General features: G+C 36.2%; 115 protein-coding genes, 2 other RNA genes and 4 pseudogenes (1 of these 121 running past the window's edge). 59 read left to right on the top strand and 62 right to left on the bottom strand.

All coding sequences use genetic code 11. The annotated features are described in order from the left end of the window. Positions 1-120: the 3' portion of a hypothetical protein gene (locus CGC49_RS07770; protein ID WP_095912308.1), read on the top strand. It extends 2241 nt beyond the left edge of the window; 120 of the gene's 2361 nt are visible here — the last part of the coding sequence; its start codon lies beyond the left edge, outside the window; its stop codon occupies positions 118-120. 18 nt (positions 121-138) lie between these two features. Then, the gene (ruvX, locus tag CGC49_RS07765; RefSeq protein WP_095912307.1) at positions 139-552 is read left to right on the top strand and encodes a Holliday junction resolvase RuvX; all 414 of its coding nucleotides are present in this window, start codon (positions 139-141) and stop codon (positions 550-552) included. An 11-nt stretch (positions 553-563) separates the two neighbouring features. Here ruvX and CGC49_RS07760 read toward each other — a convergent pair whose 3' ends face one another. Further along, complete coding sequence (locus tag CGC49_RS07760) at positions 564-1781, bottom strand: HD domain-containing protein (protein ID WP_232745169.1); 1218 nt, start codon at positions 1779-1781, stop codon at positions 564-566. A 266-nt stretch (positions 1782-2047) separates the two neighbouring features. On the opposite strand from CGC49_RS07760, the gene CGC49_RS07755 reads away from it, so the two are divergent. From CGC49_RS07755 to rny, 4 genes are all read left to right on the top strand, one after another. Continuing rightward, complete coding sequence (locus CGC49_RS07755; protein ID WP_042348056.1) at positions 2048-2347, top strand: hypothetical protein; 300 nt, start codon at positions 2048-2050, stop codon at positions 2345-2347. Positions 2348-2359: 12 nt separating this feature from the next. Then, positions 2360-2647, top strand: coding sequence for a cell division protein ZapA (locus CGC49_RS07750; RefSeq protein ID WP_042006118.1), 288 nt, complete (start codon positions 2360-2362; stop codon positions 2645-2647). Between the two features lie 61 nt (positions 2648-2708). Beyond that, a non-coding RNA gene (ssrS, locus tag CGC49_RS07745) (6S RNA) lies at positions 2709-2814 on the top strand. 58 nt (positions 2815-2872) lie between these two features. After that, positions 2873-4441 carry a ribonuclease Y gene (gene rny, locus CGC49_RS07740; RefSeq protein ID WP_095912306.1) on the top strand — a complete coding sequence of 523 codons (1569 nt, stop codon included), beginning with the start codon at positions 2873-2875 and terminating at the stop codon, positions 4439-4441. Between the two features lie 155 nt (positions 4442-4596). Here the strand turns inward: rny and CGC49_RS07735 are convergent, their stop codons facing one another. The 3 genes from CGC49_RS07735 to CGC49_RS07725 all read right to left on the bottom strand — a co-directional run bounded on the left by CGC49_RS07735 (position 4597) and on the right by CGC49_RS07725 (position 6931). Continuing rightward, entirely contained in the window at positions 4597-5799 is a 1203-nt protein-coding gene (locus CGC49_RS07735) for an IS256 family transposase (protein ID WP_095893597.1), read from the bottom strand. 178 nt (positions 5800-5977) lie between these two features. Continuing rightward, the gene (locus CGC49_RS07730; RefSeq protein WP_042006123.1) at positions 5978-6502 is read right to left on the bottom strand and encodes an adenine phosphoribosyltransferase; all 525 of its coding nucleotides are present in this window, start codon (positions 6500-6502) and stop codon (positions 5978-5980) included. A gap of 9 nt (positions 6503-6511) precedes the next feature. Further along, on the bottom strand, positions 6512-6931 hold the full coding sequence (locus CGC49_RS07725) for a nucleoside-diphosphate kinase (RefSeq protein WP_042006125.1): 420 nt from the start codon (positions 6929-6931) through the stop codon (positions 6512-6514). Between the two features lie 149 nt (positions 6932-7080). On the opposite strand from CGC49_RS07725, the gene ffs reads away from it, so the two are divergent. Next, an RNA gene (gene ffs, locus CGC49_RS07720) (signal recognition particle sRNA small type) lies at positions 7081-7179 on the top strand. 9 nt (positions 7180-7188) lie between these two features. On the opposite strand, the gene CGC49_RS07715 is transcribed toward ffs, so the two are convergent. From CGC49_RS07715 to CGC49_RS07660, 12 genes are all read right to left on the bottom strand, one after another. Continuing rightward, positions 7189-7941 (bottom strand): TerB family tellurite resistance protein, encoded by a 753-nt coding sequence (locus CGC49_RS07715; protein ID WP_095912732.1) that lies wholly within the window; start codon positions 7939-7941, stop codon positions 7189-7191. Positions 7942-8039: 98 nt separating this feature from the next. Continuing rightward, positions 8040-8291, bottom strand: coding sequence for a type B 50S ribosomal protein L31 (locus CGC49_RS07710; protein ID WP_042006127.1), 252 nt, complete (start codon positions 8289-8291; stop codon positions 8040-8042). Positions 8292-8488: 197 nt separating this feature from the next. Then, positions 8489-8959: a DinB family protein gene (locus tag CGC49_RS07705; RefSeq protein ID WP_095912305.1), complete on the bottom strand. Its 471-nt coding sequence runs from the start codon at positions 8957-8959 to the stop codon at positions 8489-8491. 112 nt (positions 8960-9071) lie between these two features. After that, positions 9072-9821: a ribonuclease III gene (gene rnc, locus CGC49_RS07700; RefSeq protein ID WP_042006144.1), complete on the bottom strand. Its 750-nt coding sequence runs from the start codon at positions 9819-9821 to the stop codon at positions 9072-9074. Positions 9822-9826: 5 nt separating this feature from the next. Further along, positions 9827-11074 (bottom strand): beta-ketoacyl-ACP synthase II, encoded by a 1248-nt coding sequence (gene fabF, locus CGC49_RS07695; protein WP_095912304.1) that lies wholly within the window; start codon positions 11072-11074, stop codon positions 9827-9829. Between the two features lie 119 nt (positions 11075-11193). Continuing rightward, positions 11194-11430, bottom strand: coding sequence for an acyl carrier protein (locus CGC49_RS07690; RefSeq protein WP_042006133.1), 237 nt, complete (start codon positions 11428-11430; stop codon positions 11194-11196). 175 nt (positions 11431-11605) lie between these two features. Beyond that, positions 11606-12475: a sugar-binding protein gene (locus CGC49_RS07685; RefSeq protein WP_095912303.1), complete on the bottom strand. Its 870-nt coding sequence runs from the start codon at positions 12473-12475 to the stop codon at positions 11606-11608. A gap of 371 nt (positions 12476-12846) precedes the next feature. Next, positions 12847-13602 (bottom strand): hypothetical protein, encoded by a 756-nt coding sequence (locus CGC49_RS07680; RefSeq protein ID WP_147362910.1) that lies wholly within the window; start codon positions 13600-13602, stop codon positions 12847-12849. Between the two features lie 6 nt (positions 13603-13608). Beyond that, positions 13609-14766, bottom strand: coding sequence for a 5-(carboxyamino)imidazole ribonucleotide synthase (locus tag CGC49_RS07675; RefSeq protein WP_095912302.1), 1158 nt, complete (start codon positions 14764-14766; stop codon positions 13609-13611). A 169-nt stretch (positions 14767-14935) separates the two neighbouring features. Next, positions 14936-15613, bottom strand: a complete 678-nt coding sequence (locus CGC49_RS07670) for a metal-dependent hydrolase (RefSeq protein WP_042006138.1) — start codon at positions 15611-15613, stop codon at positions 14936-14938. Between the two features lie 59 nt (positions 15614-15672). Beyond that, complete coding sequence (locus CGC49_RS07665; protein ID WP_095912731.1) at positions 15673-16572, bottom strand: 1,4-dihydroxy-2-naphthoate polyprenyltransferase; 900 nt, start codon at positions 16570-16572, stop codon at positions 15673-15675. A gap of 74 nt (positions 16573-16646) precedes the next feature. Continuing rightward, entirely contained in the window at positions 16647-17993 is a 1347-nt protein-coding gene (locus CGC49_RS07660; RefSeq protein ID WP_198540623.1) for a carboxypeptidase-like regulatory domain-containing protein, read from the bottom strand. Between the two features lie 273 nt (positions 17994-18266). On the opposite strand from CGC49_RS07660, the gene accD reads away from it, so the two are divergent. From accD to nrdG, 5 genes are all read left to right on the top strand, one after another. Next, a complete protein-coding gene (gene accD / locus CGC49_RS07655; RefSeq protein ID WP_042007812.1) occupies positions 18267-19121 on the top strand; it encodes an acetyl-CoA carboxylase, carboxyltransferase subunit beta in 855 nt (284 codons plus the stop codon). Between the two features lie 55 nt (positions 19122-19176). Further along, positions 19177-20211, top strand: coding sequence for a diphosphomevalonate/mevalonate 3,5-bisphosphate decarboxylase family protein (locus CGC49_RS07650; RefSeq protein ID WP_095912300.1), 1035 nt, complete (start codon positions 19177-19179; stop codon positions 20209-20211). 136 nt (positions 20212-20347) lie between these two features. Next, on the top strand, positions 20348-21298 hold the full coding sequence (locus CGC49_RS07645; RefSeq protein WP_042007810.1) for a mevalonate kinase: 951 nt from the start codon (positions 20348-20350) through the stop codon (positions 21296-21298). 625 nt (positions 21299-21923) lie between these two features. Further along, the gene (gene nrdD, locus CGC49_RS07640) at positions 21924-23714 is read left to right on the top strand and encodes an anaerobic ribonucleoside-triphosphate reductase (protein ID WP_095912299.1); all 1791 of its coding nucleotides are present in this window, start codon (positions 21924-21926) and stop codon (positions 23712-23714) included. Continuing rightward, positions 23695-24168, top strand: a complete 474-nt coding sequence (nrdG, locus tag CGC49_RS07635; RefSeq protein WP_095912298.1) for an anaerobic ribonucleoside-triphosphate reductase activating protein — start codon at positions 23695-23697, stop codon at positions 24166-24168. The genes nrdD and nrdG overlap by 20 nt, the downstream gene beginning before the upstream one ends. A gap of 136 nt (positions 24169-24304) precedes the next feature. On the opposite strand, the gene CGC49_RS07630 is transcribed toward nrdG, so the two are convergent. Both CGC49_RS07630 and CGC49_RS07625 read right to left on the bottom strand, forming a co-directional pair. Then, positions 24305-25018 (bottom strand): tRNA1(Val) (adenine(37)-N6)-methyltransferase, encoded by a 714-nt coding sequence (locus tag CGC49_RS07630; RefSeq protein ID WP_095912297.1) that lies wholly within the window; start codon positions 25016-25018, stop codon positions 24305-24307. Between the two features lie 21 nt (positions 25019-25039). Next, the gene (locus CGC49_RS07625) at positions 25040-25471 is read right to left on the bottom strand and encodes an Rrf2 family transcriptional regulator (RefSeq protein ID WP_042343925.1); all 432 of its coding nucleotides are present in this window, start codon (positions 25469-25471) and stop codon (positions 25040-25042) included. Between the two features lie 105 nt (positions 25472-25576). Here CGC49_RS07625 and era point away from each other — a divergent pair, with 105 nt between their 5' ends. The 7 genes from era to rlmN all read left to right on the top strand — a co-directional run bounded on the left by era (position 25577) and on the right by rlmN (position 31799). Further along, positions 25577-26458, top strand: a complete 882-nt coding sequence (gene era / locus CGC49_RS07620; protein ID WP_095893995.1) for a GTPase Era — start codon at positions 25577-25579, stop codon at positions 26456-26458. 162 nt (positions 26459-26620) lie between these two features. After that, positions 26621-26824, top strand: a complete 204-nt coding sequence (gene tatA / locus CGC49_RS07615) for a twin-arginine translocase TatA/TatE family subunit (RefSeq protein ID WP_042346262.1) — start codon at positions 26621-26623, stop codon at positions 26822-26824. A gap of 196 nt (positions 26825-27020) precedes the next feature. After that, positions 27021-28100, top strand: coding sequence for an A/G-specific adenine glycosylase (gene mutY / locus CGC49_RS07610; RefSeq protein WP_172919611.1), 1080 nt, complete (start codon positions 27021-27023; stop codon positions 28098-28100). A 223-nt stretch (positions 28101-28323) separates the two neighbouring features. After that, positions 28324-28728, top strand: a complete 405-nt coding sequence (locus CGC49_RS07605; RefSeq protein WP_095912296.1) for a single-stranded DNA-binding protein — start codon at positions 28324-28326, stop codon at positions 28726-28728. Between the two features lie 69 nt (positions 28729-28797). Beyond that, positions 28798-30111 (top strand): gliding motility-associated protein GldE, encoded by a 1314-nt coding sequence (gldE, locus tag CGC49_RS07600; RefSeq protein ID WP_095912729.1) that lies wholly within the window; start codon positions 28798-28800, stop codon positions 30109-30111. Continuing rightward, a complete protein-coding gene (gldD, locus tag CGC49_RS07595) occupies positions 30104-30661 on the top strand; it encodes a gliding motility lipoprotein GldD (RefSeq protein WP_042007799.1) in 558 nt (185 codons plus the stop codon). Before gldE ends, gldD begins: the two co-directional genes overlap by 8 nt. Positions 30662-30761: 100 nt before the next feature. After that, the gene (gene rlmN, locus CGC49_RS07590; RefSeq protein ID WP_042007798.1) at positions 30762-31799 is read left to right on the top strand and encodes a 23S rRNA (adenine(2503)-C(2))-methyltransferase RlmN; all 1038 of its coding nucleotides are present in this window, start codon (positions 30762-30764) and stop codon (positions 31797-31799) included. Here the strand turns inward: rlmN and tsaB are convergent. From tsaB to CGC49_RS07565, 5 genes are all read right to left on the bottom strand, one after another. Continuing rightward, positions 31782-32450 (bottom strand): tRNA (adenosine(37)-N6)-threonylcarbamoyltransferase complex dimerization subunit type 1 TsaB, encoded by a 669-nt coding sequence (gene tsaB, locus CGC49_RS07585; protein ID WP_095893992.1) that lies wholly within the window; start codon positions 32448-32450, stop codon positions 31782-31784. The two genes, rlmN and tsaB, sit on opposite strands and share 18 nt — an antisense overlap. Before the next feature lie 227 nt (positions 32451-32677). Beyond that, positions 32678-34090, bottom strand: coding sequence for a M17 family metallopeptidase (locus tag CGC49_RS07580; RefSeq protein ID WP_095912295.1), 1413 nt, complete (start codon positions 34088-34090; stop codon positions 32678-32680). Positions 34091-34137: 47 nt separating this feature from the next. Then, positions 34138-34569: a DUF5606 domain-containing protein gene (locus CGC49_RS07575; RefSeq protein ID WP_042007792.1), complete on the bottom strand. Its 432-nt coding sequence runs from the start codon at positions 34567-34569 to the stop codon at positions 34138-34140. Positions 34570-34655: 86 nt separating this feature from the next. Further along, a complete protein-coding gene (def, locus tag CGC49_RS07570) occupies positions 34656-35243 on the bottom strand; it encodes a peptide deformylase (RefSeq protein WP_042007790.1) in 588 nt (195 codons plus the stop codon). A 189-nt stretch (positions 35244-35432) separates the two neighbouring features. Continuing rightward, positions 35433-37052, bottom strand: a complete 1620-nt coding sequence (locus CGC49_RS07565) for a DUF4139 domain-containing protein (protein WP_095893990.1) — start codon at positions 37050-37052, stop codon at positions 35433-35435. A 162-nt stretch (positions 37053-37214) separates the two neighbouring features. Between CGC49_RS07565 and CGC49_RS07560 the strand changes: the two genes are divergently transcribed. From CGC49_RS07560 to CGC49_RS07530, 7 genes are all read left to right on the top strand, one after another. After that, positions 37215-37931, top strand: coding sequence for a pyridoxine 5'-phosphate synthase (locus CGC49_RS07560; RefSeq protein ID WP_095912728.1), 717 nt, complete (start codon positions 37215-37217; stop codon positions 37929-37931). A gap of 34 nt (positions 37932-37965) precedes the next feature. Next, positions 37966-39090 (top strand): DNA polymerase III subunit delta', encoded by a 1125-nt coding sequence (locus tag CGC49_RS07555; RefSeq protein ID WP_095893989.1) that lies wholly within the window; start codon positions 37966-37968, stop codon positions 39088-39090. A 61-nt stretch (positions 39091-39151) separates the two neighbouring features. Then, a complete protein-coding gene (locus tag CGC49_RS07550; RefSeq protein ID WP_095894058.1) occupies positions 39152-40042 on the top strand; it encodes an IS1595 family transposase in 891 nt (296 codons plus the stop codon). Between the two features lie 22 nt (positions 40043-40064). After that, complete coding sequence (locus CGC49_RS07545; protein WP_042343936.1) at positions 40065-40448, top strand: hypothetical protein; 384 nt, start codon at positions 40065-40067, stop codon at positions 40446-40448. Between the two features lie 100 nt (positions 40449-40548). Next, positions 40549-41292 carry a 1-acyl-sn-glycerol-3-phosphate acyltransferase gene (locus CGC49_RS07540; RefSeq protein ID WP_095912294.1) on the top strand — a complete coding sequence of 248 codons (744 nt, stop codon included), beginning with the start codon at positions 40549-40551 and terminating at the stop codon, positions 41290-41292. Positions 41293-41333: 41 nt separating this feature from the next. Next, a complete protein-coding gene (locus CGC49_RS07535) occupies positions 41334-41882 on the top strand; it encodes a CAP domain-containing protein (RefSeq protein WP_095912293.1) in 549 nt (182 codons plus the stop codon). 44 nt (positions 41883-41926) lie between these two features. Next, complete coding sequence (locus CGC49_RS07530) at positions 41927-42568, top strand: CAP domain-containing protein (RefSeq protein ID WP_157909019.1); 642 nt, start codon at positions 41927-41929, stop codon at positions 42566-42568. Positions 42569-42707: 139 nt separating this feature from the next. Here CGC49_RS07530 and CGC49_RS07525 read toward each other — a convergent pair whose 3' ends face one another. Both CGC49_RS07525 and CGC49_RS07520 read right to left on the bottom strand, forming a co-directional pair. Then, a complete protein-coding gene (locus CGC49_RS07525; protein WP_095912291.1) occupies positions 42708-44969 on the bottom strand; it encodes an inorganic phosphate transporter in 2262 nt (753 codons plus the stop codon). Positions 44970-45089: 120 nt separating this feature from the next. Next, a complete protein-coding gene (locus CGC49_RS07520) occupies positions 45090-45527 on the bottom strand; it encodes a retropepsin-like aspartic protease (protein ID WP_095912290.1) in 438 nt (145 codons plus the stop codon). A 122-nt stretch (positions 45528-45649) separates the two neighbouring features. On the opposite strand from CGC49_RS07520, the gene hemB reads away from it, so the two are divergent. After that, on the top strand, positions 45650-46642 hold the full coding sequence (hemB, locus tag CGC49_RS07515; RefSeq protein WP_095893984.1) for a porphobilinogen synthase: 993 nt from the start codon (positions 45650-45652) through the stop codon (positions 46640-46642). A gap of 4 nt (positions 46643-46646) precedes the next feature. Here the strand turns inward: hemB and obgE are convergent, their stop codons facing one another. The 4 genes from obgE to CGC49_RS07495 form a co-directional block, all read right to left on the bottom strand. Next, positions 46647-47648 (bottom strand): GTPase ObgE, encoded by a 1002-nt coding sequence (gene obgE, locus CGC49_RS07510; RefSeq protein WP_042009803.1) that lies wholly within the window; start codon positions 47646-47648, stop codon positions 46647-46649. 574 nt (positions 47649-48222) lie between these two features. Then, positions 48223-49080, bottom strand: coding sequence for an MBL fold metallo-hydrolase (locus CGC49_RS07505; protein WP_095912289.1), 858 nt, complete (start codon positions 49078-49080; stop codon positions 48223-48225). Between the two features lie 21 nt (positions 49081-49101). After that, positions 49102-49773, bottom strand: a complete 672-nt coding sequence (locus tag CGC49_RS07500) for a GDYXXLXY domain-containing protein (protein WP_095912288.1) — start codon at positions 49771-49773, stop codon at positions 49102-49104. Then, on the bottom strand, positions 49766-50989 hold the full coding sequence (locus tag CGC49_RS07495) for a DUF2157 domain-containing protein (protein ID WP_095912287.1): 1224 nt from the start codon (positions 50987-50989) through the stop codon (positions 49766-49768). Before CGC49_RS07495 ends, CGC49_RS07500 begins: the two co-directional genes overlap by 8 nt. A 145-nt stretch (positions 50990-51134) precedes the next feature. Here CGC49_RS07495 and CGC49_RS07490 point away from each other — a divergent pair, with 145 nt between their 5' ends. After that, complete coding sequence (locus tag CGC49_RS07490; RefSeq protein WP_095912286.1) at positions 51135-52037, top strand: ATP-binding cassette domain-containing protein; 903 nt, start codon at positions 51135-51137, stop codon at positions 52035-52037. 10 nt (positions 52038-52047) lie between these two features. Then, entirely contained in the window at positions 52048-54282 is a 2235-nt protein-coding gene (locus tag CGC49_RS07485; RefSeq protein ID WP_095912285.1) for a redoxin family protein, read from the top strand. A gap of 92 nt (positions 54283-54374) precedes the next feature. Here CGC49_RS07485 and bioD read toward each other — a convergent pair whose 3' ends face one another. Further along, entirely contained in the window at positions 54375-54995 is a 621-nt protein-coding gene (gene bioD, locus CGC49_RS07480; protein ID WP_042346309.1) for a dethiobiotin synthase, read from the bottom strand. A 384-nt stretch (positions 54996-55379) separates the two neighbouring features. Between bioD and CGC49_RS07475 the strand changes: the two genes are divergently transcribed. The 3 genes from CGC49_RS07475 (at position 55380) to CGC49_RS07465 (ending at position 58250) form a co-directional block, all read left to right on the top strand. Next, positions 55380-56318: a transporter gene (locus tag CGC49_RS07475; RefSeq protein ID WP_095912284.1), complete on the top strand. Its 939-nt coding sequence runs from the start codon at positions 55380-55382 to the stop codon at positions 56316-56318. Next, positions 56303-57427, top strand: a complete 1125-nt coding sequence (locus CGC49_RS07470) for a GNAT family N-acetyltransferase (RefSeq protein WP_095912283.1) — start codon at positions 56303-56305, stop codon at positions 57425-57427. Before CGC49_RS07475 ends, CGC49_RS07470 begins: the two co-directional genes overlap by 16 nt. A 112-nt stretch (positions 57428-57539) precedes the next feature. Continuing rightward, positions 57540-58250, top strand: a complete 711-nt coding sequence (locus CGC49_RS07465; protein WP_042009793.1) for a ZIP family metal transporter — start codon at positions 57540-57542, stop codon at positions 58248-58250. Between the two features lie 234 nt (positions 58251-58484). On the opposite strand, the gene CGC49_RS07460 is transcribed toward CGC49_RS07465, so the two are convergent. Further along, positions 58485-59495, bottom strand: a complete 1011-nt coding sequence (locus tag CGC49_RS07460; RefSeq protein WP_095912282.1) for an META domain-containing protein — start codon at positions 59493-59495, stop codon at positions 58485-58487. A gap of 335 nt (positions 59496-59830) precedes the next feature. Here CGC49_RS07460 and CGC49_RS11350 point away from each other — a divergent pair, with 335 nt between their 5' ends. Further along, positions 59831-59962, top strand: coding sequence for a hypothetical protein (locus CGC49_RS11350; RefSeq protein WP_255318363.1), 132 nt, complete (start codon positions 59831-59833; stop codon positions 59960-59962). Between the two features lie 318 nt (positions 59963-60280). On the opposite strand, the gene CGC49_RS07455 is transcribed toward CGC49_RS11350, so the two are convergent. The 13 genes and pseudogenes from CGC49_RS07455 to CGC49_RS11400 form a co-directional block, all read right to left on the bottom strand. Continuing rightward, positions 60281-60832 carry a hypothetical protein gene (locus CGC49_RS07455; RefSeq protein ID WP_095912281.1) on the bottom strand — a complete coding sequence of 184 codons (552 nt, stop codon included), beginning with the start codon at positions 60830-60832 and terminating at the stop codon, positions 60281-60283. A gap of 20 nt (positions 60833-60852) precedes the next feature. Further along, complete coding sequence (locus tag CGC49_RS07450) at positions 60853-61188, bottom strand: TfoX/Sxy family protein (RefSeq protein ID WP_018279832.1); 336 nt, start codon at positions 61186-61188, stop codon at positions 60853-60855. A gap of 36 nt (positions 61189-61224) precedes the next feature. Then, entirely contained in the window at positions 61225-61551 is a 327-nt protein-coding gene (locus CGC49_RS07445; protein ID WP_018279831.1) for a nuclear transport factor 2 family protein, read from the bottom strand. A 73-nt stretch (positions 61552-61624) separates the two neighbouring features. Beyond that, complete coding sequence (locus tag CGC49_RS07440) at positions 61625-62203, bottom strand: Crp/Fnr family transcriptional regulator (protein WP_018279830.1); 579 nt, start codon at positions 62201-62203, stop codon at positions 61625-61627. A gap of 171 nt (positions 62204-62374) precedes the next feature. Then, positions 62375-63112 (bottom strand): GNAT family N-acetyltransferase, encoded by a 738-nt coding sequence (locus tag CGC49_RS07435; RefSeq protein ID WP_095912280.1) that lies wholly within the window; start codon positions 63110-63112, stop codon positions 62375-62377. Next, positions 63109-63561, bottom strand: a complete 453-nt coding sequence (locus CGC49_RS07430) for a DMT family transporter (protein ID WP_095912279.1) — start codon at positions 63559-63561, stop codon at positions 63109-63111. Before CGC49_RS07430 ends, CGC49_RS07435 begins: the two co-directional genes overlap by 4 nt. A gap of 60 nt (positions 63562-63621) precedes the next feature. Beyond that, on the bottom strand, positions 63622-64215 hold the full coding sequence (locus CGC49_RS07425) for a Crp/Fnr family transcriptional regulator (protein ID WP_095912278.1): 594 nt from the start codon (positions 64213-64215) through the stop codon (positions 63622-63624). A 141-nt stretch (positions 64216-64356) separates the two neighbouring features. Continuing rightward, positions 64357-65340, bottom strand: a complete 984-nt coding sequence (locus CGC49_RS07420; protein ID WP_095912277.1) for an alpha/beta hydrolase — start codon at positions 65338-65340, stop codon at positions 64357-64359. A 33-nt stretch (positions 65341-65373) separates the two neighbouring features. After that, positions 65374-65898 (bottom strand): dihydrofolate reductase family protein, encoded by a 525-nt coding sequence (locus tag CGC49_RS07415; RefSeq protein ID WP_095912276.1) that lies wholly within the window; start codon positions 65896-65898, stop codon positions 65374-65376. A 48-nt stretch (positions 65899-65946) separates the two neighbouring features. After that, a complete protein-coding gene (locus tag CGC49_RS07410; RefSeq protein ID WP_095912275.1) occupies positions 65947-66786 on the bottom strand; it encodes a type II CAAX prenyl endopeptidase Rce1 family protein in 840 nt (279 codons plus the stop codon). A 59-nt stretch (positions 66787-66845) separates the two neighbouring features. After that, the gene (locus tag CGC49_RS07405) at positions 66846-67370 is read right to left on the bottom strand and encodes a TetR/AcrR family transcriptional regulator (protein WP_095912274.1); all 525 of its coding nucleotides are present in this window, start codon (positions 67368-67370) and stop codon (positions 66846-66848) included. Between the two features lie 249 nt (positions 67371-67619). Next, a pseudogene (locus CGC49_RS11405) lies at positions 67620-67736 on the bottom strand (glyoxalase); the annotation flags it as partial. A gap of 174 nt (positions 67737-67910) precedes the next feature. Then, positions 67911-68195: pseudogene (locus CGC49_RS11400) on the bottom strand (DUF6597 domain-containing transcriptional factor); the annotation flags it as partial. 430 nt (positions 68196-68625) lie between these two features. Here CGC49_RS11400 and CGC49_RS11290 point away from each other — a divergent pair. From CGC49_RS11290 to CGC49_RS07370, 4 genes are all read left to right on the top strand, one after another. Beyond that, a complete protein-coding gene (locus tag CGC49_RS11290; protein ID WP_231550020.1) occupies positions 68626-69213 on the top strand; it encodes a hypothetical protein in 588 nt (195 codons plus the stop codon). Positions 69214-69630: 417 nt separating this feature from the next. Continuing rightward, on the top strand, positions 69631-71805 hold the full coding sequence (locus CGC49_RS07380; RefSeq protein ID WP_095912272.1) for a TonB-dependent receptor: 2175 nt from the start codon (positions 69631-69633) through the stop codon (positions 71803-71805). Between the two features lie 5 nt (positions 71806-71810). After that, positions 71811-72605 carry a cation transporter gene (locus tag CGC49_RS07375; protein ID WP_095893906.1) on the top strand — a complete coding sequence of 265 codons (795 nt, stop codon included), beginning with the start codon at positions 71811-71813 and terminating at the stop codon, positions 72603-72605. Positions 72606-73002: 397 nt separating this feature from the next. After that, on the top strand, positions 73003-73431 hold the full coding sequence (locus tag CGC49_RS07370) for a DinB family protein (protein ID WP_232745168.1): 429 nt from the start codon (positions 73003-73005) through the stop codon (positions 73429-73431). Between the two features lie 332 nt (positions 73432-73763). Here CGC49_RS07370 and CGC49_RS07365 read toward each other — a convergent pair whose 3' ends face one another. From CGC49_RS07365 to CGC49_RS07345, 5 genes and pseudogenes are all read right to left on the bottom strand, one after another. Next, complete coding sequence (locus tag CGC49_RS07365; protein ID WP_095912271.1) at positions 73764-74498, bottom strand: hypothetical protein; 735 nt, start codon at positions 74496-74498, stop codon at positions 73764-73766. Between the two features lie 514 nt (positions 74499-75012). Beyond that, positions 75013-75657, bottom strand: coding sequence for a hypothetical protein (locus CGC49_RS07360; protein ID WP_052458201.1), 645 nt, complete (start codon positions 75655-75657; stop codon positions 75013-75015). Between the two features lie 180 nt (positions 75658-75837). After that, positions 75838-76299, bottom strand: coding sequence for a DinB family protein (locus CGC49_RS07355; RefSeq protein WP_095912270.1), 462 nt, complete (start codon positions 76297-76299; stop codon positions 75838-75840). Between the two features lie 82 nt (positions 76300-76381). Further along, a pseudogene (locus CGC49_RS07350) lies at positions 76382-76528 on the bottom strand (TetR/AcrR family transcriptional regulator); the annotation flags it as partial. A 210-nt stretch (positions 76529-76738) separates the two neighbouring features. Then, complete coding sequence (locus CGC49_RS07345; RefSeq protein WP_095893902.1) at positions 76739-78415, bottom strand: formate--tetrahydrofolate ligase; 1677 nt, start codon at positions 78413-78415, stop codon at positions 76739-76741. A gap of 196 nt (positions 78416-78611) precedes the next feature. Here CGC49_RS07345 and nhaD point away from each other — a divergent pair, with 196 nt between their 5' ends. Beyond that, entirely contained in the window at positions 78612-79937 is a 1326-nt protein-coding gene (gene nhaD, locus CGC49_RS07340) for a sodium:proton antiporter NhaD (RefSeq protein ID WP_095912269.1), read from the top strand. Positions 79938-80069: 132 nt separating this feature from the next. On the opposite strand, the gene CGC49_RS07335 is transcribed toward nhaD, so the two are convergent. Further along, on the bottom strand, positions 80070-81050 hold the full coding sequence (locus tag CGC49_RS07335) for an acyl transferase (RefSeq protein ID WP_095912268.1): 981 nt from the start codon (positions 81048-81050) through the stop codon (positions 80070-80072). A 131-nt stretch (positions 81051-81181) separates the two neighbouring features. On the opposite strand from CGC49_RS07335, the gene fbp reads away from it, so the two are divergent. The 4 genes from fbp to CGC49_RS07315 all read left to right on the top strand — a co-directional run bounded on the left by fbp (position 81182) and on the right by CGC49_RS07315 (position 84902). Then, positions 81182-82198: a class 1 fructose-bisphosphatase gene (gene fbp / locus CGC49_RS07330; RefSeq protein WP_042005879.1), complete on the top strand. Its 1017-nt coding sequence runs from the start codon at positions 81182-81184 to the stop codon at positions 82196-82198. Positions 82199-82289: 91 nt separating this feature from the next. Continuing rightward, positions 82290-83531 carry a M48 family metallopeptidase gene (locus CGC49_RS07325; protein WP_095912267.1) on the top strand — a complete coding sequence of 414 codons (1242 nt, stop codon included), beginning with the start codon at positions 82290-82292 and terminating at the stop codon, positions 83529-83531. 141 nt (positions 83532-83672) lie between these two features. Then, positions 83673-84125, top strand: a complete 453-nt coding sequence (locus CGC49_RS07320) for a 6-carboxytetrahydropterin synthase (protein WP_042005881.1) — start codon at positions 83673-83675, stop codon at positions 84123-84125. A 12-nt stretch (positions 84126-84137) separates the two neighbouring features. Beyond that, positions 84138-84902, top strand: a complete 765-nt coding sequence (locus CGC49_RS07315; protein WP_095912266.1) for a UDP-2,3-diacylglucosamine diphosphatase — start codon at positions 84138-84140, stop codon at positions 84900-84902. A 373-nt stretch (positions 84903-85275) separates the two neighbouring features. Here CGC49_RS07315 and CGC49_RS07310 read toward each other — a convergent pair whose 3' ends face one another. Next, positions 85276-87558, bottom strand: coding sequence for an NADP-dependent malic enzyme (locus CGC49_RS07310; RefSeq protein ID WP_095893893.1), 2283 nt, complete (start codon positions 87556-87558; stop codon positions 85276-85278). Between the two features lie 171 nt (positions 87559-87729). Between CGC49_RS07310 and CGC49_RS07305 the strand changes: the two genes are divergently transcribed. Both CGC49_RS07305 and CGC49_RS07300 read left to right on the top strand, forming a co-directional pair. Continuing rightward, positions 87730-89736, top strand: coding sequence for a family 20 glycosylhydrolase (locus CGC49_RS07305; RefSeq protein ID WP_232745166.1), 2007 nt, complete (start codon positions 87730-87732; stop codon positions 89734-89736). A 166-nt stretch (positions 89737-89902) separates the two neighbouring features. After that, positions 89903-91024, top strand: coding sequence for an adenylate kinase (locus CGC49_RS07300; RefSeq protein WP_082024978.1), 1122 nt, complete (start codon positions 89903-89905; stop codon positions 91022-91024). 58 nt (positions 91025-91082) lie between these two features. Here CGC49_RS07300 and CGC49_RS07295 read toward each other — a convergent pair whose 3' ends face one another. The 3 genes from CGC49_RS07295 to CGC49_RS07285 form a co-directional block, all read right to left on the bottom strand. Continuing rightward, on the bottom strand, positions 91083-91283 hold the full coding sequence (locus tag CGC49_RS07295; protein ID WP_042006441.1) for a hypothetical protein: 201 nt from the start codon (positions 91281-91283) through the stop codon (positions 91083-91085). Positions 91284-91377: 94 nt separating this feature from the next. Continuing rightward, on the bottom strand, positions 91378-93144 hold the full coding sequence (gene sppA / locus CGC49_RS07290) for a signal peptide peptidase SppA (RefSeq protein ID WP_095912265.1): 1767 nt from the start codon (positions 93142-93144) through the stop codon (positions 91378-91380). 87 nt (positions 93145-93231) lie between these two features. Then, positions 93232-95508 carry a GH92 family glycosyl hydrolase gene (locus CGC49_RS07285; RefSeq protein WP_095912264.1) on the bottom strand — a complete coding sequence of 759 codons (2277 nt, stop codon included), beginning with the start codon at positions 95506-95508 and terminating at the stop codon, positions 93232-93234. Positions 95509-95927: 419 nt separating this feature from the next. On the opposite strand from CGC49_RS07285, the gene CGC49_RS07280 reads away from it, so the two are divergent. From CGC49_RS07280 to CGC49_RS07260, 5 genes are all read left to right on the top strand, one after another. Then, positions 95928-98195, top strand: a complete 2268-nt coding sequence (locus CGC49_RS07280) for an aconitate hydratase (RefSeq protein ID WP_095912263.1) — start codon at positions 95928-95930, stop codon at positions 98193-98195. A gap of 338 nt (positions 98196-98533) precedes the next feature. Further along, on the top strand, positions 98534-99334 hold the full coding sequence (locus CGC49_RS07275; protein WP_095912262.1) for a helix-turn-helix domain-containing protein: 801 nt from the start codon (positions 98534-98536) through the stop codon (positions 99332-99334). A 64-nt stretch (positions 99335-99398) separates the two neighbouring features. Next, positions 99399-100139, top strand: coding sequence for a DNA alkylation repair protein (locus tag CGC49_RS07270; RefSeq protein WP_095912261.1), 741 nt, complete (start codon positions 99399-99401; stop codon positions 100137-100139). Positions 100140-100214: 75 nt separating this feature from the next. Beyond that, complete coding sequence (locus tag CGC49_RS07265) at positions 100215-100592, top strand: VOC family protein (RefSeq protein ID WP_095912260.1); 378 nt, start codon at positions 100215-100217, stop codon at positions 100590-100592. Positions 100593-100930: 338 nt separating this feature from the next. Continuing rightward, on the top strand, positions 100931-101983 hold the full coding sequence (locus tag CGC49_RS07260; protein ID WP_095912259.1) for a carbohydrate-binding family 9-like protein: 1053 nt from the start codon (positions 100931-100933) through the stop codon (positions 101981-101983). Between the two features lie 61 nt (positions 101984-102044). Here the strand turns inward: CGC49_RS07260 and CGC49_RS07255 are convergent, their stop codons facing one another. From CGC49_RS07255 to CGC49_RS07230, 6 genes and pseudogenes are all read right to left on the bottom strand, one after another. Next, a complete protein-coding gene (locus CGC49_RS07255) occupies positions 102045-102602 on the bottom strand; it encodes a DinB family protein (protein ID WP_095912258.1) in 558 nt (185 codons plus the stop codon). A gap of 34 nt (positions 102603-102636) precedes the next feature. Further along, positions 102637-103179 (bottom strand): Crp/Fnr family transcriptional regulator, encoded by a 543-nt coding sequence (locus tag CGC49_RS07250; RefSeq protein WP_095912257.1) that lies wholly within the window; start codon positions 103177-103179, stop codon positions 102637-102639. Between the two features lie 89 nt (positions 103180-103268). Continuing rightward, the gene (locus tag CGC49_RS07245) at positions 103269-103559 is read right to left on the bottom strand and encodes an outer membrane assembly protein (RefSeq protein WP_095893877.1); all 291 of its coding nucleotides are present in this window, start codon (positions 103557-103559) and stop codon (positions 103269-103271) included. A gap of 112 nt (positions 103560-103671) precedes the next feature. Further along, positions 103672-104673: an SPFH domain-containing protein gene (locus tag CGC49_RS07240; protein WP_095912256.1), complete on the bottom strand. Its 1002-nt coding sequence runs from the start codon at positions 104671-104673 to the stop codon at positions 103672-103674. A gap of 12 nt (positions 104674-104685) precedes the next feature. Then, complete coding sequence (locus tag CGC49_RS07235) at positions 104686-105948, bottom strand: hypothetical protein (protein WP_095912255.1); 1263 nt, start codon at positions 105946-105948, stop codon at positions 104686-104688. 174 nt (positions 105949-106122) lie between these two features. Next, positions 106123-107036: pseudogene (locus CGC49_RS07230) on the bottom strand (cation diffusion facilitator family transporter). 333 nt (positions 107037-107369) lie between these two features. Between CGC49_RS07230 and CGC49_RS07225 the strand changes: the two are divergent. The 9 genes from CGC49_RS07225 (at position 107370) to CGC49_RS07195 (ending at position 113188) form a co-directional block, all read left to right on the top strand. Then, on the top strand, positions 107370-107819 hold the full coding sequence (locus CGC49_RS07225) for a hypothetical protein (RefSeq protein WP_095893871.1): 450 nt from the start codon (positions 107370-107372) through the stop codon (positions 107817-107819). 223 nt (positions 107820-108042) lie between these two features. After that, entirely contained in the window at positions 108043-108948 is a 906-nt protein-coding gene (locus tag CGC49_RS07220) for a DsbA family protein (protein ID WP_095912254.1), read from the top strand. A gap of 87 nt (positions 108949-109035) precedes the next feature. Then, entirely contained in the window at positions 109036-109389 is a 354-nt protein-coding gene (locus tag CGC49_RS07215; RefSeq protein ID WP_232745165.1) for an IS1 family transposase, read from the top strand. A gap of 309 nt (positions 109390-109698) precedes the next feature. Further along, positions 109699-110874 (top strand): site-specific integrase, encoded by a 1176-nt coding sequence (locus CGC49_RS07210; RefSeq protein WP_095912253.1) that lies wholly within the window; start codon positions 109699-109701, stop codon positions 110872-110874. Positions 110875-111249: 375 nt separating this feature from the next. Then, positions 111250-112086 carry a hypothetical protein gene (locus tag CGC49_RS07205; protein WP_157909018.1) on the top strand — a complete coding sequence of 279 codons (837 nt, stop codon included), beginning with the start codon at positions 111250-111252 and terminating at the stop codon, positions 112084-112086. A gap of 138 nt (positions 112087-112224) precedes the next feature. Continuing rightward, positions 112225-112434, top strand: coding sequence for a hypothetical protein (locus CGC49_RS07200; RefSeq protein WP_156127656.1), 210 nt, complete (start codon positions 112225-112227; stop codon positions 112432-112434). Further along, the gene (locus CGC49_RS11210) at positions 112431-112604 is read left to right on the top strand and encodes a hypothetical protein (protein ID WP_157909017.1); all 174 of its coding nucleotides are present in this window, start codon (positions 112431-112433) and stop codon (positions 112602-112604) included. Before CGC49_RS07200 ends, CGC49_RS11210 begins: the two co-directional genes overlap by 4 nt. Positions 112605-112631: 27 nt before the next feature. Beyond that, a complete protein-coding gene (locus tag CGC49_RS11345; protein WP_255407620.1) occupies positions 112632-112754 on the top strand; it encodes a hypothetical protein in 123 nt (40 codons plus the stop codon). Then, positions 112751-113188 carry a hypothetical protein gene (locus tag CGC49_RS07195; protein ID WP_095912250.1) on the top strand — a complete coding sequence of 146 codons (438 nt, stop codon included), beginning with the start codon at positions 112751-112753 and terminating at the stop codon, positions 113186-113188. The genes CGC49_RS11345 and CGC49_RS07195 overlap by 4 nt, the downstream gene beginning before the upstream one ends. On the opposite strand, the gene CGC49_RS07190 is transcribed toward CGC49_RS07195, so the two are convergent. Next, positions 113163-113498 (bottom strand): hypothetical protein, encoded by a 336-nt coding sequence (locus CGC49_RS07190; protein WP_095912249.1) that lies wholly within the window; start codon positions 113496-113498, stop codon positions 113163-113165. The two genes, CGC49_RS07195 and CGC49_RS07190, sit on opposite strands and share 26 nt — an antisense overlap. Positions 113499-113614: 116 nt before the next feature. On the opposite strand from CGC49_RS07190, the gene CGC49_RS07185 reads away from it, so the two are divergent. Then, on the top strand, positions 113615-113980 hold the full coding sequence (locus tag CGC49_RS07185; RefSeq protein WP_095912248.1) for a lipocalin family protein: 366 nt from the start codon (positions 113615-113617) through the stop codon (positions 113978-113980). Between the two features lie 31 nt (positions 113981-114011). On the opposite strand, the gene CGC49_RS07180 is transcribed toward CGC49_RS07185, so the two are convergent. Continuing rightward, complete coding sequence (locus CGC49_RS07180; RefSeq protein WP_095893597.1) at positions 114012-115214, bottom strand: IS256 family transposase; 1203 nt, start codon at positions 115212-115214, stop codon at positions 114012-114014. Positions 115215-115343 lie beyond the last annotated feature (129 nt).

Raw genomic sequence — 115343 nt, 5'->3', positions numbered from 1 at the left:
TTTCCCCTAATAGGAAATACCCCTATTGCTATTGATGTGGATTTGGATAAATCGATTTGGATTGTCGTTGGAAAAACCAACAAGCAATTGCACGTCTATGAAGTCCGAGATTTAAAATAAATGTAAAAATAAAAACATATGTATCGAATTTTAGCCATTGATTATGGAGTCAAACGTTGTGGCATTGCCGTTACCGACCCTATGCAAATCATAGCCTCAGGATTGACAACCGTTGCTACAAATGAGCTTTTACAATTCTTAAAAAAATACGTAAACGAAGAAAATGTAAGAGAAATAATTGTAGGTAAACCGAAACGGATGAATAACGAAGATTCTGATATTGAAGCTCTTATTCTAAATTTCATAAAAAATTTAACCACGGAATTCCCTGAACTGACTGTTCTCCGTGAAGACGAACGCTTCACCTCGAAGATGGCTTTCCAAACGATGATTGACAGTGGTATGAAAAAAAAACAACGTCAAAATAAGGAACTTATTGATGAAATCAGTGCTACCATTATCTTACAAAGCTACCTAAACAGAAGAGGATAAAACAAAATCAACTATTTAGGATAATAAACATAATGTTTTACCACAGGTTTGGATAAAGCTTCCAAATTCAATTGGTCAGAAGCTTTAATTACGTCAGTAATCTTTCCTTTCTTGGTTAGTATTTGTATCCTTTGGCGTTCCGAATTGTATGCAGTATTACTAACTACTCCTGAGAAAACAAAAAAATCAGCCTCCTCTTTTGAGATATTATAGTGTTGCATTACCTTTTGACGTTGACTCTCCAATTTTTCAGTTTCAAAGGGATAATTTTGCATTTTCACCTTTGGTAAATCCCTATATAAAAGCATTCTACTTAATTTAGACAATACAAAATCTGAATGAAATTGCCATTGTTTCATCGCGGCAATAATGTCTGTATCATCCAGCATAGCAAAGGTATCTAAAATTTCTTTAGAAAAATAATCTTTGCTAACTCTACATTCTATAAAATATTTGAGCGGAGAGGACATGGACACGGATTCACCACGTTGTATAAGCTGTTTGACACGCTGCAACACCTTGATTAGCAACTGTTCTGCCACAACACTCGTTTTATGCAAATAAACCTGCCAGTACATCAACCGTCGAGCTACCAAAAATTTCTCTACCGAATAAATCCCTTTTTCTTCAACCATCACTTCATCATTCCGTACATTAAGCATTGAGATGATACGCTCAGGATTGATGTTTCCTTCAGCAACTCCGGTGTAAAAACTATCGCGTTTCAAATAGTCCAATCTATCCATATCAAGCTGACTTGCAACAAGTTGATTCATAAACTTACGCGAGTACGTCCCTTGAAAAATTTCAATTGCAAGATCTAATTTTCCTTTAAACTCTCGATTTAATTCTTGCATAAAGAGCAAAGAAATTTCCTCATGTGAAATATTTTCAACAATACTGTGTTCCATGGCATGCGAAAAAGGGCCATGTCCAATGTCATGAAGTAAAATGGCTGCATACAATCCTTGTGCTTCTTTATCAGAAATCTCAACACCTTTATAGCGAAGAGTTTCCACGACTTTTTGCATCAAATGCATACACCCCAAAGCATGTTGAAAACGGGTATGTCTTGCTCCTGGATATACCAAATAAGACAACCCCATTTGTGTAATTCGACGCAACCGTTGGAAATAAGGATGTTCCATCAAATCAAATATAAAAGCATCCGGTATGTGAATAAATCCGTGAACGGGGTCGTTGACAATTTTTAGCTTGTTTCTTTTCACCTATTGAGTTTAAAAGGCAAATATAATGATTTTCAGTGATATTTTAAAAACTCCATACAATAACAACATGAACATATGCAAACCCTTGATATCAATGCTGTGATTTTTTCGTCAAAATAAATCAAGAAATGTGCAAAATTGGGAGTTTATATCAATTAACCAAAATACTGAATATCAAATACATACAAATATAAATTCAATTAATTCATTGAAAAATTGTTTTTTTAAGCATTCTGTATTAACTTTGTACCCACAGAATACGTTGAATGTCTGCAACAGAAAATATATATGATTTGGCTCGATTGCTCGAAGAAAAAGCAATGCAGTTGAAACGTAAGATAGAAGATTTAACATCTGAAAATCAACGATTAAAAGAGCAAACAATCTCTTTGCGCAATGAAAAAGAGATTTTAACAAAAGAAATTATTCTTTGGAAAGAAAAATACGAAGCCATAAAAGTTGCAAACGGTATTCTCGGCAGTAAGGAAGAAAAAACAAAAGCAAAACAACAGATAAACGCTTTAATCAGAGAGATTGACGCTTGTATTGTTCAACTTTCAAAATAGACCCAAACAAAAATGGATGAAATTTTGAAAATTAAAGTTTCAATTGGTGATAGGGTCTATCCGATGAACATCGAACCTCATCAAGAAGAAGGATATCGCAAGGCAGCTAAAGAAATCAACGAGTTGATTCAAAAATTCGAATCAACATATGAGTTGAAAGACAAACAAGATGCTTTGGCGTTGTGTGCCATTGTTTTAGCAACAAATATTGAACAAAAAAAACTCGACGAGAGTCAAATAGATTCTACGGTTAAAGATAAATTGACTTCCATCAACGAATTGATGGATGCCATGCTTTGATTCATATGTTCTTACAAATAGAAAGGAATTACTGCCTACATTGATCATGATTTTTTGGTAAACTCAACATTAAACAAAATAAAAAAGGTAAGTGGAGTTGTTAAAGTGTGCCGTCATCGAACGGATTCTTGACCAGCTCAGTAGCCTTAAACCTGTTCGCGGAGTTTACGCAAAACTCTCAAATCAATGTAGGTTTTTTTATACATAATTTTTTAAAACAAGCAAATGGAAACAGTAATATTAGGAATTGTGGTCGCAGGAATCGTAGGGATTGCCTTAGGATTTGCCATCGCAAAGGTATTGGAGAAAAAAAACGCTTCAAAAATTATCTCAGAAGCTAAAACAGAAGCAAATACTATTTTAAAAGAAGCTAAGAGCGAGGGTGAAAACATCAAAAAAGACAAAATCCTACAAGCAAAAGAAAAATTCCTAGAACTCAAAAGCGAACATGAAAAAGTCATTGCCAGTAAAGACAAAAAAATGGCAGAGGCTGAAAAACGTATCCGTGACAAAGAATCGCAGGTTTCAAACGAATTAGCTCAAAACAAACGACTTAAGGACGAATTGGAAGAGAAAAACAAAGAAGCCGAACATCGTCTACAATCACTTAACAAAAAACAAGAAGAAATTGAACGTCTACACAAAAGTCAAGTAAAACAATTAGAGGTTATTTCGGGACTTTCTGCTGAGGAGGCAAAAACTCAATTGACAGATTCATTACGAAGTGAGGCTCAGGCTGATGCGATGGCATATATCCAAAGTACTATCGAGGAGGCAAAGTTAACTGCCCGTCAAGAAGCTAAAAAAATCGTCATCAACACCATTCAACGCATTGGAACTGAAGAAGCTATCGACAACTGTGTGTCGGTTTTTAACTTAGAATCGGACGATGTAAAGGGTCGTATAATCGGACGTGAAGGGAGAAACATTCGTGCTTTGGAAGCCGCCACTGGTGTAGAAATCATCGTGGACGACACTCCTGAAGCCATCATCCTATCTTGCTTCGACGCTGTACGAAGAGAAATCGCACGATTGTCACTACATAAATTAGTTACGGACGGACGCATTCACCCTGCTCGTATTGAAGAAGTTGTAGAAAAAACTACCAAACAGATTGAAGAAGAAATTATCGATATTGGTAAACGAACCATAATTGATTTGGGAATTCACGGTTTACATCCAGAGTTAGTAAAATGTGTAGGAAGAATGAAGTATCGTTCTTCTTATGGGCAAAACCTTTTACAACACTCTCGTGAGGTAGCAAAGCTATGTGGTGTAATGGCTGCCGAATTAGGACTAAATGTAAAGTTAGCAAAACGTGCAGGATTACTACACGATATAGGGAAGGTTCCTCAAGTAGAAACCGAGGTTCCTCACGCCATCTTAGGAATGGAATGGGCAGAAAAATACGGCGAAAAACCTGAAGTTTGCAACGCTATTGGGGCTCACCATGACGAAATTGAAATGACTTCCCTATTATCCCCTATCGTTCAGGTGTGTGATGCTATAAGTGGTGCTAGACCAGGGGCTCGTCGTCAGGTATTAGATTCTTACATTCAGCGCTTAAAAGACTTGGAGGATGCAGCGTTCTCTTTCAATGGCGTGAAAAAAGCATATGCTATTCAAGCAGGACGGGAGTTGCGTGTGATTGTAGAAAGTGAAAAAGTGAGTGATGATAAAGCTGCAGAATTATCGTTCAACTTATCTCAGAAAATTCAAACAGACATGACCTATCCGGGACAAGTAAAAATCACCGTTATTCGTGAAACTAGAGCTGTGAACATAGCTAAATAGGAATTGTTGAACGTAATGTTATAAACATATTTACCCGATTGGAGAAACCAATCTAAAAGTATACAGCCCCAAAAGTTAAATATTTTTGGGGCTGTACATTTTAAAAAAGACACTATCCCTCTAAGTGTGTAAGTTAAAAAGTTGGGGTTAAGTTTTTATAGTTTGAGTCTTTGTGCAAATATAAGCATAAATTGGTTCAAGACAATCCCCCAATTTTGGATAGGCATACTCCACTTTTTGGTAGCTTCTCTCAAAGCCAAGAAAACGGACTTTTGCACAGCTTCGTCTGTTGGGAAAGACAGCTTGTTTTTGGTGTATTTCCGAATCTTACCATTCAGATTCTCAATAAGATTGGTTGTGTAAATAATTTTTCTTATCTCTAACGGAAAATCGAAAAATACGGTCAATTCGTCCCAATTGTCATACCAAGATTTGATAGCATAGCCGTATTTTGACTCCCATTTTTGGGCAAAATCTTCCAAAGCAACCTTGGCAGCTTCCTTGTTAGGGGCAGTATAGATGTGTTTCATATCGGCTGTAAATTCTTTTCTGTCTTTGTAAACCACATACTTACAAGCATTCCTAATCTGATGAACCACACATATTTGCGTTTGTGATTGGGGAAAAACCGTGCGAATGGTTTGCGTAAATCCGTTTAAATTATCGGTGGCAGTAATGAGAATATCTTCCACTCCACGAGCCTTTAAATCAGTGAGAACGCTCATCCAAAAGGCGGAACTTTCATTCTTTCCGAGCCACATTCCTAAAACTTCCTTTTTTCCCTCTCGATTCAAGCCCACAGCAAGGTAAATGGTTTTGTTGACAACTTTTGAGTTCTCACGAACTTTAAAAACGATGCCGTCCATCCAAACAATCAGATACAGCTCGTCCAACGGGCGGTTCTGCCAAGCGACCATTTCATTGGTAACCGCATTGGTAATCCTTGATATTGTGGAAGTTGATACTTCAAAGCCGTACATTTCTTGGATTTGTTCTTCGATGTCGCTCACGCTCATTCCTTTGGCATAGAACGATACGATGATGTTTTCCAAACCATCGATAACGTTCTTGCGTTTAGGGACTAACATTGGGTTAAAACTACCGTCTCTATCCCTAGGAACTTGGATTTGTTCTTCGCCAAAGGAAGTTTTTATCTTCTTGGAAGTGTGTCCGTTACGATAATTTCCATCTTTAGTTTTGTCGTGTTTTTCGTTGTCCAAGTGAACGTCGAGTTCGGCATTGAGCATATGTTCCACCGCTTTTTTGTGGAGCTCTTTAAAGAAACCTGTCAAGTCCTCAGCAGTCTTAAATGACTTGTAAAATTCTTTGCTGTTGAGCAATTCTTCCTTGTTAATCATATCTGTTTAAATTATGGGTCAAAAATAGTTAAAAAGTTATTTCCGAAATTTTTTTTGAGCTTTTAAGGGCTCAAAAAATTTCAGAATAACTTTTCAACTTACACAGATTATGGGATACTCCTTTAAAAAATGAAAACGTATTGATGGTACTTCCTCATTTATTTTTAAGGTAGCTTTTTCAGTATTTCAAAACACTATAAACCTCGTGATTTCCTAATTTTTGAACACCTTTCAAGAACGTAAGTTCAATGAGGAAATTCAACTGGACAATATTTCCTCCGAGAGTTTCAACGAGTTTTACTGCTGCTTCGGCAGTACCTCCTGTGGCGAGTACGTCATCATGAATTAGAACGTTCTCTCCTTTTTTAATTGAATCTGAATGGATTTCGAGTTGATCCTGACCATACTCTAAATCATAGGTCTGTGCAATAGTTTCGAACGGGAGTTTGCCCGGTTTTCGTACTGGAACAAATCCTGCTCCTAAACGTTGAGCTAAGAGCGTTCCGAAGAAAAATCCACGACTTTCCATTCCGATTACTTTATCAATTTTCTTTCCATCAAGACGCTTCAAAAATAAGTCTAAAACCTGTTTGGTTGCTTGGACATCAGCCAACAGAGGTGTAATATCTTTAAATACGACACCTGGTTTTGGAAAATCGTAAATATCTCTTATTTTACTTTCTAAATACGTAATTTCATCCATCTTTCTTCATTAAAAAGTTTCACGTCCTGAGAAATGAAAGCTACTTTCAATAGCTGCGTTTTCATCACTATCTGATCCATGAATAGCATTTTCAGAAATAGACTTGGCAAATCGCTTACGAATAGTCCCTTCAGCAGCATTTTCGGGATTGGTAGCTCCGATAAGTTTTCGGAAGTCTTCCACAGCGTTATCTTTTTCTAAAATTGCTGCTACGATAGGGCCTCTCGACATAAATACTACCAAATCTTGAAAGAATGGACGCTCTTTATGAATTGCATAAAATAGCTCTGCATCTCGACGAGACAATTGTGTGAATTTCATTGCTTTGATTTTGAATCCCGCTTCTGTAATCTGATTTAAAATTGCTCCAATGTGTCCATTCTCTACAGCATCGGGCTTAATCATTGTAAATGTTCTGTTTGTAGGCATAACTAATTATATTTTAATATTTTAAAAACTATTTGTAAATCAGCAATATAGCATATTTACACACACTTTTTTATTTTCTTGTTCCACAAATATACACATTTTTTTTCTAAAAAAACTTGTTTAGTGCACAAAAGTATGTATATTTGCACCGGCAAGTCCTACACGACCAGCTCCTACAAAATCCTCCAGGGTGGGAACACAGCAAAGGTATGTGGTTGTAGCGGTGCGATGTAGGTAGCTTGCCATTTTTTATTGACTCAAAGTCCCCTTTCTTTTTGGATTTGCTCATAAGCTTGTTGCACCTGCTTAAACTTTTCCTCAGCTCCTTTTCTGATAGCTTCGTCTTGTGTAATCACCTTGTCTGGGTGATATTTTTTTGCCATTTCACGATAAGCCTTTTTCACCTCAGCATCAGTAGCATTTCGATTGATTTCAAGAATGGTATACGCATCACGAATACTTTCTTTCTGGCTGCGAACAAACATGGCTTTAATACTTTCAAAATCATGTTGTGAAATCGCAAAATATTGTGCAATCTCTTTAATCTGACGTTCTTCCGAGTCACTAACTACACCATCAGCTTTGGCAATTCCAAAAAGAAAATGTAGAATCTGCAAACGAGTTTCGTAGGGAGTACGAGCTCTTAGAAACATACTAACTCGCTGAGCAGATATTTCACGTCCTTTCACTAACTCGTTGAAGGTTCTGAAAACAGCATTAGCTCGATCTTTCCCATACATTTCAACAAAACGAAGCCTGACAAAATCGAGTTCTGATTGGCTGACCTGCCCATTAGCTTTAATAACTAATGAACATAAAGAAAGTAGGTTAACCTCAAAATCTGCTGGACTTACTGTTCGTTGTTGTCGATAATTTGATTGCGATCCATACTGCCCACTTCCGCCAGAGTTATTTGTAAAATTTTTCAACAAATACCCTAAAAAATATCCAATAATAGCCCCAGGCAATTTAAAAAGTAAGTATCCTAATAAAGAAAGTATCCACTGCATATCAATTATTACAAAAATATTAGTAAAAACAAAACTGCTCAAAAAATCAGTTTGACCCAATTTTTTGAACAGTCTCGTGCATTAAATAAAAAAACTGCTTATTTTTTAAATTTAGCATATTTGCTTTTAAACTTATCGATACGTCCTGCGGTGTCAATAAGTTTTGATTTTCCTGTATAGAAAGGGTGAGATGTTCTTGAAATCTCCAATTTCACTAATGGATACTCAGTTCCTTCAACTTCAATTGTTTCTTTAGTGTCGATAGTAGACTTCGTAATAAAGATTTCTTCATTTGACATATCTTTGAAAGCTACCAATCTGTAAGATTCTGGGTGTATTCCTTTTTTCATCGCAATGTATATTTTTTATCCACTTAATTTTTCAAAGGGCAAAGATAGGTATATTTATTTAATTAGCAATAGTTTCAGTTAAAAAATATTGAATTATTTTAGATTAACGTGTATTTTATCTCATTCAAAATGCCACATCAATATCATCAAACAATTTAAAATCAGTCCTTTGTTCTGAAATGATATTTTTGAAGACACTACTTCACAAAATAATTTAAACTGATAACCACTCCCAAATGCATACTCTCATGTGTGTTATTAAATTGAATAGCATCCTCAATCGAATTCAATTCAAATCCATAACTTGTTGAATATGAATTAAAATTCTCAAAAAAACCTTGTTGATAATCTTCCTGAAGTTGCTTTTGTGTTGATATAAGTAATTCCTTTAATTGCTGAACCTCTTCTTTTGTCGGCGTATGCCCATCGGGAGCCGTACCTTTTCGATAGGTTTCTATAAAACTCTCAGGCACTTTGGGTGTTAATCCACTAAGTTTATAGCACAATATTTGCTGAGTTGCAACGCAATGAGCTATATTCCATAAAACATTGTTATTGAATCCATTAGGAATTGTTGCTAAATCCTGCTCTGTCAAACTATCTAAATAGTTCAACAATTTAGCACGAGTAGCCTTATGCAGGTTGAATGTTTGTGATGTTAGTTTCATTTGGAATATTTTTTGATTTACAAAAGTACGGTTTTCTTACAAAAACAGGAAGGATTTATAGGAAAAACAAAATTGATTTAGCAAGTAAAACCACAAACGAGTTCGGCACAAATCACTGAATTAGGTTCTTGTGTTTTCCTTGAATTTTGTAACACGCTCGTTTGGCAGCGTTTTCTTCTGCTTTTTTCTTAGAAGTGGCTCTTGCTTTAGTCACAGAAAAACCTTCCACATAAATTTTTGACACAAAATACTTTGCTCCTGAGCGGTCTTCTTTATCTTCGTCTGTATCAAAGGAAAAAGTGAGTTTGTGTTTTTGACACCATTCAATGAGTAAACTTTTATGGCTAAGAATCTTATCTTCAAGGTTTTTAATATTTATGTAAGGTTTTATCAATTTCCTTTCAATAAATCTCATACACTCACCGTAACCTTTATCGAGATAGATTGCTCCTATAAGAGCTTCAAACAAATTTCCTGTTATATTGTTCCCTAATTGTTTTGGGGGCAATTTTGTGCGTAAAAAATCTAACAATCGCATTTCTTTACCTAATTCATTCAAATAGCGACGTTCTACGATTTTTGATCGCATTTTTGTCAAATACCCCTCATCTTGTTCAGGTGCATTCTTAAAAATATAGTCTGCGATAACTGCTCCCAAAATAGCATCACCCAAAAACTCCAAACGTTCATAGCTTTTCCGTTTGGTTTTATCATATTGATAAGACGGATGCGTAAAAGCTTCGCTATAAAAAGACAACGTCTTTGGAGGATAGCCTAACAGTGCTTCCATTTTGGCATAAAAAACCCCGTCTTTTTTCTTTTTAAAACGGGTAAAACTTAATATTTTTTTTAGATTTATCAAAATGACTATATTTTTTTGAACAAGACACAAGCGTTATGACCTCCAAAACCAAATGTATTACTCATAGCGACTTTGACATCTCTTTTTTGAGCTTTATTAAATGTAAAGTTGAGTTTAGGATCAATACTTTCATCTGCAGTTTCAAAGTTAATTGTCGGAGGAATTATTCCGTGTTTCACAGCTAAAATAGAAGCGATAGCCTCTACAGCTCCTGCAGCCCCCAATAAGTGCCCTGTCATTGATTTTGTTGAATTTAGATTGATGTTATATGCATGTTCTCCAAAAACATCTAACACAGCCTTTGATTCTGCAACATCTCCAAGAGGAGTTGAAGTACCATGCAGATTTATAGCATCCACTTCTTCTGGTTTCAGCCCAGCATCTCTCAAGCAGTTGAGCATAACGTTCTTAGCCCCTAAACCTTCTGGATGTGGAGCCGTCATGTGATTAGCATCTGCGGAAAGTCCTCCTCCTGCCAATTCACAATAGATGGTTGCCCCACGAGCGATAGCATGTTCATATTCTTCTAAAACGAGAGCTCCTGCACCTTCACCTAACACAAAACCATCTCGGGTTGCATCAAACGGACGAGAGGCTCTTGCATAATCATCATTACGTGTAGAAAGAGCGTGAAGAGCGTTAAACCCTCCGATTCCTGGTATAGTAACCGCAGCTTCCGAACCTCCAGAAACAATTACATCGGCATATCCCAAACGAATATAGTTCAAAGCGTCTATAATCGCATTAGCCGATGATGCACAAGCAGATACGGTAGCAAAATTAGGTCCTCTAAATCCATACTTGATAGAAATCATCCCAGGAGCAATGTCTACAATCATCTTAGGAATAAAGAAAGGATTAAAGCGTGGACTTCCATCTCCTTTTCCAAAGTTAAGCATCTCATCCTGAAACGTTTCCAGCCCTCCAATGCCTGAACCCCAGATAACTCCTACACGGTCTTTATCAATGGTTTCAAGATCAATTTTTGCATCTTTGATAGCCTCATCAGAAGCTACCATAGCGTATTGTGTAAATTTGTCTAATTTTCGTGCTTCTTTTCGGTCGATGAAGTCTTCCACCTTGAAGTTTTTTACCTCACAAGCAAATCTTGTTTTGAATTTTGAAGCGTCAAAATGCGTTATCATGCCAGCACCACTTGTACCCGCAATCAAATTCTCCCAATATTCTTGAGTGGTATTTCCTATTGGGGTCAAAGCTCCTAAGCCTGTTACTACAACACGTCTATTTCTCATACAATTAAACAAATTTAGTTCATTAATAAAAAAAACAGTAAGCCATAAGACTAATACGCTGACTCTAAACTGATTCAGTTATTGGCTTACTGCTTACTGCTCATAGCTCACAACTTAAATTATTGTTTAGCCTCTTCAATATATTTGATAGCTTGACCAACTGTTGCGATGTTTTCTGCTTGGTCATCTGGAATTTGAATATCGAATTCTTTTTCGAATTCCATAATCAACTCCACTGTGTCCAATGAATCAGCTCCTAAATCGTTTGTGAAGCTCGCTTCCGTTACTACTTCGTTCTCGTCTACACCTAACTTATCAACGATAATGGCTTTTACTCTTGATGCAATGTCTGACATAATCTTTATATTTTTAAAATTAAATACCGATGGCAAAAGTAATAAACTTTTTTTAAAAACACTACTTTTATTGGTTAAATATCGATGTTTTTTGTTTTTTTAAATCATAACTCATTGTTAAACAGCATCTACACCTCACCTTTTAACAAAATGACTGTTAGACTTTTATTCCGGCTTAGTGATACTGAACCTCTCTGATAACCATATAACGAGCTATACCGTCCACATATTCGACGCGTTCTATCCAATTCCCTCTTTTGTCATAAGTATAAACATAGGCTACTTCGTCCAACATCAAACCTAACCTATCGTATTTAGTTTGTGTGGTAATATTTCCTGAAGAGTCATACTCAAAGACAACCTTATAAATAAGTCTATCTCCTTGGTAAAGAATCGCCTCGACCATTCTACCTTCTGCGTCATAGGAATAGGTCTCACAGTTATCTGGCTTTGATGAACGAGTACTAACATAACGACAGAGTTTTGAAACTCGCCCTGCATCATCGTACTCGTGTGTATATTTACCACATGTTGACTGTTCTGTTTGTACACAAACTTCTTCTATTTCTTGACCCTTATCGTTATTTTTATAAGCATACACTTCAAAAATAGCACCTTGAGAATTATACCCTCGGAATGCTATTTTATTTCCTTTTTGATCGTATAAATAAACGCTTCTTTTGGACATCTTACCATCTGAACCGTAGGTTTCGCGAGCCGTACGCTTCCTTGTATTACTATACCTATAAACCACCTTGTGATTCAACTTACCTTCTTTATCGTAATACAACGCATCCGTTTTGTACCCTTCTCTATCAAAATTGGTTACAACGTCCCCACGCCAATAATCTGCTTTTTTTCCTTTGTAAATAGTTCCAAAACTATCAACGGCCATGTGCGATGTAACTCGCAATGACCTGACGTTTCCAACTAAACCGATTTCCTTCAACTGACTGGTAGGTTTTCGGGGCGGCACCATCTGTGCAAATGTAAAATCACAGAAAAAACTAAATACAATAAATATGATAACTGCAAATTTTTTCATCTCTTTTTGTTTCTAAAAATTAATCTAAACGTACTGAATCTCATACAAAATTACATAAAACGATTCGTTCAGTAAAATTTTTCTGAATTATTTAACAAAAAAAATGTGATTTCCTTGAAAAAACACCTTTTTCCTTGTTTTCTATAAACCTTTCGTATCTTTTAAAAAATCCAAAAAAACACATCTTAATACTATAAATCAATGAGTTAAATAACACTCTCTAAAAAAACAAATGCTACGCAAGTAAAATTCACGTAGCTTTATATTCTTTAGAATGTTATAATGAAATGCAAAACTTGAATAGAACTTAAAGATGTAATGATTTGTTTAGAAATGATGATAATGCTGAGTAGCAAAAATCAAAAATATCCTCAATAGTATGTGATTTTTCTTTCTGTTAATACCTGCGACATACCGTAGATTTCTTCAATGCGTTCAATCCAATTACCTTGGTTATCATACTTGTACGTAAATTTTTTTTGTCCATACAATTGCCCTCCATTTCCATAGTAATTCTCTTCAATTACATTATTTTTTTCATCATAGACATATTTCAAAACCACTTTTTTACCTTCCTTATCCTCAATGTAACGTTCTGATAGATTTGATTTTGAATCATATATAAATTCGGATTTCATCAAAAAGTTCTCTTTTGAGTCGAGTAACAATTCATTTATCTTAAGCCCTTTTTCATCGTAACAAGCGATTTGTTTTCCTGTAAAAACACCATTAGCATCGTATCCATTTACATCTTCTTTTTGAGTTTTGGAATTGTAGGTATGTTTCATAATCTCTTGCACTTGTTTCTTTTGATTGAACACATCTACTTGTCGCAAAAGGTTGTTGCCCTCGTAAATGTACACCCAACTTCCTATGATTTTTTCATCGGTTGAGAATTGTTCTCCGGAAACCTTGTATCCTTTGATGTTGTACGAAACCAGGGTGTTAAACCCTGTCATTGGACTACCTTTTTGCATCTTTCCGTTGTCATTAATATACTGATATGTAATGCTTTTTACAGATTTAACTTTCCCTTTTAAATTTTCTTTTTCCCAGTCGGTTATAGGAAACTGAGCATATCCCAATAGCGAAAATAGGAATAATAGAGTAACAATATTATATCTCATACCAAATTAATTACTAATTACTTTAATCGTTTCCTTAACTTCTTGTGCGATGCGACGTGCTTCAACCACATTTTCACTAATGATAGTTACGTGTCCCATTTTCCGAAATGGACGTGTTTCACGCTTTCCATAAATATGAGGCGTAACACCTTCCATTGCCATAATTTTTTCAATATTTTGGTAGACTACCTCTCCCGTATGCCCTTCGGCACCTACTAAATTCACCATAACTCCAGCGAGTTTGCTTTCCGTTTTCCCTAAAGGAAGGTTTAAAATAGCTCTCAAATGCTGCTCAAACTGACTTGTGTAGGCCGCTTCAATACTGTAATGTCCTGAATTGTGAGTTCGAGGAGCTACCTCGTTTACTAAAATATCATCTTCTTGTGTTTGAAACATCTCTACCGCCAACAAGCCAACAATTCCAAAGGCTTCAGCCGTTTTCAAGGCTACTTCACGAGCCTTTTGTGCCACAGTATCGGAAATACGTGCAGGACAAATGACATATTCCACCTGATTAGCTTCAGGATGAAATTCCATTTCAACCACAGGGTAAGTTCGCACCTCTCCCTGTAAATTCCGAGCCACAATCACAGCTAATTCATTTTTGAAAGGAATCATGGTCTCAGCAATACACTCTCCCTTAGGCAAACTTTCTAAATCGGTGACCGAACGGACTATCTTTACTCCGTTGCCGTCGTATCCAAATCGAGTACTTTTCCATACAAACGGAAACCTTATGTGAGAATCTTCAATGGCTTTTTTTAACTCTTCAATTGATGGAAAACGAAAAAAATCGGCTGTAGGGATATTATTTTGAGCATAAAATTGTTTTTGAAAACCTTTATTTTGAATAATCTTTAAACTCCTTGCTGAGGGGTAAACCTTAACTCCTTCTTCTTCCAATTTTTCGAGTGCCTCTACATTTACGTTTTCAATTTCGATGGTAAGTACATCTACCTGTTTCCCGAAATTGTAAACTGTATCAAAATCTAATAAGCTTCCTTGAAAAAAACGATTACACGCCAGACGACTTGGAGCGTCCGAACTGGGGTCTAACACAAAGGTTTTGATATCATATTTTCGTGTTTCTGTGAGCAACATTTTACCCAATTGCCCTCCTCCTAAAATTCCTAAGGTAAAATCTGATGAAAAGTAGTTTGCCATACTGATTATTTATCTGTGAATAAGTTTGTCTCTGCACTCTATACATCTTTTGTTAAGAAAGAAGAGTAAGTTATAATGAAGTATATATTTACCAAAAAGACTGTCTGAAAAGTTGACTTTGAGCAAATCAAACTCCATACAGCCTTTGATAATAGATATGAATATTTTTTTAAACCGTAATAAAGCTTCCAATAGCAGGTAAAAGCAATTCTTTTCCTTTAGCTTTGAAGCTACGTTTTGCTAACTCGTGATCAATTTTAATGAGATTGAACGTGTCGTAATTCACTCCCATAATGGTATTACATTTCACGAAATCAGAAGCCATGATAGCATCTTCCACATCCATAGTAAAATTACCTCCAATTGGAAGAATTGCCAAATCTAATTTGTATCGAACAGGAATAAGTTGCATATCAAAATGTAGAGCTGTATTTCCTGCAATGTAAATGGTTTTATCCATTGTTTTGATAATGAATCCACCTGCACAACCTCCTGCTTTCCCGTTTTGGAAAGTAGACGAATGCAAGGCAGGAACAAATTTTAGCACCCCAAAAGGAAAATTATTTCCCCCTCCCAAATTCAACGGATGACCATCGATACCTCGATCGTAAAAATATTCAACAATCTCAAAATTTGAAATTATTTTTGCGTTAGTACGTTTGGCAATCGCCTCAACATCGGTAGTATGATCTTGATGAGCACTGGTTATCAAAATATAATCGGCCTTGATACTATTGATATCAATATGCTTTGCTAAAGGATTCTCTGAAATAAAAGGATCTACTAACAAATAAGTCTCTCCAATTTTTATTCCAACGCATGAATGTCCGTAATATGTGATTTCCATTTTAAGTAATTATGAAATGTGTTTATAATTATAAATTAGTAAGTAAAAGAGTGGCTAAATTACAAAATTTGTCCGATAAAAAACAAAAGTGACATAAAAAAAGTACTCAAAGCGACCTTTTTTAACTCTTTGTCCAAGTTTTTTAACACTTTGTTGTTCTTAACAGTGATTAAATGCAACGCTAATGGAATGAATACCAACAAATAAACAAGCTGCCAACCTGTCTGCAAATGCAATACAGAAAATACTAACATGCTAAGCATCGCTACTACAACCAAATAATAGTGATAGAATTTAGCCAAGTTACTTCCCATTTTGACTACTAAGGTGTTTTTGCCCATAGCTTTATCATTTTCATAATCACGCATATTATTGATATTCAACACTGCTACACTGAGTAACCCAACAGATGTAGCTGGTAAAAAAATCTTCCAATCTAATTCGTGCAGATACAAAAAATATGTCCCAACTACGCTAACCAATCCAAAGAAAATGAAAACGAACAAATCACCGAAACCTCGATACCCATAGGCTGACTTTCCCACCGTATACTTAATGGCTGCCACAACACAAGAAACCCCTAAAACAAAGAAAATCAACACATAAACCCAGTTTTCTTTCCCAAAAGCCACATAAATCAAAGCCATTGCAACAAGCATTGACAACAACGCCGTAATGATGATTAGCCTTTTCATTTGACTTTGGGATATTTTCCCGCTCTGTAACGCTCGTTGTGGCCCTACACGATTGATATTATCAGTTCCTTTGACTCCATCTCCGTAATCATTAGCGAAATTAGAAAGTATCTGAAAGAGAATCGTAGTGAGAAGTGCCAACAAAAAAATATTCCATTGGAAGTACCCTACACGAAAAGCCAACGCACTACCCATAATAATCCCTGAAACAGAGAGCGGTAACGTTCGCAAACGAGCAGCTTTTAAAATCGTTTTTAGTTCCATCATAATGTAATAGGCCACAAAAGTAGGAATTATCAGACGAATAAAAAAATCACTTAGGTAATTCAGGCGCTCGTTCACGCGTAGGAGACGATGATAAAGTATGCTGAAAAGCGATCATGATTCCATGAACCTACGCGGTAATGCTTTTCAGCCGAAATTTGCATATTAGCATTAAAAGGTTCTCCTTTAGTGTGCATCACTCCTAAATACTGTGGAGGCGTATAAACCCCTGTATGCAAACTCGTTTCAGTTGCCGTGGGGACTACCAAACCTCCATTATTTAACCACGAAGAATTATAATCTTCAGTGTAGGAATATGAAAATCCACCTTGTAACGACAATCGGTCGATCCATATTCGATTCAATTGCCATCGCGAACGGTTACTTAAAGTGATGGCATAATCTTTCTTTTCATTTTTTGCTTGAAAATTAACCTCATTTTCCTTGTCCTTTCTAACTCCATCTAAATTAGTTCGCAAGGTCATTGACAGCGAGTTATGAAAAAAATCATCACGCTCTGTAGTCCATATAGCACTCCCTGTCAATCTGTTAAAACCATTTAAATTATTGACCGGTTGGTTATTCGAGTTTAAGTAATCCAGTGAAAGACTTAGTTTGCCTATCTTGGGGGATAACTGAAAGCCTTTTCCTACCGAAATGGATTGCCCTCCTCCCTGTAATTTAGCATCTATCAAAAACGGATGAATACCTGCTTTACGCTCAATAATAACCAAGCCCGTAGTGGCATTTCCATATTTAGCATCAGCAATTCCTGTAATAACTTCAATTTTTTCGATATTTGACGTGGGTATCGTTCTCAAATCCAACCCAGAATTAACATTTGATGAATAACTCGTAGTAGCCATTGTCCCTTTATAAGTTTGCATATTTTCATCATTAGAAAGAGGCATATCATCTAATATATAACCCACCCCGAAAGCATTGTTGCCACTGTTAATTGCCGTTCGCATATTCAACACCTTCGGTGAAGTAAAATTAGAGGCAACTATCCTTTGCCCTGGAAGCTGCTGCAGTACATCAGCTAACGAAAAAGATTGGAATTGACTAATCGCGTATTTGTTGAGTACAATTTTCGAATTTGCCACCCCTTTTTCAGGGATACTTGCCGTTACTACCACATCATCCAACCGTAAGGTTTTATCCTTCAGAACAATTCGTATCAAAGAAGAAGGTGAAGAACCTACCAATGACTCCTCTTCTTTCCCTAACATCTTGAATCTTAATAAATATTCTTGATGAAAAGTAATCGAAAACTTACCTTCTTTATTTGAAGTTGTCCAACGTCCTGATTTTTCATCAACAATGACTACTCCATGTAAAGGCTCATCATGAGTATCAATCACAACCCCAGCAACTTGTTGTGAAAAAACCTGTATGGAAACAAATAGTAATATGTACAAAAACAAAAACTTCATTATTGAACTCTAAATTCGGGGCAAAAGTATTATTTTTATTTACTCTAAACAAACTTAAACGTTTTATTTAAAAACAAAAACTCAAAAACAAAAATAAACAACTACATATCAACTAATTAGTAAACACCTTATTTCATACCATAAAAACCAAAATCTAATCTAATCACAAAACAATAAAGAAAACATATCAACTTTCAAATGTATTTCTTTTTATTTTTCACTTTTTTTTATACTTTTGTCGGATAAATACAGAGGATTATGTCTTGGTTTAAAAGAACAGCAAAAGGAATACAAACCTCTACTGAGGAAAAAAAAGATACACCAAAAGGATTATGGTACAAGTCTCCGAGCGGAAAAATCGTTGAAACTGAAGAACTTGCAACTAATTATTTCGTAAGTCCTGAGGATGAGTACCACGTACGTATCGGAAGTAAGGAATATTTCCAGATTCTTTTCGATAATAATGAATTCAAAGAATTAGATGCCAACCTATCTTCAAAAGACCCACTAGAATTCGTCGACACGAAATCCTATGCCACCCGCCTAAAAGAGGCTGAACAAAAAACAGGTTTAAAAGACGCTGTACGCACGGCTGTAGGAAATTCTAAAGGAGAGAAATTGGTGGTTGCGTGTATGGATTTTGCCTTTATTGGTGGTTCAATGGGAAGCGTAGTAGGTGAAAAAATTTCTCGTGCTATTGATTATGCCATCAGAAAGAAACTTCCTTTCCTAATGATTTCAAAATCAGGAGGTGCCAGAATGATGGAAGCTGCTCTTTCACTAATGCAGATGGCGAAAACTTCGGTGAAATTAGCTCAGTTAGACGAGGCTAAATTGCCCTACATATCGCTTTGTACCGACCCTACGACAGGGGGGACAACGGCTTCATATGCTATGCTTGGTGACATCAACATCGCTGAGCCTGGTGCTTTGATTGGATTCGCAGGGCCGCGCGTGGTAAAAGACACCACAGGTCAAGACCTCCCTGAAGGATTCCAAACCGCCGAATTTGTTTTAGAACACGGATTCTTAGACTTTATTGTAAATCGGAAAAATCTGAAAAACAAAGTAAATCTATACATCGATTTGGTGATGAATCGCCCGCTTCGATAAAAAAACATAACACAACGAGCGATTTTATCAGTCGCTCGTTTTTTTTTGCAAAGATATGAAATACCAAACACAGAAAGGAACAGTTTCGGCAAAGGCTCCAAGCAACATTGCCTTAGTCAAATATTGGGGAAAACGCAAAAATCAACTCCCTGCAAACCCGTCGATTAGCTTAACATTAAACAATAGTTATACGGAAACAACCATTCATTTTGAACAGCTAACCACTCCAACGGATGACTTTCAGTTTGAATTTTTCTTTGAGGACAAGCCTAAACCTACTTTTCACCCTAAAATCACTACGTTTCTTGAACGAATTTATGAATATATGCCTTTTTTAAAGGATTTCCATTTAGAAATTCATTCGAGTAATTCGTTTCCTCATAGTAGTGGCATCGCTTCATCAGCAAGTAGTATGGCAGCTCTTTCGTTATGTTTGATGCAAATGGAAAAATTGCTATACCCTCATTTGGCAGAAGATGAAACCTACTGGCAAAAGGCCTCCGTATTAGCACGTTTAGGCTCTGGAAGTGCTTGTAGAAGCATACAAGGGAAAATCGTAGTATGGGGAAAACATACTGAAATACAGGGAAGTTCGGACAAATACGGGGTAGTGTACCCATATAAAGTTCACGAAATTTTCAATAATTTTCAAGACACTATACTATTGATTGACAAAGGACAAAAACAAGTAAGTAGCTCTCTTGGTCATGACTTGATGCACGATCATCCGTTCGCAGAACGACGCTTTGAACAAGCTCACGAGAACATCAGCAAGTTAATCCCTATTTTTGAAAATGGTGATTTGGACAAATTTATAGAAATCACAGAAAGTGAAGCTCTTACCCTACACGCTATGATGATGACCAGCACTCCTTACTTCATACTAATGAAACCTAATACGTTAGAAGTAATTCAACGCATATGGCGATTCCGAGAAGAGACGAAAACTCCTGTTTGCTTTACACTTGATGCTGGTGCAAACGTACATGTTTTGTATCCAAATTATTGTAAGAATGAAGTGATACAATTTATTCAAAAAGAATTAGTTGTGTATTGTGAAAATAAGCAGTATATTTGCGACCACAATTAAGTCAATGAATAATTAACAAATAGCAACGAAGTAATTACGAATTAGATTAATTTGCACCTTTAAATTCGTAATTAGCTTTGAACCCTAGGACAGCAATTTGAAATTGTTCGTTGTCAATTAAAAAATCATTAATTTAATGAAAAGACCTCTTTTTTACTCGAAAATATTGCTCTTTGGCGAGTATGGAATCATAAAAGATTCCAAAGGATTGGCTATACCGTATAATTTTTATAACGGAGCCTTGAAAACATTCGATGAGGCTGACCCTAACAAACTTGAAGAGGCAAGAAAATCAAACCGAGCGTTAGCTGATTTTTCGGTATATCTGGAACAACTTTCGACCGAAAACCCTGAAATTGTTACTTTTGACATCGCTCAACTGAAAAGCGACATCGCCGAGGGAATGTACTTCGACAGTAGCATCCCACAAGGATATGGCGTGGGAAGTAGTGGCGCGTTGGTAGCTGCTATTTATCATCAATATGCTCATGACAAAATCACTGTTTTGGAGAATTTGACTCGTGAAAAACTTTTGAAACTAAAGACTATTTTCGGTAAAATGGAATCCTTTTTCCACGGCACCTCGTCTGGATTAGATCCTTTGAACAGCTACCTTAGTTTACCGATTTTAATTAAATCAAAAGATCATATTGAACCGACGGGAATTCCTTCTCAAGCAATTAACGGCAAAGGGGCTGTCTTTTTGTTGGATAGTGGAGTTGTAGGAGAAACCGCTCCTATGGTGCGTATTTTCATGGAAAAAATGAAAAATGAAGGCTTTCAAAGTATGCTCAAAACGGAATTTATTGAATACACAAACGCCTGTATTGATGATTTTCTGAAAGGAAACATCAAATCACTATTTAGCAATGTCAAAAAACTTTCAAAAGTGGTGTTAAACAATTTCAAACCGATGATTCCTGCTGAATTTCACACTCTTTGGAAACAAGGTATCGACACTGGAGATTATTTCTTAAAACTTTGTGGATCAGGAGGAGGAGGTTATATGTTAGGTTTTACCGAAGATTTGGAAAAAGCTAAAAAGACCCTCGCTGGACACAAAATAGAGGTGGTCTATCAGTTTTAATAGTAACCATTGGAATTCAATTGCAGCTAGATTGAAAGCATATTCTCTTCTCAGTAAGAAGCTACTTTTGGAAAATTATTAATTTACTGCACATCAGATAAATATATTTTAATATTCATTATCAAGAAACCCCGAAATTCGGCAAAAAAGCTGAAAATCGGGGTTTCTACTAAATTGAATGTTTTTTAAGTATCCACACCGCTAAAATACTTCAGATATTGGAAAAACTACTAAAAAAGTTTAAAACACAAGACTTAATCATTTTACAAAAAACATCTAAAAAGTAAAAATCCAACAGTTTTTTTATCTGAACTGCTTGGATTTTTTTGTGTCTAAATTTTAGGTAAAATGAACATTTTAAAAGTATGCCTATTTATCAAATGTTGATAAGTTTGTGCATAAATATTCTAGATTTTAAGATTTATATATCTTTTATTTGCATAGCTTCGTAGTGTGATAATATAAAAATATCATAAATCTATTAATCAAGTAGTTATAGATTTTTTTTGTTATCACAAAACTCAATCGTTTTTTTTCTGAAAATTTCAGAAATTGAAACACTTCCACTAACTATATTTTGCATCGACTTAACCTTTGAATAATCTCATCTGTAAAACGATTTATTATGTCAAAATTCACAAAATTAACGCCCGAACAACTAAAAACGAAATGTAATTTTATTGAGAATTACTTAACATCGCAAAATGCAGCGAGTGGTTCCTTGTTTGATTCTAATGCTAATGTTTCTAACAAAAACATAGCCACGATGGAAGCCGAACTGAATAAAGATATTAATATTCAGGTAAATAGAATGTTGGTTTCACGCAAGATTGCTCAGCTTTTTGGTCAGGATTTAGCCGATGAATACATCAGGCAGATAGAAGAACACGAAATTTACGTACACGACGAAACTAGTCTGAAACCTTATTGCGTGAGCGTTTCGATGTATCCTCTTTTGCTTGACGGACTGTTGAAACTTGGTGGCGAATCCAAAGCTCCGAAGCATTTGGCGAGTTTCTGTGGTTCGTTTGTAAATTTCTTATTTTCAGTGTCTTCTCAATTTGCAGGAGCAGTAGCAACCGTTGAATTTTTGATGTATTTTGACTATTTCGCTCGAAAAGACTACGGAAATGATTATCTAAAAACGCATACAAAAATAGTAGAAAACGAAATGCAACACGTGGTGTATGCTATCAATCAACCTGCGGCGGCACGTGGTTATCAATCTGTTTTTTGGAATATTTCTTTGTACGACAAACCTTATTTCGATTCGATGTTCGGGAATTTTGTTTTCCCCGACGGAAGTAAACCGATTTATGAATCGTTGGATAAAATCCAAAAATATTTTATGAAATGGTTTAATAATGAACGAAAAAAAGCCATTCTGACTTTTCCTGTGGTTACGGCGGCGATGCTAACCAAGGACAAAAGAGTTCACGATGAAAATTTTGCCAACTTCTGTGCCGAAGAACTTAGTGAAGGAAATGCATTTTTCATCTATCAGTCCGACAATGCCGATTCACTGGCGAGTTGTTGTCGTTTGCGAAATGAAATTTCGGACAATACGTTCAGTTATTCGTTGGGTGCAGGTGGCGTTTCCACAGGAAGTATCAATGTGATTACCATCAATATGAACCGATTGTATCAAAAAGGGCTTTCTTTGGAAAAAATGATTGATAACATTCATAAATATCAAGTTGCGTATCGTGCTATTATTCAGGATTATAAAGATGCTAAAATGCTTCCTGTGTACGATGCAGGATTTATTTCGCTTGACAAACAATTTCTTACCATAGGAATCAACGGAATGGTGGAAGCCGCAGAATTCTTAGGATTAAAAATATCTGATAATGAGGAATATAAATCATTTGTCAATAAAAATTTAAAGCTGATTTACGAAAAGAACAAGGAAGCCAAAGCAAAATACGGCTATATGTTTAATACAGAGTTTGTTCCTGCTGAAAATTTGGGTGTGAAAAATGCCAATTGGGATAAATCTGATGGGCTTTTTGTTCCGAGAGATTGTTACAATTCATATTTTTATGTAGTTGAAGATGAATCTGTTAATATAATAGATAAATTCTTTATGCACGGACACGAATATATCCAATTTTTGGACGGAGGCTCGGCATATCACTGCAATTTGGAAGAATATCCAACCCAAGAGGGATTTTTGAAGCTACTCAATGTAGCTGCGAAAACGGGTTGTAATTATTTCTGTTTCAATGTAAAAGTAACTTATTGTAATAGTTGTGGTTATATCAATAAACACACCACTGACCATTGTGTAAAATGCCATTCCACTGATGTTGATTACGCTACTCGCATCATCGGTTATTTGAAAAAAATAAGTAATTTCTCGAAAGACAGACAAAAGGAAGCCAAAAAAAGATATTATGGCAATACTGCGGTATAGCGAGTATGATATTGTATTACAGGAAGTTCCTAATGAAATTTCGCTTTGTTTCACGATAACAGGTTGTCCGTTAGCTTGTGAGGGGTGCCACTCTGAGCATATCTGGAATCCGAATTTTGGACAGCCTTTAACGCTTAGTTTGTTGGAAAAACTCATTGAAAAGTATGAGGGAACTATCAGTTGTGTGCTTTTTATGGGAGGAGAATGGAATATTGATCAGCTGCTGAAATTTATTACGATTGCAAAAGAAAACAATTTAAAAACAGCACTTTACACGGGATTAAATATCAAGCAGGTAGCTCGAAAATACCCACAATTATTGGAGCGTTTGGATTACATCAAAACAGGCAAATGGATTCCGTCATTAGGCGGACTTGATAGCAAAACCACAAACCAACATCTGTTAGAAATCAAAACGGGAAAAATATTAAACCATTTCTTTTGGAAGGAATGATTATTAGGAAAAATATGAAATAACTTTTTAGATATATTACAGTTGAAACCACATAAGAACATTAGAAGAATTCAACTTGCTAGTTGTAAATAAAAAAAGGGGACTATAACTATAAACACGGTTACTTCGGAAAGTTCTACATTTTCAAATAAAAATCTTTTGTAAGAGAAATATACGCTTCCGTGTACTGACCTCGACCTTTTTCAATTACCAATAAATCAGAGGTATACTCCCCCTTGTTTTTGATAAAAGCAATCAAGCTACGTTTCAATTCGCTCTGTTCATTACCTTTGACGCGAGTGATTTTCTGAGGAAATAATCCCTTACTTTGAGCTAAACTTATAAATCTTTCTTCTTCCTGAAATGGAATAATGACTGAAAAAACACCTTCATCGCTAAGTAATTGCACTACTCCATCCATAAGAGTCTCGAAAGGTAATGAGTCTTCAAAACGAGCTTTGTTCCTTGCCAAGGAATTGGTTTTATAATTTTCGGTATAGAACGGCGGATTTGAAATAATTAGGTCATATGGCTCTTCTCCTTGCATTTCTTCAGCAAATTCTTGAAAGGAAGCAAAATAACAAAAAAGCCTGTCACTCCATGAACTATTTTCAAAATTTTCAGTACATTCAATGAATGAACTTTCATCAATTTCAACAGCATCGATGGTCATTGCCTCGGAACGCTGTGCCAACATCAAGGACAAAACTCCTGTCCCTGCACCAATGTCCAATATACGATGTGGAAAATGATCAACAGACACCCATGCCCCTAAAAGTACATTATCTGTACCTATTTTCATGGCACTTTGGGATTGCGAAACTGAAAATTGTTTGAACTTGAAAATCATTTGAATAATGAGTCACGACAGTTAAACAAACAAAAACGCCTCCTTATTGATTACTTTTTGAGAAAAGTAATCAATTGAGTTTTCCATTAATTCTGTGATAAGTCCTTTTTTGAAAGGTTGCATCGCATAGTGGATAGGACAAGGAAATTCTTCGGAACAAGCCTTAAGCCCCATAAAACAGTTTGAAAAATTTTCAACATCATCCAAATTTTCAATAATTGTGATCAAAGGAGCTTGTTTTTCATGATCTGCCAACCAAAATCCTCCTTTTGGCCCTTTAGTGGAGCTAATAACTTTCTTTTTAGCCAAAGTTTGCAAGATTTTAGCCAAAAAAGGCGATGGTATATTTAATTTTTTGGAGATTTCCTTAGTTCCTATCTTATTACTCTCTGAGCCATTAATCGCCAAATAAATAACAGCATTAATGGCATACTTACTAGGGTTGGAAAGCATATTTCTTTATCATCTACATTAGTGGACAAAGGTACTACTTTTTATTTGATTTGTAATTATTTTTCGTATTTTTGTCCAATAATAACCTAAAAACGCTTCTTACACATGACACACAAGGCAGGGTTTGTAAACATAATTGGAAATCCAAATGTAGGAAAATCAACTTTAATGAATGCTTTCGTTGGCGAAAAACTTTCCATCATAACCTCCAAAGCTCAAACCACCCGACACCGCATCTTCGGAATTGTTAGTGGCGACGATTTTCAGATAATTTTTTCTGACACTCCAGGAATTATCAAACCTGCTTATGAATTACAACATTCAATGATGGATTTTGTAAAAAGTGCTTTTGAAGATGCTGATGTGTTAATATATATGGTTGAAATTGGTGAAAAAGAACTGAAAGACGAGGCTTTTTTTGAAAAAATAAACCGTATGCAAGTACCCGTGTTGCTTTTGATCAACAAAATAGACAAATCATCACAAGAAACTTTGGAAAACCAAGTAGCTTATTGGAAAGAAAGAGTTCCTAAAGCCGAAATTTTCCCTATTTCTGCCTTGGAAGGCTTTCAAACTGCAGAAGTTTTTAATCGCATTATAGAATTATTACCCGAATCACCTGCGTTTTTCCCAAAAGATCAACTGACAGACAAACCCGAACGTTTTTTCGTTAATGAAATCATTCGAGAGAAAATATTGATAAACTACAAAAAGGAAATCCCTTATGCAGTAGAAGTAGAAACAGAGTCATTTGTCGATTCAGAACATATTATTCACATTCGAGCCGTGATTATGGTGGAGCGCGAAACCCAAAAAGGAATCATCATTGGACATAAAGGGGAAGCCTTAAAAAAAGTTGGCACACAAGCTCGAGCTGATTTGGAAAAATTTTTCGGCAAACAAATTCATATTCAAATATTTGTGAAAGTGAACAAGGATTGGCGTTCCAACTCTCGACAATTGCGACGCTTCGGATACAGCCAGTAGATTTATATGATATAAAAGAGTAAAAAGCTCCAGCAACTCAAATTATTCAACACTTTTTTACAAACCTTTTATAACATAAAATGTAGCTTACATCATTTTAAAAACTAGCGATTCTCTTTTTTTTGAAATAAATTTATATCTTTGCACAAAAAAAGAAACAGTATGTTAGCTAATAGTATATTTTTAGGAATTGCAGGGCCTTGGCAAATTGCAGTGGTTGTTATCCTTATTCTTCTTCTTTTTGGAGGTAAGAAAATACCTGAGTTGATGCGTGGATTAGGAAGTGGCATCAAAGAATTTAAAGATGCAACCAAGGAGCCAAACAAAGATGAAACTAATTCTTCAATAGAGAAAAAGCAGGAGTAATTAATTCTTTGAAGACAGTCTTTTCGCAAAGCATTTTTTGCATAAAATTATCGAAGATAACTATCCGGAAAAATCTTTTTCAGGCTAAATACAGATGCGAATACCGTAAAATCTTGTGATAAACTAAAACTAAGATGTTTGAGCTAAAGTTTTTCGGATAGTTTCTTTTCAACGATTTCCTACAAAACAATCCATTTTGAATTTATCGAATTCTTCATCGAAAGTCGAGGCTTTCGACCGTTTTTTTTCTCAACGACTTTTGCAGTGGTACAATAGCCAAAAAAGAGATTTGCCGTGGCGACAAACCACAGATCCTTATAAAATATGGCTATCCGAAATCATCCTACAACAGACCCGTGTTGCACAGGGATTGCCTTACTATGAGCGTTTTACAAACCATTTCCCCTCTGTTTTCGACTTAGCAAATGCATCCGAAGAACAGGTACTGAAGCTATGGCAAGGCTTAGGATATTATTCCCGTGCAAAAAACCTACATCACACCGCTAAAACGATTGCTTTTGACCTCAATGGAAATTTCCCTACAACACATAAGGAATTATTGAAACTCAAAGGCATAGGTGATTACACAGCAAGCGCCATTGCATCTATTTGTTTTTCAGAATCTTGCGCTGTTGTTGATGGAAATGTTTATCGAGTTTTAGCCCGTGTTTTTGGCATAGAAACTCCTATCGACACTACCTCAGGTATTATTCAGTTTAAAAAATTGGCTACCAAACTATTAGATCCAAAAAATGCGGGAGTTTACAACCAAGCTATTATGGAATTCGGAGCGATACACTGCAAACCACAACTGCCTATGTGCGAAAGTTGTGTCTTTTCAGACAAATGTGTTGCTAAAAATCAAAGTAAAGTAGAAAGGCTACCCGTAAAAATTGGGAAAACAAAAATACGAAAACGTTATTTTAACTACATCGTACCTATTGATAATCAGAAGCATACAATATTGAATAAACGTAACAATAAAGATATCTGGCAAGGATTGTATGAATTTCCACTCATAGAAACTGAAAAACCTTACTCGGAAGCAGAAATAAAAGCCGAAATAGATAAGATATTCGACTGTATAACAGATATTTACCTACATAAATACGAAAAGATTCACAAATTATCACATCAGCATATTCACACTCAGTTTTGGATAATCTCCATGGAATATTCATTGAAAAATAGCATTGATAAAGAGGAAGTTAAAAACTATCCTGTATCGGTTTTAACAGCAAATTTCTTGAAAGAATTTTGGTTTTTTAGAAATTAATTGTACTTTTGTCCAAAGCCTCAACACATTTTTTATCTATTCGATTGGACAGAAGCTTGGATTCAAGTGTAGAAAGAAACAAAATAAAGCCCATCAGCAAGACAAAAATAAAAAAATTATTATCCGTTTTGTGTGTATGAGAAAAAGGAAATAATTTATTGTGTAATTCTTCTAACCAAAAACGATTAGAAAATATAACATAAACCCTTAAAAATTGAATACTATGAGTGCAGGAACATTAAACAAAGTGATGCTTATTGGGCGTTTGGGAGATAAGATAAAATTGACCTATTTTGAAGGAGGTAATTGTGTTGGACGTTTTTCATTAGCTACGAATGAGGAGTATACCAACAAAACAACTAACGAAAAAGTAGTTGAAACAGAATGGCATACAGTGGTGGTTCGTAACAAACAAGCTGAAATTATTGATAAATATACCTCCAAAGGTGATTTGATTTATGTTGAAGGTAGAATAAAAACTCGTCAATGGCAAGCCGAAGACGGAACAACTCGTTACACAACCGAAATCTATGCCAACGAATTTACGCTTCTGCCGAACAGCCGAAAGGAAGAAAAATTGGAGAAAAAATCACCCGCAGACGACATGGATAAAAGTTTGCCGTTTTAAAAATATTGTTTAACTAATACTAAAGATTTGGACTCAGAGCCTCCCCTTAATTTACTTTGGATGCCATCAATGGCTGTAGAAACTATCGCATTGCAGCTTAATATGCTTGATTGGAATATTATTTTGCAGTTTGTTGTTTTTCTGATACTTTTAGGTTGTTCTGCCTTGATTTCAGGGTCTGAAGTGGCTCTTTTTTCACTTTCACCAACGGAAGTGAACAATCTCAATGACGGAAAATCGGCAGTAGGTAGCATCATCGCTCGTCTGGTTGAAAATCCAAAGAAATTACTAGCTACTATATTAATTTCCAACAATTTAGTAAATATTTCCATTATCTTATTATTCGTTGATTTAGGAGATTTCCTCTTCGGAAATATTGAAAGCGAAATCCTGCGGATGATTTTAGATGTAGGAGTTGTTACATTTATGATTTTACTCTGTGGGGAAATCGTCCCGAAGATATATGCAAACCGGAATAATATACTTTTTTCCAAAACTGTGGCATATCCAATCTATGTTTTAGACACGCTTTTCACACCACTCAGCATCCCGATGAAAGGATTTACATCTTTGATTCACAATAAATTAGGAAAACAGTCTACACACATATCCGTAGGACAATTGTCTCAAGCCTTAGAATTAGCATCGTCTGATGACACAACTAAGGAGGAAAAGAAAATTTTGGAGAGTATTGTTTCATTCGGAAATACGGAAACTCGCCAAGTGATGGTTCCTCGTATTGATATTTTTGCATTGAGTGAAACCCTGACTTTCAAGGAAGTAATCACCGAGATTGTGCGAATGGGCTATTCGCGTATTCCTGTTTACAACGAAAGTCTGGACGATATCACAGGGATTATCTACATCAAGGATTTACTTTCTCATTTGGAAAACGACGATTTCGACTGGCTAACTGTTAAGCGCAAGGCTTTTTTTGTCCCCGAGAACAAAAAGTTAGACGATTTGCTCAGCGAATTTCAGGAGATGAAAATACATTTAGCGGTGGTAGTTGATGAGTATGGAGGCACTTGTGGCATTATTACTTTAGAAGATATCATAGAGGAAATTGTCGGAAACATAAACGATGAGTTTGACGATGAGGATGTTATCTACTCCCAAATTGACAAGGACACCTACGTTTTTGAAGGAAAAACAGTGCTAAAAGATTTCTATCGGATTATGCAACTAACAGATGAAGAGGAACTTATATTTGAGGAAAAAGAAGGAGAAGCAGAAACCTTAGCTGGTTTTTTGTTAGAAATTGCGGGGGATTTCCCTCAGAAAGGCGTTCCTATTGTATTTGAGAACTACCAATTTACTGTTCAGGAATTTGACAAAAAACGTATAAAACAAATCAAAATACACAGAGAGAACAATGCGTAGTTTATTATTTATCACATTGATTTTCACAATATTAAGCTGTGAAGAAACGGTATTACCTAAACCAAAGGCTGCTCTTCGATTAGAATATCCACAGGCGGAATATAAAAACTATGCTAAGGACTATTGCCCATTTGAATTTGAAACTAACACTTCTGCATTTGTGAAAACTAAGAAGGATGATTCATGCGACTTTGATATTGAATATCCCGCAATGAAGGCTACTATTTATATATCATATAAGAAAGTAAAAGACAATATTCGCCATTTGTTGCGCGATGCTCAAAAGTTTACATTTGAACACACCATCAAAGCAGACAATATTGCTTCCAATCAATTCGTAAACGATTCTACTCGCGTGTATGGAATGTTTTACCAAGTTTATGGCAATGCAGCTTCACAGGCTCAATTCTACGCCACTGATAGCACCACACATTTCATTTCGGGTTCGGTCTATTTCAAAGTAGTACCTAACTATGATTCAATTCAACCCGCAAGCCATTATTTGGAAAAAGATGTTCGCCGAATTATGGAAACCCTACGATGGAAATAAGACAAGTATGTATGGAAAAGTAATAGCATGTGAAAAACACTTCTTTTCAAAATATTTTCACAATTAATAGAAAACAACCTGAATACGCGAGAAAAACAAGATGATAGAGAAAAAAGATATTAGAGCATTAAGCAAAGTAGAGTTACGAGATTTCTTTGTAACCCATGGAGACAAGGCTTTTCGTGGAAATCAGGTATATGAATGGCTATGGAATAAAGGTGTGCACTCCTTTGAGGCTATGACCAATTTACCGAAACAAACTCGTGAAATGCTTGAAAATCATTTTTCGATAAACCATATTCAAGTGGACGTGATGCAACGAAGTGCTGATGGAACTATCAAAAATGCGGTTCGCCTTCACGACGGATTATTGGTAGAATCGGTATTGATTCCTACCGATACTAGAACCACAGCTTGTGTGTCAAGTCAGGTAGGATGTAGTTTGAACTGTAAATTTTGTGCTACAGCCAGACTAAAACGTATGCGTAATCTACAGCCTGACGAAATTTTCGATCAAGTAAAAGTCATTGACAATCAAAGTCGTATATTTTTCAACCGTCCCTTGTCAAATATTGTTTTTATGGGAATGGGCGAACCTCTAATGAACTACAACAACGTGCTATCGGCAATCGAAAAAATCACTTCCGATGAAGGATTAGGAATGTCGCCCAAAAGAATAACGCTTTCGACTTCAGGAATTCCGAAACTAATCCGAAAAATGGCAGACGACGAAGTCAAATTCAAATTAGCGGTATCATTACACTCCGCCATTGACGAAGTACGAACATCCATAATGCCATTCAACGAAAACTTTCCTTTATCAGAACTTCGTGAAGCTTTGGAATATTGGTACCGAAAAACTAAAAACAAAATCACCTACGAATATGTAGTATGGAAAGACATCAACGACAAGAAAAAAGACGTAGATGCTTTGATAAAATTTTGTCGTTTTGCTCCTTCCAAGGTAAATTTAATTGAGTACAACCCAATTGACGATGGCGACTATCAACAAGCGGACAGCTCCGCCATTGACATGTACCAAACTATGTTGGAAAATGCTGGGATTACGGTTACCGTTCGTCGCTCTCGAGGCAAAGATATTGATGCTGCCTGTGGTCAATTAGCTAACAAACGATGAAGTGGTATGGAAAGGTTTTAAATAGTTTGGTTCGAAATAGGCAATATCCTCAAAACAAGCATTTCTATATCTTTCCTCTGCATACGGAATCATATCTTTTGCCTGTGGATACTTATCACTAACAAAGACTGCATTAGGGTGATTACATATGGCAGAAAATTTCATTGCTCCATCTCCCAAAAAGGTAACTTTTCCTTTATTTAACCACTCTTGATAGCTGTTTTCATCAAGTATTTTTGCTTGAGTTGCTTCTAACTCATTGTTATTTTTATCAAAAACAGCACTATACACCTCCATACGTCGAGCATCCAACATAGGAATAACAAACTGACTGTCAGAAATTTGTTTAGCCAACACCTGTAATGTAGGTACAGAAATTAAAGGAACACCCAATGCAAAGCACAAACCTTTAGCAGCTGACACACCAATCCGCAATCCTGTGTAAGAACCTGGGCCTCCACTGATAGCAATAGCATCTATTTCTTTCATCGGAAGATTTGCATCAGCAAGTACTTTTTCAATAAAAAGATGTAATGTTTCGGCATGTGTAAACTTACCTTTATTTTCCGATTCTTCGGCAATTGATACCCCATCGCGAGCAACTACTACCGAACAATTAATTCCCGATGTTTCTATACAGAGAATGTTCATTTTTACATTTGATTTTGTATAACAAAAATATTTCCTATGTAACAATACTGTTTACAAAGAAATACACTTCGATTTGAATGAGACTGAGCGAAGAGCCTTTTTTTGGAATTTTTAGAAAAACATTAATATTCAACATTTTTACAAATACATTCTTCTTTAAAATAGACCTTTTCGGACAGTCTCTTCTACTATTTTGAATACCTTATGCCAATAGAATTTGTTCGAAATTAATCATTATAAGTTGAAACCTCGCTCAAAAAATCATACAACAAGCGAATACCAACACCTGTCCCACCAGCTTTGAAATAGCGGAAAGGAGCGTTCAAAAACGCAGTTCCTGCGATATCGATATGTACCCAAGGATAATTGGTAAAATGTTCTAAAAACTTCCCAGCTGATGAAGCTCCTCCTTCGGGATTTCCTAAGTTTTTGATATCGGCAATGGGAGATTTTAAATCTTCTCCGAACTCATCCCAAAAAGGAAGTTCTACCAAACGCTCAAATACCTTATCCCCAGATCGTTGTAAACGTTTTTTGATTTCATCGGAAGCATTCCCCATAAAAGCACTACCGTAGTGTCCCGTAACGCGAGCCGCAGCTCCTGTAAGTGTAGCTAAATCAATAACCAATTCTGGGTTCAAACGCTGTGCATAAGTCAAAGCATCCGCTAAAATAAGCCGTCCCTCAGCATCTGTATTCTTAATTTCAACAGTCATTCCGTTCATCATTGTCAACACATCATCGGATACGATAGCATTAGAGTTTATTCGGTTGTCGGTGGCAGGAATTAGCCCTACTACATGCAGTGGCAATTGATTTTTGGCTACGGCACACAACAAGCCTACTACAGCTGCCGCACCCGCCATGTCGGCCTTCATCGTATCCATGTAATTTCCAGGCTTGATGTTATAACCTCCCGTATCATATACTACACCTTTCCCTACAAACACATAAGGTTGTTGATTTTCAGCATTTTTAGGCTTCCATGTAAGAATATTAAAAGTAGGAGGCACTTCACTACCCGCATTCACACCCAATAATCCACCCATCTTCAAATCTTGGATTTCTTGCTTACGGAGTACACTAACCTCAAATCCAAAATGCTTACTGAGAACTTCGATCTCTTGGGATAAACGCGTGGTTGTCAATACCAAAGGAGGTTCGTTTACCAAATCACGAGCAACTGCAACCGATGCCAACAAATTATTAAACTGAGTAAGTTCGGTTACTGGTAAATCAACGTATACAGATATTTCAGGTTGAGAATCTTCCTTAGTTTTATACTTATTAAACTGGTAGTCAGACAACTGCATTCCTTCCAAAACACACATTGTGAGGTCTTTATCTGCTGATGAATGAATATAAACTTCTGTATATTTTTCTTTTTTAAAAGTAGTAAGAAGTTCGTTTCCAAGTTGTCGAGCTTTTTCTCTTTCGGCATTAGTATCTTTCCCTTTTTCAAGTAGCAAAGCAACCACTAAGGGGCGTTCTAATAAAGGGAATGCCACTACTATATTTTGCTGTTTTTCAGTATGTTTTTTCAAATATGTGTGTAAAAAATCAGGCGTTTGCTCCACTTCGGTAGCAATGTAAGCTGTTACATCACCTATTTGCTGATTTTGTGTAGGGTATATTTTCATGTGATATTCTGTACAAAAAGAGCGTATCTAAAATACGCTCTGAATGATTATTTATTTTCTTCTGTTGCTTCTTCGCTAAGAGCTTCGGTTTCTGTTTCTTCTAAAAAGCCTTTTTCAAGCAGTAAGTTGTACCATTGGATTACCTTTTTGATATCACTTGCATACACACGATCTTCATCATAGTTCGGAAGTACACTGAAGAAATATTCCTCTAATTCTGCTCCACTTGACTTGTGGGTAACTGGAGTTTTTCCACTATTTTCTTTGTCTTTTATATTTTTAAAAACCTGTGAAAGAGGCACTTCTTCCTCCAATGTGTATATAGCTATTTCTGAAAGTAGGCTCACATTATCGCGGATTCCGATAGAAATTCTCTTCCCGTCCAAAAGTGAAGTTGCTAAAAATCCTGTACGCGTTTGGGACTCTAAGTGGTACAATCCTGGTTTGCCTGAAATAGCTAATATTTTGTTTAATTCCATTTTTTATATTTTTTTATTAATGATTATCTTCGTTATAGACAATAAAAATTTAAGACCTTATTTTGTGAAATCCTAAGAACTCTGAACTATTTTCTTCTTACATCTGGAAATCGCATACGATAATCGACATTCACTTTACCTTTGCTGATGTCCGTCAATTTCCCTTGTAGGATTCGTTTTTTGAATGCCGACAGCTTATCGGTGAACAACACTCCTTGTATGTGGTCATATTCGTGCTGGATAATTCTCGCTGCCAACCCATCTACCGTAAGAACTTGAGGCTGAAAATTTTCATCTAAATATTCAATAGTTAATCGCTCATGTCGTGACACATCTCCACGCACCCCTGGAATGCTCAAACAACCTTCGTTAAAACTCCATTTGTCACCTGTTTCCTCAATGATTTTAGCATTGATAAACACCTTACGAAAGTTTTCCAAAAAGGTTTGTTCTTCCTTTGTTAGTTCGTCATCATCAGCAAATGGAGCTGCATCAACCACAAACAAACGAATGGGCAATCCAATCTGTGGTGCCGCTAAACCAACACCCCTACTAGCTTCCATAGTTTGGAACATGTTGGATATCAAATCCTTAAGATTGGGATAGTCTGCAGAAATATCCGTACACATCTTTCGGAGCACAGGATCGCCATAAGCTACAATCGGTAAAACCATAATCTTTCAATGTTATAAGAATGCAAATGTAAACTTTTTCCGTAGAATGACAATTTGTTTGATAAAAAATCGTTATTTTCCGCTTCTATTTTTTTTCGTAATTTCTCTGCAATGGTTCCTATTTGGCAAAAATTAGAAACTCTTTAAACAAAATATGCACACCAAAAATAACACTAAAAGTAGAAATTTTTATAAATTCGACACATTTGATTCCTTATCCGATTCCACTTGATAAGTAAACTTAACCTTCTTATTTTCATTAGGTTTCAGCTGTATTCTCCATTGTAGCTTTCCTTTGGAAGCATCGAAAGTTGCATTATCTGACGACACCAAGTGGACTTTAATTTCTTTATTGGTGCTTAACGGAATCTGATCTTCAACTTCAATCTCTACCAACTCACGCTTGTTGTTCTGCATCGTAATTTCATAGGTAAAAGTCTGTACCTTTTTAGAGCTAAAAGATTTATTTTCTGTATTTTGGGACACCAACTTTCGGTCGATACGGATATTTCTATCTTTACCTAAGCTCAACGTTAGTTTTTTGGATGCGTTTTCTGGGTTAATAACTGTTTTCCCTACATACATACCTTCAAAAATCAAATTTGCCTCACCTCGCAACAGATTGTATTTACCATAATCTTGAATCTCTCCTACCAAATAAGCTCCTAAATCATATTTTGGAACCGTATAGTATTTATACGTCGCTGGGATTTCGATTGTTCGCAGTGCAACACTGTGCTTTTTTGCATTGGAAAGAATGGTGTAAGGCAAATCTATATCAAATACGGTATTGAATTGGGTTTCGTTTACCACTACCACATCTTGAAGTGATTTTTCTTCTAACATAATATCTTGTTCAACCACTTCATTTAACTGCTTTGTTTCCATATTTTTAGAAAAAGCAGCCCTTTGTCGAACCATGGGAGCTGGTTGTGCAGGTTTGTCATAATTAATAAACCATGGACTTAACACCGGAGCTGTAGTTTGTTGATTCACATAACCACTAGACAAACTCAACTTAACATTATTCCAATCCACTCCTGTGCTTTGCGACACTCCTGCGTTGTATTTTAGCGTTATCGGAGCATTAATTTTTTCAGAACGAACCTCATAAAAAGGACTCCAACGTGCTTGGTAAGAAATATAATTCAACTGAAAAGGCACTTTTCCTTCCGTTTCGTTCATTACCTGCAGAATGATTTTCCCTCTATTATTGACATTTTGCGAAGAAGCTGTTCCCATTCTAAATTTGAGTAACCCGAGTTTTTTTTGCAATCTGTCACTTTCTTCTGAAAGATCATTGAGTTGTTTTTCAAGTTCAAATCGTTTTGATTTGTGATAGTCCAACAACTTAGAAAGTTCGGCTGTAGTCATATTTTGATTTGTTAACTGTTGGTTCTTATCAAGTATTTCTAATGATTTTTGGACAGATTTTCTCAATAACGCATTTTTTTTGATTTCTTTCTCAGTATTTTGAATACTATCCCAAATGGGACGAGCTGTATCCGACACAAATTGCTGATCATAGCCCACCACAGGTTGATTTGAAAACTGAACAGACAAAATTGTAGCTGTTTTTGCAGATTTTATCTGTATTGAACTCTCATCCAATTGATTAGCAACATTCATAATCACCACTTCTGATGTCCCTTTTGGGAGTGCCAAATTTGCCGATTGCTGAATTTCAGCCCCATTAAAATAGAGTTGAACACGTTCTGCTTTAGCATGCGTAAACACCGTCTGTGCCTTTAACACACTGAATAACAAGGTTATAAAACCCAAAAAAACACTCAATATAACTCGTTTCATATTTTTATCTTTTTATGTTTGATATTTATGTATGTCTTTGGTAATACAATAAACGTGCCTTTTATTATTTTTAGCTCAATTATCTGTCAATCTCCAAAAAAATACTTTTATTTTCAACAAGAAGACGTATCTTTGTTTTTTGAATCAATAATGAATAATACAATGACAAAATTAAGTGTAAACATCAATAAAATCGCAACCCTTCGGAACTCACGTGGAGGAAACGTTCCCAATCTACTAAAAGTAGCTACCGATATTCAAAAATTTGGAGCTGAAGGAATTACGATTCATCCACGCCCTGACGAACGACACATTCGCTATCAGGATGCGATTGATTTATTGGATGTTGTAGTAACTGAATACAACATTGAAGGAAATCCGATTCGGAAGTTTATGGATTTGGTGTTAAAAGTAAAACCTACTCAAGTAACCCTTGTTCCAGATGCTGACGATGCCATTACCTCCAACGCAGGTTGGGATACTATCAAACACCGAGCTTATCTGACGGAAGTAATCACTGAATTTAAACGTAATGGAATTCGTACTTCCCTTTTTGTAGATCCTGTGGAAGCTATAGTAAACGCTGCTGCGGAAACAGGCACTGACCGAGTAGAACTTTACACAGAAGCATATGCTACTGAGTTCGAAAAAGGAAACAAAAATGGTATACAACCATACGTGAAAGCAGCCTTAGAAGCTCAAAAAGTAGGTTTAGGACTCAACGCTGGACATGATTTGAATCTTGAAAACATCCGTTTTTTTAAGGAAAACATTCCAAATCTGCTCGAAGTCTCAATAGGACATGCTCTCATTAGCGAATCTCTCTACTTGGGGTTGGAAAATGTGGTAAATTTATACCTAAATAAGTTAAGCAGATAGTATTCGGAAAAATTTATTTTCAATTAACAAAAAAATGACATTCGACGACATTATCGGATACGAAACCATAAAAAAACACCTGAAAGACAGTGTAGAAGCACAACGTATTCCACACGCACAGCTTTTTGTGGGTAACGAAGGAACAGGAATGTTGCCTATGGCGATTGCCTACGCTTCCCATATTTTATGTAAGGGTGATACTTCCTGTATGACAAAGTGCAACCATCTTTCACATCCCGATATGCATTTTGTTTTTCCGACAGCTACTAACAACAGAGTAAAAAAAGACCCTATAAGTTCGTTATTCTTAGAAGATTGGCGGGTGTTTATAAAGGAGCAACCTTATGGCAGTTTATTTGATTGGTATTCACAGTTGGGCATCGAAAATAAACAAGGGAACATCAGCGTAAATGAAGCCAAGGATATTACCTCAAAGTTAACTCTCAAGGCTTTTGAAGGTGGATTTAAGGTGATGATTATCTGGATGGCTGAAAAAATGAATGTAGAATCGGCCAACAAGTTGCTGAAACTTTTGGAAGAACCTCCACAAAAAACGATTTTTTTGCTCATCACTGAAGATGAATCATCCATATTGGACACGATTCGCTCACGTTGCCAGATTCTGCGATTCCCTCCTTTGAGTGAAAATGCTATCAAACAAGCTCTTATACAGAAAGGGATTACTGAAAGCGATGCCACACGCTATGCTGTACAAGCTCAAGGAAATTTCAACAAAGCCCTACAACTATCGGAAGAAACCGAAGAGGAGGATGTCTTTGAACGCTGGTTTATCACATGGGTTCGGTCGGCATACAGGGCTAAAGGCAACAAATCAGCAATTCACGGATTGCTTCAATGGAGCGAAGAAATTGCTACAAGCGGGCGTGAAAAACAAAAACAATTTTTGTTCTACTGTATTGAGATATTCCGTCAAGCAATGCTGTTGAATTACGGTTCAAAAGAATTAGTCTATGCCGTTTTCAAAGATCCTTCGTTTGAATTACAAAAATTTGCACCTTTCGTTCACGGAAACAACATCGAACAAATTCACCAACAGTTAGAAGAAGCTCTACTGCACGTAGAACGCAACGGTAATGCAAGGATTATCTTTACGGATTTATCCATAAAACTTACTCGATTGTTACATAAAAAACCTTGATTAGTCTAATTGAGTTCCTCATATAATTTCATATATTTGCAGTTCATAAAATCAGGTAGTTATGGAAATTTTTAACGGTCAAAATCTTTTAGAGTTCACTGAACGCTTCAAAACCGACTTAGATTGTGAAGAATATTTAGCTCATTGGAAGTGGGAAAAAGGCTTTGTTTGTCGTAAATGTGGGCATACAAAAAGCCAAATCCGCAAGGATTTTTCAAGAACTTGTAACATTTGTTCTGATACGGAAAGCCCTACGGCAGGAACACTTTTTCACAAAGTAAAATTCGGGCTTCGTAAGGCTTTTTTTATTTGTTTTGAGATGTGTGCAACCACTAAAAACCTATCAGCTTTACAAATGTCTGTTCGTTATGGAATTACCGAAAATACGGCTCGATTGTTTATGCACAAAGTTCGTGAAGCAATGAAATCCAATGAATTACATAAAATGAATGGTCAAGTTCAAGTGGACGAGTTTACTGTGGGAGGGAAAGAAGATGGCAAACAAGGTAGGAGTTACGATTCAAAGAAAAAAAAGATTGTTTGTGCCATAGAACTAACTGATGATGGGAAGGTTAAACGATTCTATGCTAATAAAATAGAAGATTATTCTGCCAAATCATTACGGACAATTTTTGATAAACATATTGATAAATCCGCCCAAGTGACCACTGATGATTGGAAAGGTTACAGACCTATTAAAGATTTCAATATCAAACAAATACCGAGTAATAAAGGGAAGAATTTTCCTATTTTACATACCATAATACACCAAGTAAAAAGTTGGTTGAGAACGATTTATTGTCGAGTTTCAGATTTCAATATGGATAGATATTTGGCTGAATTTTCATACCGAATTAACCGTTCTCAATCGAAAGATAATATATTCAATAATCTCATCAAACGAATGATTGAGAAGAAACCTGTTCATCACCGGAATTTGATATGTAGTTAAGTGTGGAACTCAATAGTCTAATATGTTTTGGAGTTTATTTTTCATATATCTGTTTTTGATAATCACTTTTGGATATAGTGCTTTTGAAAAAATCGTTAATTTTAAGACTTCGGTAAACTATTACAAAAATTATTTTAAAGGTATTTTCATTTCTGGATGGATATATCCTTTATTGTTAATAATAACTGTAATAGAATTTGTTACAACGCTGTTTCTATGTATTGGAATATATGAACTTTGGACACTCCCCTATCCTCAATACGGATTTTATGGACTAGTACTAAGCAGCTCCACCCTGCTCTGCTTTCTTCTGGGACAACGTCTGGCTAAGGACTATGACGGAGCAAGAGGGATTGCTATCTATTTCATTATTTGCTTAATAGGATTTATTTCTGCTTCATTGTAAGCAATCCTTTTTCCAAAGCCTTTTGTAATAATTGATTTTTTACATAAAGTTCAAAACAGGTTAATTGCCTTTTTATTTTCACAAAACAAGACCTTTAAAAATGATATTCCGATATATATTTTGGTTCATTTGGCGGACATGGTTCTATGTATTAGTAGGAACCTTAACCTTATTATTCGCTCCATTACTTTTGATACTGACTTCGCATCAAAAGTGGTATACTCAGTTCTATTGGGTAGCTCGAAATTTATGGGCAAAACCGATTCTATATGGCATGGGGTTTTACCCACAAATATCACGTTATGAAACACTTGAAAAAAGAAAGAGCTATATGTTGATAGCTAATCACACCAGTATGACCGACATTATGCTTATGTTCGTTTGCAGTAAAAATCCATTTGTTTTTGTTGGGAAGAAAGAATTAGCTAAGATGCCGTTATTTGGATTTTTTTACAAGCGAGTAGCTATTTTGGTCGACAGGTCAAACCTACAAAGCCGTAAACAAGTGTATGATTCGGCCATGGAGCGACTTAATGCAGGACTGAGTATTTGTATTTTTCCTGAAGGAGGAGTTCCTGACGAATCGGTTATGTTGGATAATTTTAAAGACGGGGCTTTTCGTTTAGCAATTGAGTATCAAATTCCCATTGTTCCAATGACTTTTTTCGATAATAAAAAACGATTCCCATTTCGCTTTTTTGCGGGAAGCATGGGGCGTATGCGTGTTAAAATACACCCTTTTGTACACACACAAGGAATGCAGTTTGAAGATAGACACGCCTTGAAAAATGAAATTAGAAGTTTGATTTTGAGTGATTTAGATCAGGTTTATAATTCAAATTAGAAAACATTTAGTGTTGTTATATTTATAAAAAATTCATTTCTATGTACAAATTTTTTTTAACCTTAATTCTTGCCTCTGGGTTGATGGGAGGACATCAGGCGAGTAATGTGTTTTGCCAAAATAGGGCAGTGATCACCCAATCCAAACATCTCTATGACAGTGAGGTACGTAGCTTATCGCTTGCCCAACTACAAACGATTATGATAGACTATATCAATAGTATTAGAAAAAAGCATAAACTTCCTCCTTATACCATTTTTGATCATCCTCTGGCTCAGGAACATTCTAAATATCTGTTTGAGAGTGGTAAGGATAAAGAACTTGATTGGAATGATCATTTTGATGCAGAAGGGAAGTCTATTTTTTGGAGAATGAAAGCTACTAAGATACGTTTTAAGGATGTGGGGGAAAATATTGTCACTGTTCCTCCTGGAGCAACGGTCAGGCAACTTGTAGATGCTTGGATGGAAAGCACTATGGGACATAGAGAAGCACTACTTTCAACAGAATATAAGCAAGTTATTATTGGGCATCATCCTGGATCCAATAATGTCGTGCTTGATCTTGTTACATTAGATGATGAAAAATAAGGTCGTGTAGTAAAAAGTATGATGCCTTAAAAAAGGAAATATCTTTGTCAGGCTGTCGTGGTCAAAGCCTAACAATCAGAACTTTCATCATACTTTTTACAACACGACCAAACATTCATAATAATAATTTCATACCTATGTACAAAACTTTTTTAACCTTAATTCTTGCTTCTGGGTTGATGGGAGGACATCAGGCGAGTAATGTGTTTTGCCAAAATAAGAAAGTGCTTCCCCAATCCAAACATCTCTATGACAGTGAGGTGCATAGCTTATCGCTTGCTCAACTACAAACTATTATGCTGGACTATATCAATAGCATCCGAAAAGAACACAAATTACCGCCGTTTCGTATGATAGACCTTCCTCTGGCACAGGAACATTCCAAGTACCTTTCGGAAAGTGGAGAGGATAAAGAGCTTGACTGGAATGATCATTTTGATGCAGAGGGGAGATCAATTTTTATGAGAATGGAGGCTACTAAAATACTCTTTACAGATGTTGGGGAAAATATTGTGACGGTGCCCCCAAGAGCAACTGTTAGGCAACTTGTAGATGCTTGGATGGGAAGTACTATGGGACATAGAGAGGCATTGCTGTCTTCAATATATAAACAGGTTATGATTGGACATCATCCTGGTTCTAATAATGTTGTACTTGATTTTGTTACATTGTATAAAGAAAAATAATTGCTTTGAGGTTGCTAATTGCTATTTTGCCTCATAGTCAAAGTAAAAGTAGGTAAACTATAAACTAACAAAAACCACATAGTGACATAGAGTTTATTCTATCTTCCTATGTGGTTTTAAGCTGTTGTTAATCAATAAATTATTTGCGGTTGCGATTTCGCTTTTTCAATTCGTGCTGAAACTCATCAAATTGTAAAAGCAGATTATTATTAGCTCTAACTAACGCGTTGGTTTCCAACAGCAGACTGAAATAAAGTTTTGAGTTTTTCGGACTGGTTTCTGAAGTTCGGATACGGTCAATTTGTTTTTGAACCATGTTTGAAACGTGCTTCTTCAATTCCACTCCTTTTCCTAATACATTATGCAGATTTGTATAGTCTTCGCTACGGAAAACCGTTACCTCCCCTTTGAACAATTCTTCCATACTTTCTGAAACACCCTTCAAATCTCTCAATTGATTGAATTTAAGGTTTTTATGGTTATTATTCACATGCTCATAACTGTGTGAAGCAATCGTACTTAGCGAATATGCCATATCTTGGAGATTATCCATAATCATAATATAAAACTTACTCGAAACCACGGAACTATCGTCTAATGACTTTATGAAATAGTAGATATTTCCTTTCAGCTCGTCGATTTCCTTTTCTATTTTTTTTGCGTTTTTCTTATTTTTAGTCAGTTTACCTAAGTCTTGCGTACCTAAATTATTGATAATTTTACCGTAAAGTTCGTTCACACGCTCAATAGTTCCCGAAATATATTCTGAACTTTCTTTAGCAATAGCGTTGATGGTTACTAAGTCATTATATTCAAAATGACGCTTTTTGTTTTTCTCTTTCTCTTTATTTTTAAAAGCGATAGCACTTCGAAGCAATAAAAATCCAACTAAAAGCACCATACCAATAAGTCCAATCACATCACCATAGTACAGAACAAATGCTACTACGAACGCAGACAAAAAGGCTGCACCTGCCGTTAAGAACCAACCTCCTACAACATTGAACACACCTGCCACACGATATACTGCACTCTCGCGTCCCCATGCACGGTCAGCTAACGAGGAACCCATGGCTACCATAAAAGTAACATAGGTTGTCGAGAGTGGTAATTTTAACGATGTCCCTAAGGCTATCAAACTACTTGCAACCACCAAATTAGTAGAAGCACGTACCAAGTCGAATGCCGGAGCATCTTTGTCTTTGATTTTCGGGTCTTCTTCAGGTTTTTGGAAACGCTCGTCAATTTTTTGAGCTACTGCTCGAGGAATAACATATCCAATCACATTGGCTGTAAAAACCGATATTCGCACCACAAAACGAGAAAGCATATTGGACGAAAAACGCTCCTGCCCTTCACTTTGGCGAGAAAGATTGACGCCTGTTTCAATCACATTACGTGCTTTTTTGGAAAACCAAAGAGTCAAAACCATAATCGTTCCAGCCAAAATCAATAAAAGTGTTGGAGTTTGAGCCTTCCCTGAAAGAGCTTCCATGGTGAATTGATCGGGTTCTAAACCAGAAGATTGCCACATCTCAAACGATTGCCATGCAGCAATAGGCACCCCTATAAAGTTCACCAAGTCATTTCCTGCGAAAGCCATCGATAAGCCAAAAGTTCCAACGATGATAACTATCTTAAAGATATTGACACGCAATTGAATGAATATCTGGGAAAGTATGGTAAAAATTATCAAACACAAGATAAGAATCAGCTTGATATTCTCATCTAACCACTCAAGTGTGTCGGAAGAAATGAATGAAACACCTTTTAGTCCTTTAAAAATGATGAAGTAAGTCAATGCCGTAAGCGAAAGGCCTCCAAAAAGACCTCCCGTAATATGGATATTTCGCTCATATCGGAATGAAAATACTAACCTTGCCAAATACTGTACAATTGTTCCTACCGTAAAGGCAATTAGAACGGACAAGAAAATACTGTATATGATTTGCCCTGCCTTTTGAGTATTGATATATTCGAAAACGGCGGAGATACTTTGGTCGTTATTATAGGTTTTGATGATTCCCACACAGACAGCAGCTCCTAACAATTCAAATACAATGGAAACAGTAGTCGATGTAGGTAATCCCAAGGAGTTAAACAAATCCAAAAGGAGCACGTCAGCAAGCATTACAGTCATAAAAATAACCATAATTTCACTGAAATAGAACTCTGTCGGGTCAAAAATTCCACTCCGAGCTATTTCCATCATTCCACTGGAAAAAATCGCACCAATGGCAACCCCTAAACTTGCAACAATCATTATCGTACGCAAGGTTACAGCTCGTGAACCTACTGCCGAATTCAAGAAATTTACTGCATCGTTACTCACTCCAACTACCAAATCCAAGATAGCCAGTGAGAACAGTACAAACAACATGAAAATATACACTTGTTCCATATTCAAATACTATTTTTATGGAGCAAAATTCTGCATAATCTCAAAAAAATATGTTACCTAATTGTTAAGAAATCGGTAAGATTTTGGTTGTAACATAAGCTCTAAGAAAGTAAAAACAATCTACAGTTTCAAATAGAGTTTTTTCTTGGGATAATTAATCACAGCCTTACCTTTTTTAAGTATGTCTGCACCAATAATCCCATGAACAGGTTCAGCATTATGATGTATCAATGCGGCATTTACATGCGTAAGGTCAAACAAAACTAATGGCGTTCTTTTCATCTCCCATGTGCCAATTTTTAAGTGATTCCTAACGGAAAGTAAAATTTCTATATCACTTGAACCTGCTCCAGTGGCTTTGATTTCAGAAAGTTTCGTATCCAAATCAAAATATACGATATGTTCCATCCCTACACAAGTGTTCGATGCTCCTGTATCTAAAATGAAACGTCCTTCGATTCCATTAATCTTTGCTGACAACTGAAAATGTTGGGTGGGAGTAATCAGCAAAGGGATAACGACATATCGCTGTGAAATAAGTAATTGTTGTAAGGTCATGCTATAAATTTTGGGCGAATTTACATTTTTTGAGCTCACTTTCCAAAAATATATACAGCCGACAACGATTGCTTATAGGAATAATTCGTACCTTTGCCTTATTGTTAAAATACACAAAAACTATGTATCCATTAAGAAGAAATAGAAGGTTACGCACCACCGAAGCTATTCGCAGTTTGGTTCGCGAAACCATTTTATCCCCCAATGATTTTATTGTTCCATTATTTGTTGTAGAAGGTAAAGGCATTAAAGAGGAGATTGCTTCCATGCCCAATTACTTCCGTTATAGCTTAGATTTGTTGGAGCAGGAAGTGAAAGAACTTTGGAACTTAGGGCTGAAATCCGTATTGTTATTTGTAAAAGTACCTGATAACATGAAAGATAACTCTGGAAAGGAAGCCGTAAATCCCAATGGATTGATGCAACGAGCCATTAAAACTGTAAAAAACATAGTGCCTGAGATGGTAGTTATGACGGATGTTGCTCTTGATCCATATTCAGTGTACGGACATGATGGCATCATCGAAAACGGACGCATTGCCAACGATTCTACAGTAGAAATTCTTTGTGGAATGAGCCTTTCACACGCAAAAGCGGGAGCTGATTTTGTTGCTCCAAGCGATATGATGGACGGACGTATCCTAAACATCCGTGAGACGCTCGAAAATGAAGGATTTACCGATGTGGGAATTATGTCATATTCAGCAAAATATGCTTCCTCTTTCTACGGGCCTTTTCGAGATGCTTTAGATAGTGCCCCTGTAGAAGCTCAAAACATACCAAAAGACAAAAAAACGTATCAAATGGACTATCACAACCGATTGGAAGCCATTCGGGAAACTCGTATGGACATAGAAGAAGGAGCTGATATTGTGATGGTTAAACCCGGATTATGCTATTTAGATATTGTTCGAGAAGTAAAAAACATGTCCGAAGTTCCTGTGGCTGTCTATCAAGTATCAGGGGAATATGCAATGATAAAAGCAGCTTCCGAAAAAGGGTGGCTGAATCATGACGCTGTAATGTTGGAACAAACCGTAGCTATCAAACGTGCGGGAGCAGACCTCATCGCATCTTATTTTGCAAAAGACGTGGCGAAACTGATAGGAAAGTAATTTCCTATCGGTTTATCATCTGCCAAAGAGTATCTTTCAGGTTTTGAATGCCTTTACCTGAAACGGAGGAAATAAACAAGAACGGAACCCCCTCTAAAGCAGATTTTATTTCATTTTCTATCGCCAAAGTCAATTCATCATCCAACATATCTGATTTTGAAATGGCTATCAGGCGGTCTTTATCCAACAACTCGGGGTTGTATTCTTTCAGTTCGTTGAGCAGAATATTGTATTCCTCTATGATATCCTTGCTATCGGCGGGGATTAAAAACAATAATGTAGAATTTCGTTCAATATGGCGTAAGAAATAATGCCCCAATCCCTTTCCTTCGGCGGCTCCTTCAATGATTCCGGGAATATCAGCCACTACAAACGACTGAAAATCACGATGTTCAACAATCCCCAAATTAGGTTTTAGGGTCGTGAACGGATAGTCGCCGATTTTGGGTTTCGCCGAAGTTATAACCGAAAGTAAAGTTGATTTCCCTGCGTTAGGAAATCCTACAAAACCTACATCAGCCAACACTTTGAGTTCCAATAATAATTCTCGTTCCTCTCCTGGTATACCTGGTTGAGCATAACGAGGCGTTTGATTGGTAGCACTTCTGAAATGCCAATTTCCGAGACCGCCTTTACCTCCTCGTAGGGCGATAACTTCCTGTTTGTCTTCAGTAATTTCAAAAAGCATTTCTTCCGTAACGGCATCTTTGACGATAGTTCCCAACGGCACTTCTAAATAAACATCTTGTCCATCGGCTCCCGTACTACGACTCGCACCTCCACTTTCTCCGTGTCCTGCACGAAAATGTTTCTGGAATTTGAAGTGAATCAACGTCCAAAGGTTTTTGTTTCCACGGACGATAACGTGTCCTCCTCTACCTCCATCGCCCCCATCAGGGCCTCCTTTAGCCACAAATTTCTCTCGGTGCAGATGCATAGACCCCTTGCCTCCGTTGCCAGATGTTGCAAATACTTTAACGTAATCCGTGAAATTTCCTTCGGTCATAATCGTATGAAATAAATTTAGGGAACAAAAATACAGTATTTTTTTTGATTTTTAGTTCTTGTGCTAAAGTTCTTGTGGTTATCTGCTTTCTACTACAAAAGTAATTAAATGCCACAAATATCTATAAAACAACAAAACATTACTTTTTTAAAATGCTAAAAATAACGCATATATACATTTGGGGTTTCTATGCAATTATTACAAATATTTCTGTTGAATTCATCATTTGTTTTCATATTTGTACTTTTGTGTTGAAACATAGTAAACGAAAGCTTGATATGTGAAACCAAAAATTATCTCCACAAGTTCGGCGAACTTCATTCCAAGGCTATAGATACTTCACTAAAAATCAATTCTCACATACTCCGCTGTGCGGACTTTGTCTACAATGCCTATAGAAAACACAAAAAACATTGAAAATAGAAGTCTAATAAATAAAAAAGATATGTGGTTAAATGCTGAACTCGGTATTTCTCTTGCTTCCACACAGGTTAGTAATCACGAAAATCAACAAAGCTATTACGCTCAAAACACGAACATGCTATTTTAACCTCTCTACTACTTTCTGCTAAGTTTAGAATACATCCTCAAAACGAAACGTATTTTTGAGTCGTACACCAATTTCAGTACGCTGTACCGTACATAGCTGATGATGAGCATCATGTTCCAAAAATAAATAATATTCCTTCTCTGCAGCTTGTCGCAGGAACGCATCTTTTTCTTCGAGGGTAAGCAACGGACGGGTGTCATAGCCCATCACATACGGCAAAGGTATGTGTCCCACCGTAGGTAACAAATCCGATACAAACACGATTGTTTTGCCCTTGTAGTGAATGTGAGGTAGCATTTGTTTTTCGGTATGCCCGTCCACAAACAGGATTCCGAAACCTAATTCCGATTGTTCTAAAAACGTATTCCCTTTGGGATCAATGAAATACAACTGTCCGCTTTCCTGCATCGGTAAAATATTTTCTTTCAAGAAAGATGCTTTTTCACGTGCATTGGGTTGGGTTGCCCATCGCCAATGACTTTCGTTTGTCCAAAAACGTGCATTTTTAAATGCAGGTTCGTAGCCTGTACGCTCTTTATTCCATTGGATAGAACCTCCACAATGATCAAAATGCAAATGGGTCATAAACACATCGGTAATATCATCCCGATGAAAACCAGCTTTTTTTAGGGAATCATCCAAATTAGTATCTCCCCAAAGTGCGTAATAGCCAAAAAACTTGTCCGACTGCTTGTTCCCCATGCCTGTATCGATGAGAATCAATCGGTTATTATCTTCAATAAGCATACATCGAGCTGATAAATCAATTTGATTGTTTGCATCGGCAGGATTAGTTTTCTGCCAAATCGACTTGGGAACAACGCCAAACATCGCTCCACCATCCAGTTTAAAGTTCACTGTATCAATAGGATATATTTTCATAACAAGTGTGTTTCAATTTCGCTAATTATCGCCATTAGGTTCGTTAATAGTCTCTATAATGATTTCTTCTGCTTGAGAAGGCTCCTCCATAGGTTGAGTTATTATCTCAGGCTCTTCCTCAGAGGCATCGGTCGTAGCTCCTCTATATGTTTCTACAAAATCTTTGAGAGAAACACCTTCAACAAGGACGTCTTTCAAAACTACCTCTCCTTTGTAGATTGCTACTTGCGCATAGGCTTTGAGGTTCTCATCATTTAAAATTTGTTCTGCTCGTAGTGATTTCTCTTCGTTCATATAGTAACGATTGAAGGGGAAATCAACGGTAATTTGTCCATATTCATCAACATGTAAAACCTTTGTTTTGAAATAATTAGCTCTTTCCGTTGGTTCTTGTTCTGAAATTTCGGACAAATAAGCAATACCTGCATAACGATCCACAGTAACAAACGCTTCCTGCCCTACCTTAAAAGAAGGAATACTATCAAAACCATATGCTTGTACTTTATTGTCCCTAAACCCTAAAACGACATATTTCCCTCGAAAAGCATCATGAGGATCAACAGGCTCTGTTTCAAACAAATACACCTGATTCTGACGGATAATATTTTCTCTGTTCCAAATCATTACCGATGGCACTAACCACTGAAAAAGAACCATAAGCCCAAAAGCTATGAATAAGATATAGTTACGCATTTTTTCGTATTTTTCTAATAATTAAATAATTAACTACAAAGAAACTCATCCCTAAGATAACGAATACAATTCCTTTTAACAGGAAAGGAATGTAAGCATCAAAGAATCGCTGTCCGATAGCGTATGTGAGTACTATCAATCCAAAATTAATCAGTAAAAACCGATGTGATTTGACACCTTTAATCAAATACCAAATCCCGAAACCAAGCCCCAATAGATCAAACATATAGGGAATGGAAAGCCAATAAGCCTGTGCTACTATCAATATCGGAAACACCTCCAACCAATCAAATTCCTCTTTTTTGACCCAATACTTTTTGTAAGCATACAACAATTGTAAACCAAACAACAGAACAGCTATAAACTGAAAATCAGACCAGAAGCCGTAGGAGTAGTAAGGGAAAAACAATAAAAAAACAATTCCTAGAATGGCTGTGAGTTTATAAGCATTGTAATATATGCTGCTTTGAATATATTTACCAACATAAATAAACATCCATAAAAGAATGATTATCAAAGCAAACACATACTGTTCCCTAGCATTAGCAAATATGGAGATAAGTAAGGTTATCACAAAAAACCAGTGAAAAACAGCCGTATAGTTATTTTTAGCTTCAGTTTTAAAAAGACGATAGTAAAAAGGAATAATTGCAATTACCAACCCGGTTTGCATAAGGAGGTAGTAATTATCGGTTTGGTCATAGTTAAATGCGTTCTGTGTACTGATAGCATAAGCGGACACTCCAAACATGTAAAACAACGCTACCGATTTGGATTTCATCACATAGACCAAAGGAAGCCCCAGTAAAATCCAAGTGAATATAAAATTGCTGATATTATTTTCGGGCAGGTTATAAATTTGATGCACCATTGCTATACACAGTCCTACGGAAAGAGCCGTAAAAATCGCAAAACTCTCGTAAATCCATGTTTTTTGCGGTCTAAACAACACCCAAAAACAGGCTGACTGACCGACGATCAAAGGCGTAAAAGCTACAATGGTTTTGACTCCCCGCGAAAGATAATCCCAGTTATGAGCCAAGATTAGAATAAGTCCCAACCCAATGAGAACCGCTCCCAAGATACCGAAAATAACCAAAAAACTATTAGTGGTATTTGGTTTTCTTTGGTGTAAGTATGCACGTATATTTTGAGCTACTTCGGAGGTAATGACCCCCGCTTCTTGCAACTCGTCCAGTTCATTTAAGATTTTCATAAAGATTGTTTTTGACAAAAATAATAATTTTATTGGAAAATACACTTTTTTTACACAGAAGTTATCTTAATCAAACTCAATTCACACGATTTTTTTTTGATTTTAACAAACATTTCACTATCTTCGCCCATCCAAAATAAATATTATGACTCAATACGCCATACAGACCAAAGCTCTAAACTTTGGGTTTTCAAAATCAAAGAAAATAATTGATAACCTGTCGATTAACGTTCCTAAGGGAAGTATTTACGGATTTTTAGGCCCTAACGGAGCAGGAAAATCAACAACAATGCGATTGCTTACAGGAATTCTCCCTGATGACACCAATAGCATCGAAATTTTTGGTCAATCACTTAAAAATCAAATACCTTACATATTTGATAATATAGGCTGTTTGGTGGAAAGCCCCGCCTTATACCTGCATCTTTCGGGATACGATAATATGCGTTACATTGCTTTGATGCGAAATGTGGCAGAAGAAAACATTGAGAAATACTTAGAAATTGTGGATTTACAACGAAGTAAACACATGAAAACTAAAAAGTATTCTCTGGGAATGAAGCAAAGACTTGCTATTGCGATGGCACTGTTGAGCAATCCTTCGTTATTACTGTTGGACGAACCTGTAAACGGACTTGACCCTAGTGGAATGCTCGAAATCAGGAATCTGCTAGTAAAACTTAATAAAGATTTCGGCACAACAATCTTTGTTTCAAGTCATTTACTTTCTGAAATTGAGAAAATGTGCACACACGTGGGTATCATTTCGCATGGAAAATTACAATTTGAAGGCTCTATGAAGGAACTTTCAGACAGATACAGTGACTGCAAAGTACAAATCTTCTTACGAAATCTTCCAGAACTAGCTAATAAGATTAAAGAGCAATTCCCTGAGGCTACGTTCACTGACGGCAAAGCTACTTTCACCCTTGCTAACAAAGAGGCTATCCCTGAATTGGTTAAACAATTAGTACAACTCGGAGCCGAAATTTACGAACTCAAACCTCAGGAAGGTTTGGAAGAATCTTTTATGCTATTAACCAAATAATTTTACAACTATGTCATTTCTAAGCGATTATAAAACAGCTTTCCGAGCTGAAAATATAAAAAGAAAAGGAACAGCCACTTTTTTGATGGCAACTATTTTCGGGGCATTTATCCCTGTGGTGATTTTTGTGTTTTTTCTTACGAGAAAGGAAAATCCCCCAGTTACTATCCCATATAATTATTTTGAAGACATCACCGCCGGAGCTTCGGAAGGGCTAACATCTTTATTTCTTCCACTACTCATTGTGTTGACTTGTGCTAAAATCACACAAATTGACCACCGAAACGGAGGATGGCAACTGATGGAAACTCTGCCTATTTCTAAAATAGCTACATATTCTTCAAAGTTGACAATTGTACTGATTAGCAATTTAATATGTATTCTATCCTTTGTAGTTTGCGCCATATTGTTTGCCTGGATTACTTATCTATTCGGAAAAATACCTGAGGGCGTGGAAATAAACATCCCGTGGGGATTCTTTTTTCAATTTACTATAAGAATGTTTGTAGCAACTTTGTTTTTTACAATATTACAATTCGTCCTATCAACCTTGTTTTCAAGCTTTATAACTTCCATACTGATTGGAGTGGCATTAGTGATAGGAACAGGAATCCTACGAGGTTTTGATATTGAAAAAGTTTGGAATCCGATAACCATATTAGCAAAAACATCTAAAAATACCTACGGAAGTGACTTGAATCATTGGTTGCTTTACACCGAAAAATTGAGTTTGATAGCCTTTATCACTCTCTTTATTGTCGGATTTATCTGGTTCAAAAGCAAATCCTTAAAACGTGTTTTCACTAAAAGAATGAATGCGATAGCAACCATTTCGGCTTTGGTTGTAGGTTTTTTGTCAGTTCACTACCTACTGATTCCCAACCACTTACCTAAACATCACCGCACTGTAATTGCAGGAGAATTTGACAGTGATGAAAACATTTCTAAACTGATTTTAAGTGAAAGTTTTATGCGAGATACCATAGTCGAAATCCCTGTAAAGGACAATAAGTTTCACTATATAATTTCCGAAGATTTACCTTTGAAACAATATACGCTATTGGTTCCGATGAAAGAGAATAATGCACAAATTCATTTCCCTTTCCAAACCAACGATAGTATTTTCTTTAAGCATAAAATTGCGAAGAACAATATTAAAATAATTTCAATAAAAGGAAACCAATTAGCTGATTTACAATACAACTCAGAAAAAGTTTACAATAAATTATGGACGTTGGAATATTGGGCTGAGGAAAATAATCAACCATTAGATAAAATAGACCGATTTGTCGAAGAAGCATACAGTATTTGGACAAACAGAATGAACACAACCAACAGCTTCCGAACAAAAGATAATTATGCCCTCAGCGAAGATTTATTGTTGATTCACAAGAAATTATTCACACTGAAAATTTTAAATTATTGGAGAGCCTTTGAGGAAAAAATAAAACATTCAAGACCTGATATTGTGGAAAATCTCCCTAAGGAAATTCAAGAAATCAAAGAATTTATTTCTTTTACGGATCATAGCCTATTGGATTTCCCTGAATATTTACAATATATTTTGAATGAACTCACTAAAAAAGACACCACAGAAATTGCTCTGCAAACCAAACAGTTAAATGCTATCGCAACGCTTAACGATCCTATTTTCAAAGACCAATTGTTATTCTATACGTTGAATGAATCATTACAAAGCTCATTCGATACTAACGAAAGAAGCGAATTGATACAAAACTATGCTTCACAGATTGAAAACACAAAAATCAGAAACCGAATTAAGACTATCTACCGTCAGGGAGAAAAAGTTTCTCGAGGCAGTCAGTCCTTTGATTTTGAAGCTGAAAACTTAGAAAACAAGACCGTTCGTTTATCCGATTTCAAAGGGAAATACGTAGTCATAGACGTATGGGCTACGTGGTGTGGTCCATGTAAATATGATTATCCATATTTTGAAAAGTACGCTCTAAAATACAAGAGCAACCCGAATTTTGTATTCGTTGGAATGAATGCCGACAGCAAACGTGAAGCCTGGTTGCAAGATGTTCAAAACAAATCAAAGTCCATTGTACAACTACGTCCGTTTGATTCTGAGATGAACGCATTTAAAGAGAATTATAATATTACCAAATATCCAACTTATATCCTCTTGGACAAAGATGGGAAATTCATTTCGGCACAAATGCCACGACCTACTGAAGACCATTTTGAGCAAATGCTAAAGGATTTAGAAAAACAAAATTAAGTTTTGTGTATCGGAAACTTAAACTCAAAAACTAAGTTTAACCTCCTTGTGTAGTAATTATTTGTTTTACAACACCATATTATAAAACCGAGCTATAGCAAGGAGGTTAATCGTTCTTGAAATTTTTCTGCATAATATGCAATCACATTCCGATCAAAATAGGGCTCTTCGTTAATGCGTCCGAGAAAAGAAAGTTGTGTTTTTTGGAGTATAACTTCCTCTGTTGGCATATTTTCCTCACCATTGAAAATAATCCCAAACACAGATAGCCCTCTGTTTTTCAGAGCTTCATAAGTTAAAAGAGTGTGATTAATACTTCCCAAATAGTGTCGAGAAACGATGATGATTTTATCGGTCGGAAGTATCAAATCGGCAATCGTTTGGGTATCATTCAAAGGAACTAACAGTCCTCCCGCTCCTTCAATAACAAGATGATTCTCAGTATTTGGGCGATTTATCTGTGTCAAATCAATAGAAACTCCATCTATTTCCGCTGCTAAATGCGGACTTGCAGGAGTGTTTAATCCATAAGCATTTTTATGAAAAACAGAGGTTTGATTGGTTACTAATCGTTGTACTTTATGGGTATCAGAATTGTCTAAATCCCCTGCTTGGATAGGTTTCCAATAATCCGCCTGTAATGCTTCTGTCAAAATAGCTGAAGCTATTGTTTTACCAACATCTGTAGAAATTCCTGTGATAAAAAAGGTCATACGATTGTTTTTTTTGCAAAAGTAATAAAATTTGATTTAACAATATGCAAGACATAATTTGGAATTAAATCACGAAAAATCCTGCCTTCGTAATTCGTAATTTATAATTCGTAATTTATAATTCGTAATTTATAATTCGTAATTAATTATTTAGGTCGTGTTGTAAAAAGTATGATGGAAGTTCTGATTGTCAGGCTGAGCGAAGTCGAAGCCTTATCATTACAGGGCTTCGACTTCGCTCAGCCTGACAGAAATGTCCTCTTTTTTTAAGGTATCATACTTTTTACATCACTTCCATTATTTATTTCTTGAAAGTAGGAAAAGTATTGTCATTTAAAGAGATAAACTTATATTTGCAGTTCGTAAACAAATGAATTGGACACAATGAGAAAAATCATCATATTACTGATAATCAATACACTTCCGATTATAGCACGAGGACAATATACGGATATTATCAATTCCAACCAACCTGGAAACTCACAAAGTGCGTACGCTGTTGGAAGAAAAGTACTCCAATTTGAAGGTGGGCTGTGGTTTGAACAGCGAAATCATAAGTATACCTACACGGACATGACTTTAGTAGGATTGAACTACTCGGCTCGTTACGGAGTATTAAGCGATAAGTTTGAAGCAGTACTAAACGGAACATTAGCATACGACCATACGCACTACCACTATCTGGGGAGCCAACGTTCCAACAACATCGGTTTCATCAACAACACCATAGGAGCTAAATACCTGATTTACAACCCTTATTTTGATGAGAAACCAAACTTATACAGCTGGAAAGCCAACAACAAATTCCAATGGAAACGCTTAATTCCCGCTATAGGTGTGTATGCAGGAATGAACTTTTTCCCAAACAAAAGGTTTTATTATGACAATATCCCGACACTTTCGCCTAAAGCTGTGGTTTCGCTTCAGAGCCACCCGATGCCCAGAGTCGTATTAGTTGCAAACCTAATAGCCAATCGGTTTTTGGATAGCAACCGAGAATTGGGTTACATCGCTACTTTAACCCACAATATTGATAATGGCCGATTTAGCATCTTTTTAGAATCCGAAGGTATTCAAAGTCATTACTATAGCGACCATATCCTACGTTTGGGCGGAGCATATCTATTCACCAAAGACATCCAAGTGAATGTAGATTTGGGAGCAAGTTGGAAGGATACACCAAGTCGATACATGGGATTGATTGGTTTTTCATATCGAATTGACAAACATTTAGATGTCATCAAAAAAGAAATTTTAAAAGGCAATGAAGAGGAGTTTAAACCCACAAAAATAAAAAGAAAGAAAAAATGGCTACTATTCTAATTAAAGAGTTATCATCAAAAAAAGAACTTACGGATTTTGTTAAATTTCCTTTTTCCTTATACAAAAATAATCCTTATTGGGTTCCTCCTATCATCAATGATGAGGTAACGTCATTCGACAAAACTAAAAATCCAGTATTTGAAAACGCAGATGCGTTTTTCTATGCAGCGTACGACGCTCAACAAAAGATGATCGGACGTGTAGTAGCTATTGTCAACAAACACGATTTGCGACAAGGAGTGCAAAAAATTCGTTTTGGATGGTTGGATATGATTGATAACATAGAGGTTACCAAAGCTCTGCTGAACAAAGTTGCCGAAAAAGGAAGAGAGTACAACCTCCAATATATGGAAGGGCCTATGGGATTTTCAAACATGGACAAGGTAGGGGTGTTAACAGAAGGTTATGACCATATTGCCAATATGATGACATGGTATGCCTATCCTTATTACAAACAACATCTGGAACAAATGGGCTTGGTAAAAGAAAAAGGATATATTGAAACCTACTTCACCTTAGACAGTGTAAACCCAGAGGTGTTCAATAAAACAGCAAATGCTATCAAGAAACGCTACGGAGTCCGGTTGGTTGAAGCCAATACGAAAAACGAAATCCTAAAATACGTTGATGCGATGTTCGATTTGTTTAATGAGAGCTACGCATCGCTGTCATCATTCGTACCTATCACTGAAAAACAACGAGAGCATTTCAAGAAGAAGTACATTCCCTTTATCAATCCCGAATACATCCGTTTCATCGAGGACAACCAAGGAAAAATGGTATGTTTCGCTATCGTACTACCTTCATTTTCAAAAGGATTACAAAAGGCTCAAGGAAAACTTTTCCCTTTTGGATTTTGGCATCTACTTCAAGCAAAAAGAAAACACGACATGGTCGATTTCTACTTGATTGGGGTATCTCCAGAATATCAAAGCAAAGGAATTCCATCGTTGTTATTCGATTACTATTACCCTATTTTTAAAAAAAATGGAATTAAAAAGTGCATTATCACTCCCGAATTAGAAGATAATATTGCTATCCAACAACTTTGGAAGAATTTTAACCCTGTAATTTTTGCAAAAAGAGCAACATATAAGAAAAATATCTAATCTTAAGTTATTAAAAGCTCACTGCATAAGTGATTCACGAAAAAAATCATTAAATCATTAAATTATTGAATCTTTGAATCTTTGAATAGTATAACAAATTTTATAAAAAAGAATGAACTATCTATTACCCTTTCTATCGATTGTATTAGGTTTTGCAATCGTACTTATTTTTAAACCTAAAAATCAACGCAATATCAAATTACTATTAGCTTTCAGTGGTGCTTTTCTGTTAGCTATGACCATATTTACCTTAATGCCCGAAGTATATCATTCATTGGCACACGACCACGACCATGATCATCACGGCGAAATAGGCAAACAGTTAGGCATTTGGATTGTTATAGGAATTTTACTGCAAATTGTATTAGAGTTTTTCTCCAAAGGAGCTGAACACGGACATACACATCACCCGCATAAGGATTTAAAGAACGCCTTCCCTTGGACGTTATTTATCAGCTTAAGCATTCACTCAATTTTAGAAGGATTCCCTTTGCACCATCATCATCATATGGCATATGGGATTTTTGTTCATCACTTGCCCATTGCGATGGTATTGACAATTTTCTTTCTAGATTCAGGTATTGGATTTAAACGTACGTTTGTTTTTCTAACACTTTTTGCTCTGATGACTCCCTTCGGAACGTTCTTAGCAGAATACATACCTCAACTAGGTCATTACCATGTAGAAATATCAGCCATCGTTATAGGAATTTTCTTACACATTTCGTCTGTCATTCTATTTGAAGCATCTGAAAACCATAAGTTCAATCATATTAAATTGATTACCATAATATTAGGTTTTGCAACAGCTTATTTTGTTTAGGCTTGATAACAGAATCTACTAAAACACAGCCACATTCTTTACATAAGAGATTTCCTTGTCCTGTGGCTGTTTTTGTTATTGTCCAACACCTAAGTGTAGTCAAAGAGATAGATATATAAAACATTCTTTCACAGGACTATAGCTCCATTTTAGAGGTTATTCATTCTTATTTATTGACACCCTTAAACTCAATTAAAAACATTCCACAAGAATAGACACAAAAAAAGAGGATTTTTAATCCCCTTTTATAAAAGCAAGTACTTCATTTCCTTGAGCATCATACAGTGTCAGATTTAATTCCTCAAGTTTGTAGGAAGTTACCTTTTCCATAGCTTGGTTGTACTGATTGGCAATTTCCATTTCAGGACATAATTTGGCGGTTACCCCTATTCCTGCGAAGACAATTTTCTCATCAGTAAGCTCCTCAATCTGACCGAAATAACTATTACAACTATCACTTCCACTGATGCTCATTTCTGTAAGATTAATTTCCAACATTGGAATGCCTTCTTTTTTCTCAATCGATTTTCCTCCAATGCGGACAGCTCCCCAAATGTCGTGCAGACGTTCATTTACCTTCTTTTTAGGACTGAAAATCAGTATCTCTTTATTTGAAGCATCTGACAAAATCAATTTTCCTTCGTCTATTTTAAAAGTACGCACCTGCGACAAGGCATCGAAATATGCCATTTCGATGTTATCGTCCATACACATTTTGCGTGTTGCACCAATTTTTCCAAACTGAATTTTATTCTGATGAAGTTCTGTAATCGTTCCAAAATAATTGTTACATCCGCCAACTCCGTTTATTTTTTTCTCTTGCAAATGAAGTTTCAAATTGGGCTTTAATGATTGTGTAACTTGGTTTCCGTTAAGTTTTTCCAACGTCCAACTTCCGCTAAGTTCAAAAGACATATCTTTCTGTTTTTCAATTTCTTTTATCATCGTGTATTCTACCGAAGAAGCATCGGCAGGGACATTTTTGCTATCCAATTGTGTTTCTTTGACTTGTATCTTCTTAAAAAATCCTTCCTCAAAAACAAAATTCTCTATTGGAGCATAAAAATATTCCCACTGAGCCTTATCAAGGTCTTCATTTTTAGAAACTTGCATACATTGGGCTTTTCCTGCTCCTGCATCACAATCTACTTTTACAGAATTCACCCAATAAATTTGTTCTTTTGAAGTAGAACATGCCGAAATGGCACCTCCAATTATCAAAAAAAGAATATATTTTAATTTCATATCTTAATAATTTAAAAATTTACTAAGCATTACTACAAAAAGCATTCCGTTTTCGCACAAAATCTGGATTTTTTATTTCTACTTAGGAAGTAAATTCGAGGCTTTTTTCTACCTTTAATTACAAAAAAAGACACATTATATTGTGTCTTTGTGTGTTTTAGGTTCTGTTATTCTGTCGTGATAAAAATAGTAAATTGAGTTCATTATTTATTTTTATACATTGTTCTTTTCCTTAGATGAAAAGAACCAAAAGTGCGAGCCGCACGGGCATTAAAAAATAAGCAGTTGGCTTCCGACAAATTTTCCAAACTTGCTTCCTACGGTCGCTTCGAACAATGGAAAATTTCCCACATACTAAGCTCCAAGTTTTCGCTTACTTTGCTTTATTCGTTGATTTTCTTAACGCCAAATCTCCAATGCCGATGAAAAGCGGTCAAAATGCTGAAAAATCAGTGTTTAACCATTAAAAAATATATGCAATTAAGAACTAAACTCAAAATAGTAATTCCAAATAATTTTTGGAGCTTCGACTCCGCTCAGCAAGACAAACTCCGTGTCAGTCTGAGCGAAGTCGAAGACTTTTATCTTCGTAATTTTAAATTTAAAATTGTGTAAGTGTCTTCGTTACTTCTTCGTTACTTCTTCGTTTATTTATGATGATTTTTTTTGTAGTAATCAACCACACTTCGACTTCGCTCAGTGTGACAAACCATAATTCAAATTTTCTGTGATAACCAATAAGCAGTTCAACTTCGCTCAGTGTGACATTTAAAATTAAAAATTAATTACTTTAAAATTTCTGTTTTTTCTGTGACATTAGCAGGAATATCGGAAGCCTGAATGATTATTTTATCTCCTGAGAGGTCGGGATTTTGTGCGGTGGCGATATAAATCCAATCGATGCCTTGTAAAACGGCTTCGCCCTCCTCAACCAACGAACCATCTGCATTTTGGATAATTACCTTTACAGAAACGACCTTAAAATCATCTGTGGCTCGAATAATAATCGTGTCTCCTGCATTGCCTTTGTAGTTTGATACATTGATACTTTCGATTTTAGGCGCATTGAGCAAGTCGGCCACGGCTACGTTATAGGCTTTTTTGCCTGTGGTTTCGTAAAGTGCCTTTTGATTGTCGTCTGCAAGGACAGCCTTTCCGTAGAGTACCGCCTGTTGGAACTTGGCTTGTTGTTGTTTTTGCTTTTCGGAATCTTCTCCCGTGCGTTTTTTAGGAGCTTTGGAAACAATGGTTTTCCCGTTTCGTTGTGAGAAAACCAAAATATCTCCCACTTTTCCACTTAATCCGTGGGTTACGATGTTGTTCTTTGATTGTGCCATTTTTTTATGATTTCAAATAATTACTTTTTCTTGGTTTTTTTGTTGAAATCCAAGCAGAGATTAAGCCAAAAAGCAAAATCTTTTGCTGATTTGTAGCCTATTTCTTCCACATAGCAGTAGCCTTTCAAATCCTTATTTTTCATTATGCAAGGTAAATAACCCTGCCTTTCGGTAAGCCCTTCGGTATATTGGGGGTCGAAACGACACATCAAACGGTCATCACTAACATTAATACACATCTTTTCGTTTACCAAAAATGCTAACCCCCCAAACATTTTCTTCTCTTCAACCTCAATTTCAGGAATTTTTGCTAAAAATTCACGCACCCGATTGGCTAAAGCTTCATTGTAAGCCATTTTTATACTATATCGATTATCATTAAAGCCTGTTTTCTACTTATGAAAATAGATTTTCAGCTCTTTCAAAAGTCCGTTTTCTGCTTTCCATATCTCGGCAACATTACCATTTTGTATAGTTCCGTTGGGCAAAATCCAATCGTAATTTGCCAACACAAAGGCATTATCTCCTTCTATTATCGTTTGGATTACTCGCATTGTTTGGTAGCTTTTACAAAAATTTCTGTACATTTCTATATAAGCCTGTTTTCCCAAAAGAGGCTCTCCGTCGTTCATTATAAAAACAAAATCTTCGTCTAAAGTTTGTTCCCAGTTTGCTTTCTGTGCAAACCCCTTGTAATAAGTTGCTAAAAGTTCTTTCATTTTATTCTGATTTTTGGGGCAAAAGTAGTGTCTTTAAAATAAAAAAATGTTGCCATAAGGCAACATTTTCAACTTATAGTGAAACTTCCTTTCTAATCCGACTTAAGGAAGTATGTGTAATTCCTAAGTAACTAGCAATTTGCCTTAAAGGTACATTCTGAATCACTTGCGGTTTATCTTTTAGAAATTGTAGATAACGCTCTTTTGCAGGAAGTGTAATCATTTCAAGCGAGCGTTTTTTTATTTGAAATAACTTTTGGGTCATAAAGAGTCGCCCCCACTCAGCATAGCCCGGAAGAGAATGATACAATTTCTGAAACTCCTTAAAATCAATCTTCCAAGCTATACAATCGGTTAAAGCGACAATACTTTCAGCACTTGGTAGATGGTTGAATAACGATAGTTCTTGCACTATAATTTCATTTTTGCAAAAGAAATCTGTCGTAATTTTATTTCCTTTGTAATCATATACAAAACTTTGAACAATACCACTTTCCAAAATCATATAATCTCGAGCCGTTTGCCCTTCTCGTAAGATATATTCTCCTTTTTTGATTTCAATCCTATAATGAGCCTGTGTAATCTTTTTAAGGTCATTTCCAAAAATCAATGGATGTGCATATATTTTAGAAAAATCAAGAGTGTTTGACATTATCAACATTTTTCCACAAAAGTACAATGTTTTTCAAAATACAATTAAAATTATTTACAAAACGCTCTAATTATAGAGCTTTTTTTGATATCTTTTTACTGCGTATATTTTAAGTTAATCCTTGGGTTACGATGTTGTTCTTTGATTGTGTTTTTTGTAGTTTTTAACATATTAATTAATAGCGTAATTCATCATCAAAAAATCCTCTTCAAAGCCTAATTTTAGATAAAGATTTCTGCCCATAGCGGAGGATTGTAGTGTCATCGTTTCACATTGTCGGTCAATAGATTGATTGATAAGCACGGTCATTACCTCTTCCGCGAAGCCTAATTTCCTAAACTCAGGAAGTATGCCCAAAGAATGAACACCCATTATATTTTCGGTTGGGTGTGTAAGCACCGTTCCTACAATATCTTTCTGAAAATAAAGGATATAAAAAGGAATTTTCGCACTCGATTGGTAGATGCTTTCGACGGATATCTTATAGCCGAAACTCTTTAAAAATACGTCCGACCAAAGTTGGGATTGCTCTTTATCTTGCACAAGTTGAAAATGCAATCGCCTTTCAATGGGAAGTTTTTCTTTTAAAGTGAAAGACATTCCGTATTGCTCGGATTTTTTCACAAATCCGTTGCGGAGCAATTGTTCTTCTTCGGGAAAATGTAAATCATCGGTAAAAAGACTAAAACGCAGAGGTTCTTTATTTTGCAGTGCAATAGTTTTAATCTTTTGTATGGTTTCCGTGGTCAATTTGGTAGGATATTGGTTCAGCCAAATTCTGTTTGGATATTCTGAATTTGGAATTTTAGCTACTGAAATTTTTTCAGATTGATAATATTCTCCTCCACAATTACTTACAATTTCCCAAAGAGAAAAAAGATTTTGAATATTTTTATGTATTTTGTTCATTTTGAATAAATTAAAAGAATTCCTATAATCATTACCATTACGCCTATGCTTTTTTTCAAGGTAATGGGGTCAGCAGGTAGATTGAGCCAACCGAAATGCCCTGCGATAACCGACAAAACTAATTGTCCGCAAAGTCCCAATACGATAACTTTGGTAATGCCTATTTTAGGAATGGTAACAAAGTAAAGCATCAGTCCTGCGATACTGAAAAATCCACCCGCCAACCATAAATACCAAGGGATTTCCCTAAAACTTTCTTTGTTGGGAAGGTCTTTTGTAAACAGCAATAGCACAAATAGTAGTGAAAACACTACCGAACTTATCGCAGAAACGAAAGTAGTAAAAATCGGTTTTTTGAGCAGCATCGTCAGTTGAGAATTAAATGCGGCTTGAATCGCCAAGCAAACGCCTCCCATAAAAGCCAATATAAATAGTAATTTTGTATTCATACGGCAAAATTAGGAGGGTTTCGGCTGAAAACGCTTTACATATGTTGAGAAAGAGTATTTTTATAGAATTTCTTTTCTGATTCTGCTGAGTTGCGTTGGGGTAATGCCCAAATGTGAAGCGATATGTTTGAGCGGTACGCGACGGTCTATGTTAGGGTGTTTTTCAAGCAGATTTTTGTAGCGGAAAATCGCATCTTGCATCACGATAGCGATTTCCCGTTGTTCTTTGTCGATAACCCAATTTTTCTCTAAATAGGCGATGTAGAAATTTTTAATTTCTTCATTCTGTGAAATAAGTCGCTTAAATTCTGAGAAATTAATCTTTATCACAAGACTATTTTCAAGAGATTGAATCACAAATTCGGAAGGCTTTTGAGTAATTGCTGAAACCATAGAACCTGCAAATTCGTTTTCAAAAAAGATGTTTTTATTGTATGTACTTCCGTTTTTATCTATAAAATAGGCTATCAAAATTCCTTGACAAACAAAGTACAAATCCTTGCAGGTTTTTCCGTAATCCAATAGAATTTCATTACGAGACAATGCAATACAATCAATATGCGTTTTGAGAAGTTCAAAAGTAGCCTCCGACAGGGAAAAGTATTCATTCACTTTATTTCTAAATTGATCTATAAGCAATTGGCAATCAATCATATTAAATCAGAATATTTTTCACCAAAAATACATCGATTTTTGTATTTTTCAAGAAATTATGAAAAAAAGAAACGAATTTTTACATATTTCGTGGGTTACGATGTTGTTCTTTGATTGTGCTATTTATATATATTTTTAACATTATTGTAAATTCTCCTTAAAAAACGTTTCCAACTTATCAAACGGAATCACTCCTGCCTGATTGTCGTAAAAGTCGGTGTGCTTGGCGTTGGGAACAATAAACAACTCCTTGTTTTTGCTTCCTACGGATTGGTAGGCATCTTCGCTCATATAGCGGGAATGAGCGTTTTCTCCCGCAACGATAAGGGTCGGGACATCGATTTCGTGAACATACGAAAGCAGCGGGAAATTCAGAAACGAAAGCAGTGTAGTGGCTGTCCAAACCTGATTAGAAACCGAACGCTCGTGGAAACCTCTCGGAGTTTTATAAAACTCGATATAATCGTTCAGGAATTGAGGGACTTTATCGGAAGGAGCATCCGGCATCGGATAGCCAGGAGCAGGCATTCCCGTTTCGGCATCCGTCCAACGAAGCGCATTGAGCGAACGCTTCATTTCCAGACGCATTTCGGGTGTGTTGCCGTCGAAATATCCTTTGCCGAAAACGCGGGACATATCGTACATTACCATCGTTGCCACCGCTTTTATTCGCGTGTCGATAGCCGTAGCGTTCAGGGCAAATCCGCCCCAACCGCAGATGCCAATAAGCCCTATTTTTTCTCTGTCCACAAAGGGTTGAAGCCCCAAGCAATCGACCGCAGCCGAAAAATCTTCGGTGTTGATGTCGGGCGACGCCACATTGCGAGGTTCGCCACCGCTTTCGCCCGTATAAGAAGGGTCAAAAGCCAAGGTTACAAAGCCTTTTTCCGCCATCGTTTGGGCGTAAAATCCGGAGGCTTGTTCCTTTACCGCTCCGAATCCTCCACAAACGGCAAGAGCTGCAAGTTTCTTGCCTTCGCTGTTTTTCGGAAAATACAAATCGCCGACAAGGGTTATGCCGTAGCGGTTTCTGAACGTTACTTTTTGATGTTCTACTTTATCGCTTTTCGGGAAAATTTTGTCCCAACAGTCAGCACCGGAGTGCATTTTTTTGTTTGTGTTCATATTGTTGAAAAATTAATACCTTTTATTTATGTATTATATTCTTTTGTAATGCAATTGCACAAGTCCTGTGTCGTAAGGGGTTACGCTGATGAGTTTTAGTGGCTGTTCGGGTCTGTTGTCGTTAAACAATTTTGTGCCGTTGCCCACCAATATCGGAATGACGGAAATGATGAGTTCGTCCAATAAATCGCCCTTCAAAAGTTCATTCACGATTTGAGCCCCGCCGTCGCAATAGATGTTTTGGCGAGTTTCTTTTTTCAATTTGCCGATGAGTAGCGATATATCTCCCGTATAAAAATGAATGTTCCCTGCGGAAGGTCTTTCGATTTTCGTCAGTACATAAACCGTTTTTTCCTTATGCGGAAATTCCCCTACCGCATTCATTACCCAGTCGTATGTTTTTCGTCCGATAATCAGTGTATCCACCGTTGATATAAAACGCTCAAAACCATAATCTTCTCCTTCTTTTTCCACGATGGATAAGAAACTTAAATCGTCATTGGGCTTGGCGATATACCCGTCCAAACTCATTGAGATATACAGAATTACTTTACTCATATATTATATTGTATATTGGTTATTTCTGTTTTTGATGTAACCACAAAATCAATCGGTTTGACAGAATTTCGCTTTTCGTATTTTTCTTAAATACAAGCCTATTGCCAAATACATCATCAGCGGAATAATACCGAAAGTTGGCGAAATCAATAATGTTTTATCAGGCGAGACAACGGCAAAACCTTCGGAAATCAGCGGATTGAGAGCGTCTTCCATCGTGTGCATCAAAACCACCACCCAAAGCGAACGCGACAAGAAAAAGACTTCGGTGTACATAATCGTCCAAACGCCCACCACCACAAAGCCGTAGACGAAAAGCCACACTCCTCCGTAAGGGAAAAATTGAGCCAAATAGTCTTCTTCCAAAAACACCATATAATAAGGGGCGTGCCAAGTCTGCCACACCAGTGCCACCACTAAATAAATCAACCATTCGTTTTTGGTGAGTTGCTCCATTTTTAGGGTGAGATAGCCTCGCCAAACCGATTCTTCAAAGATATTTTTGATAAATTCGGGCAAAAAAGCAGCTGCAAGAATGGATAAATATGTCGAAAAACTAAATTTGCTCACATCTGCCCAACCCAGCATTTGCCCTATGCAAAGCGTTATACCGATAACCAACGGATAAACTGCAAAGGCAAACAGATACCAACAGGCGTTTTGTTTGAAATTCGGTTTCAGGGGAAGGTCTTTCCAGCCGTCGCCACCGAAAAGGCGAAGCAAAAGCATACACAGAAGTGGCGTAGCGATAAAAATCAACGCTCCGAGCGATTCCAAATTCGAGGGCTGACCGAGCAACTTATCCACCCCAACGCCTACCCAACCGCAGGTGATTGCCACCAAGCTGAATAGGGTAACATTTCTGAAAGTTTTTGATTTGGTGTTCATATTGTTAAAGGTTTACATTGTTTTTTGAATGAAATTTCATTTTAGGTATAGAAATGATATTATTTTAAAATATCCAAAATTTTCTCCTCATCATAGACAAACATTCCAACTGCGACCAGTGAAGCTATACCGTGAGCCAACATCCACGATTTAGCGATAATGTTCTTTACGCCTTCGTCGGATAATTGTCGGTATTCTTCTGAATTTTTCATTATGTTTACTATTTGCTGACTTTCCGGAAAAATATCTGTAAGTTTTATATTCATAATATTATCCATATAGAAAGCCTTAAATAAAGCAGGTTCTGTATGAGCCATTTGCACATACCCCAATCCTAAATCAAGGAAAGAGTTTCCTGTTTTTGAATAGCCCAACATTGTGTTTTGTAAGTGAATAAGAGCTTTTTGGCAGACTTCGGCTTTGAGGTCGTCCATATTTTTGTATGTCCAATAAATGGGCTGTGTTGAACAACCGATTTTTTTGGCAATGTTTCGGGCAGAAAGCACCCCAAACCCTTCTTTTCGAACCATTTCAAAGGTAGTTTCAATGATAATTTCTTTCGTTATTGTCGTTGTTTTAGGCATAATATTATTTTATAACACACATTATATAACTACTATTATATTTTATTGCAAAAGTAATATGTTTTTTTGAACAGACAAATTTTCTATAAGAAAAAAGAACGCAATTTTCTTCCTTTAATCTTGAAATCTTATAAGTTATGTTCTTTCTAAAGCAAAAACGCTCCAATTAAGGAGCGTTTTTATATCTTTTTTGATTATCTAATAAATTCCTAAATTACACGATATTGGTTTTTACAAGAAAATTGATTATCATTCAGATTCTGTGTAGGTTACTATATCAATACCGATGTCGTTGGGGTCTTTGATAGCGAAATGGCGGTCGCCCCAAGGCTCATTTCGTAGCTCAATTTCAATAGGAACGCTTTTGTTTTTTTGTTCATAAACGAAGTCGAACAGTTTTAATTTTCTACTGTCAATTGGCTTTAAAAGTTTTATGGAGGTCTCTAAATTATTCGAGATTTCGGAAGTAAATTTTTCAAATTCATCAGTTTTATATTTGTCAATGCTCCAAAATGAAAAAGGCAAATTTACGATTGAGTCTAAAATTGATTTAATCTCTTTTCGGAAGATATATTCAATGGCTAAAAGTTTAAACCTAATGGCGAAGAATTTAGCGTTTTTAGAGATTTGTATGTCTTTCGGTTTTGTCCAAATTCCTGTGAGTTTGACAGTTGTCAATGTTTCGTTTTCAAACTCTGCAATTAAGTCAAAGTAACCGTCCGGTAAAATGGTATGCTGGATTTCTGTGTCAGTAGTTTCGTAATACCAAAAGCACTGTACAAAGTTGTTCAAAAATCCATTCGGTTTAATTTCTCTGTATTTCATTGTAGTGGCGTTATAAAGGGCATATAACTTGAAAAACGCTGTTTTATGTCTTGTTGTGCATCATAGGTGTTACTTCGTAAGGACAAAAATACTAATTCCTTTGAAACGAATACGATAATCTGATAAAAACAGAAAGTGCATAACCCACAAACCTATCCTTTTTGGGGAATAATGTAAACCATATCTTTGCTCTGTTTTCTTTTTGCAAAGACAGTAAAAACATTCGGAAATACAAATGTTTCTAGTTGTTGTATCTTGTTGATTTATTGATATATAAAAGAATTATGGATAAAAAAATAAAACGATATACGAATATTATATATGTAGAATAAACGAAATTGCGTATATTTGCGTGTTACCTGCAAGCGTAAAGACAGACCGTGCAACCCTGACAGTAACGGTCAGACAAACAAGAGAAGCGTAAACCATTTTGACAGATAAACAAAGACATACAGACCATATTACAAACGGACAAGAACTAAGCCGACACACCTTGCCGACCCTTCTGTATTTTTTCTTTTCCCTACCGCACATTTTTTTATTCAATTTTTTGCCACCGCACAATGGCACATTGGCTTTTGCCCCGACACACAAAAGCCCACGCTTCGGCAAAATCCAAAGAGCCATTTTTTCCCAACGCTTTTTTAACTTTGCATTTATAAACATCTATATAGAGAACACTATGCTATCAACAGAGAAAACATTATCAGAAGTAATAGAAATACTAAGACAACGTGGTTATACAGAAGACTTTAACTTGTTGGAAGAAAACATATCTTACAAAAAAGGAGGCGAAAAAGTTGATTTGAACGACATCGTTATTGACAAAATATATCGTTTTACAGGACAAAACGACTTGGAAGACGAAGCCATTTTATACGCAATGACAAATCAAAAAGACGGAGCTAAAGGCGTATTTGTCAATGGGTATGGAACTTACACAGACTCAGGGGCAAACGCTGTTATCAGTAAGATAACCGTTAATGAAAATGATAATGACGATTGGACAATAAAATAATGAATTATACTAACTTTGCAGCGTGAAATATTTCTCCTTCATATTAGCCCTTTATGTTTTGTTGCTGACAGCAGCACCAAACTTGGTGGAGGACAATTGTTTTCAGGAGCAAACAACCGAACAATCACAAGACAATCAAAGTGACAAAGATTGTAGCGATTGTTGTTCACCATTTATGAGTTGCAATACCTGTTTGGGTTTTACTTTTCCAATAGCAAAATTTTCAATACACTCTATCCTCACTTATTCAGACAAAAAAGTTTCTATTTACAAGGAAAATACAACGTCTGACTTTTTCTCTTCCATTTGGAAACCGCCCAAGATTAGTTAATGTTTCCGTGCCTTCGGCACAATAACAAATTGCGGTGCTACGCACCGCCAATTCTTATTTTTCAAACATTAATAATCATTTAGGCAATGAAGTTTAAAATCATTTTGCTACTAATGGTAGCATTCAACATAAATACCGTATTCGGACAGAATACATTTAAAGCGGTCATAAAAGACAGCGAAACAAAAGAACCGTTAATCGGTGCGACAGCTATTTTATCAGAAACGGCAACAGGAGCAACCGCAGACATTAACGGAATGATAACCTTAACCAATATCCCAAACGGAAAGCAGATAATTGAATTTCGTTACATCGGTTATGAAACAAGAAAAGACACGTTTGATTTTCCGTTGACAACATCAAACCTGATAGAGATTTTTCTCAAATCAAATGCAAACGAATTGGACGAAATTGTGATTTCATCTACCCGAAGTTCCAGAACCATAAAGGACATTCCGACAAGAATTGAATTTATTGGAGGGGAAGAATTAGACGAAAAAGGCAATATGAAAGCAGGGGATATTCGTATGCTTTTAAGTGAAAGCACAGGCATACAAACGCAGCAAACTTCCGCAACATCTGCCAATGCTTCTATTCGTATTCAGGGACTTGACGGACGATATACTCAAATTCTTAAAGACGGATTTCCACTATATGCAGGAGCAGCAAGCGGTTTAGGACTTTTGCAAACGCCACCGCTTGACTTAAAGCAAGTAGAAATTATTAAAGGTTCTTCATCTACACTTTACGGAGGAGGAGCGATAGCAGGATTGGTAAACCTTATTTCCAAAACACCGACAGATGAAAAAGAATTACGTTTTCATTTAAACGGAAGTTCGGGCAGAGGTTTTGACATTAACGGTTTTTACGGACAGCGATTTAACAAAATTGGAACAACAATATTTGCAGCACACAACCGCAATTGGGCTTACAACCCTGCCAATATTGATTTTACAGCAATTCCAAAATTTGACAGGTATGTTTTCAATCCCAAGTTATTTGTTTATTTCAGCGACAAAACAAAACTGAATGTTGGAATAAACACAGCTATTGAAAACCGTATCGGTGGCGACATACATTTTATACAAGGAAAAGGAGACACTATCCACAGCTATTTTGAAGAAAACAAAACACAACGCTATTCCACGCAATTGTCTTTTGACCATAAATTTAATGACAAAAGTTTCTTCAATTTTAAAAACAGCGTAAGTTATTTTAACAGGATAATCAATATTCCGAATTATAGCTTTGACGGCACACAAACAGCCACATTCAGCGAAGCAAGCTATACCAATGTTCGGGAAAAAACAGAATGGGTTGCAGGTGTAAATCTTTGGTCGGATAACTTTCAGGAAAAGCAGACAGACACTTTTCCGTTGAGAAATTACGACCAAATTACTTTTGGTGCATTTGCTCAAAATTCGTGGAAAGCAACCAAGTGGCTCAATCTTGAAACAGGTTTCAGAGCCGACTATGTTATTGATTATGGTATTGCCTTGCTGCCAAGAGTTTCAGCATTATTCAAAATAACCGACAAATTTTCTTCACGGCTTGGCGGTGGCTTTGGCTATAAAACGCCAACCATATTTACAGAGGAAAGCGAACGCATACAATACCAAAATGTAATGCCCATTGATAAAAACATCAACAAATTGGAACGCAGTTACGGAGGAAATTTTGATTTTAATTATCGCACCGTATTTGGCGAAAAAGTAACGTTCAGTATCAACCAACTTTTTTTCTATACCTATTTGAATAACCCTTTGTTGCTTGAATCTCAAACAGGCGGATTATACCAATTTATCAATTCGACAGGACACATTGATACAAGAGGAACGGAAACCAATATCAAAATCGGGTATGATGATTTTAAATTGTTTTTGGGTTATACATTTACCGATACCCGCTTGCATCAAAACGGAATTTTGACAAATACACCGCTTACGCCAAAGCACAGGATAAATTCAGTTTTAATGTATGAAGTAGAGGACAAATGGAAAGTAGGTTTGGAAGCGTATTATTTCAGTCCTCAAAAATTGAGTGACGGTGCAACAGGAAAACAATATGTGCTTTGTGGTTTTATGGTTGAAAAGCTATGGGAGAAATTTTCGGTTTACATCAACTTTGAAAATTTCCTTGACGCAAGGCAAACCCGATTTGACACTATTTATACAGGCACAGTAACTAATCCTGTTTTCAGGGACATTTACGCACCGCTTGACGGATTTTTAATCAATGGTGGTATCAAACTAAAATTGTAGCAATTATGCAAAAGACAATATTTAACATTACAAAAATGGATTGCCCAAGCGAGGAGCAATTAATACGGATGAAACTGCAAAAATTTGATGAAATAAAATCATTGGACTTTGACATTCCGAACCGAAAATTAGCAGTTCATCATAACGGAAAACCAGAGCCAATACACTTAGCATTAAATACACTGAACCTTGATACTTCTTTGGTTTCAACAGAAGAAAGCAGAGTAGAAATTGAAACGGACACAAGCAATAAACAACGGAAATTGTTGTGGACGGTTCTTATCATCAATTTTCTGTTTTTCGGATTGGAAATGCTGTTAGGAATTTTTTCCAACTCAATGGGATTAGTGGCAGACAGTTTGGATATGCTCGCAGACAGTATTGTTTACGGATTGGCATTATTTGCGGTGGGTGGAACAATAACGAGAAAAAACAATATCGCAAAATTTGCAGGATATTTTCAAATACTTCTTGCTGTAATTGGTTTTGTAGAAGTAGTCAGACGATTTATAGGAGTTGAGAAAATGCCTGATTTTCAAACAATGATTATCGTTTCTGTTTTGGCTCTTATCGCTAATGTGATTTGTCTTTACTTATTACAAAAAGGTAAAAGCAAAGAGGCTCATATGCAAGCAAGTATGATTTTCACTTCCAATGACGTAATTATTAATTCGGGTGTTATCGTTGCAGGACTTTTGGTTAATTGGCTTAGTTCAGGTTATCCCGACTTGATTATTGGAGCAATCGTTTTTATAATTGTTGCAAGAGGAGCATACAGAATATTACAATTAGCGAAGTAAAAAGCCAACGCACACAAGCACACACATTTTGCAGCCGCTACAAGCCGACACGCAAACCAAAGCTGCAAAAAGAGTGTGCTTGTTCCCTAAAAAAATTGAATAAAAAATTTCCTGCCCTTCTGAAAAGAAAAAATACCCGAACGCACAACCCGACAGCGACACTTGGACGACATACAGACAAATGGTTTACTAAGACGGTGGACAGAACGCCAGCAGCTAACAGCGGTTTGGCGTAATGGGGGGCGGACGTTCTTCGTATGACAGTTTTTCGTAAATTTGAACTTTCGGCTTCGTATGAAGTTTTGTGCTGAAAAGCCCCCACTACGCCAAGCCGCGAATCGTTATGTGTAATTTCACCAAAACACCGTCCAAATGAAGGAAAAGTTAAACGAATTATTTGAGTACAACTATCATTTTAATAAAAAAATGGATTGAGTTTCTGACGGAAAATTTCCAAGAAGTTCCTGAAAAATCTTTGAGACTTATAAATCATCTGATTAAAGCTCAACAAATATGGAACATCAGAATTGACAATGAAATTGAATTTGGAGTTTGGCAAATTAACGAATGGAATAAAATCTCGAAGATAAATGATGAAAATTATACAAAAACCTTGAAAATAATTCGTGAAAATAATCTTGAAAATATAATTGAATATCAAAATTCAAAAGGACAAAAATTTACAAATAAAATTGAAGATGTTTTATTCCATATCATAAACCATTCGACTTATCACCGTGCTCAAATTGCGGTCGACATTAAAAATTATGGAATAGAACCGATTAACACAGATTATATTTTTTATAAAAGAAAGATTGAAGAATAAAGAAACTGCCCACTAACATCGTATTGGCGAAATGGCTGTTTAAGGGAAAAATTGAAAGTTTACCTTCGGGGAGACTTCGTATTCTCCTTTTTTGTTGTAGCAACCATCCAATTGAAACAAATACGATAATCACATAAAAAACAGAAAGTTCGTTAAAAAAATCCCCGTCTAAAAACATAAAACGACTTATCCAAAAATTCTTCAAATTTTACTGATATAATTCAGCAAATCAAAAGGGAATTTTTACATCTCCCCCTTGAAAGGGTCATTAGATAAGACATACAAAATCTATAAAATACAAATGATGAAATATCATAAAATAATTTCATTTCTCAAACATCAAAGAAATCCATCTCATACTGAAAAACTTCGAACGGAACTTCCTCATTATATGCCTTATAGACTTCTGACTTCAGAATTTTTCCATTGGAGTCAAAGATGTTTTTTTGTATGGTAGCATCGTCTTGATTGACTGCCGATTTCCATCGGTATAGACAACAAAAGCCGTACTTGTCATATTCATAAAACACCGAACCGTGATGAGTTTTATCCGAATAAAAATATTTTATCGAGATGAGCCTGCCACTTTCATCGTAAAAGGACTCCGAATATCCGCTCAGATGGTCGTTTTGGTGCTCGTGATGGCAAAAAATTTCTTGTCCTTTTTCATTAAATTTTCGTGTGACTTTGGCGTAAAATTCTTCATTTTGCAAAGTTAAAATTTCAGAATTATTGTTGTTTTCATCATAAGTAAAAATTTGTTTTAGTTCTAAATTTCCGTCTGAATCATAATAAAGAGCCTGTATTTTTTTACCATACGCATCAAATATTACTTTTTTGTATTCGTAAGGTTCAAAATATTGATAATGAAAAATCCGCTCCACAACTCCATTTCTATTTAGAAAAAACTCCTTTATGGAATATAAATTTTCTCTTCCTTCAATCACTGAATAACAATTGATTTTCAAATATTTGACATTTTGATGTGTCATTATTTGATAATATTCTGGGCTAAAAAAAGCACTTTCTTCCAGTATGATAAGCAACGTTTGATTTTGTTTTTTCATCGTGTTTTTTTTAGGAAAGACAAACTTAATAATAAATTTTATTGAGTTCATTATTTATTTTCATATTTTGTACTTTTGTCCTGAAACATAGTAAGCGAAAGCTTAGTATGTGGAACCAAAAAATCAATACTGTGGATACTTTACCAAAAATCAACTCTCACATACTTTGCTGAAAATTTCTAAACTCGCTACGCTCAGGTAGTATAGATTTTCTAGGCTACATTCATTGATTTTTTTAACGGCACATATTCCGCAGTGCGGACTTTGTCTTTAAAGCCGATGAAAAGTGGTTAAAATACTGAAAATCAGTGTTTAACCATTAAGAAAATATATGTAATTAAGTACTGAACTCAAAAATTTTATTATTGTTTTGGACTTGGACAATATACCTTTGGTTGTTTTAAGCTACGAAGCGTATCTCCCAAACGTTATTCTACTTCATCAATAGTAATACCTCCTTTTTGACGACTGACCTTTAAACTTTCTTGAAAAATGCAAAATCTTATCAAATGCCTCACTTCATCTTTCGGATTAAACTCAAATCAAAAAGAGCTAAAAAGCTGAAATACAGAGTTCCCAATGCAATCGCTGTATGAGGAAAATCTAAAAAAAGTCCACCGTGTTTTTTGGCATCTAAGTAACTTTGGGATTTGCGAAATCCTTCATCTAAGGCAAATTCTGGGACAATATTTTGCCCAAAAGCGACAAACATCGCAAGAAAAAAATACAGCATTACTGCGACGACAGATTGAGCCATTACTCTTTGTTGTACAGCTTCACTGGTGTTAAAAAATGCAAAACGCATTCGGTTAAACACGGTAACGCAATAAAGCGTAGTAATCGTCCAATCCGAAAACCCCATAATACTCTGAAAAGAATAGGCAAACAAGCCATATACAGGGAAAAATATAAACAAACTGATGCGTGCAGAAAACGCCACCATAAACACACCTGAATGTACCATTATAAACTCAAATGCCATTAAAAGACTGAATTTAAATACTTTATCAGCGTCCAAAGGCGTGGCGGAAAACCACAAACTTCCGTAATAAAATGCCATCAGCACCAAATTCAAAAATCCAAAATACTCAAAAGGCTTGTCCCAACGCTCTATCACACTGATTTTTGAGTTTTCTTTTTTGGTTCTTTTTCGTGTCATTTTTTATTTTTTTGGCAAAAATAGGAGATTTTATTTATTTTTCACAAATTACGAAAAACAAGGAAGAATTATACCTCCTTATATTAACCATTTAGCATTGAGAATTATCCCTCCCATTCTTCCGGTTCGTGTTCGTTTACCCACCAACGGAAACCGCTAATACCTTTTATTTTCAATCGCTCAATGATTTCTGCTGTATGGTGTTGGGGTATGCCGGATGCAGTTCAGATGCAATTCAAAACGCGAAACTGGATACCATTCATATCCCGAATCCGCTTCAAAAGGCAGAGCTTCAATCCGTTGTAGCAAGTTTTCATTCAGCTCATCAATAAACGAAAACAATTCTTCTTTGGTATGAAATCCCTCTACCACCACACCTGCATCAGGATTTTCCCATTCTTGCGAACCTCCAAGACTCTCTGCCCCTCTGATGGCTTTTTCAAAGGGTACAAAACTGGCGTCATTTGCCCCTAAATAATATTGTATTGCGGCAATGCAATGATAGGCAATTTGCCAATTCGGATTGTTGTACTCATCCGTATTCCATTGGTCTTCAGGAACTTTTTCCAAAGTTTTACGTAGCATTCCAAGGCTTGCTTTATACTGCGAAGCCAAAATCTCTGCGATTTTTTTGTTGTTCATTTTATTCTGATTTTTAGGTTGTTACTATTTTGTTGGGGGCTACATATCAAGACCGTAGCCTTTTGAAAAAGGAATTTTTACTGTTTCGTTGGCAAAAATACGATGGTGTTGAACAACCGATTTGCTTGGCAATGTTTCGGGCAGAAAGCACCCCAAACCCTTCTTTTCGAACCATTTCAAAGGCAGTTTCAATGATAATTTCTTTCGTTATTGTCGTTGTTTTAGGCATAATATTATTTTATAACATACATTATATAACTATTGTTATATTTTATTGCGAAGGTAATATGTTTTTTTGAATAGACAAATTTTAAAAGAAAAAAGAGCGAAATTTTCTTCCTTTAATCACAAAAAAAAGAAGCCGTCTTTTTCGGACAGCTTCTCTCCTCTTTTTTATCAGTCATCCAGTAGTACTAGAAAGTCCTACTGAACTAAAAAACTATGAAAGTCCTGTAATGATTCCATTGTCGTCTATGTCCATACCTTCTGCCGCAGGAACGCTTGGTAGCCCTGGCATACGCATTGTATCGCCCAAAATAGGAATCACAAATCCTGCCCCTGAAGCAAATTCAAACTCCCGAACCGTAACCTCGAAATCCGTTGGACGTGCTAATTTCTTATCATTATCACTCAATGATTTCGGAGTTTTTACCATACAAACAGGCATTTTGTCGAAGCCTAATTTGTTAATATTATTGAGTTGCGTACGTGCCTTTGAAGTAAAATTCACGCTTTTAGCTCCATAAATTTCGGTTGCAATTTTAACAATTTTATCTTCAATGGAAATTGCATGGTCGTAAAGCGGTTTAAATTTACTTTCACCACTTTCTACAATCTCCACTACCGCTTGTGCCAGTTCTTTTGCCCCATTACCTCCTTCAGCAAATCCTTTACAAACAATTGCTTTCACTCCTTTTTGTTCACACACTTGTTTGATGAATTGAATTTCTTCATCACTGTCATTAGGGAAGAAATTAATTGCTACAACAGCTTTCAATCCAAATTTTTGCACGTTTTCAATGTGCTTTTCTAAGTTTCCGATACCTTTTTTTACTTTTTCAAGACTTGCTGTGGTATATTCTTCTTTCATTGCTCCTCCATGATGGCGTAACGCCCTAACAGTTGCAACAATAACAGCTGCATCAGGAGCAAGTCCAGCAGACACACATTTGATATTCATGAATTTCTCTGCTCCTAAATCAGCTCCAAAACCGGCTTCCGTTATAGTATATTCAGCTAAGGACATTCCCATTTTGGTAGCTAATACTGTATTGGTTCCTTGAGCAATACTTGCGAAAGGTCCTCCATGCAAAATGGCAGGATTATTTTCTAAAGTTTGCACTAAATTAGGTTTTATCGCATCTTTCAACAGTAATGCCATAGCTCCTACTACTTTCAAATCACGAGCAAAAACAGGTGTGCCATCGAATTTTTTACCGATGTAGATGTTTCCAATACGCTTCTTTAAATCCGAAAAACTTTCTGACAAACAAAGGATTGCCATTATCTCAGAGGCAGGAGTGATGTTAAACCCATCTTCACGAGGTACTCCGTTGGCACTACCTCCCAAGCCGATGACAACCTGACGTAATGCACGGTCGTTCATATCCATCACACGCTTCCAAACAACTGTACGTGGATCAATACCGATGGAATGTGTTTTACTTTGTATATTATTATCAATCACTGCTGAAAGCAAATTATTTGCTTTTTCAATTGCTGAAAAGTCGCCTGTGAAATGCAGATTGATATCCTCCATTGGCACTACTTGTGAATATCCTCCTCCTGCGGCACCTCCTTTAATTCCAAAAACAGGCCCTAAAGAAGGTTCACGAAGCACTGCAATGGCTTTTTTACCGATTTTGTTCAACCCTTCAGTAAGACCTATGCTAGTAGTAGTTTTCCCTTCACCTGCAGGGGTTGGAGTGATAGCCGTTACTAACACTAATTTATTCTTCTTAAGTTTTTCATTATCAATTAGATGTAGAGGTAACTTAGCTTTGTACTTTCCGTACAGTTCCAAGTCATCTTCACTAACATTTAATTTTTTAGCAACTTCTTTAATAGGAAGCATTTTTGCATTTTGTGCAATTTCTAAATCCGTTGGAAAACTCATAATATATAGCTATTTATTTGGTTAAAAATAATATGAAATTAATGAGTTCCAAAGGTACGAAATTATTTTTGATAATCAAGAATACAAATAGCAGATGATTTTCTTAAGGAAAAGATTTTAGTTTTTATATGGGATTCATGAGTATTTTTTTATCTTTGTCGCCAATTTTACATCTATAATAAAATCAATACATTCTATGGAAATTTTGTTGATTGCTGTGTTTTTTATCGGCTATTTTTTTATCACTATTGAGCATCAGGTGAAGATTGACAAAACCATCTCAGCTCTAGGGATGGCATCGATTTGTTGGGCTATTTTAAAAATGGGAGGACTCACTGTCTATGAAATCGAAGATCAAGCCCTTCACGCTATTAACCCTACAAACAACGACTTAGCTATTGACAACATTTTGTTACATCATTTGGGAAAAATAGCTGAAATTCTCTTTTTTCTTATCGGAGCAATGACTATCGTTGAGGTAATTGATATGCACCGAGGCTTTGAAATTATAAAAAAAATCATCAAAACACGTAGAAAAAAACGCTTACTTTGGATTGTCGGGATTATCGCTTTTTTCCTTTCCGCATTGATTGATAATTTGACAACAGTCATCGTTTTGGTTACAATTATGCGTAAATTAGTACCATTCAAAACTGAACGCATTTGGTACATTTCACTCATTGTGATTGCTGCTAATGCAGGAGGAGCATGGTCACCTATAGGAGATGTAACTACGACGATGCTTTGGATGGCAAATAAAGTGACTGCAGCTAAACTCACAGAATATGTGTTACTTCCCTCTATTATATGCTTTGTTGTCCCTTTTGCTATCGCATCATTCTTACCCGTTTTCCAAGGGCGATTGGACATTCCGCGGTCTGACAAGACACAGGCTTTTAAAAGTAGTACTCCAGTGTTGATTATTGGTTTTGCGTCCATTATTTTTGTACCTGTATTCAAATCCGTTACGGGTCTACCTCCTTACATCGGGATGCTTTTTGCTTTAGCAACCATGTGGTTTTTCTCCGAGCTGTTGAAACCTATTAAAGAATTAAACGAAGATGCAGCTGTTTCATTTTCAACACACAGAGCTTTGTCGCGTATTGAAATATCAAGTATTTTATTTTTCTTAGGTATTTTATTGGGAGTTGCCGCTTTGGAATCCGTGGGTGTTTTATTCAACTTTGCAAATGTATTAAACGAAGCGGTTCCAAATCAGAATATTGTAGTGGCTCTTCTTGGAATGGGATCATCAGTAATTGACAACGTACCGTTAGTAGCAGCAAGTATTGGGATGTTCCAAGAGCCTGTGGATAGTGCTTTGTGGCATTTTATTGCTTTTGCAGCTGGAACTGGAGGAAGTTTACTCATAATCGGATCGGCGGCAGGAGTGGCTGCTATGGGAATGGAAAAAATAGACTTTTTTTGGTACTTGAAAAACATCCTGTGGTTGGCTTTCTTAGGTTTTATTGCTGGGTTTTTATCCCTCATCGTGTTAGAGAGTTTTCATGTGTTCGAATAAAATCCGACTAAAGAAGTAAATATACACCATCCGAAAAGTTTTGTTTGTTCATCACGATTAGTGTGTCACTTTCGAAGAATACCAAGTATTTCAGTGCCGAATCTGTCTAAAACAAAACTTTTCGGATTTTTATCACAAAACTAATAAATTACATCCCCTAATATCTGAATTATCGAACCTTCCCAACACTTCAAAATCTGTGTCAGAAAGGCGTCTGCCTAAATCCTGTGTAGCAATAAAACTACACGATTGTAAATTTGCTAAATCAATTACATTAATCCCACCCGTTTTTTTATTAGGTTGAAAAGAAAGAGCATCGTTAGTATCTCGAATTAAAATCTTCATCCAAGGTACGGTTTTAAAAATGCCATTCCCGCAGGAATAACCTTGTGAAAGTAATTCCGTCATACCATATTCTGAATGAATAGTTTGAACACCAAATCCATTACATAAAATATGATGTAATTCCTCCCTTATCAACTCTTTACGACGCCCTTTCATGCCTCCCGTTTCCATAATGATGGTATTTTTTAATGAAAAGGAATGTTTTTCGACCATATCCAGTAGCGCAAAGGATACTCCGATGAGTAATATTTTTTTTCCTGCCTCATCCAATGCTTTTAGCAGGTTAGCTAAAGATTGTAACTCATTCAAATAGAAACCACTGTTAGGATTGTTTGATTGCTGAATTAAATCTTCTACCATGTAAATGAGAGAAGAACCAGTTCGTTCTAAGTACGAAGGAAGCAAAGCCAAAATCACATACTCGGATGGATTACCATAAAACAACTCAAACCCCTTTCGGAAACTTTTTTCGTAAACGCTCAATTTTTTTACATAATGTTTTGATGTTAGCATCCCTGTGGTGCCACTACTTGTAAAAATCTGTTGTTCAGAATCTTGTCCGCAAAAAACACGATGTGATTTAAAAAACTCTATCGGCAAGAAAGGAATTTCAAATAGAGAGCGTACATTTTTAGGTGTTTTTTTTAAATAGGTGCAAAAATCTTGATATACTAAGTTGTGATTAAACTGATATTCAAAGACTTCCAAGCTTATATTTTCGAAATCTATCTCGTTATTGATAGAAAAAATACGATCTTCTAAGGACATTTTGTGATGCACAATTGTTTTACAAAACGCGAAGTTACGAAAAAAAATGTAGAAAATAATGGATAAACATTTTTGTATTCTTTATGTTTTTTTGCTAACTTTGATACCATAAAACTCAAAACTTTAAAGACATGGCTAAAACATATCAAACAATGGGTGAATTCATCATCCAAAATCAAAAAGATTTTCAATATTCTACAGGAGAGTTGACTCGACTTTTGAGTTCCATTCGCTTGGCTTCAAAAGTCGTGAATCGTGAGGTGAACAAAGCAGGTTTGGTGGAGGATATTTTGGGCGACATGGGTGAGGAAAATATACAAGGCGAAGTACAAAAAAAACTAGATGTATTTGCCAACGAAATTTTTATCAAAGCCTTAACACAGCGTGAAGTAGTTTGTGGAATTGCTTCGGAAGAAAACGAATTTTTTATTTCAGTAGAACCCTCTCAAAACAGCCATTTGAGTAAATATGTAGTGCTGATTGACCCTCTTGATGGCTCCAGTAACTCTGATGTGAACGTAACTGTCGGAACGATATTTTCTATTTATCGTCGTGTGACTCCTGAAGGTACGCCTGTGCAGTTGGAAGATTTTTTGCAACCAGGAAATAGACAAGTAGCCGCAGGTTATATCATTTATGGACTTTCTACAATGATGGTGTACACAACTGGTAGAGGAGTTAATGGTTTTACACTCGATCCTTCCATCGGAACGTACTATCTTTCGCATCCAAATATGCAATTCCCTAAAGATGGATCTATTTATTCCATCAATGAAGGGAACTATGTACATTTTCCTCAGGGAGTTAAAGACTATATAAAATATTGCCAAGAATTGGAAGGTGACCGACCTTATACCTCTCGTTACATAGGTTCGTTAGTTTCTGACTTTCACAGAAACATGCTTAAAGGTGGAATCTATATCTATCCGTCGGGAACACGTACTCCTCACGGAAAATTGCGATTACTTTACGAATGTAACCCTATCGCTTTCCTTACCGAACAAGCAGGAGGCAAAGCTTCCGATGGGTATCGACGCATTATGGACATTCAAGCAGACCACTTACATCAGCGAGTGCCATTTTTTTGTGGCTCAGTGAATATGGTTGAAAAAGCCGAAGAATTTATGGCGAAATATCCGAGAGAATGATTTAATTTTGGGGTTAATAAGTTAGATATTTCTTTCAAACAGAACTTATTCGGAGAAAATCCGTACTTTTGCTCCTCAAAATATATCAAAAATGGACGCTACAACCTTATTTTATCTAATACTGGCTATATTTATTGCCGAACATTTGTTAGACGAATGGATTTCAACACTAAATGCTCAAAGATTTAGAGATCCGATTCCAGAGGTGTTAGCGGATGTTTATGACACTGAATCATACGAAAAATCGCAAAACTACAAGTTTGAGGGACATCGTTTTTCAACCTTTTCCTCGTGGTTGTCGTTTGCTCTGACTTTGGTGGTTTTGAGTCTTGATGGTTTTGCCTTTTTAGATGGTTTTCTACGTCAATATTTTGAAAATGAAATAGTTATTTCTTTATTGTTTTTCGGAATACTGATGCTGATTAGCAACTTAATAGCTTTGCCATTTGAGTATTATGCTACCTTTGTTATTGAAGAAAAGTATGGCTTTAATAAAAGCACACGTACCTTATTTTTTACGGACTTTTTGAAGGGACAGGCTCTGACTCTATTTATTGGCGGAGGGATATTGGCTTTAGTGGTATGGTTTTACCTTTGGGTGGGTACATATTTTTGGATTTATACTTGGTTGTTAGTCAGTGGTTTTTCGGTAGCGATGGCGTTTCTATATACTCGATTGATAGTCCCTTTGTTCAACAAACAGACCCCCTTGGAGGCGGGTGAATTGCGTGATGCCATTGAAGAATATGCAAAAAAGGTTGGTTTTCAGCTGAAAAACATCTATGTGATTGACGGTTCAAAACGTTCGACCAAAGCAAATGCTTATTTCTCAGGGTTCGGAAAGACAAAACAAATCACTCTTTACGACACTCTCATCAAAGACCTTACTACAGATGAAATTGTTGCTGTTTTAGCTCATGAAGTTGGACATTACAAACATAAACACATTCTTTTCAATATATTAGAATCGACAATTCTAACAGGGATAACGCTCTACGTGTTGTCTTTAGCTATTGAAAATTCTATTTTTTCGGAAGCTTTAGGAGTGCAAACGCATAGTTTCCATATCGGTTTGTTAGCTTTTGGATTGCTTTACAGCCCTATTTCAACAGTTACGGGTTTGATTTCTAACTACATATCTCGAAAATTCGAATATCAAGCAGATGAATACGCCAAAACGACTATGGGTACGGCAGAGCACTTGGTCACTGCTTTGAAAAAATTGTCTCGTAACAGCCTTAGTAATCTGACTCCACATTCATGGAACGTGTTTTTAAATTATTCACATCCAACACTTTATCAACGCGTAATTCATTTACAAAAAGAAATGTAAAGATACTAGATACTTTTCAATGATTCCAAAAACTGCATTTGATTGCTTGAACGGATGCTGAATTGATATTACATTTTACAGCAGATTTGATTGTATATCGCTAAAACTTGCGTATTTTTGCGTACTAAAATTAATCAAATAATGGCAAAAATACGAATCACCAAAAAGTTTGACTTTGAAGCTGGACATGCTCTTTATGGCTATGATGGCAAATGTAAAAACCTGCATGGACATAGCTACAAACTCCACGTTACTGTTATTGGAGAACCTATTACTAATCCATCCGATGTGAAATTTGGAATGGTTATTGACTTTGGCGATTTGAAAAAAATTGTAAAACGAGAGATTATCGATGTATTTGATCACGCCATGGTTTTTAATGGAAATTCTCCTCATTTAACTCTTGCTCAAGAGCTTATAGATAAAGAACACCATATAATAACTGTAGATTATCAACCTACAAGTGAAAATTTGGTTGTCGATTTTGCAGAACGTATCAAAAAACATTTGCCAAGTAATGTTACGCTGTTTTCGTTGCGTTTACAGGAAACGGAGAGTTCGTATGCTGAATGGTTTGCTAACGACAATTTGTAAAATTTCTTCGCTATGGAAATCTCATTAGCAGGTGATAAAAAAATATACTTTGCATCGGATAATCACTTAGGAGCACCTAATTTTGTAGCAAGTCGTCCACGTGAAAAACGTTTCGTCCAATGGCTTGACCGAATCAAAACCGATGCAGGAGCTATCTTTCTCTTGGGAGACCTTTTTGATTTTTGGTTTGAATATGAAACAGTGGTCCCAAAGGGATTCGTCCGTACTTTGGGGAAATTAGCCGAGTTAAGTGATAGTGGCATTCCTATTTATTTTTTCGTGGGCAATCATGACCTTTGGATGGAGGATTATTTTCAAAATGAATTAGGAATACCTGTCTTTCACAAACCTTTAAGTTTTACCGCCAATGGGAAACGTTTTTTTGTAGGACATGGTGATGGATTGGGACCTGGAGACAAGGGATTCAAACGTATGAAAAAAGTGTTCACGAATCCTGTTGCCAAGTGGTTTTTCCGATGGTTACACCCTGATTTTGGAGTGCGATTAGCTCAGCATATGTCTGTTAAAAATAAATTAATTTCGGGGAATGAAGATGTCAATTTTTTAGGAGAAGACAGAGAATGGCTGGTGTTATACTGCAAACGTAAATTAGAAACCCAACACTACGACTATTTTCTTTTCGGACATCGCCACTTACCTATGCAAATTCATCTTAATGATAAAGCAACTTACGTCAACACAGGCGATTGGATTCATCACTTCACTTATGCTGTATTTGATGGAAATAGTTTGCGTTTGGAAAAATGGGATAAGTAATTCTCGCTAAGATTGATTCTGGACTGAAGAACGATTTATCTGATTTGTTTGGTTCTTGAGTTTTCAATATTTCGTAGAGTCACACATCTGAGCGTCTTACGATATAATCAGATTCAACTTTTCCTTTTTATGTTGATAACTAATCTTTGTGCTAATTTACTTTAATCAAGTATTTATTTAAACTCATCTTTTGACTGCGGGAACTGGAATCCTATTGACACATAGATTTTTACTCAAAAAAAACTTAAGCTGTCCAAAAAGTCAAATTTTAGCAATTTCACAAAACTTAATATATTGAAAATAAGTATTTTATTTTTAATATTTTGCTAAAAACAACCCTTTTCGGACAGCTTCAAGTCTTATATGTGAGAAATTATTTCTTTCGGAGTTCTCGTTCTTGTGCATCAACCACGGCCAAAGTTGCTAAATTGACCATTTCATCAACGCTTGAGCCCAAAGTAGTTACGTGAATCGGTTTACTAAGACCTAAAACAATAGGCCCAACGGTATCCAACTGTTGTATTTCTTTCAGCATTTTATAAACAATATTAGCTGACTCCAAGTTTGGAAATATCAATACGTTAGCTCCTTTTCCATTGTTTAGTTTTGAAAAGGGGAACGATTTAGCTAACTTCTCTGGATTGATAGCAAAATCGGCCTGAATTTCTCCATCAACAACTAAATCGGGGTGATTTTTATGTAAATAAGCTACTGCCTCACGTACTTTTTGTGTACTTTTTGAACTGGCAGATCCGAAATTTGAATAAGAAAGCATAGCGATTGAAGGCTCTATACCAAACATTTTCACAGCCTTTGCAGTCATTAAAGTGATATTGGCCAAGTCTTCAGCGGAAGGATCAACATTAATAGTTGCATCAGAAATAAACAAAGGCCCTTGTTGAGTCATCATAATACTGGTTGCAGCAATGCGTTTCACTCCTTCCTCTTTCTCTACAAGTTCTAAAATTGGACGAATAGCCGATGGATACGATCGAGAATAGCCTGTTATCATTGCGTCGGCCTCCCCTGTATTGACCATCATTGCACCAAAGTAGTTGCGTTCACGCATTAATCGTTCTGCACTAACCAAAGTAACGCCACGTCGCTGATGTTTTTGCCAATAGACTTCTGAAAAGGCCTCTCTCCTTGATTTTTCAGTATCTGTTTTAGGGTCAATAATCATTACATCAGCAGTAAAGCCAACTTCTTCTTTGAGTTCGGTAATGATTTCTTTTCTTCCTAAAAGAATCGGAATTCCAATGCCGTCTTCATACAACCGTTGGGCAGTTTTCAACACCTCAATATGGTCGGCTTCAGGAAATACCACTCGTTTTGGATTTCGTTTGGCTCGGTCTTGTAATAATCTGATTTCCTTACTACCTTTACCTGAACGTTCGATAAGTTCCTCACGATAAGCATCCCAGTCCGTAATTGGTTTTAGTGCCACTCCTGATTCGATTGCTGCTTTAGCCACCGCTGGTGGAATTTCGTAAATCAATCGATAATCGAAAGGCTTAGGAATGATATAGTTACGTCCAAAAGAAAGGTTTTCATTGCCATAAACTAGCGACACTTGATCGGGAACCGTTTTCTTTGCCATATCTGCCAGAGCATGAACAGCCGCCAATTTCATTTCCTCGTTGATTTTGGTGGCACGTACGTCCAAAGCCCCTCTGAAAATAAACGGAAATCCTAACACATTATTCACTTGGTTGGGAAAGTCAGAGCGTCCCGTTGCCATCAGAATGTCTTGACGCGTATTCACTGCTAATTGATAGTCAATTTCAGGAACAGGATTCGCCATGGCAAATACAATAGGATCTTTTGCCATTGACAACAACATTTCTGGACTCACTACATTTCCTTTTGATAATCCGATAAATACGTCTGAATCTTTCATTGCTTCTTCCAAGGTGTGGATATTTCTATCCGTAGCAAATTCTGCCTTTTGCTCTGTCAGATTAGGACTATCCTTACGGATAACACCTTTACTGTCACACATCACAATGTTTTTAGGATTTGCTCCTAAAGCAATGTAAAGTCTGGTACACGAAATGGCTGCTGCTCCCGCTCCATTGACTACAATCTTTACTTGATGGATATCTTTTTTAACAATTTCTAAAGCGTTTTTTAAGGCTGCTGCAGATATGATAGCTGTTCCATGTTGGTCGTCGTGCATCACCGGAATATCGAGTTCCTCTTTCAGTCGGCGTTCAATTTCGAAAGCCTCAGGAGCTTTAATATCCTCCAAATTAATACCTCCAAACGTAGGGGCAATGGCTTTGACCGTTTCCACGAATTTGTCAATATCAGTAGCATCTACTTCTATGTCAAATACATCAATGTCAGCAAAAATCTTGAATAACAAACCTTTACCTTCCATTACAGGTTTGGAGGCCTCAGGGCCAATGTCCCCCAGACCTAACACAGCAGTTCCATTGGAAATCACGGCAACTAAATTACTTTTTGAAGTATATTTATATACGTTTTGTTTATCCTTAGCAATTTCCAAACAAGGTTCTGCTACACCTGGGGAATATGCTAATGACAAATCGTGTTGCGAAGCATATTTTTTAGTAGGTACAATGGCTATTTTTCCAGGTTTGGGGAACTGATGATAGTCCAACGCCTCTTGTTTTTTTCTGTTATCTTTCATGTTTATGTTATAATAATAAATCAATAAAACTATCCGCAAAAGTAGAATGTTTTCAAATAATAAGCAATAATTTTTAGGAAAATATGAATTAGACGGTAAAATTCAACTTTTTTTAATTTTAAAAAATGTATCTTTGTAATCAAATAATAAAGTACCTGTAAAATCCATGTTATGAAGTTTATGTTTACATCCCTGATTTGCTTATTAACTTTTTATTCCTATGCTATTTCGGGTGTTAACCACTTACTACCTAAGCCTCAGCTAATAGAGATTAACAATTCATCTTTTTCTTTACATAAAGTACGACTTTCTACAACCGTTTTGCAAACACAGTGGCAAAATTTCATCAAACAAATGAGAGGAACTATATCCGATAAGGCTAACAAACTCATTGAAGTAAAGCTTGTCAATGATATCCCTCAAGCTAGAGTCAACAAAGAAGAGGCTTATACATTATCGATCTCCAAAGACAAAATACTAATCGAATCGACCACGGAAAAAGGGGTGTACTGGGCTATGCAAACTCTACGGCAACTGGCAACAAATAAAGGAGATACAACTGAATTTCAAGGTTGCTATATACTAGATTTCCCTGCTTTTCGTTTTCGTGGATTTATGCAAGACGTAGGGCGAACTTTTATCTCTTTGGAAGAATTAAAAAAAGAAATTTCCATACTTTCACAATACAAAATCAATGTTTTCCACTGGCACCTAACTGAGAACCAAGGGTGGCGATTAGAAAGTAAAAAACACCCCATTCTAAACCATCTTTCCAGCTATGAGCGTTCGCACGGGCAGTTTTACACTCTTGATGAAGCTAAAGAATTGGTTGAATTTTGCAAACAACACAATATGATACTGATTCCTGAAATTGACATGCCTGGGCATAGTTTGGCCTTTCGTAAAGCATTTAACCACGATATGCAATCAGAAGAAGGTATGAAAATTTTGAAAGAACTTTTGGATGAAATGCTACCTTATTTCGATGTGCCGTACTTTCACATTGGCACAGATGAGGTGGAATTCACAAATCCAAACTTTGTTCCCAACATGGTGCAATTCATTCGTGAACGAGGTAAAAAAGTAATCTCATGGAATCCTGGTTGGAACTACAAAGCAGGCAATATTGACATGACTCAATTGTGGAGCTACCGTGGAAAAGTACAAAAAGACATCCCTGCGATTGACTCTCGATTTCACTATCTCAATCACTTCGATGCTTTTGGTGATATAATCGCTTTGTACAACAGCCGTATTCTAAACGTTACCCAAGGAAGTGACAACTACGCAGGATGTATACTTGCTGTATGGAACGATCGCTTTATTCCTAATGAACAGGAAATACTGATTCAAAACAATTTTTACCCATCAATGTTAGCCTTGGCAGAACGCTCCTGGTTAGGCGGTGGCACAGAATATTTTGACAACAAAGGTACAATCCTATCATCAAAAAAAGATCTCAATTTCATAGCCTTTGCAGATTTCGAACGCCGAATGCTGTGGCATAAAAATAACTATTTTAACAACCTACCCTTTGCTTACGTAAAACAAACCCACATGGAATGGACCATCACAGATCCTTTCCCAAACGAAGGTGATTTAACAAGGTCTTTTCCTCCTGAAAAAGAACTGTCGAATAGCTATACCCATCAAGGCAAAACCTATTACACACAAAAAACAATCGGCGGAGGCATCTACTTAAGACATGTTTGGGGAAAAATCGTAAAGTCATTGTACGAAAATCCTCTACCCAATCATACGGCATATGCCTATACGCACGTATACTCTCCTAAAAGACAAAAAGTGGGACTTTGGATAAGCACTCAGAATTACAGTAGGTCAGAAAAAGATTTACCTCCACCACAAGGAAAATGGGACTACAAAGAAAGTCGTGTTTGGATAAACAATTCTGAAATACACCCACCTAATTGGCAGTCATCACACACCCAAAAATCTAATGAAACACCATTGACAAACGAGAATTTTGAGGTACGCCCTCCTATTCCCGTAATCCTTAAGAAAGGTTGGAACAAGATACTATTGAAACTCCCTATCGGGCATTTCTCAACTCCAGAAGTTCGTTTAGTGAAATGGCATTTTAATTTTGCTTTCGTGAGCTTGGACGGTAAAAACGAAATACAACAGCTCAGGTTCGACGCTGACAGAAAAACGCAATAACTATCATAATAAACAGAGCATACGAAACTAAAAAAACAGACACACAGAGTCGGAAATATGAAATACCTTTTAACAACAAATCCCTTAATGTAAAAAATCAGCGATAAGATTAAAAACGATTGTTTTTTTGAGAAAAATTCGTACTTTTGTTTTTTATTTATTTTCTATGGAAATCATAAAAATACACGACAAATCATTTGAACCTTACATTGATGCGGCTCAAATACAGCAAATTATTCAACGAATGACTTCAGAAGTAGCTCGAGACATGGAAGATACAACTCCTGTATTTGTCTCTGTGCTTAATGGGGCGTTTATGTTTGCATCCGATTTTGTACGTAACTACAAAGCAGATTGCGAAATAACGTTTGTAAAACTATCGTCCTACGAGGGAATGCACTCTACTGAGAAAGTACGTGAACTCATCGGTTTGGATATTTCAGTCGAAGGACGCGATGTGGTAGTATTGGAAGATATTATCGACACAGGAAATACACTCGAAGAAATCTATCGTATTTTCCACAATAAAGGCGTGAAATCTTTGCGCATTGCAACACTTTTCTTCAAACCTGATGCCTACAAAAAGAACTTGAAAATAGACTACGTTGGTATGCCTATTCCCAACCGATTTATCGTTGGCTACGGACTTGACTATGACGAATTAGGACGAAATTTACCTCATGTATATCAATTAAACACATCTTTGACAATGACAAATTTAGTTTTATTTGGAAAACCAGGAGCAGGAAAAGGTACACAAGCTACTTTCCTGAAAGAAAAATACAATTTGGTACACATCTCTACTGGAGACTTGTTCCGATACAACATCAAAAACGAAACTCCACTGGGCAAACTAGCACAATCGTATATGGACAAGGGAGATTTAGTACCCGACGAGGTAACCATACAGATGTTACAACAAGAAATTGATAGCAATCCAGATGCGAAAGGTTTTATTTTTGACGGATTTCCACGCACCATTGCACAAGCAGAGGCTTTGGATGCATTCTTAACTTCCAAAGGAATTAAAATTCATGGAACATTAGCATTAGAAGCAGATGACGAAATTCTTATCCAACGCCTTGTTGAGCGAGGAAAGGTGAGCGGACGTACCGATGATCAAGATGAAAGTAAAATCAGAAATCGATTTGTAGAGTACAATCAAAAAACGGCTCCTCTGATTGAATTCTACAAAAAGCAAGGTAAATACCACGCTATCAATGGAATAGGAAGTATCGAAGAAATCACGAATCGACTTTCCGAGGCTATTGAAAATCTGGAAAAATAAAAACGAAAAGGCTGTCTGATAGTTCTCGGACAGCCTTTTCTAATTAACAATTAAAATTCTACTTTTTATTTATAGAAACCACACAATCAATCAATTCTGGTTTGTCTTTGGTGTAGTTATCTAACCACACTTTCAACTCCTCTTGTTCGTAAGGTAGTAATTTGTCTAAGGCTTTGTTGAGTTCCTTACAGAAGAGTTCTGAATTAAAACTTACTTTTGACAGAATTAACTTAGCATACTCAACCATCGGTCTTTTCATAGTATTAATGTTTTGACGTTTTCTTTTCACAAAGATACGAAAGAAAACAGAAACAAAACAAAATAAAAAGTTAAAGTTTTGGTAAAACTTAGAATCAATCTAAGCTAACATCAAAAAGCATACGTGCTTGAATTCCTTCTTGTTGCGATAACAATTTGATTTTCTCGTACATTTGATATGCCTCTTTACCTAACTCTTCTTGTAACGAATGAGATTTTAAGGACATCGCATAAGTGCCGAACATTTCTTTCAAACTGGTCTTAAACAATGGGTAAGACACTACACTGTACGACTCCAAACCTTTTTCATTAGCTACAAATTCCAACACATTATCCAATGTCCCAATTTGATCCACCAAACCCAACCTCAATGCGTCTTTACCGCTCCACACTCTCCCTTGTGCAATTTCATTGACTTGTTCAGTTGTCATGCCACGACCTTCTGCCACGCGTTCCAAAAAGAGTTCATAAATCTGTTCAACAGATTCCATATTCTCATCAATGAAACTTTTAGACGGCTTTTCAAAAAGACTGTATTCCAACGCGTTAGAATGAGTTGTCACCTGTTCAGCATTGACACCCCATTTTTCTGCTAATTTGCTAACATTTGGCACAGCTCCAAAAACACCTATCGAACCTGTAATAGTTCCGGCTTCGGCAAAAATCTTATCAGCATGACAAGCAATGTAGTATCCACCTGAAGCTGCGTAATTTCCCATTGAAACGTATACATTTTTATGCTGTTTTGTAACAGCTATTTCTCTGTGAATCAATTCCGAAGCTAACACACTTCCTCCCGGGGAGTTGATGCGCAAAACGATAGCCTTTACATCATCATTTTTCACAGCCTTGCGCAATGATTCTACTATAGTTTTATCGCCTACGATTCTGGAGTTACCACTCCCATACATGATTTCACCTTCGGCATAGATTACCGCAATTTTATCCTTTGCTTTTTTAGAATATTTTTTAGAAACACTTTCGGTATACTCTTCTATGTTTATGTGATTAACATCTTCAATTTTAGAGACATTCATTGCCTCACAAAGTATGTTCTCAAATTCATCTTGGAAAAGCACTCCGTCTACCATTTTGTTTTTCAAGGCCAACTGTGGAGTTCTTGCTTCTAAATTTGTAGCAATAGCGTTCAGATCTTCTACTGTAATGGCTCTACTTTCAGCAATATCTTGAACAATAATATCCCAAACTGAGCTCAATAACTCTTTGATTTGGAGTCGATTTTCATCACTCATTTTATTGTCTAAGAACGGTTCTACAGCACTTTTGTATTTTCCATGACGAATTACTTCCATTGACACTCCTGTGTTATCCTGTAAATCTTTAAAAAATAGCACTTCAGATGACAATCCTCTGAAATTCAATTTTCCTAACGGACTTACATAAATCTTATCCGCTACCGTTTGCAAGTAGTAATCTGACTGTGGAATTACATCATTGTAGGCATAGATGAATTTACCTGAAGTTTTAAAATCCTCCAAAGCAACACGTAATTCCCGAACTAAAGCCAATCCCGATAGATTACCTGAACTTTTCAAAAGAATACCTTTTATTTTACTGTCAGTTGAGGCATGTTTAATTGCTTTAAGAATGCTGTTCAAGCCGTTGTATTCTTCAATGGTATAATCAAAATCTTCAAGATAAACCTTTTCACCATAATCTCTTAAAGGCATTTTGAACTCCAACTCTAACACTGAATTGTCTTTCACAATCACCGCGGCACTGTCTGTCGACCCTATCGATGACATCATTACTGACATAAATATGAGAAAAATAATGAAAAATATCCCCAAGGATATAAAAAAACCGAGAATGGTCGCTAATACATTTTTTAAAAAAGTCATTTGTTTTATCTGTTTATCCTTTGTTATTCGTTAAAAATATTATATACGTCGTAATTTTTGTTCTGTATGATTATTTAAGCATCCTATTTAGAACTTGTTTGCATTTTTTTTTGTATTCAAAGGCTTTCTATCCAATTCAAATCGTATGTTTTTAGCTTTTTTTAGCTCTTCATGAGTTATAAAATACGATTTGTAAGGTTTCCCATCAATAAGAATATGTTTTATATACACATTTTCAGGAGAAGCGTTTGATTCGATAATCAATTCACCATTTGGATAATATTTTTTATCCAATGAAAGGATGATTTTATTAAATTTTGGAGCTGTAAAAGTGTATATTGGCTCTGCAGGGCTTACTGGATAGAATCCCATCATTCCGTAAATCAACCAAGCTGACATTACCCCTGTGTCTTCATTACCTGGTAATCCTGCGGGTTTATTCTGAAAGTACTCTTCAATGAGGTCGTGTACTCTTTTTTGAGTTTTCCATTCGCTTCCTCGAACGTAGTTATACAAGTAAGGATAAGCAATATCAGGTTCATTTGCCATGTCATATTGCTTGGAATCAAAGATATGATCCAGCTGTTTTTCAAAAGCTCTCTCACCCCCCATCATTTTTATCATTCCTTTTACATCGTGAGTTACCATGTATACATATTGCCACGCATTTCCTTCAATGTAGCCTACGTTTTTCTCAAAATTTGCTCCACTTGCAGGATTAAAAGGTTCATACCATTTGCCATTGCTATACTTGGGTCGAAGTAATTTAGTTTGACTATCAAACAACTTTCTGTAAGAATACGCTTGTTTATTAAAACGCTCATAATCAGATTTTTTACCTAATTTTTTCGCCAATTGAGCAATTGCAAAATCGGCTATGTTATATTCCTGTGTGGTGGAAACAGGGCCTGCCACCCCGCCATCTACACTCAAATACCCCAACTTCCAATATTCTTCTACACCTGGGCGTATTGGATTGTTTTTGAGAGTGTTTGCTCCTTTCAACATTGCTTGAAATGCCTTTTCGATATCAAAATCGGTCAGTCCTCGCAAGTAGGTATCTGCCAAAACAATACTTGCAGGGTCGCCAACCATTGTAAACGTTTCTGTGGAGTTGAGTTCCCATTTTGGTAACCAACCGCTTTCGTCATAAATATCTAACATCGATTTTATCATACCTAACTGTTGTTCAGGATAGAGCAAAGTCATCAGTTGGTGATAGTTACGATACGTATCCCACAAAGAAAAAACGGTGTATCGATTGCTTGATTTCCCTATTTTGTTAGTTTTGCTCTGAGGATAATCACCATTCACATCATTTAATACGTTGGGATGTATTGAAGCATGATACAACCCTGTATAAAAAATTGTTTTTTGGTCGTCTGTACCTCCTTCAACACGTGCGTGAAGTTGTTTATTCCATTCGTTTTTAGTTTGTTGATAGACATCCGCAAAGGTTTTTACGCCAATTTCTTTCTCTAAATTTTCACGAGCATTAGCAATACTTACGTAGGAAATACCTACTTTCACCTCCACTATTTCTTCCTTATCAAACTTATATCGGAAATACGCTCCAATGCTATCCCCCACCACTTCTCTGGAAAAACCCTCTTTCAAACGCACATCGCCATTGTACCACATCCACTCGGCTTCCACTCCCTTATACGTTTCTGGTTTATGCCAAACGCCGTAGTTCATTGCAGGTTTTGAGAGTTTTGCAACAAAATAAACGGGATAAGCCAACTCCGGACTATTGTAGCAGAATGACCCCACCATCCGCATTCCCTCCACCTCGGTTGGCGAAACGATTTTGACCATCGCTCCTTGCTCATTGGTTAGTCCTAAACCCAAATTGAGCAAAATGTTTGCTTCCCCTTTCGGAAAATGATAACGACTCACCCCGGCTCTTGTTGAAGCTGTCATCTCGGCTTTCACGTTATACTTTGTCAAATGCGTACTGTAATATCCTGCCGAAGCCTTTTCGTTCGAATAAGTAGTTCCATAGTCCAAATGATTCGTTTTTAACTCCCCCGTAGTCGGCATGGTGATGATAACCCCCAACTCTGGACAACCTACACCACTCAAGTTAACGTGCGTAAAACCTGTTAAAAATCTATTTTCATTTACGTAAGGATTCGATAGCCAACGACTGTCTTTTTCCAATGGATCTTTAATTCCCTTAGTGTCAAATACAACGTTAAAGGGTGAAATACTCAACATTCCGCGGGGAGCAATTGCCCCTGGATGAGTCGCCCCATAGTTAGAGGTTCCGATAAACGGATTTACATAGTCCGCTGGGGTTTGTGCTGTTAACACAGTTGCCGACAGACACAATGCTGACAAAACAATCTTGTGTAGTTTCATAAATTATTATTTTAGTATATTATTCTCAGTAAACAACATAGTGGCAAAGGTAAGAAAAATAATCTTATTTCTGGGAAATATGTCGATGTGAATGTGCAAAATAGAATTTAAATTCCCCTTCTTAGCATCGCATCAAAAAAACATTTTTCTTAGTCTTATCAAAATAGAATTAATATAAATAAGAATATTTTATTGAAAATATTACATTCTCAAAAAAGCAATTTATTTGCAATTTATATATGACAATGATTATTTTTAAATAAATAATTTACTATTTTATAAATATTTCTCGCTTATAGCAATCAAAAAAACATATTTATAATAAAACAACAAAAAAATGTTTTATTAGATATATTTTATCAATTAAAAAAAAGACCATATATTTGCGTATTAGGAAATGAATATAAAAACACATAATTATGGCTTTCGATATTGAAATGATTAAGGCGGTGTACGAAAATATACCTTCGCGTGTGGACAAAGCACGTGAATTGGTTGGGCGTCCGCTGACACTTTCTGAAAAAATTCTATATGCTCACCTGTGGGACGGGCAACCTTCACAGGCTTACACGCGAGGAAAAGACTATGTTGATTTTGCACCCGATCGTGTGGCATGTCAAGACGCAACTGCTCAAATGGCATTGTTACAATTTATGCACGCAGGAAAATCAAAAGTTGCAGTGCCTACAACGGTGCACTGCGACCACCTCATCCAAGCCAAAGTAGGAGCTGAAAAGGATCTTTCTGTGGCAAACGAGCAATCAAAAGAAGTCTTTGATTTTCTTTCATCTGTTTCAAATAAATACGGCATCGGATTCTGGAAGCCAGGTGCTGGAATTATCCACCAAATAGTATTGGAAAATTACGCATTTCCTGGAGGTATGATGATTGGGACAGACTCACACACTGTGAACGCTGGTGGACTTGGAATGCTTGCCATCGGTGTGGGAGGTGCTGATGCTGTGGATGTTATGGCAGGAATGGCATGGGAATTAAAATTTCCCAAGCTAATCGGGGTAAAACTCACGGGAAAACTAAACGGATGGACTGCTCCGAAAGACATCATCCTACGCGTGGCGGATATCTTAACTGTAAAAGGCGGAACGGGAGCTATCGTAGAGTATTTTGGTGAAGGAGCAGAGTCTATTTCTTGTACAGGTAAGGGAACTATCTGCAATATGGGAGCTGAAATCGGAGCTACAACCTCAACTTTTGGATATGACGATTCAATGCGTAGATATTTAAAGGCAACAGGTCGTCAGGATGTGGTGGAAGCTGCCGACAAGGTCGCAAAATATTTAACAGCTGACCCAGAAGTATATGCTAATCCAGAAAAATATTTCGACCAACTTATTGAAATAAACCTTTCAGAATTAGAACCTTATATTAACGGACCTTTCACTCCTGACCGAGGAACTCCAGTCTCAAAAATGAAAGAAGTAGCTAGAGAAAACGGATGGCCTCTAAAAGTAGAGTGGGGGCTAATAGGTTCTTGTACAAACTCTTCCTATGAGGATATGTCAAGAGCTGTATCCATTGTAAAACAAGCATTGGATTTAGGCATTACCCCTAAAGCTGAATTTGGAATCAACCCTGGTTCTCAGCAGATTAAGTACACTATAGAACGCGATGGAATGATTGAAGTTTTTGAAAAACTAGGAACAAAAGTATTTACTAATGCTTGTGGACCTTGTATCGGTCAATGGGATAGAGAGGGTGCTGACAAACAAGAAAAAAACACCATTATTCACTCTTTCAACCGTAACTTTTCAAAACGTGCCGATGGAAATCCAAATACACACGCTTTCGTAACTTCGCCTGAAATGGTCGCTGCTCTAGCTATCTCAGGTCGTTTAGATTTCAACCCAATAACGGATAAGCTACTAAATGATAAAGGCGAAGAGGTTATGTTCAAACCTCCATATGGCGACGAACTTCCCGTAAAAGGATTTGATGTAGACGACCCTGGCTACCAAGCTCCTGCAACAGACGGATCGGGCGTAGAAGTGGTTGTACGTCCCGACTCACAACGTTTACAATTATTAGCCCCGTTTGAACCATGGAACGGTAAAAATATTACGGGAGCGAAATTACTTATTAAAGCAGAAGGAAAATGTACTACTGACCATATTTCGATGGCGGGCCCTTGGTTGCGTTACCGCGGACATTTGGACAATATTTCAAACAATATGCTCATAGGAGCTGTGAATGCTTTCAATGGGAAAACCAATGCGGTAAAAAACCAATTTACAGGAGCTTATGAGGAAGTCCCTGCAGTACAACGTCAGTACAAAGCTGAAGGAGTACCGTCAATCGTAGTGGGCGATCAGAACTATGGAGAAGGATCTTCACGTGAACATGCTGCAATGGAACCTCGCCATTTAGGAGTAAAAGCAGTTTTAGTTAAATCATTTGCTCGTATTCACGAAACAAACCTAAAAAAACAAGGTATGTTGGCACTTACATTCGCTAACGAAGCTGACTACGACAAGATTAAAGAAGACGACACTGTAAATTTCTTAGACTTAGTTGACTTCGCTCCTAATAAACCGTTGCAGTTGGAGTTTGTTCATGCCGACGGCTCAAAAGATATCATAGTAGCGAACCATACCTATAACGAAAGTCAAATTGAGTGGTTTAAAGCCGGTAGTGCCTTGAACTTGATTGCTTCAAATGCTAAAAAATAGATTCTGTTGATATGAATGAAAGAGGCGTTATTTGAAAAGGAATACGCCTCTTTCGTGTTTTAAATTAAGAGCTGAGTGCTATTGAATCTGAATGCTTTCCTGATTTTGAGTCTTAAAGAGAATACAACATATGTTTATAAAACCTCTTTTGCTATATAATATAAGGATATAAACTGAAGTTTTTTCGATGGAAAAATGCTTTTAGAGAGTTTGAGATAAGCAACGTATTGCATTCCTTAGAGACATAAAATATTAGAAATGAGTGCATATGGAATTCTTAAAAAACGATGAAACACCTGTAATTTTTTACTTTAATATCATACTTCTTGCAATCCTCTTTGAACATACGAAATTACTACAAACCCATTCAGCCAACGATTATTCAATCGGCTGAAAATGTGTTTTATACAGAAATCTTTCCTGATAAAAAATTATTGCCTTTCATCTATTGCTATTGGCAACTTAAAACAAAAACACAACTTGCTGAAAACTATGTATATAGAGTGATTTCCGATGGTTGTATTGATGTGTTTTTTGAGTTGGATAATCCCGACGAAAGTTATCTTATGGGGTTTTGCCGAAGTTATACGGAATTTCCTTTGGGGAAAGAGTTTAACTATGTGGGAATACGATTTTTGCCTTCTGCTTTTCCGTTGATTTTCAAACAAGACGCCAAAGAATTGAGCAATAATGATATTCTTTTGAATTTAATTTCTTCCGATTTGGCGACATTCATTGCTCATAAATTCAGTAGTTTGCGAAGTTTGCAACATGTTAAAAATGAATTAGATACATTTTTTAGTGAGCATTTGGAAAAGACTAATTTCAGCATAGACAACCGATTTTCCAAAGCTTTGGAAATCATCTTAAAATCAAAAGGAAATGCACGGATAGTGAGCGATTTAGATACGGGAATTAGTCCTCGTCATCTCCGCCGACTGTTTGATTTTTACATTGGCGATACCGCAAAAACTTTTAGTCAAGTAGTTCGTTTTCAGTCTTTTTTGAATGCTAAAATTTCCAATCAAAACACTGATAAGCTATCATTTTACGATATGGGCTATTACGACCAATCGCATTTCATTAAAGAGTTTAAAACTTTTTGTGGAGTAACGCCGAGGGAGGTTTATTACAAATAATTTGTCCCCTTTTTCCTATTTTATCATTAAAAAACATTTCTATTTTTGCCTAAAATTCACGAAGATGGGAACGAATTACAGCATTACCGAAAAATTTGGTGCAAATCTTGCCGAATTGTTAGCTGAAAAAATTAATAGGGTTTATCCTGATTTTAACAGCAAAAATTTCATAAAAGACACAGGAAATAAGGTTATTGGACAAACTTACACACAGAGAATAATCACCATCGCAGATTTGTTAAAAAACTATCTTTCAGCAGACTACAAAGAAGCTCTGCGTGTATTACTCTCTATTTTGGGCGAAGAAAATCCCAATCAAACAGGAATGTTCACACATTATTATTGGATTTTGCCTATTGGAAAATTTGTAGAACGTTATGGTATTAATCATTTTACGCTTTCGATGAACGCTATAGAGGAGATAACTAAGAGAAATACAGGCGAATACGCCGTACGTCCATTTATCAGAAAATACCCTGAAAAATCACTAGAAATCATTGAAAAATGGGCAAAATCTCCTAATTTTCACTTACGTAGGTTGGCAAGTGAGGGACTGAGACCCAAGCTCCCTTGGGCGAGTAAATTAGATACTTTTGTAGAAAATCCTGCTCCTGTTTTTCAAATTTTGGAACTCCTAAAAGATGATGAAATTATGTTTGTAAAGAAATCCGTTGCCAATCACCTAACCGACTGGCTTAAAGTGAATAAAGAAGCTGTTTTACCTCTCATCCACCGCTGGAAAACTTTCGAAAATCCGCATACCCAATGGATTATAAAACGAGCCACAAGAAAATTTGATGTATAAATAATTCTGTCCCTTTTTTCCTATTTTGGTTTCATCCCTCTTGATAATTTTGCCAAAAATTAGAATTCAGAAAAAATGAAATTGAATGCAGGAATTATCACCGAAAAATTAGCAGATGCCAAAGCCTTTTATACCGAAATTTTAAACTTTGGCGTGAGCTTCGAAAACGAATTTTACCTTTTGCTCCACACGCCTAATCAAGAGGCAGAAATCAGTTTTTTGCTTCCCAATCACCCGAGCCAACAGCCTATTTTTCAGAAACCTTTTCAAAATCAAGGTGTTTACCTCACTATTGAAGTCGAAAATGTAGATGAAGTTTATAAAGAATTGAAAAACAAAAACATTCCTATTGAGATTGAGCTACGAAACGAACCTTGGGGCGACCGCCATTTCGCTATTAAAGATCCCAATGGCATCGGTATTGATATAGTAACCTACACAGAACCTGAGTAATAGTCATTTTTTGCATAAAAACGGAAATTGTAATCCATAAATTGATTGTATACACCGTAAAAGACACAAAAACGCTCCTTAATTGGGGCGTTTTTAGTTTAGAAAGAACATAACTTATAAGATTTCAAAGTTAAAAGGATTAAAATCTGGACAAATCTCCAATAATTTCACCTATTTTCGGACTTATTCCTTTACTAATGTACTTAGAAATAGGATTGTATTTAAGAAAGATACGAAAAAAGAGCGTTGTATTCAACCTGCGAAATGTATGAAAATAATTCAATAGATTAGAAATTGGAATTATTTTAGTATTTTTGCTCTTAAAAAAACATATGATTATGAGACTCTTTTTCCAATTTCTATTCACTGTATTCGTATTCAGTATGACGACATTGTCAGCTCAATCAAAGCCTGATCCAAAAACATATATTGCCTACCGCGTAACCGAAAAAATAGAAATCGATGGTAAGGACAGTGAATTATCATGGCAAAAATCGGAATACACCGATGATTTTATTGATATTGAGGGAGTTAAAATTCCACATTTCAAAACCAACGTGAAAATGCTCTATGATGATGATTATTTTTATTTCTTCGCAAAGATGGAAGAGCCTCATATTTGGGCAACTCTCAAAGAGCGTGATACAGTTATTTTTCATAATAATGATTTTGAAATTTTCTTAGATCCTGATAATGATTCACATAACTATTACGAATTTGAAGTTAACGCACTTAATACTGTTTGGGATTTATTCCTTACCAAACCGTATCGCGAAACTAATAAAGTACTGGATGGCTGGGATATCAATGGATTAAAATCCGCTGTATACGTGAATGGTACACTCAATAACGCCTCAGATATAGATACTTTCTGGAGTGTAGAAATCGCCATCCCGTGGGCAGCAATGCGAGAAGCTCACAAGCAAAACAATATCCCTACAAACAAGTTTTGGAGAGTGAATTTTTCTCGTGTACAATGGGATTTTGACCTTACGAATGGACGATATGATAAAAAGAAAGACGCCTACGGAAAATATTTACCTGAGTACAACTGGGTATGGTCTCCACAATGGAAAATTAGTATGCATGAACCTGAATTGTGGGGCTATGTCTATTTTTCGGATAAAATAATAGGTCAAAAAGATAGTTTTGAACTACCAAAAGATGAATCTATAAAAAGATATTTATATGATTTATATCATTTTAGCAAAAAAAACTCATCTCAAAAACTCATAACCGAAACCAAAAAAGGAACGACGATTGCAAACAAAAAAATCATTCCGAAGTTCAATACAAATCCGCATTTTTGGAACATTTCCGTGGTAAGTCCATTTTCTGGAGAAACCATCGTGATTTTCCAAGATGGTAAAGTAGAGGTATTCAAAAAATAATACCTCTGAATAGATGTAGAAAATTTTATAAAAAACTGCATCCTTTTTTAGTAGCAATTTTCTACAAACAGTCACGTTTTTTTTCTTGAAGAATACGCCTTACTTGCTCCATATGTCGCTGATTGTGATAAACCACAAACTGCAAAGTATCGCCCAAACGAAGACGCAGGAATCTGGAAATGGAAATTTTGGTTTTTAGTTGAGTCAAATCCGTAGTGTGGGCTTTTTGTAGTAAATCAAGGAGTTGGTTTTGCTGACGGATAAAAACTTGCAAACAATTCTTTGTAAGCCTACTCCCTTTGGGATTCATTTTAGTGGCGGTTTTCATTTTGTTGAGCCTAGGTTTGGGCTGAATAAGTTTCACAAAATAATTGCCTAAAAATCCGCTTTTGAACAGATTACGGTTGCTTTCATCAGCTTTTGCTATACACGAAGCTATTTCGGGCAGATAAAAATTTCCGTATAAGTTTAGGTGTTCGATACATTCCAAAATACTCCAAGCATCATCACTGGGGCTATGGCTGAGTTCTGTTTCGGATTTTAGTAGCAGTGCTTCTGCAAAGGTTTTATTTTCAAGCGTTATTTGGGTAAGCGTGTCTAATAATTGTTTTCTGTCCATCTTTTTTGGGGCAAAGGTCAGCAAAATGGAGGGGCTAAATCTTGATTGGCGTCAATGTTTTTTTGAGTCTGGAAAGCGTCTCTTCGGTCATTCCCAAATACACGGCGATGTGCCTGTGCGGAATTTGCTGAAAAAGTTTGGGGTTGCGTTTCAAAATTCGCTGGTAGCGTTCTCTGGGCGAGGATAAGAGCAAATTTTGTTCGCGTTCCAATTGGTCAACAAGCAGTTTTTCTAAGATTTTGGTATAAATCCACAAGTTTTCGGAAGATTTTTGTGCAAATACCATAAAATCCGACTTAGAAACCACCGCCAAACGACACCTTTTGATTGCCTGAATATACAATTTGGATTTCTGTTCTGTCATAAAAGAATCCAATGCCGTGATTACATCATTCTCGTACCCGAACCTTAGTATTTTGTCTTCATTTTCGGTAAAAAATCCGATTTTCAAACTCCCTTCTTTCACAAGATAAATATGCGTGTCTTTCGTATCGGGCGTTTTTAAAAACGCTCCTCTTGGGATAACGATTTCCTTTCCCAAGGAAAAGTTTTCCGTAAAAATCGTATCGAGATTCATTGTAAGATGTGTTTTTTAAAGTAATTTGAAATTGAAAATAACAAAACGTTTGTCAATAAATCTCAGTTTCTCTTTACAACAAAAGTTTTTCACTTTTGGTAATGACTACTTTTCGCTGTTTCTTTCTTTTTTAATGTGTTTTTTTTCGGCTGTGCGATTCCATTGTGGTTTTTGTCGTAGCCTTTGTCGTGGTCTTTGAAAAAAAACGGCACCAAAATCAATAGTAAAACCGATACCGCTCCTACAATCATCACCGTAACCGCTCCTTTTTTAAGCTCTTGGGGCGTGATTAAGGTATCGTATTCCCACAAATCGGCTAAAAAATAAGTACTAACTGATAAAATAATCAGCACAACGATAATTCCTATAATGTATTTCATCTTTCAGGTTTTTTTAATGTTTTGTTTGAAAATGGCTATAAAGTTAAGCGTTCTGTCTGTCAGGCTTCGACTTCGCTCAGCCTGACAAAAATGAAACATCATACTTTTTAACTTACATCTTCCTTAAAATTTCTTGTTTTTTAAGCTCAAAATCTTCTGCCGTGATGATGTTTTCATCGAGCAAGATTTTCAGTTTGCGAAGCTGTTCGGCGGCATCGGCTCTTCCTTTGGCAAGCATCGAATCGGTTTGTTCGTTGAATTTCTTACCGATTTCCATACCCACGCCAAATTGTAGCCCCGCTCCGGCAAGTCCGCCCTCGTTACGCGCCGCATCGCGTAAAGCACGCAGTTTCTCTAATTCCACATAATCCAATCCTGCTTCTTTGGCAGCTTGTACATCGGCACTGATATCGGCAACACGACCGATACGCTCCTGCGTAGCCTCGTCAAATTGCGTTCCTACGATACGAAAATCGGTGAGTTCGAGCCCCAAATTTTGATATTCGCTATTGATTTCACCCTTGATTTCTTGAGCGATGTCGTGAATTTTACCATCTATTTCAATGTAGGAATATTTTTTTTCGTGAATGTTTTGGGCAATAAGCTGTGGAATACGCTCGGCAACCGTTTTGCTCATCGCTTCTGCTTCAAATTCATCGGTTTCGCCAATAATTTCGGTATAAAAATACTTAGGATTGGCAATTCTGTACGAAAAATTTCCGTTTAGCCCCAATTCCACAGGGATTTTATAAGTGGCATCAATGAATTTGATGGGATTTGGCGTTCCCCAACGCTGATTGAGAATCTGTGCCTTACGGAAAAAATAAATTTTGAGTTTATGCTCACTGTCAAAATTCTGACGCAGATTGACAAGCGTGGTGATAAACGGATGGTTGTCGGTTTTGAGGTTATAAATCCCCTCTTCTTCGATGATTTCCACCAACGTCCCTTCATACACCAACGCACAGCCCTGCGAGGGAGCAACAATGAGTTTAGAAGCGTTGATAATTTCATCGCGTTTTGACGGATATTTCCACCAAATGACACTCGGTTTCGGATTTTTCCACTCGATGACGGCGGAAAGTTGATTGCTAAAAATGTTGAGTATGCTCATCTTTTTTTGATTTTATCGTTGGGTTAATTTTTCTCTAAGTTCAAGTTTCTCTAATTTACCTTCTTTGGTATTGAGAATAAAAGAATCATAGTTGCTTATTAAATAACCGTCTTTTATTTTAGCAACAAAGTCATCGCTTAGATAGTGTATATCTTTATGACTTTGTAAGCTAAGTTTTATCTCGCCTGTCTGAGCATCAAGCACTTGAAAAAAGTAGGGACTACTTTCTGCCCATTCGTGCTTAAAATAGATAAACACTTCTTTGTCATCATAGTGCAATACTTCAGGTTTAAAATAAAATCGTTCAGGGGTAAAATTCTCATAAGATAAAACTTGAGACTCTTTGTCTATATATAACTCACCTTTGAACCAGCGAAAAAAATACCTCTTATATGGATACCCCGCTTGTCCTTGTGTTTTTACTTTAAAAAGCTCAGGTAGTTTATCTTTATCTTTTCTTGAAAATTCAAATCGAGTTACTCCTTGTGGAGCAATCGGATTTTGGGCAATCAGCTGATCCATTTCTTTACGATTTCCATATAAAATCGCCTGATTAAGCTTGGGAAAATAATAATACTCTTTGCCTAAATTATTGGTTATTTCAAGTGAATTTTCATAGGCACTGTTTGTGTCTATTTCGGCAAAGCCTTTTTCAAATTCAGGCAGTCCGATGGTTTGCGGTGTTACTTCACTGATGCTCAATGTGTTCTCGTCTAATAAAAACAGGCGATTTTTATTGATGACGATATAGGTTTTGCCTTCGTCCATTTTTTTCCATTTAATAATAGGGTAAAAACCTTCTACATTAATTGGTACCGCAGCGATTTCTTCAAACGTTTGGGCGTGAAAAAAGCCAAAAGTGGGTTTGTAAGTTTGGTTAGGATGATTTCCAGAAACAATAGAGCCCACCACTATGGCAATGGGTTCGCCGTCTTTATCGGCTGTGGGTATAATTTCTTGAATATTCCAATAGGGCTTGTTTTCTTGAACCGCAGCCGTGGTGGGGGTGTAGGTTGATTTGGACGGCAGCAACGAAATTACCACCATCATCATCACAAACACCGCCATCGCAAGCCCTAAAAATTTGAGTGCTTTTAGATGTTTTGCGGAAAGCTGAGGCGTATCATAACTGTGCCGATGATTGATGTTAATATCATCATTATCAATAAAAAACTCTGATTTACAGCTCTTACAGCGGTAATAATCGGTTTTGGTTTCGGTCGCTTGTGTGCTGCCACACTGCGGACATTTGATGGGTTTGATTCGTTTTGCCATTTTTGAAATTGATTTACGAACCACAAATATAGTTTTTTTATAATAAGCTACAAATGAAAGAAATAAAATTTGATTAGATAGATGATTAAAAAAATAGGAAGAAACAAATGATTTGGTTCTATTAAAAACTTCTTAGCCTTTCCTTTTAGCACTTCGAATTTTATGTTCACTCTATCAATGACAATCATCACACTTACATTTCATTTTTGAAAGTTCCACTTCAAATGTAGTATGCTGAATATGTTCATGTTGGAGAGTATGTCTTATTTCTTTTTTAAGTTGGTCAATTTCTTCAAAAGTGCTACTGTCTTCTATTACCAAATGAGCTGTAAGTGCGTTTTCCTGGCTGCTCAATGCCCAAATATGAATGTGATGCACCGAACAAACCTTGGGATGCGACTCCATAATTTGCCTTATTTTATCCACTTTTATACTTTGAGGCACACCATCAAGGATGAGTTTTACGCTTTCGGTAAGCAGATTCCAGGTGGAAACCAAAATCACCACTGCAACCACCAAACTGGTCAGCACGTCGGCAGTGTACCATCCCGTAAAATGGATAATTACTCCCGATACAATCACCCCTACGGATACCAGAGCGTCTACCAACAAATGCAGAAAAGCCCCTTTTACATTGATATCCTGTTTTTGCCCTTTGTAGAAAAGAAAAGCAGATAAAGCATTGATAATAACTCCAATAGTCGCCGTTATGATGATCATACTACCCGCCATTTCGGGGGAGCGTCAAAACGTTCGATAGCCTCAAGAATAATTTTCACGGCAATATACACCAACAGTACCGCATTGATAAACGAAGCTAAAATAGAAGCTTTTTTGTAACCGTAAGTAAATGAATACGTAGCTGCTTTCTGAGTAAGTTTCAGTCCGAGAAGTGAAATGACCAAACTGGCAACATCGCTCAGGTTATGACTTGCGTCCGAAATAAGCGCCAAGGAATTGATTCGGAACCCCACGACGAATTCAATAATCGTGTACACTAAATTCAACCCGATACCTATATAAAAAGCTCGGTTGATGCTCTCCAAACTCGCCACGCTATGGCTGTGTCCTTCATGTAAATGTTCCATTGCGATTTCTTTTTGTTATTTTTAATTGGTTTAATCTCTCGCTACAAAGATACTGCTTTTTTTAGGGGAAAAACTCATAAAATGAACCTTTGTAAGTTGAATGTAGCAATAGTTTTTTAACTCGTTGCGAATTTGTATTTAGGAATCACCAAAAATACAACATTATTTTACATAGAATTCTTTCATTTTTTACTATTTTTGTATTCTAAGAATCAGGATAATGGCGTGTTATATTTTTTAACATTCAATAAAGTTATAACTTTATCCTGATTGCTATTTTTATATTCAGAAATCTGACATATTTTGATAACAAAGCATCTTTTAAATAAAGACATGAAAATAACACTCATCTTGATAATAATATGCTCTTGGACTAAAGTACAAGCACAGTTCTTTGATAAATTAGCAGTAAGTGCCGAATATCGATATTTAGGACGAAATATAGCAGGATTAGGTCTAGAATATCGTGCTTCGAATAAAGATGAAGCGGTATTGAATATAGGAGCGAAAGCTTTTTATACCACAGTAAAAAGAAAAGCTAAAATATTACCTCAAATCAACATCGAATGTGGAAATTTCCTTAACGGAGGAGTTTCTATTACCCCCTATGCTATTGAACCTCAATTTATAATAAACGTATTAAACTTAATAAAATTGAATACAGGTTACGCTATCCCAATACACCAAGAAAAATATTTTAAAGGAATAACTTTTGGGTTACAAATCAACATCGCAGTTGGAAAATACTCGCGCTTTTACGATGATCTAAAGGTAGGCTTTTAGTGGGCTGTGGAAGTAGATAGATTGGAGGAATGACTAAATTCCAAACAAATACTATTATTGAGTTCCTTTCACATCTAATTTCATATCTTTGTAAGCCTAAAAACAGTGTTATGTGATACCAAAAATCTAGGTAAGTATATGTGTTTAAATAAGGTACTATAGCATTTTTTTGACAATGAAAACATGGATTCTTTTTTTAATAACTCTAAAAGCTACAATAACTATGGGACAAAATACTAATCCACTACTGTGCGACCCAAAAACAGGTGTCTGTGAGACTTCACAATCCAACCAAAAATCAGAGAGAAACCTACAAAATCACTCAAAGAAAATAGAAATCATCTATTATACCGACCCGATTTGCTCTTCCTGCTGGGGGATTGAACCCCAATTAAGAAAACTAAAACTCGAATACGGAAATGAAATAGTTATAAATTACCATATGGGTGGTTTACTCCCAGATTGGAGTTATAACAGTGGCGGTATAAGCAAACCTTCTGACGTAGCCCATCACTGGGATGAAGTAAGCCCATACTACGATATGCCTATAGACGGTGATATTTGGCTTGAAAATCCATTAGATTCTTCTTATCCTCCTTCCATTGCTTTCAAGGCTGCTCAATTACAAGATAATGACAAAGCTGTAATTTTTCTGCGTGAATTGCGTGAAATGGTTTTCTTAGAAAAGAAAAATATCACTCAATGGGAACATATTGCCACAGCAGCTCAACAAGCAGGACTTGATATTTCAAAGCTGAAATCAGATTATGAATATCAAGGGCGGAAAGAGTTTCAAAAAGATTTAGAATTAGCAAAAAAAATAGGCATTCGCGGATTTCCTACTGTAATTTTCATAAGTGGAAACAAGCAAGAAATCGTCTACGGAGCGAGACCCTATGCTTTATTTGAAATGGCCGTGCTTAAACTCCTTCCTGATGCTACAAAACAAGAATATCACAAAGATTGGAAGTCCCTTTTTAATTATTACCCTAGTTTGACCGCTCGTGAATTTACAGAATTATCAGGTATGCCTCGTAAAGACAGTGAACAGTTACTAAATGACCTTACTCAACAGGGCATTCTAAGTAAATTAGAAACGAAAAATGGAGCCATCTGGAAAATAAAGTAGTTAGTATTTGAAATTTCTATTCGTGTTTTAAAAAGTATGATGATATAAAAAATTGACAATCAGGGAGTAAAGTTGTATTTTTGTTGAATGCTAATAACAATTACACTCCATTGCCCCAATTGTCAAAGCGCAAAGATAGTCAAAAATGGGAATAAAAAGAACAAAAAACAAAACTATCTTTGCAAAAGCTGTAAACGCCAATTTATCGGCGACCATAATCTGACCTACAAAGGTTGGGCTTCGCATATTGCTGCGAAAATTCTCTTGCTTTTGGCAAGAAATGTAGGTGTTCGTGATATTGCTGAAATTGAGAAGGTTAGCGTCAAAAAAGTACTTTCGGTTTTGGTAAATTTCAATCGAGAAATCAAACCCAAACAAAACAAATACAAATCGTTACAAGTTGATGAACTTTTGACTTTTGTAGGGAAACAAGAAAAATAAAAAGTGGTTGATTTATGCTTATTCTGCTGAAACAAAGGAAATTGTAGCGTGAGTATGGGGCAAACGAAACATAAAAACAGCCCAAAAACTTCGTGAGAAATTAAAGAAATTGGGGGTTAGTTTTGATGAAACTATTTATTTTGCTACACTTTGAAAAATGTTTTTATCAAAGTGTTATTTTATAGTCATTTAGTAGTTTTATTGATAAATATTTGTATCAAAAAGTATCAATATTTTTGATACCGATTTGATACCGAGCCAAAGCACGATTTTATAAATTACTTTTGTCCAAGCAAAAAATATAAAATAATGGACAAAGTAAAATTTTCAGTTGTTTTTAACCGCAAAAAACAGCTAAACACACACGGCAAAGCCCTTGTACAAATTGAATGTTATTTGAACGGCAAACGCAAATATTTTAGTACAGGTATATACATAAAGCCCACCGAATGGAACGAAAAAACACGCTCCATAAAAAACAACGCCCCTAATTACATCGGTTTGAACAAACAGATAAAGGACAAAATAACCGCCTTTGAGAGTTACGAACTCCAAAAGATAAACACAGGAAAGCCCTTTGCGTTGGATATGCTCCAAGAAGTGGAACGCCCCCAAATAAAATCATTTTACGAGTTTATGAGGTTGGAAATTGACACCAACCCACGCACTACCAAAGGCACAAAAGCCGACCAACGCCAAACGCTGAACCTATTACAGAAGTACCGCAAAGAATTACACTTTGACGAAATTTCGTTTGAGTTTTTACACGACTTTGAAAAGTGGATACAAAAACAAACCTTTTCAAACGGCAAAAAATATTCTCAAAATTCTATATTTAAGCACTTTAAGAATTTACGCACCTTTGTAAATTTAGCAATAAACAAAGAGCATATACCATTAGAAAAATACCCATTTCGTAAGTTTAAAGTACAGCAAGAAAACAAGGAACGCACCTATTTAACCCCTACCGAAATAGAGTTATTTGCGTCCGTTGAGGTAAAGGACAAAGCCCAAGAGGTGGCAAAAGATTTGTATTTGTTTGCCGTTTATACTGGTTTGCGATACAGCGATATAATAAACTTGCAGACCTCCGAAATTGTAAAAGAAAAAGGCGTTATTTGGATAGTGAAACGCACCCAAAAAACCAACGAACCAATAAAAATACCATTAAGCGAACTATTTAACGGCAAAGCCTTTGAACTGGTAAAGAAATACCGAAAATTGGGGAATTTGTGCGTATTTCCAAAGGTAAGCAATGGCGAACTAAACGCCCAAATAAAAACCCTTTGCGAGGGTGCAGGAATACAGAAAAACATAACCTTTCACACGGCACGGCACACCAACGCCACTTTTTTATTAAGTAAGGGAATGAGTATATTTGCCGTGCAAAAAATGTTAGGACACCGAAAAATAAGCACCACGCAAATATATACGCACCTAATAGAAGAAACTTTGTTAAACGAGATAAAAGCAATCAATTTTTAACGATGGACACCAATGTACATCATTATAGATAAACCATTAAAATACAACATTTTACACCGATAAAAATGCCACATTTTTTAAATTACTCCCCAACTAATTAAAGCCTTTGCGGTTTGAGTGCCTACGTGTTACGTGGGTGCGTTTGAGAACCGCAGGGGCTTTTTGTTTGTCCCTTATTTTGGGTGCGTTTGTCCCTTATTTTTATGTTTGTATTGGAAACCAATAATTTACACCTAAAAACCTTTGCCCCTTACCAAGTGGCAAAATGCACCTAAAAAGGAAAATAACGCACCCCTTTATTTTACTTTTTGCCACAAATTGAAACATTTTGACGCTTATTTTTGTACCTTTGCCCCAAGCAAAAAATATAAAATAATGGGAAAAATAACCGCAAAACACTTTTTGAATGTCCGTGCCGTTCCAAGAATTGAAAAAAATCAAAATAAATTTCCTTTGTTTTTTATGGTTGTTTTTAATCGTATGACCATACGAAGAATGAGTGTTTTTTTAGAAAATCAATATTTTTCTGAAAAAGATTTTGAAGCCCAAAAGATAGACAAAATCCAAAAAAAAGCAATAGAACACGAGCAAAATATATTATACAAAATAGTAGAGAAATTTAAGCACGACAAAGAAAGTAACACGCTAACAAACAACTTTTTATATTTTAATAAATCATACGCTTACACAAGTAAAAACGAAGATTTGAATATTTTAAATTCATATATCAATTATTATACTACTTACACGCACGAAGCTATAATAAACGAAATATATAAAAACATAAAAACAGAATTAACCGAGAAGCTAAAAAACACTTTTGATTTTTCAGATAATGAAAATTTGATTGATGAAATTTTAGATTTGTTCCATAAAAACGATGTTTTTGCAGGTATTCCATACGATGACTTTTTACAAAAAAACATATCGGAACACGCTAAAAAGTTACTTTTTTTGCAATTCTGTTTATCTGAATTTCAATCAAATAGAGAACTTAAAACAGGCGTTTGGTTTATATCTTTGTTTGAGTGGCTTTTTGAATTTGACAAAATGGCACGAGAATATAAAAAATTTGTTTCAAAAGATACAGAAACAATAAACACAGCTCAAAAAATAGGTATTGATATAGACGAAACAATGATAAACCTACACTTGAACGAAATAAAAAAAGTGATTTTTGACCCACTTTTTTACGAAAAAAACAGAATATAAATAAAATATTTCACACTGAAAAATAGAGACTTACATATTTTGTAAGTCTTTTTTTTGTCTTTTTTGCTGTGTAATTATTTTTATTTTGTAGTTTTGCAACGACAAAATAAGTTTTATAACAACAATAAATTTAAAGTTATGACACGCAGGAAGTACCCAAAAGGTTTATTAAAAGCCGTTGCAAACGAAATAAATTTAAGCTATTCAACGATTTTGCTATATACCACAGGAAAAGGCAAAAATGAAGCTGTAAAAACGCAAATACTTGAAGCAATAGAAAACCATTTGGCAACGCACCGACAACGCCAAACAGAAGCCAAAGAACGCATACAAGCCCTATTACAATGACCGCCCAAGCCTTGCAGGATATAAAGGGAATAGCCACCAAACGCACCCACGCCCACAAAGGCGACCGCCTCAAAGTAATAGCCACACACGGCGAAGTATATATACTGGAACACCCCAACGGCGAACGCTTTCCAGTACACAAAACCCAAGTACAAATACTTGAAAATTAAAGCATAACAAGCAAAAAATATAAAAAGATGAAAGTAATACAGACCAAAAAGGTCTATTATTTAGACCACGAGGGCAACACCACCCACACCGCAAAAGAATTTTATGTATTGAATTACAGAGTATTAACCTTTAAAAGCAAAGCAAAATGAAGCAAGAATACTACCAAAAAAGTATTACCAACGAAATAGACGAAATGCAACAGCACCAAAGTAATTTATTTTATCTATTGGAAAGCCCACCGCACGAGCTAACCGAAGAACAAAAAAACGAACTTTTTAAAAAGATAGATTTTGAAACGCAAATGCTAAAATCAAAAGCGGACGGCGTTTTAATCAATTCAAAACTAATGCAAAGCGAATTAGATTTACAACAAAGCACCCAAGAGGCACAAGCCCAAGAAAGCAAGTTACAAGCCTTGCAGGAAGCCAAAAAAACCGCCTTTGATATTTCCGATTTTCCGAATTTTGAAGTAACAAAATACAGCAATACGAATGTATCCAAATACGCAAAATTGGAGTTTCAAAGCTACACCGACCTAATTAGCAAAATCACGAATATTATAGAGGTTTGTCGTACTTGCTGATGGTTTGCCAATTTCCTAAAAACGAAAAATCGTACGTATTTACGCGGTTGTTTTGTACATTTTCGGCGAAAGCCTTAAAATCATTAAATCCGATGTAGCGACAAAAAATATCTTTGGTTTGGGGCGAAATGTTACTTCCGTTTTGGATTAATTTCCAAAATCGCCTGATGGTTTGGGAGCTAATCTGCTCTCGGATTTCCTCGCTAATTCTATCGGAAAGCAACTCACTATCGGGTTTGTCTTTGACGGATTTTCCAAATATTTTCTCTACTTCTTTGCGTAAAATGAGGTCTAAATCTGCGTTTGGCATTGGCTTGTTGGTTTTATTTTGCAAAAGTATTCAATTTGTGGTATTGTACCGAATTGAACCTGAAAAAGATAACACCTCTACTTATTTTTGCACATAATTTTTAAAAACAAACAAAAATGAAGAAATTTTTTATGTTGGCTTTGGTAGCCGTAGCTTCGTTGGTAGCTTCTTGTGAGAAAAATAGCGATGACATCCAACCAGAAAATATTCGTCTTGTAGGTACTTGGAAATGTGTTAAAATAGAAAGAGTAGAAGACGGAATAAGAATTGACCCACGAGATGTAATAGATGATGGCTGTACAAAATATGTTTTTACGGACAAAGTATTGACTTATTTTTTCATAAATGATGAAAAAGGTGGAGAATGTATGAGTATTGAGATATTATACAGAATAGAAAATGGTAGAATTTATAATGGACATTATGAAGAAGGTGAGTATGTAACAAATGATTTTGGATTCAAATTGACACTATCCCTCTAAGTGTGTAAGTTAAAAAGTTGGGGTTAAGTTTTTATAGTTTGAGTCTTTGTGCAAATATAAGCATAAATTGGTTCAAGACAATCCCCCAATTTTGGATAGGCATACTCCACTTTTTGGTAGCTTCTCTCAAAGCCAAGAAAACGGACTTTTGCACAGCTTCGTCTGTTGGGAAAGACAGCTTGTTTTTGGTGTATTTCCGAATCTTACCATTCAGATTCTCAATAAGATTGGTTGTGTAAATAATTTTTCTTATCTCTAACGGAAAATCGAAAAATACGGTCAATTCGTCCCAATTGTCATACCAAGATTTGATAGCATAGCCGTATTTTGACTCCCATTTTTGGGCAAAATCTTCCAAAGCAACCTTGGCAGCTTCCTTGTTAGGGGCAGTATAGATGTGTTTCATATCGGCTGTAAATTCTTTTCTGTCTTTGTAAACCACATACTTACAAGCATTCCTAATCTGATGAACCACACATATTTGCGTTTGTGATTGGGGAAAAACCGTGCGAATGGTTTGCGTAAATCCGTTTAAATTATCGGTGGCAGTAATGAGAATATCTTCCACTCCACGAGCCTTTAAATCAGTGAGAACGCTCATCCAAAAGGCGGAACTTTCATTCTTTCCGAGCCACATTCCTAAAACTTCCTTTTTTCCCTCTCGATTCAAGCCCACAGCAAGGTAAATGGTTTTGTTGACAACTTTTGAGTTCTCACGAACTTTAAAAACGATGCCGTCCATCCAAACAATCAGATACAGCTCGTCCAACGGGCGGTTCTGCCAAGCGACCATTTCATTGGTAACCGCATTGGTAATCCTTGATATTGTGGAAGTTGATACTTCAAAGCCGTACATTTCTTGGATTTGTTCTTCGATGTCGCTCACGCTCATTCCTTTGGCATAGAACGATACGATGATGTTTTCCAAACCATCGATAACGTTCTTGCGTTTAGGGACTAACATTGGGTTAAAACTACCGTCTCTATCCCTAGGAACTTGGATTTGTTCTTCGCCAAAGGAAGTTTTTATCTTCTTGGAAGTGTGTCCGTTACGATAATTTCCATCTTTAGTTTTGTCGTGTTTTTCGTTGTCCAAGTGAACGTCGAGTTCGGCATTGAGCATATGTTCCACCGCTTTTTTGTGGAGCTCTTTAAAGAAACCTGTCAAGTCCTCAGCAGTCTTAAATGACTTGTAAAATTCTTTGCTGTTGAGCAATTCTTCCTTGTTAATCATATCTGTTTAAATTATGGGTCAAAAATAGTTAAAAAGTTATTTCCGAAATTTTTTTTGAGCTTTTAAGGGCTCAAAAAATTTCAGAATAACTTTTCAACTTACACAGATTATGGGATACTCCTGTAAAAA

Source organism: Capnocytophaga sp. H4358 (assembly GCF_002302515.1).
Classification (GTDB): Bacteria; Bacteroidota; Bacteroidia; order Flavobacteriales; family Flavobacteriaceae; genus Capnocytophaga; species Capnocytophaga canis.
This window is presented reverse-complemented; position numbering and strand designations above follow the sequence as displayed.

Excerpts from the sequence above, each read along its gene's own strand:
- CGC49_RS07460 (WP_095912282.1), bottom strand. The coding sequence starts at position 59,495 with ATGAAATTAAAATATATTCTTTTTTTGATAATTGGAGGTGCCATTTCG.
- rlmN (WP_042007798.1), top strand. The coding sequence starts at position 30,762 with ATGATAGAGAAAAAAGATATTAGAGCATTAAGCAAAGTAGAGTTACGA.
- CGC49_RS07355 (WP_095912270.1), bottom strand. The coding sequence starts at position 76,299 with ATGAACAACAAAAAAATCGCAGAGATTTTGGCTTCGCAGTATAAAGCA.
- CGC49_RS07205 (WP_157909018.1), top strand. The coding sequence starts at position 111,250 with ATGGGAAAAATAACCGCAAAACACTTTTTGAATGTCCGTGCCGTTCCA.
- CGC49_RS07305 (WP_232745166.1), top strand. The coding sequence starts at position 87,730 with ATGAAGTTTATGTTTACATCCCTGATTTGCTTATTAACTTTTTATTCC.
- CGC49_RS07465 (WP_042009793.1), top strand. The coding sequence starts at position 57,540 with ATGAACTATCTATTACCCTTTCTATCGATTGTATTAGGTTTTGCAATC.
- CGC49_RS07295 (WP_042006441.1), bottom strand. The coding sequence starts at position 91,283 with ATGAAAAGACCGATGGTTGAGTATGCTAAGTTAATTCTGTCAAAAGTA.
- CGC49_RS07630 (WP_095912297.1), bottom strand. The coding sequence starts at position 25,018 with ATGATTTTCAAGTTCAAACAATTTTCAGTTTCGCAATCCCAAAGTGCC.
- CGC49_RS07755 (WP_042348056.1), top strand. The coding sequence starts at position 2,048 with ATGTCTGCAACAGAAAATATATATGATTTGGCTCGATTGCTCGAAGAA.
- CGC49_RS07380 (WP_095912272.1), top strand. The coding sequence starts at position 69,631 with ATGAAGTTTAAAATCATTTTGCTACTAATGGTAGCATTCAACATAAAT.
- CGC49_RS07335 (WP_095912268.1), bottom strand. The coding sequence starts at position 81,050 with ATGTCCTTAGAAGATCGTATTTTTTCTATCAATAACGAGATAGATTTC.
- CGC49_RS07495 (WP_095912287.1), bottom strand. The coding sequence starts at position 50,989 with ATGAAAATCTTAAATGAACTGGACGAGTTGCAAGAAGCGGGGGTCATT.
- CGC49_RS07435 (WP_095912280.1), bottom strand. The coding sequence starts at position 63,112 with ATGAACAAAATACATAAAAATATTCAAAATCTTTTTTCTCTTTGGGAA.
- nrdG (WP_095912298.1), top strand. The coding sequence starts at position 23,695 with ATGGCAATACTGCGGTATAGCGAGTATGATATTGTATTACAGGAAGTT.
- CGC49_RS07180 (WP_095893597.1), bottom strand. The coding sequence starts at position 115,214 with ATGATTAACAAGGAAGAATTGCTCAACAGCAAAGAATTTTACAAGTCA.
- def (WP_042007790.1), bottom strand. The coding sequence starts at position 35,243 with ATGGTTTTACCGATTGTAGCTTATGGCGATCCTGTGCTCCGAAAGATG.
- CGC49_RS07375 (WP_095893906.1), top strand. The coding sequence starts at position 71,811 with ATGCAAAAGACAATATTTAACATTACAAAAATGGATTGCCCAAGCGAG.
- CGC49_RS07420 (WP_095912277.1), bottom strand. The coding sequence starts at position 65,340 with ATGAACACAAACAAAAAAATGCACTCCGGTGCTGACTGTTGGGACAAA.
- CGC49_RS07185 (WP_095912248.1), top strand. The coding sequence starts at position 113,615 with ATGAAGAAATTTTTTATGTTGGCTTTGGTAGCCGTAGCTTCGTTGGTA.
- CGC49_RS07470 (WP_095912283.1), top strand. The coding sequence starts at position 56,303 with ATGGCTACTATTCTAATTAAAGAGTTATCATCAAAAAAAGAACTTACG.
- CGC49_RS07475 (WP_095912284.1), top strand. The coding sequence starts at position 55,380 with ATGAGAAAAATCATCATATTACTGATAATCAATACACTTCCGATTATA.
- CGC49_RS07190 (WP_095912249.1), bottom strand. The coding sequence starts at position 113,498 with ATGCCAAACGCAGATTTAGACCTCATTTTACGCAAAGAAGTAGAGAAA.
- CGC49_RS07365 (WP_095912271.1), bottom strand. The coding sequence starts at position 74,498 with ATGAAAAAACAAAATCAAACGTTGCTTATCATACTGGAAGAAAGTGCT.
- CGC49_RS07255 (WP_095912258.1), bottom strand. The coding sequence starts at position 102,602 with ATGGACAGAAAACAATTATTAGACACGCTTACCCAAATAACGCTTGAA.
- CGC49_RS07560 (WP_095912728.1), top strand. The coding sequence starts at position 37,215 with ATGACAAAATTAAGTGTAAACATCAATAAAATCGCAACCCTTCGGAAC.
- gldE (WP_095912729.1), top strand. The coding sequence starts at position 28,798 with ATGGCTGTAGAAACTATCGCATTGCAGCTTAATATGCTTGATTGGAAT.
- CGC49_RS07325 (WP_095912267.1), top strand. The coding sequence starts at position 82,290 with ATGGACGCTACAACCTTATTTTATCTAATACTGGCTATATTTATTGCC.
- CGC49_RS07540 (WP_095912294.1), top strand. The coding sequence starts at position 40,549 with ATGATATTCCGATATATATTTTGGTTCATTTGGCGGACATGGTTCTAT.
- CGC49_RS07425 (WP_095912278.1), bottom strand. The coding sequence starts at position 64,215 with ATGATTGATTGCCAATTGCTTATAGATCAATTTAGAAATAAAGTGAAT.
- CGC49_RS07750 (WP_042006118.1), top strand. The coding sequence starts at position 2,360 with ATGGATGAAATTTTGAAAATTAAAGTTTCAATTGGTGATAGGGTCTAT.
- CGC49_RS11345 (WP_255407620.1), top strand. The coding sequence starts at position 112,632 with ATGAAAGTAATACAGACCAAAAAGGTCTATTATTTAGACCACGAGGGC.
- era (WP_095893995.1), top strand. The coding sequence starts at position 25,577 with ATGACACACAAGGCAGGGTTTGTAAACATAATTGGAAATCCAAATGTA.
- nrdD (WP_095912299.1), top strand. The coding sequence starts at position 21,924 with ATGTCAAAATTCACAAAATTAACGCCCGAACAACTAAAAACGAAATGT.
- CGC49_RS07430 (WP_095912279.1), bottom strand. The coding sequence starts at position 63,561 with ATGAATACAAAATTACTATTTATATTGGCTTTTATGGGAGGCGTTTGC.
- CGC49_RS07415 (WP_095912276.1), bottom strand. The coding sequence starts at position 65,898 with ATGAGTAAAGTAATTCTGTATATCTCAATGAGTTTGGACGGGTATATC.
- CGC49_RS07675 (WP_095912302.1), bottom strand. The coding sequence starts at position 14,766 with ATGGCAAACTACTTTTCATCAGATTTTACCTTAGGAATTTTAGGAGGA.
- CGC49_RS07520 (WP_095912290.1), bottom strand. The coding sequence starts at position 45,527 with ATGACCTTACAACAATTACTTATTTCACAGCGATATGTCGTTATCCCT.
- CGC49_RS07505 (WP_095912289.1), bottom strand. The coding sequence starts at position 49,080 with ATGAAAATATATCCTATTGATACAGTGAACTTTAAACTGGATGGTGGA.
- CGC49_RS07445 (WP_018279831.1), bottom strand. The coding sequence starts at position 61,551 with ATGAAAGAACTTTTAGCAACTTATTACAAGGGGTTTGCACAGAAAGCA.
- CGC49_RS07245 (WP_095893877.1), bottom strand. The coding sequence starts at position 103,559 with ATGAAATACATTATAGGAATTATCGTTGTGCTGATTATTTTATCAGTT.
- CGC49_RS07410 (WP_095912275.1), bottom strand. The coding sequence starts at position 66,786 with ATGAACACCAAATCAAAAACTTTCAGAAATGTTACCCTATTCAGCTTG.
- ruvX (WP_095912307.1), top strand. The coding sequence starts at position 139 with ATGTATCGAATTTTAGCCATTGATTATGGAGTCAAACGTTGTGGCATT.
- bioD (WP_042346309.1), bottom strand. The coding sequence starts at position 54,995 with ATGACCTTTTTTATCACAGGAATTTCTACAGATGTTGGTAAAACAATA.
- CGC49_RS07280 (WP_095912263.1), top strand. The coding sequence starts at position 95,928 with ATGGCTTTCGATATTGAAATGATTAAGGCGGTGTACGAAAATATACCT.
- tatA (WP_042346262.1), top strand. The coding sequence starts at position 26,621 with ATGTTAGCTAATAGTATATTTTTAGGAATTGCAGGGCCTTGGCAAATT.
- CGC49_RS07690 (WP_042006133.1), bottom strand. The coding sequence starts at position 11,430 with ATGTCAGACATTGCATCAAGAGTAAAAGCCATTATCGTTGATAAGTTA.
- CGC49_RS07580 (WP_095912295.1), bottom strand. The coding sequence starts at position 34,090 with ATGAAAATATACCCTACACAAAATCAGCAAATAGGTGATGTAACAGCT.
- CGC49_RS07265 (WP_095912260.1), top strand. The coding sequence starts at position 100,215 with ATGAAATTGAATGCAGGAATTATCACCGAAAAATTAGCAGATGCCAAA.
- CGC49_RS07210 (WP_095912253.1), top strand. The coding sequence starts at position 109,699 with ATGGACAAAGTAAAATTTTCAGTTGTTTTTAACCGCAAAAAACAGCTA.
- CGC49_RS07715 (WP_095912732.1), bottom strand. The coding sequence starts at position 7,941 with ATGCAGTGGATACTTTCTTTATTAGGATACTTACTTTTTAAATTGCCT.
- fbp (WP_042005879.1), top strand. The coding sequence starts at position 81,182 with ATGGCTAAAACATATCAAACAATGGGTGAATTCATCATCCAAAATCAA.
- CGC49_RS07250 (WP_095912257.1), bottom strand. The coding sequence starts at position 103,179 with ATGAATCTCGATACGATTTTTACGGAAAACTTTTCCTTGGGAAAGGAA.
- CGC49_RS07235 (WP_095912255.1), bottom strand. The coding sequence starts at position 105,948 with ATGGCAAAACGAATCAAACCCATCAAATGTCCGCAGTGTGGCAGCACA.
- CGC49_RS07215 (WP_232745165.1), top strand. The coding sequence starts at position 109,036 with ATGCTAATAACAATTACACTCCATTGCCCCAATTGTCAAAGCGCAAAG.
- CGC49_RS07310 (WP_095893893.1), bottom strand. The coding sequence starts at position 87,558 with ATGAAAGATAACAGAAAAAAACAAGAGGCGTTGGACTATCATCAGTTC.
- CGC49_RS07240 (WP_095912256.1), bottom strand. The coding sequence starts at position 104,673 with ATGAGCATACTCAACATTTTTAGCAATCAACTTTCCGCCGTCATCGAG.
- CGC49_RS07670 (WP_042006138.1), bottom strand. The coding sequence starts at position 15,613 with ATGGAAATCACATATTACGGACATTCATGCGTTGGAATAAAAATTGGA.
- CGC49_RS07685 (WP_095912303.1), bottom strand. The coding sequence starts at position 12,475 with ATGAAAAAATTTGCAGTTATCATATTTATTGTATTTAGTTTTTTCTGT.
- CGC49_RS07710 (WP_042006127.1), bottom strand. The coding sequence starts at position 8,291 with ATGAAAAAAGGAATACACCCAGAATCTTACAGATTGGTAGCTTTCAAA.
- CGC49_RS07650 (WP_095912300.1), top strand. The coding sequence starts at position 19,177 with ATGAAATACCAAACACAGAAAGGAACAGTTTCGGCAAAGGCTCCAAGC.
- CGC49_RS07485 (WP_095912285.1), top strand. The coding sequence starts at position 52,048 with ATGTCATTTCTAAGCGATTATAAAACAGCTTTCCGAGCTGAAAATATA.
- CGC49_RS07605 (WP_095912296.1), top strand. The coding sequence starts at position 28,324 with ATGAGTGCAGGAACATTAAACAAAGTGATGCTTATTGGGCGTTTGGGA.
- CGC49_RS07405 (WP_095912274.1), bottom strand. The coding sequence starts at position 67,370 with ATGCCTAAAACAACGACAATAACGAAAGAAATTATCATTGAAACTACC.
- CGC49_RS07665 (WP_095912731.1), bottom strand. The coding sequence starts at position 16,572 with ATGGAACTAAAAACGATTTTAAAAGCTGCTCGTTTGCGAACGTTACCG.
- CGC49_RS07440 (WP_018279830.1), bottom strand. The coding sequence starts at position 62,203 with ATGTCAAACACTCTTGATTTTTCTAAAATATATGCACATCCATTGATT.
- CGC49_RS11210 (WP_157909017.1), top strand. The coding sequence starts at position 112,431 with ATGACCGCCCAAGCCTTGCAGGATATAAAGGGAATAGCCACCAAACGC.
- accD (WP_042007812.1), top strand. The coding sequence starts at position 18,267 with ATGTCTTGGTTTAAAAGAACAGCAAAAGGAATACAAACCTCTACTGAG.
- CGC49_RS11350 (WP_255318363.1), top strand. The coding sequence starts at position 59,831 with ATGGAAAATTTCCCACATACTAAGCTCCAAGTTTTCGCTTACTTTGCT.
- CGC49_RS07725 (WP_042006125.1), bottom strand. The coding sequence starts at position 6,931 with ATGCCTACAAACAGAACATTTACAATGATTAAGCCCGATGCTGTAGAG.
- CGC49_RS07525 (WP_095912291.1), bottom strand. The coding sequence starts at position 44,969 with ATGGAACAAGTGTATATTTTCATGTTGTTTGTACTGTTCTCACTGGCT.
- tsaB (WP_095893992.1), bottom strand. The coding sequence starts at position 32,450 with ATGAACATTCTCTGTATAGAAACATCGGGAATTAATTGTTCGGTAGTA.
- CGC49_RS07260 (WP_095912259.1), top strand. The coding sequence starts at position 100,931 with ATGAGACTCTTTTTCCAATTTCTATTCACTGTATTCGTATTCAGTATG.
- sppA (WP_095912265.1), bottom strand. The coding sequence starts at position 93,144 with ATGACTTTTTTAAAAAATGTATTAGCGACCATTCTCGGTTTTTTTATA.
- CGC49_RS07315 (WP_095912266.1), top strand. The coding sequence starts at position 84,138 with ATGGAAATCTCATTAGCAGGTGATAAAAAAATATACTTTGCATCGGAT.
- CGC49_RS07270 (WP_095912261.1), top strand. The coding sequence starts at position 99,399 with ATGGGAACGAATTACAGCATTACCGAAAAATTTGGTGCAAATCTTGCC.
- CGC49_RS07345 (WP_095893902.1), bottom strand. The coding sequence starts at position 78,415 with ATGAGTTTTCCAACGGATTTAGAAATTGCACAAAATGCAAAAATGCTT.
- CGC49_RS07535 (WP_095912293.1), top strand. The coding sequence starts at position 41,334 with ATGTACAAATTTTTTTTAACCTTAATTCTTGCCTCTGGGTTGATGGGA.
- fabF (WP_095912304.1), bottom strand. The coding sequence starts at position 11,074 with ATGAGAAATAGACGTGTTGTAGTAACAGGCTTAGGAGCTTTGACCCCA.
- CGC49_RS07360 (WP_052458201.1), bottom strand. The coding sequence starts at position 75,657 with ATGACACGAAAAAGAACCAAAAAAGAAAACTCAAAAATCAGTGTGATA.
- CGC49_RS07735 (WP_095893597.1), bottom strand. The coding sequence starts at position 5,799 with ATGATTAACAAGGAAGAATTGCTCAACAGCAAAGAATTTTACAAGTCA.
- obgE (WP_042009803.1), bottom strand. The coding sequence starts at position 47,648 with ATGACCGAAGGAAATTTCACGGATTACGTTAAAGTATTTGCAACATCT.
- rny (WP_095912306.1), top strand. The coding sequence starts at position 2,873 with ATGGAAACAGTAATATTAGGAATTGTGGTCGCAGGAATCGTAGGGATT.
- CGC49_RS07450 (WP_018279832.1), bottom strand. The coding sequence starts at position 61,188 with ATGGCTTACAATGAAGCTTTAGCCAATCGGGTGCGTGAATTTTTAGCA.
- CGC49_RS07195 (WP_095912250.1), top strand. The coding sequence starts at position 112,751 with ATGAAGCAAGAATACTACCAAAAAAGTATTACCAACGAAATAGACGAA.
- CGC49_RS07200 (WP_156127656.1), top strand. The coding sequence starts at position 112,225 with ATGACACGCAGGAAGTACCCAAAAGGTTTATTAAAAGCCGTTGCAAAC.
- CGC49_RS07455 (WP_095912281.1), bottom strand. The coding sequence starts at position 60,832 with ATGGCACAATCAAAGAACAACATCGTAACCCACGGATTAAGTGGAAAA.
- CGC49_RS07565 (WP_095893990.1), bottom strand. The coding sequence starts at position 37,052 with ATGAAACGAGTTATATTGAGTGTTTTTTTGGGTTTTATAACCTTGTTA.
- CGC49_RS07220 (WP_095912254.1), top strand. The coding sequence starts at position 108,043 with ATGGGACAAAATACTAATCCACTACTGTGCGACCCAAAAACAGGTGTC.
- CGC49_RS07555 (WP_095893989.1), top strand. The coding sequence starts at position 37,966 with ATGACATTCGACGACATTATCGGATACGAAACCATAAAAAAACACCTG.
- CGC49_RS07705 (WP_095912305.1), bottom strand. The coding sequence starts at position 8,959 with ATGAAACTAACATCACAAACATTCAACCTGCATAAGGCTACTCGTGCT.
- gldD (WP_042007799.1), top strand. The coding sequence starts at position 30,104 with ATGCGTAGTTTATTATTTATCACATTGATTTTCACAATATTAAGCTGT.
- CGC49_RS07575 (WP_042007792.1), bottom strand. The coding sequence starts at position 34,569 with ATGGAATTAAACAAAATATTAGCTATTTCAGGCAAACCAGGATTGTAC.
- nhaD (WP_095912269.1), top strand. The coding sequence starts at position 78,612 with ATGGAAATTTTGTTGATTGCTGTGTTTTTTATCGGCTATTTTTTTATC.
- CGC49_RS07285 (WP_095912264.1), bottom strand. The coding sequence starts at position 95,508 with ATGAAACTACACAAGATTGTTTTGTCAGCATTGTGTCTGTCGGCAACT.
- CGC49_RS07320 (WP_042005881.1), top strand. The coding sequence starts at position 83,673 with ATGGCAAAAATACGAATCACCAAAAAGTTTGACTTTGAAGCTGGACAT.
- CGC49_RS07680 (WP_147362910.1), bottom strand. The coding sequence starts at position 13,602 with ATGAGATATAATATTGTTACTCTATTATTCCTATTTTCGCTATTGGGA.
- CGC49_RS07625 (WP_042343925.1), bottom strand. The coding sequence starts at position 25,471 with ATGCTTTCCAACCCTAGTAAGTATGCCATTAATGCTGTTATTTATTTG.
- CGC49_RS07545 (WP_042343936.1), top strand. The coding sequence starts at position 40,065 with ATGTTTTGGAGTTTATTTTTCATATATCTGTTTTTGATAATCACTTTT.
- hemB (WP_095893984.1), top strand. The coding sequence starts at position 45,650 with ATGTATCCATTAAGAAGAAATAGAAGGTTACGCACCACCGAAGCTATT.
- CGC49_RS07300 (WP_082024978.1), top strand. The coding sequence starts at position 89,903 with ATGGAAATCATAAAAATACACGACAAATCATTTGAACCTTACATTGAT.
- CGC49_RS07730 (WP_042006123.1), bottom strand. The coding sequence starts at position 6,502 with ATGGATGAAATTACGTATTTAGAAAGTAAAATAAGAGATATTTACGAT.
- CGC49_RS07550 (WP_095894058.1), top strand. The coding sequence starts at position 39,152 with ATGGAAATTTTTAACGGTCAAAATCTTTTAGAGTTCACTGAACGCTTC.
- CGC49_RS07490 (WP_095912286.1), top strand. The coding sequence starts at position 51,135 with ATGACTCAATACGCCATACAGACCAAAGCTCTAAACTTTGGGTTTTCA.
- CGC49_RS07645 (WP_042007810.1), top strand. The coding sequence starts at position 20,348 with ATGAAAAGACCTCTTTTTTACTCGAAAATATTGCTCTTTGGCGAGTAT.
- CGC49_RS07500 (WP_095912288.1), bottom strand. The coding sequence starts at position 49,773 with ATGCGTAACTATATCTTATTCATAGCTTTTGGGCTTATGGTTCTTTTT.
- CGC49_RS07225 (WP_095893871.1), top strand. The coding sequence starts at position 107,370 with ATGAAAATAACACTCATCTTGATAATAATATGCTCTTGGACTAAAGTA.